Source organism: Phyllobacterium myrsinacearum (assembly GCF_002980555.1).
GTDB lineage: Bacteria > Pseudomonadota > Alphaproteobacteria > Rhizobiales > Rhizobiaceae > Phyllobacterium > Phyllobacterium myrsinacearum.
The window spans coordinates 968,924-1,080,941 of the sequence record NZ_PVBT01000001.1 but is presented as its reverse complement, the minus strand read 5'-3'; the positions used below and the strand labels follow the sequence as shown (position 1 = coordinate 1,080,941).

119 protein-coding genes and 5 tRNA genes (2 of these 124 cut by a window edge) are annotated in these 112,018 nt (G+C 58.2%); 38 read left to right on the top strand and 86 right to left on the bottom strand.

Going from position 1 to position 112,018, the window contains the following annotated elements; genetic code table 11:
• Positions 1-257, bottom strand: the beginning of a protein-coding gene (locus tag C5750_RS05225; protein WP_105732738.1) for a cytochrome c biogenesis CcdA family protein. It extends 490 nt beyond the left edge of the window; 257 of the gene's 747 nt are visible here — the first part of the coding sequence; its start codon is at positions 255-257; the stop codon falls past the left edge of the window.
• A 291-nt stretch (positions 258-548) separates the two neighbouring features.
• Between C5750_RS05225 and C5750_RS05220 the strand changes: the two genes are divergently transcribed.
• From C5750_RS05220 to C5750_RS05200, 5 genes are all read left to right on the top strand, one after another.
• Positions 549-624: transfer RNA gene (locus tag C5750_RS05220), tRNA-Lys, on the top strand.
• A gap of 146 nt (positions 625-770) precedes the next feature.
• Positions 771-1,241, top strand: a complete 471-nt coding sequence (locus C5750_RS05215) for a hypothetical protein (RefSeq protein WP_105732737.1) — start codon at positions 771-773, stop codon at positions 1,239-1,241.
• A gap of 120 nt (positions 1,242-1,361) precedes the next feature.
• A complete protein-coding gene (locus C5750_RS05210; protein WP_105732736.1) occupies positions 1,362-1,823 on the top strand; it encodes a GNAT family N-acetyltransferase in 462 nt (153 codons plus the stop codon).
• Between the two features lie 244 nt (positions 1,824-2,067).
• Positions 2,068-2,559 carry a histidine kinase gene (locus C5750_RS05205; RefSeq protein ID WP_105732735.1) on the top strand — a complete coding sequence of 164 codons (492 nt, stop codon included), beginning with the start codon at positions 2,068-2,070 and terminating at the stop codon, positions 2,557-2,559.
• A gap of 270 nt (positions 2,560-2,829) precedes the next feature.
• Positions 2,830-4,992, top strand: coding sequence for a right-handed parallel beta-helix repeat-containing protein (locus C5750_RS05200; protein ID WP_105732734.1), 2,163 nt, complete (start codon positions 2,830-2,832; stop codon positions 4,990-4,992).
• Positions 4,993-5,043: 51 nt separating this feature from the next.
• On the opposite strand, the gene C5750_RS05195 is transcribed toward C5750_RS05200, so the two are convergent.
• Entirely contained in the window at positions 5,044-5,895 is an 852-nt protein-coding gene (locus C5750_RS05195) for a LysR family transcriptional regulator (RefSeq protein WP_105732733.1), read from the bottom strand.
• A gap of 90 nt (positions 5,896-5,985) precedes the next feature.
• On the opposite strand from C5750_RS05195, the gene C5750_RS05190 reads away from it, so the two are divergent.
• Positions 5,986-6,450 carry a RidA family protein gene (locus C5750_RS05190; protein ID WP_199537962.1) on the top strand — a complete coding sequence of 155 codons (465 nt, stop codon included), beginning with the start codon at positions 5,986-5,988 and terminating at the stop codon, positions 6,448-6,450.
• Between the two features lie 26 nt (positions 6,451-6,476).
• Positions 6,477-7,265 (top strand): SDR family oxidoreductase, encoded by a 789-nt coding sequence (locus tag C5750_RS05185; protein WP_105732732.1) that lies wholly within the window; start codon positions 6,477-6,479, stop codon positions 7,263-7,265.
• Positions 7,266-7,341: 76 nt separating this feature from the next.
• Here C5750_RS05185 and C5750_RS05180 read toward each other — a convergent pair whose 3' ends face one another.
• Entirely contained in the window at positions 7,342-8,823 is a 1,482-nt protein-coding gene (locus tag C5750_RS05180) for an MFS transporter (protein ID WP_105732731.1), read from the bottom strand.
• A gap of 119 nt (positions 8,824-8,942) precedes the next feature.
• On the opposite strand from C5750_RS05180, the gene C5750_RS05175 reads away from it, so the two are divergent.
• Complete coding sequence (locus tag C5750_RS05175; protein ID WP_105732730.1) at positions 8,943-9,482, top strand: TetR/AcrR family transcriptional regulator; 540 nt, start codon at positions 8,943-8,945, stop codon at positions 9,480-9,482.
• Positions 9,483-9,485: 3 nt separating this feature from the next.
• Here the strand turns inward: C5750_RS05175 and C5750_RS05170 are convergent, their stop codons facing one another.
• Both C5750_RS05170 and C5750_RS05165 read right to left on the bottom strand, forming a co-directional pair.
• Positions 9,486-10,898, bottom strand: coding sequence for an ATP-binding protein (locus tag C5750_RS05170; protein ID WP_105732729.1), 1,413 nt, complete (start codon positions 10,896-10,898; stop codon positions 9,486-9,488).
• Complete coding sequence (locus tag C5750_RS05165) at positions 10,895-11,611, bottom strand: response regulator (protein ID WP_105732728.1); 717 nt, start codon at positions 11,609-11,611, stop codon at positions 10,895-10,897. The genes C5750_RS05170 and C5750_RS05165 overlap by 4 nt, the downstream gene beginning before the upstream one ends.
• 248 nt (positions 11,612-11,859) lie before the next feature.
• On the opposite strand from C5750_RS05165, the gene C5750_RS05160 reads away from it, so the two are divergent.
• From C5750_RS05160 to C5750_RS05150, 3 genes are all read left to right on the top strand, one after another.
• Positions 11,860-12,153, top strand: coding sequence for an FKBP-type peptidyl-prolyl cis-trans isomerase N-terminal domain-containing protein (locus tag C5750_RS05160; protein WP_110003303.1), 294 nt, complete (start codon positions 11,860-11,862; stop codon positions 12,151-12,153).
• 42 nt (positions 12,154-12,195) lie between these two features.
• Positions 12,196-12,417: a hypothetical protein gene (locus C5750_RS05155; protein ID WP_105732727.1), complete on the top strand. Its 222-nt coding sequence runs from the start codon at positions 12,196-12,198 to the stop codon at positions 12,415-12,417.
• A 347-nt stretch (positions 12,418-12,764) separates the two neighbouring features.
• Positions 12,765-13,019: a GlsB/YeaQ/YmgE family stress response membrane protein gene (locus tag C5750_RS05150; RefSeq protein ID WP_105732726.1), complete on the top strand. Its 255-nt coding sequence runs from the start codon at positions 12,765-12,767 to the stop codon at positions 13,017-13,019.
• A 77-nt stretch (positions 13,020-13,096) separates the two neighbouring features.
• On the opposite strand, the gene C5750_RS05145 is transcribed toward C5750_RS05150, so the two are convergent.
• Complete coding sequence (locus C5750_RS05145) at positions 13,097-16,180, bottom strand: efflux RND transporter permease subunit (protein ID WP_105732725.1); 3,084 nt, start codon at positions 16,178-16,180, stop codon at positions 13,097-13,099.
• Positions 16,177-17,409 carry an efflux RND transporter periplasmic adaptor subunit gene (locus C5750_RS05140; protein ID WP_105732724.1) on the bottom strand — a complete coding sequence of 411 codons (1,233 nt, stop codon included), beginning with the start codon at positions 17,407-17,409 and terminating at the stop codon, positions 16,177-16,179. Before C5750_RS05140 ends, C5750_RS05145 begins: the two co-directional genes overlap by 4 nt.
• Before the next feature lie 173 nt (positions 17,410-17,582).
• On the opposite strand from C5750_RS05140, the gene C5750_RS05135 reads away from it, so the two are divergent.
• A complete protein-coding gene (locus C5750_RS05135) occupies positions 17,583-18,161 on the top strand; it encodes a TetR/AcrR family transcriptional regulator (protein ID WP_105732723.1) in 579 nt (192 codons plus the stop codon).
• On the opposite strand, the gene tgt is transcribed toward C5750_RS05135, so the two are convergent.
• Genes tgt through coaD form a run of 5 tightly spaced genes read right to left on the bottom strand, consistent with a single transcriptional unit; the run spans position 18,162 to position 22,035 of the window.
• The gene (gene tgt / locus C5750_RS05130) at positions 18,162-19,295 is read right to left on the bottom strand and encodes a tRNA guanosine(34) transglycosylase Tgt (RefSeq protein WP_105733121.1); all 1,134 of its coding nucleotides are present in this window, start codon (positions 19,293-19,295) and stop codon (positions 18,162-18,164) included.
• Complete coding sequence (gene queA, locus C5750_RS05125; protein WP_105732722.1) at positions 19,292-20,371, bottom strand: tRNA preQ1(34) S-adenosylmethionine ribosyltransferase-isomerase QueA; 1,080 nt, start codon at positions 20,369-20,371, stop codon at positions 19,292-19,294. Before queA ends, tgt begins: the two co-directional genes overlap by 4 nt.
• A gap of 17 nt (positions 20,372-20,388) precedes the next feature.
• A complete protein-coding gene (locus tag C5750_RS05120) occupies positions 20,389-20,898 on the bottom strand; it encodes a peptidylprolyl isomerase (RefSeq protein WP_199537961.1) in 510 nt (169 codons plus the stop codon).
• 22 nt (positions 20,899-20,920) lie between these two features.
• Entirely contained in the window at positions 20,921-21,505 is a 585-nt protein-coding gene (locus tag C5750_RS05115; RefSeq protein WP_105732720.1) for a peptidylprolyl isomerase, read from the bottom strand.
• A 38-nt stretch (positions 21,506-21,543) separates the two neighbouring features.
• The gene (gene coaD / locus C5750_RS05110) at positions 21,544-22,035 is read right to left on the bottom strand and encodes a pantetheine-phosphate adenylyltransferase (RefSeq protein WP_105732719.1); all 492 of its coding nucleotides are present in this window, start codon (positions 22,033-22,035) and stop codon (positions 21,544-21,546) included.
• Between the two features lie 193 nt (positions 22,036-22,228).
• Between coaD and C5750_RS26500 the strand changes: the two genes are divergently transcribed.
• Entirely contained in the window at positions 22,229-22,387 is a 159-nt protein-coding gene (locus C5750_RS26500) for a hypothetical protein (protein WP_162800146.1), read from the top strand.
• Here C5750_RS26500 and gyrA read toward each other — a convergent pair.
• Complete coding sequence (gyrA, locus tag C5750_RS05105; protein WP_245421013.1) at positions 22,384-25,104, bottom strand: DNA gyrase subunit A; 2,721 nt, start codon at positions 25,102-25,104, stop codon at positions 22,384-22,386. The genes C5750_RS26500 and gyrA overlap by 4 nt on opposite strands.
• Before the next feature lie 316 nt (positions 25,105-25,420).
• On the opposite strand from gyrA, the gene C5750_RS05100 reads away from it, so the two are divergent.
• Complete coding sequence (locus C5750_RS05100) at positions 25,421-26,050, top strand: MarC family protein (protein ID WP_105732717.1); 630 nt, start codon at positions 25,421-25,423, stop codon at positions 26,048-26,050.
• 4 nt (positions 26,051-26,054) lie between these two features.
• Here C5750_RS05100 and C5750_RS05095 read toward each other — a convergent pair whose 3' ends face one another.
• Both C5750_RS05095 and C5750_RS05090 read right to left on the bottom strand, forming a co-directional pair.
• Entirely contained in the window at positions 26,055-27,350 is a 1,296-nt protein-coding gene (locus C5750_RS05095; RefSeq protein WP_105732716.1) for an NAD(P)/FAD-dependent oxidoreductase, read from the bottom strand.
• A gap of 51 nt (positions 27,351-27,401) precedes the next feature.
• Complete coding sequence (locus C5750_RS05090) at positions 27,402-28,295, bottom strand: AraC family transcriptional regulator (RefSeq protein WP_245420984.1); 894 nt, start codon at positions 28,293-28,295, stop codon at positions 27,402-27,404.
• 19 nt (positions 28,296-28,314) lie between these two features.
• Here C5750_RS05090 and C5750_RS05085 point away from each other — a divergent pair, with 19 nt between their 5' ends.
• Positions 28,315-28,722, top strand: coding sequence for a DUF2000 family protein (locus C5750_RS05085; RefSeq protein ID WP_105733120.1), 408 nt, complete (start codon positions 28,315-28,317; stop codon positions 28,720-28,722).
• 8 nt (positions 28,723-28,730) lie between these two features.
• On the opposite strand, the gene C5750_RS05080 is transcribed toward C5750_RS05085, so the two are convergent.
• The 3 genes from C5750_RS05080 to C5750_RS05070 form a co-directional block, all read right to left on the bottom strand.
• Positions 28,731-29,168, bottom strand: a complete 438-nt coding sequence (locus C5750_RS05080) for a YqaA family protein (protein WP_105732714.1) — start codon at positions 29,166-29,168, stop codon at positions 28,731-28,733.
• Between the two features lie 105 nt (positions 29,169-29,273).
• The gene (locus C5750_RS05075; protein ID WP_105732713.1) at positions 29,274-30,332 is read right to left on the bottom strand and encodes a LacI family DNA-binding transcriptional regulator; all 1,059 of its coding nucleotides are present in this window, start codon (positions 30,330-30,332) and stop codon (positions 29,274-29,276) included.
• 428 nt (positions 30,333-30,760) lie between these two features.
• Entirely contained in the window at positions 30,761-31,291 is a 531-nt protein-coding gene (locus C5750_RS05070) for a single-stranded DNA-binding protein (RefSeq protein ID WP_105732712.1), read from the bottom strand.
• Positions 31,292-31,726: 435 nt separating this feature from the next.
• Between C5750_RS05070 and uvrA the strand changes: the two genes are divergently transcribed.
• The 4 genes from uvrA (at position 31,727) to glnA (ending at position 37,585) form a co-directional block, all read left to right on the top strand.
• The gene (uvrA, locus tag C5750_RS05065) at positions 31,727-34,648 is read left to right on the top strand and encodes an excinuclease ABC subunit UvrA (protein ID WP_105732711.1); all 2,922 of its coding nucleotides are present in this window, start codon (positions 31,727-31,729) and stop codon (positions 34,646-34,648) included.
• Between the two features lie 77 nt (positions 34,649-34,725).
• Positions 34,726-35,526: a DUF72 domain-containing protein gene (locus tag C5750_RS05060; protein ID WP_105732710.1), complete on the top strand. Its 801-nt coding sequence runs from the start codon at positions 34,726-34,728 to the stop codon at positions 35,524-35,526.
• A gap of 237 nt (positions 35,527-35,763) precedes the next feature.
• Positions 35,764-36,102, top strand: coding sequence for a P-II family nitrogen regulator (locus tag C5750_RS05055; protein WP_008123000.1), 339 nt, complete (start codon positions 35,764-35,766; stop codon positions 36,100-36,102).
• 73 nt (positions 36,103-36,175) lie between these two features.
• Positions 36,176-37,585, top strand: a complete 1,410-nt coding sequence (gene glnA / locus C5750_RS05050) for a type I glutamate--ammonia ligase (protein WP_105732709.1) — start codon at positions 36,176-36,178, stop codon at positions 37,583-37,585.
• Positions 37,586-38,040: 455 nt separating this feature from the next.
• Here the strand turns inward: glnA and C5750_RS05045 are convergent, their stop codons facing one another.
• The 3 genes from C5750_RS05045 to crcB are packed head-to-tail and all read right to left on the bottom strand — an operon-like array spanning position 38,041 to position 40,274.
• Positions 38,041-38,835 carry an ATP12 family chaperone protein gene (locus tag C5750_RS05045; protein ID WP_105733119.1) on the bottom strand — a complete coding sequence of 265 codons (795 nt, stop codon included), beginning with the start codon at positions 38,833-38,835 and terminating at the stop codon, positions 38,041-38,043.
• 35 nt (positions 38,836-38,870) lie between these two features.
• Positions 38,871-39,860 (bottom strand): RluA family pseudouridine synthase, encoded by a 990-nt coding sequence (locus C5750_RS05040; protein WP_105732708.1) that lies wholly within the window; start codon positions 39,858-39,860, stop codon positions 38,871-38,873.
• Positions 39,861-39,896: 36 nt separating this feature from the next.
• Positions 39,897-40,274, bottom strand: a complete 378-nt coding sequence (gene crcB, locus C5750_RS05035) for a fluoride efflux transporter CrcB (RefSeq protein ID WP_105732707.1) — start codon at positions 40,272-40,274, stop codon at positions 39,897-39,899.
• Positions 40,275-40,479: 205 nt separating this feature from the next.
• Here crcB and C5750_RS05030 point away from each other — a divergent pair, with 205 nt between their 5' ends.
• Positions 40,480-42,258: a glucan ABC transporter ATP-binding protein/ permease gene (locus tag C5750_RS05030; RefSeq protein ID WP_105732706.1), complete on the top strand. Its 1,779-nt coding sequence runs from the start codon at positions 40,480-40,482 to the stop codon at positions 42,256-42,258.
• Positions 42,259-42,348: 90 nt separating this feature from the next.
• On the opposite strand, the gene C5750_RS05025 is transcribed toward C5750_RS05030, so the two are convergent.
• The 35 genes from C5750_RS05025 to rpsL all read right to left on the bottom strand — a co-directional run bounded on the left by C5750_RS05025 (position 42,349) and on the right by rpsL (position 64,850).
• Entirely contained in the window at positions 42,349-43,659 is a 1,311-nt protein-coding gene (locus C5750_RS05025) for a replication-associated recombination protein A (protein WP_105732705.1), read from the bottom strand.
• A 17-nt stretch (positions 43,660-43,676) separates the two neighbouring features.
• Positions 43,677-45,104, bottom strand: coding sequence for a DegQ family serine endoprotease (locus C5750_RS05020; RefSeq protein WP_105732704.1), 1,428 nt, complete (start codon positions 45,102-45,104; stop codon positions 43,677-43,679).
• Positions 45,105-45,202: 98 nt separating this feature from the next.
• Positions 45,203-45,625, bottom strand: coding sequence for a type II toxin-antitoxin system VapC family toxin (locus C5750_RS05015; RefSeq protein WP_105732703.1), 423 nt, complete (start codon positions 45,623-45,625; stop codon positions 45,203-45,205).
• Positions 45,625-45,867, bottom strand: a complete 243-nt coding sequence (locus C5750_RS05010; RefSeq protein WP_105732702.1) for a type II toxin-antitoxin system Phd/YefM family antitoxin — start codon at positions 45,865-45,867, stop codon at positions 45,625-45,627. The genes C5750_RS05015 and C5750_RS05010 overlap by 1 nt, the downstream gene beginning before the upstream one ends.
• Before the next feature lie 134 nt (positions 45,868-46,001).
• Complete coding sequence (rplQ, locus tag C5750_RS05005; protein WP_091876971.1) at positions 46,002-46,430, bottom strand: 50S ribosomal protein L17; 429 nt, start codon at positions 46,428-46,430, stop codon at positions 46,002-46,004.
• Positions 46,431-46,497: 67 nt separating this feature from the next.
• The gene (locus C5750_RS05000) at positions 46,498-47,511 is read right to left on the bottom strand and encodes a DNA-directed RNA polymerase subunit alpha (RefSeq protein ID WP_105732701.1); all 1,014 of its coding nucleotides are present in this window, start codon (positions 47,509-47,511) and stop codon (positions 46,498-46,500) included.
• A 109-nt stretch (positions 47,512-47,620) separates the two neighbouring features.
• Positions 47,621-48,010 (bottom strand): 30S ribosomal protein S11, encoded by a 390-nt coding sequence (gene rpsK / locus C5750_RS04995; protein ID WP_008124952.1) that lies wholly within the window; start codon positions 48,008-48,010, stop codon positions 47,621-47,623.
• Positions 48,011-48,146: 136 nt separating this feature from the next.
• The gene (gene rpsM, locus C5750_RS04990; RefSeq protein WP_008124949.1) at positions 48,147-48,515 is read right to left on the bottom strand and encodes a 30S ribosomal protein S13; all 369 of its coding nucleotides are present in this window, start codon (positions 48,513-48,515) and stop codon (positions 48,147-48,149) included.
• 211 nt (positions 48,516-48,726) lie between these two features.
• A complete protein-coding gene (locus C5750_RS04985; protein WP_105732700.1) occupies positions 48,727-49,377 on the bottom strand; it encodes an adenylate kinase in 651 nt (216 codons plus the stop codon).
• On the bottom strand, positions 49,374-50,714 hold the full coding sequence (secY, locus tag C5750_RS04980) for a preprotein translocase subunit SecY (RefSeq protein ID WP_105732699.1): 1,341 nt from the start codon (positions 50,712-50,714) through the stop codon (positions 49,374-49,376). Before secY ends, C5750_RS04985 begins: the two co-directional genes overlap by 4 nt.
• Positions 50,715-50,932: 218 nt before the next feature.
• Positions 50,933-51,409, bottom strand: a complete 477-nt coding sequence (gene rplO / locus C5750_RS04975) for a 50S ribosomal protein L15 (RefSeq protein WP_105732698.1) — start codon at positions 51,407-51,409, stop codon at positions 50,933-50,935.
• A gap of 20 nt (positions 51,410-51,429) precedes the next feature.
• Entirely contained in the window at positions 51,430-51,630 is a 201-nt protein-coding gene (rpmD, locus tag C5750_RS04970) for a 50S ribosomal protein L30 (RefSeq protein ID WP_105732697.1), read from the bottom strand.
• Between the two features lie 66 nt (positions 51,631-51,696).
• Positions 51,697-52,260: a 30S ribosomal protein S5 gene (gene rpsE / locus C5750_RS04965; protein WP_105732696.1), complete on the bottom strand. Its 564-nt coding sequence runs from the start codon at positions 52,258-52,260 to the stop codon at positions 51,697-51,699.
• Positions 52,261-52,361: 101 nt separating this feature from the next.
• Positions 52,362-52,724, bottom strand: coding sequence for a 50S ribosomal protein L18 (gene rplR / locus C5750_RS04960; protein ID WP_105732695.1), 363 nt, complete (start codon positions 52,722-52,724; stop codon positions 52,362-52,364).
• A gap of 12 nt (positions 52,725-52,736) precedes the next feature.
• A complete protein-coding gene (gene rplF / locus C5750_RS04955) occupies positions 52,737-53,270 on the bottom strand; it encodes a 50S ribosomal protein L6 (RefSeq protein ID WP_105732694.1) in 534 nt (177 codons plus the stop codon).
• Between the two features lie 25 nt (positions 53,271-53,295).
• Entirely contained in the window at positions 53,296-53,694 is a 399-nt protein-coding gene (gene rpsH, locus C5750_RS04950; RefSeq protein ID WP_091876988.1) for a 30S ribosomal protein S8, read from the bottom strand.
• A gap of 12 nt (positions 53,695-53,706) precedes the next feature.
• Complete coding sequence (gene rpsN, locus C5750_RS04945; protein WP_105732693.1) at positions 53,707-54,012, bottom strand: 30S ribosomal protein S14; 306 nt, start codon at positions 54,010-54,012, stop codon at positions 53,707-53,709.
• A gap of 25 nt (positions 54,013-54,037) precedes the next feature.
• Positions 54,038-54,601: a 50S ribosomal protein L5 gene (gene rplE, locus C5750_RS04940; RefSeq protein ID WP_105732692.1), complete on the bottom strand. Its 564-nt coding sequence runs from the start codon at positions 54,599-54,601 to the stop codon at positions 54,038-54,040.
• Positions 54,594-54,908, bottom strand: coding sequence for a 50S ribosomal protein L24 (gene rplX / locus C5750_RS04935; RefSeq protein ID WP_105732691.1), 315 nt, complete (start codon positions 54,906-54,908; stop codon positions 54,594-54,596). The genes rplE and rplX overlap by 8 nt, the downstream gene beginning before the upstream one ends.
• 11 nt (positions 54,909-54,919) lie before the next feature.
• Positions 54,920-55,288: a 50S ribosomal protein L14 gene (gene rplN / locus C5750_RS04930; protein WP_008124924.1), complete on the bottom strand. Its 369-nt coding sequence runs from the start codon at positions 55,286-55,288 to the stop codon at positions 54,920-54,922.
• A gap of 84 nt (positions 55,289-55,372) precedes the next feature.
• The gene (gene rpsQ / locus C5750_RS04925; protein ID WP_099999158.1) at positions 55,373-55,615 is read right to left on the bottom strand and encodes a 30S ribosomal protein S17; all 243 of its coding nucleotides are present in this window, start codon (positions 55,613-55,615) and stop codon (positions 55,373-55,375) included.
• Between the two features lie 11 nt (positions 55,616-55,626).
• Positions 55,627-55,827, bottom strand: a complete 201-nt coding sequence (gene rpmC, locus C5750_RS04920; RefSeq protein ID WP_105732690.1) for a 50S ribosomal protein L29 — start codon at positions 55,825-55,827, stop codon at positions 55,627-55,629.
• Positions 55,828-55,839: 12 nt separating this feature from the next.
• The gene (gene rplP, locus C5750_RS04915; RefSeq protein ID WP_091877000.1) at positions 55,840-56,253 is read right to left on the bottom strand and encodes a 50S ribosomal protein L16; all 414 of its coding nucleotides are present in this window, start codon (positions 56,251-56,253) and stop codon (positions 55,840-55,842) included.
• 41 nt (positions 56,254-56,294) lie between these two features.
• Positions 56,295-57,002, bottom strand: a complete 708-nt coding sequence (rpsC, locus tag C5750_RS04910; RefSeq protein ID WP_105732689.1) for a 30S ribosomal protein S3 — start codon at positions 57,000-57,002, stop codon at positions 56,295-56,297.
• Positions 57,002-57,391, bottom strand: coding sequence for a 50S ribosomal protein L22 (gene rplV / locus C5750_RS04905; RefSeq protein ID WP_008124914.1), 390 nt, complete (start codon positions 57,389-57,391; stop codon positions 57,002-57,004). Before rplV ends, rpsC begins: the two co-directional genes overlap by 1 nt.
• 2 nt (positions 57,392-57,393) lie before the next feature.
• On the bottom strand, positions 57,394-57,672 hold the full coding sequence (rpsS, locus tag C5750_RS04900) for a 30S ribosomal protein S19 (RefSeq protein ID WP_008124912.1): 279 nt from the start codon (positions 57,670-57,672) through the stop codon (positions 57,394-57,396).
• Between the two features lie 15 nt (positions 57,673-57,687).
• Complete coding sequence (rplB, locus tag C5750_RS04895; RefSeq protein ID WP_105732688.1) at positions 57,688-58,521, bottom strand: 50S ribosomal protein L2; 834 nt, start codon at positions 58,519-58,521, stop codon at positions 57,688-57,690.
• Between the two features lie 20 nt (positions 58,522-58,541).
• Positions 58,542-58,835, bottom strand: a complete 294-nt coding sequence (locus tag C5750_RS04890; RefSeq protein ID WP_105732687.1) for a 50S ribosomal protein L23 — start codon at positions 58,833-58,835, stop codon at positions 58,542-58,544.
• Positions 58,832-59,452 (bottom strand): 50S ribosomal protein L4, encoded by a 621-nt coding sequence (rplD, locus tag C5750_RS04885; protein ID WP_105732686.1) that lies wholly within the window; start codon positions 59,450-59,452, stop codon positions 58,832-58,834. The genes C5750_RS04890 and rplD overlap by 4 nt, the downstream gene beginning before the upstream one ends.
• Entirely contained in the window at positions 59,452-60,189 is a 738-nt protein-coding gene (rplC, locus tag C5750_RS04880; protein ID WP_105732685.1) for a 50S ribosomal protein L3, read from the bottom strand. The genes rplD and rplC overlap by 1 nt, the downstream gene beginning before the upstream one ends.
• 25 nt (positions 60,190-60,214) lie before the next feature.
• On the bottom strand, positions 60,215-60,523 hold the full coding sequence (gene rpsJ, locus C5750_RS04875; protein WP_008124902.1) for a 30S ribosomal protein S10: 309 nt from the start codon (positions 60,521-60,523) through the stop codon (positions 60,215-60,217).
• A gap of 62 nt (positions 60,524-60,585) precedes the next feature.
• Positions 60,586-61,761: an elongation factor Tu gene (gene tuf / locus C5750_RS04870; RefSeq protein WP_105732669.1), complete on the bottom strand. Its 1,176-nt coding sequence runs from the start codon at positions 61,759-61,761 to the stop codon at positions 60,586-60,588.
• Between the two features lie 65 nt (positions 61,762-61,826).
• On the bottom strand, positions 61,827-63,914 hold the full coding sequence (fusA, locus tag C5750_RS04865) for an elongation factor G (RefSeq protein WP_105732684.1): 2,088 nt from the start codon (positions 63,912-63,914) through the stop codon (positions 61,827-61,829).
• A 33-nt stretch (positions 63,915-63,947) separates the two neighbouring features.
• Positions 63,948-64,418: a 30S ribosomal protein S7 gene (rpsG, locus tag C5750_RS04860; RefSeq protein ID WP_105732683.1), complete on the bottom strand. Its 471-nt coding sequence runs from the start codon at positions 64,416-64,418 to the stop codon at positions 63,948-63,950.
• Between the two features lie 60 nt (positions 64,419-64,478).
• A complete protein-coding gene (gene rpsL / locus C5750_RS04855) occupies positions 64,479-64,850 on the bottom strand; it encodes a 30S ribosomal protein S12 (RefSeq protein WP_008121760.1) in 372 nt (123 codons plus the stop codon).
• Positions 64,851-65,540: 690 nt separating this feature from the next.
• On the opposite strand from rpsL, the gene C5750_RS04845 reads away from it, so the two are divergent.
• From C5750_RS04845 to C5750_RS04835, 3 genes are all read left to right on the top strand, one after another.
• Positions 65,541-67,283 (top strand): ATP-binding cassette domain-containing protein, encoded by a 1,743-nt coding sequence (locus tag C5750_RS04845; protein WP_130502059.1) that lies wholly within the window; start codon positions 65,541-65,543, stop codon positions 67,281-67,283.
• Positions 67,284-67,307: 24 nt separating this feature from the next.
• Positions 67,308-67,589, top strand: coding sequence for a hypothetical protein (locus C5750_RS04840; RefSeq protein ID WP_105732680.1), 282 nt, complete (start codon positions 67,308-67,310; stop codon positions 67,587-67,589).
• Positions 67,590-67,791: 202 nt separating this feature from the next.
• Positions 67,792-68,544 (top strand): CPBP family intramembrane glutamic endopeptidase, encoded by a 753-nt coding sequence (locus tag C5750_RS04835; protein ID WP_105732679.1) that lies wholly within the window; start codon positions 67,792-67,794, stop codon positions 68,542-68,544.
• Positions 68,545-68,601: 57 nt separating this feature from the next.
• On the opposite strand, the gene rpoC is transcribed toward C5750_RS04835, so the two are convergent.
• The 10 genes from rpoC to C5750_RS04785 all read right to left on the bottom strand — a co-directional run bounded on the left by rpoC (position 68,602) and on the right by C5750_RS04785 (position 82,100).
• Positions 68,602-72,810 (bottom strand): DNA-directed RNA polymerase subunit beta', encoded by a 4,209-nt coding sequence (rpoC, locus tag C5750_RS04830; protein WP_105732678.1) that lies wholly within the window; start codon positions 72,808-72,810, stop codon positions 68,602-68,604.
• Positions 72,811-72,953: 143 nt separating this feature from the next.
• Positions 72,954-77,108 carry a DNA-directed RNA polymerase subunit beta gene (gene rpoB / locus C5750_RS04825; RefSeq protein WP_105732677.1) on the bottom strand — a complete coding sequence of 1,385 codons (4,155 nt, stop codon included), beginning with the start codon at positions 77,106-77,108 and terminating at the stop codon, positions 72,954-72,956.
• Between the two features lie 194 nt (positions 77,109-77,302).
• Positions 77,303-77,680, bottom strand: coding sequence for a 50S ribosomal protein L7/L12 (rplL, locus tag C5750_RS04820; protein WP_105732676.1), 378 nt, complete (start codon positions 77,678-77,680; stop codon positions 77,303-77,305).
• 47 nt (positions 77,681-77,727) lie between these two features.
• Positions 77,728-78,246 (bottom strand): 50S ribosomal protein L10, encoded by a 519-nt coding sequence (gene rplJ, locus C5750_RS04815; RefSeq protein ID WP_105732675.1) that lies wholly within the window; start codon positions 78,244-78,246, stop codon positions 77,728-77,730.
• Positions 78,247-78,594: 348 nt separating this feature from the next.
• Positions 78,595-79,293 carry a 50S ribosomal protein L1 gene (gene rplA / locus C5750_RS04810; RefSeq protein WP_105732674.1) on the bottom strand — a complete coding sequence of 233 codons (699 nt, stop codon included), beginning with the start codon at positions 79,291-79,293 and terminating at the stop codon, positions 78,595-78,597.
• Positions 79,294-79,297: 4 nt separating this feature from the next.
• On the bottom strand, positions 79,298-79,726 hold the full coding sequence (gene rplK / locus C5750_RS04805) for a 50S ribosomal protein L11 (protein ID WP_105732673.1): 429 nt from the start codon (positions 79,724-79,726) through the stop codon (positions 79,298-79,300).
• 138 nt (positions 79,727-79,864) lie between these two features.
• Entirely contained in the window at positions 79,865-80,395 is a 531-nt protein-coding gene (gene nusG / locus C5750_RS04800; protein WP_105732672.1) for a transcription termination/antitermination protein NusG, read from the bottom strand.
• 23 nt (positions 80,396-80,418) lie between these two features.
• On the bottom strand, positions 80,419-80,619 hold the full coding sequence (gene secE / locus C5750_RS04795; RefSeq protein ID WP_091886799.1) for a preprotein translocase subunit SecE: 201 nt from the start codon (positions 80,617-80,619) through the stop codon (positions 80,419-80,421).
• A gap of 225 nt (positions 80,620-80,844) precedes the next feature.
• Positions 80,845-80,920, bottom strand: a tRNA-Trp gene (locus C5750_RS04790).
• 232 nt (positions 80,921-81,152) lie between these two features.
• Positions 81,153-82,100, bottom strand: coding sequence for a COG3904 family protein (locus C5750_RS04785; protein WP_130273173.1), 948 nt, complete (start codon positions 82,098-82,100; stop codon positions 81,153-81,155).
• A gap of 405 nt (positions 82,101-82,505) precedes the next feature.
• On the opposite strand from C5750_RS04785, the gene C5750_RS04780 reads away from it, so the two are divergent.
• On the top strand, positions 82,506-82,970 hold the full coding sequence (locus C5750_RS04780; protein WP_130502060.1) for an STM3941 family protein: 465 nt from the start codon (positions 82,506-82,508) through the stop codon (positions 82,968-82,970).
• 103 nt (positions 82,971-83,073) lie between these two features.
• On the opposite strand, the gene tuf (C5750_RS04775) is transcribed toward C5750_RS04780, so the two are convergent.
• From tuf (C5750_RS04775) to C5750_RS04765, 3 genes are all read right to left on the bottom strand, one after another.
• Positions 83,074-84,249: an elongation factor Tu gene (gene tuf / locus C5750_RS04775; RefSeq protein ID WP_105732669.1), complete on the bottom strand. Its 1,176-nt coding sequence runs from the start codon at positions 84,247-84,249 to the stop codon at positions 83,074-83,076.
• Positions 84,250-84,488: 239 nt separating this feature from the next.
• Positions 84,489-84,562: transfer RNA gene (locus tag C5750_RS04770), tRNA-Gly, on the bottom strand.
• 122 nt (positions 84,563-84,684) lie between these two features.
• Positions 84,685-84,769: transfer RNA gene (locus C5750_RS04765), tRNA-Tyr, on the bottom strand.
• 259 nt (positions 84,770-85,028) lie between these two features.
• Here C5750_RS04765 and rlmB point away from each other — a divergent pair.
• From rlmB to C5750_RS04750, 3 genes are all read left to right on the top strand, one after another.
• Positions 85,029-85,892 (top strand): 23S rRNA (guanosine(2251)-2'-O)-methyltransferase RlmB, encoded by an 864-nt coding sequence (rlmB, locus tag C5750_RS04760; protein ID WP_105732668.1) that lies wholly within the window; start codon positions 85,029-85,031, stop codon positions 85,890-85,892.
• 113 nt (positions 85,893-86,005) lie between these two features.
• Entirely contained in the window at positions 86,006-86,620 is a 615-nt protein-coding gene (locus C5750_RS04755) for a cytochrome b (protein WP_105732667.1), read from the top strand.
• A complete protein-coding gene (locus C5750_RS04750; RefSeq protein WP_105732666.1) occupies positions 86,617-87,210 on the top strand; it encodes a YceI family protein in 594 nt (197 codons plus the stop codon). Before C5750_RS04755 ends, C5750_RS04750 begins: the two co-directional genes overlap by 4 nt.
• 16 nt (positions 87,211-87,226) lie before the next feature.
• Here C5750_RS04750 and olsE read toward each other — a convergent pair whose 3' ends face one another.
• Positions 87,227-88,213 (bottom strand): ornithine lipid hydroxylase OlsE, encoded by a 987-nt coding sequence (gene olsE / locus C5750_RS04745; RefSeq protein WP_105732665.1) that lies wholly within the window; start codon positions 88,211-88,213, stop codon positions 87,227-87,229.
• A 374-nt stretch (positions 88,214-88,587) separates the two neighbouring features.
• The gene (locus C5750_RS04740) at positions 88,588-89,592 is read right to left on the bottom strand and encodes an alpha/beta hydrolase (RefSeq protein WP_105732664.1); all 1,005 of its coding nucleotides are present in this window, start codon (positions 89,590-89,592) and stop codon (positions 88,588-88,590) included.
• Positions 89,593-89,848: 256 nt separating this feature from the next.
• Between C5750_RS04740 and C5750_RS04735 the strand changes: the two genes are divergently transcribed.
• A complete protein-coding gene (locus tag C5750_RS04735; RefSeq protein WP_105733118.1) occupies positions 89,849-90,424 on the top strand; it encodes a transglycosylase SLT domain-containing protein in 576 nt (191 codons plus the stop codon).
• 97 nt (positions 90,425-90,521) lie between these two features.
• Here the strand turns inward: C5750_RS04735 and C5750_RS04730 are convergent, their stop codons facing one another.
• The 3 genes from C5750_RS04730 to C5750_RS04720 form a co-directional block, all read right to left on the bottom strand.
• Entirely contained in the window at positions 90,522-91,625 is a 1,104-nt protein-coding gene (locus C5750_RS04730; RefSeq protein ID WP_425350409.1) for an ABC transporter substrate-binding protein, read from the bottom strand.
• 193 nt (positions 91,626-91,818) lie between these two features.
• A complete protein-coding gene (locus tag C5750_RS04725) occupies positions 91,819-92,727 on the bottom strand; it encodes an aminoglycoside phosphotransferase family protein (RefSeq protein ID WP_105732662.1) in 909 nt (302 codons plus the stop codon).
• Positions 92,728-92,761: 34 nt separating this feature from the next.
• The gene (locus C5750_RS04720) at positions 92,762-93,295 is read right to left on the bottom strand and encodes a cupin domain-containing protein (RefSeq protein WP_105733117.1); all 534 of its coding nucleotides are present in this window, start codon (positions 93,293-93,295) and stop codon (positions 92,762-92,764) included.
• 237 nt (positions 93,296-93,532) lie between these two features.
• Here C5750_RS04720 and C5750_RS04715 point away from each other — a divergent pair, with 237 nt between their 5' ends.
• From C5750_RS04715 to C5750_RS04700, 4 genes are all read left to right on the top strand, one after another.
• Positions 93,533-94,063, top strand: coding sequence for a cytochrome b (locus tag C5750_RS04715; protein WP_105732661.1), 531 nt, complete (start codon positions 93,533-93,535; stop codon positions 94,061-94,063).
• Positions 94,060-94,797, top strand: coding sequence for a class I SAM-dependent methyltransferase (locus tag C5750_RS04710; protein WP_245420983.1), 738 nt, complete (start codon positions 94,060-94,062; stop codon positions 94,795-94,797). Before C5750_RS04715 ends, C5750_RS04710 begins: the two co-directional genes overlap by 4 nt.
• A gap of 108 nt (positions 94,798-94,905) precedes the next feature.
• Positions 94,906-95,175 (top strand): hypothetical protein, encoded by a 270-nt coding sequence (locus tag C5750_RS04705; protein WP_105732659.1) that lies wholly within the window; start codon positions 94,906-94,908, stop codon positions 95,173-95,175.
• An 85-nt stretch (positions 95,176-95,260) separates the two neighbouring features.
• A complete protein-coding gene (locus tag C5750_RS04700) occupies positions 95,261-95,641 on the top strand; it encodes a pyrimidine dimer DNA glycosylase/endonuclease V (RefSeq protein WP_105732658.1) in 381 nt (126 codons plus the stop codon).
• A 131-nt stretch (positions 95,642-95,772) separates the two neighbouring features.
• Here the strand turns inward: C5750_RS04700 and C5750_RS04695 are convergent.
• Positions 95,773-95,848: transfer RNA gene (locus C5750_RS04695), tRNA-Thr, on the bottom strand.
• Between the two features lie 155 nt (positions 95,849-96,003).
• Here C5750_RS04695 and C5750_RS04690 point away from each other — a divergent pair.
• The 3 genes from C5750_RS04690 to C5750_RS04680 all read left to right on the top strand — a co-directional run bounded on the left by C5750_RS04690 (position 96,004) and on the right by C5750_RS04680 (position 98,909).
• Positions 96,004-96,777 (top strand): NAD kinase, encoded by a 774-nt coding sequence (locus tag C5750_RS04690; RefSeq protein ID WP_105733116.1) that lies wholly within the window; start codon positions 96,004-96,006, stop codon positions 96,775-96,777.
• Positions 96,778-96,966: 189 nt separating this feature from the next.
• Positions 96,967-98,496 carry a DEAD/DEAH box helicase gene (locus C5750_RS04685; protein ID WP_105732657.1) on the top strand — a complete coding sequence of 510 codons (1,530 nt, stop codon included), beginning with the start codon at positions 96,967-96,969 and terminating at the stop codon, positions 98,494-98,496.
• Between the two features lie 11 nt (positions 98,497-98,507).
• Positions 98,508-98,909, top strand: coding sequence for an NUDIX domain-containing protein (locus C5750_RS04680; protein WP_105732656.1), 402 nt, complete (start codon positions 98,508-98,510; stop codon positions 98,907-98,909).
• Positions 98,910-98,947: 38 nt separating this feature from the next.
• Here the strand turns inward: C5750_RS04680 and C5750_RS04675 are convergent, their stop codons facing one another.
• The gene (locus C5750_RS04675) at positions 98,948-99,268 is read right to left on the bottom strand and encodes a TfoX/Sxy family protein (RefSeq protein WP_105732655.1); all 321 of its coding nucleotides are present in this window, start codon (positions 99,266-99,268) and stop codon (positions 98,948-98,950) included.
• A gap of 79 nt (positions 99,269-99,347) precedes the next feature.
• Positions 99,348-99,722, bottom strand: a complete 375-nt coding sequence (sufA, locus tag C5750_RS04670; protein ID WP_105732654.1) for a Fe-S cluster assembly scaffold SufA — start codon at positions 99,720-99,722, stop codon at positions 99,348-99,350.
• Positions 99,723-99,847: 125 nt separating this feature from the next.
• Between sufA and C5750_RS26740 the strand changes: the two genes are divergently transcribed.
• On the top strand, positions 99,848-100,468 hold the full coding sequence (locus tag C5750_RS26740; RefSeq protein ID WP_199537960.1) for a hypothetical protein: 621 nt from the start codon (positions 99,848-99,850) through the stop codon (positions 100,466-100,468).
• A gap of 53 nt (positions 100,469-100,521) precedes the next feature.
• Here the strand turns inward: C5750_RS26740 and C5750_RS04660 are convergent, their stop codons facing one another.
• The 7 genes from C5750_RS04660 to C5750_RS04630 form a co-directional block, all read right to left on the bottom strand.
• Entirely contained in the window at positions 100,522-101,061 is a 540-nt protein-coding gene (locus C5750_RS04660; RefSeq protein ID WP_245420981.1) for a DUF1236 domain-containing protein, read from the bottom strand.
• A gap of 143 nt (positions 101,062-101,204) precedes the next feature.
• Positions 101,205-101,624, bottom strand: coding sequence for an SUF system Fe-S cluster assembly protein (locus C5750_RS04655; RefSeq protein WP_105733114.1), 420 nt, complete (start codon positions 101,622-101,624; stop codon positions 101,205-101,207).
• A 5-nt stretch (positions 101,625-101,629) separates the two neighbouring features.
• On the bottom strand, positions 101,630-102,871 hold the full coding sequence (locus C5750_RS04650) for a cysteine desulfurase (protein WP_105732653.1): 1,242 nt from the start codon (positions 102,869-102,871) through the stop codon (positions 101,630-101,632).
• A gap of 77 nt (positions 102,872-102,948) precedes the next feature.
• Positions 102,949-104,220: a Fe-S cluster assembly protein SufD gene (gene sufD, locus C5750_RS04645; protein ID WP_105732652.1), complete on the bottom strand. Its 1,272-nt coding sequence runs from the start codon at positions 104,218-104,220 to the stop codon at positions 102,949-102,951.
• 11 nt (positions 104,221-104,231) lie between these two features.
• The gene (gene sufC, locus C5750_RS04640) at positions 104,232-104,987 is read right to left on the bottom strand and encodes a Fe-S cluster assembly ATPase SufC (RefSeq protein WP_105732651.1); all 756 of its coding nucleotides are present in this window, start codon (positions 104,985-104,987) and stop codon (positions 104,232-104,234) included.
• A gap of 90 nt (positions 104,988-105,077) precedes the next feature.
• Positions 105,078-106,607, bottom strand: coding sequence for a Fe-S cluster assembly protein SufB (gene sufB, locus C5750_RS04635; RefSeq protein WP_105732650.1), 1,530 nt, complete (start codon positions 106,605-106,607; stop codon positions 105,078-105,080).
• A gap of 168 nt (positions 106,608-106,775) precedes the next feature.
• On the bottom strand, positions 106,776-107,951 hold the full coding sequence (locus C5750_RS04630) for a cysteine desulfurase family protein (protein WP_105732649.1): 1,176 nt from the start codon (positions 107,949-107,951) through the stop codon (positions 106,776-106,778).
• 138 nt (positions 107,952-108,089) lie between these two features.
• Between C5750_RS04630 and C5750_RS04625 the strand changes: the two genes are divergently transcribed.
• Complete coding sequence (locus C5750_RS04625; protein ID WP_342588452.1) at positions 108,090-108,833, top strand: alpha/beta hydrolase; 744 nt, start codon at positions 108,090-108,092, stop codon at positions 108,831-108,833.
• Positions 108,834-108,880: 47 nt separating this feature from the next.
• Here the strand turns inward: C5750_RS04625 and C5750_RS04620 are convergent, their stop codons facing one another.
• Complete coding sequence (locus C5750_RS04620) at positions 108,881-110,014, bottom strand: anhydro-N-acetylmuramic acid kinase (protein WP_105732647.1); 1,134 nt, start codon at positions 110,012-110,014, stop codon at positions 108,881-108,883.
• 111 nt (positions 110,015-110,125) lie between these two features.
• Here C5750_RS04620 and tyrS point away from each other — a divergent pair, with 111 nt between their 5' ends.
• Positions 110,126-111,379 (top strand): tyrosine--tRNA ligase, encoded by a 1,254-nt coding sequence (tyrS, locus tag C5750_RS04615; RefSeq protein ID WP_105732646.1) that lies wholly within the window; start codon positions 110,126-110,128, stop codon positions 111,377-111,379.
• Positions 111,380-111,407: 28 nt separating this feature from the next.
• Here the strand turns inward: tyrS and C5750_RS04610 are convergent, their stop codons facing one another.
• Positions 111,408-112,018 carry the 3' portion of a YhdP family protein gene (locus tag C5750_RS04610; protein ID WP_245421012.1) on the bottom strand. Its footprint extends 2,728 nt past the window's final position, so 611 of the gene's 3,339 nt are visible here — the last part of the coding sequence; its start codon lies off the right edge, out of view — the gene reads right to left on this strand; it ends in the stop codon at positions 111,408-111,410.

The window sequence follows — 112,018 nt, the reverse complement described above, 5'->3', positions numbered from 1 at the left end:
AGTCCGCCGATCGTCGACGCGCCCGCCCCGAGAAGCACGAAAACAGTCGAAAAACCGAGAACGAAGCAAAATGACGACAGCAACAGCGCCTGCCGCACCGGCGACACACGGGCCGCGGGCTGATCGGAACGGAAATCCTCCACGGTCACGCCAGCCATGTAGCAGAGATAAGGCGGCACCAGCGGCAGCACACAGGGGGAGAGAAAGGACAGCGCACCGGCACCGGCAGCGGTCAGATAGGATACATCAAGCGCCATATGCGCTCCTTGTTTGGCATTTCAATTCGGATGGAAGGTGCCATAGGCCGAATCCCCGGCAAATTCCAATCACCTTTTCGACAGTTCGGCACACAGATGCGCCGCGATTGTTGCCAGCGGCAGCGCCAACCCCATGTAAAATGCCTCCAATGCCCGGAAAAACCGTGGACAGGGCAAAAACAGGGCTTAATCTTGCAAAAACAGTGCACAATAGCTGTTGACCAATGCCAATCCCATCCCTATGTTCCGCCGCAATTCCCCAGGGGCAGCGCAACCGCCTTCCCTGCCTGGGAGCGCGTAGCTCAGCCGGTAGAGCAACTGACTTTTAATCAGTAGGTCCGGGGTTCGAACCCCCGCGCGCTCACCATAAGCCCAAGTTTTTCAATTCCGTTGCAATCGCACACCTCCGCAGCGTCCGATAGGGACAGGCGTGGGCCTATACCCGCCAGCCAGACCGCAGTAGGATTGGCCCGGAACCGTCACTCAGCGGTGCCTCGGGGACCAGAACAGAGAATGAACGGCACTATCAAGGACAAGAACAGAGCCCTGATCAGGCTCGTCTATGAAAAAACGCGCAGCGACGGACCGCAATCAACCGCGCCGCTGCTCGACAATGATTTCGTGGCCCGTATCGGGGACAGCGTGCCGTGGGGTGGCATCTACCAGGGGCCGGATCATTATCTGGGCACCTGCGTGCGCCAGTATTCGCTTTATCTCGAACCGACATCCGTCATTTATGAAACCCTGAATTGCCAGGATGACGAAGTGCACGCACTCGTACAGTTCAAGATGCATGACGGCGATGCGACGGTGCCATTTCTCCACACCTGGACGATTCGGGGCGAAAAAGTCATACGCCTCAATTCGGTTTGCCTGCAGCCGGGCCTTCTGTCGGCCACGCCTCCCTCGATCCGCAAGAAGCGGCCAAAACGGCTCAAACTGTATGAGCGCCTGATGGGGATCAAGCGGCGGCAGAATGTATGAGAGCGACCGCTGGCCAGCGCAGCAAAAATATCTGAAATGGCCATTGTCGCCGGGGCATTTCGTGTTTTAGCCTCCTTCCGCCTGCCGTACCCGGATTTCCCGCAGATTACAGGATGAACCATGACCAACGACCTTCTCGTTCGCCCCGTCACCCGTCAGGATTATGACCAGTGGCTTCCGCTTTGGGATGGCTACAATGCGTTTTACGGACGGTCCGGTGCGACAGCGCTGCCGGCTGAAATAACCCGTACGACCTGGCAACGGTTTTTCGACGCCTACGAGCCGGTCAATGCCCTCGTTGCCGAGAGCGGCGGAAAACTCCTGGGGCTGACACACTACATCTTCCACCGCAGCACCATTTCGGTTGCACCAAACTGCTATCTGCAGGACCTGTTTACGAACGAGGCGGCCCGGGGAAAGGGTGTCGGCCGGGCCTTGATCAACGGCGTCTACGAACGGGCTCAGCATGCCGGATCTCCGCGTGTTTACTGGCTCACCCACGAGACCAATCACACCGCGATGGAACTCTATAACAAAGTGGCAGACCATTCCGGCTTTGTCGTTTATCGAAAGATGTTCTGAATACGCCCGTCCGCCGCAAGTCGATCGGGTGACATCGGCGCAGCGTTTACCACAAACATAAATAAAAACTTCAAGTCTTGGTCAAAATAGCCGGGAAATGTCATTGCCATTGCGCAAACAAAAGCAATAGATAGCAGATATACTTCTGATACATTCAGAATATACAAAAATGAAAAGAAACACATAGAATTGGGGATGATCCGCAATTCGTGATGCTCGGTGTTGTAATCCAAGGGGAAATCTTATGAAGAAAATTGTGCTGGCGACCATGATCGCACTGGCGCCCGCCGCGGCGCCGGCTGCGACCCTCACCTTTCCAAGCGAGGCTCCGGTTGCGGCGATCACCATTCCGGACAGCTGGGGACCCAAGGAAACCGACAGCGGCATCGACGCCACATCCGATGATTCGGCCATTTATCTCTCCGTCGATGTGGCCGATGCCAAAACATCCGACAAGGTGATCAGTGACGCCATCGATTTCCTGACGGAAAACGGTGTGAAGATCGATGATTCCACCAAGAAGGAATCAACCGACCACGTCAATGGAATGGACATGACCAATATGGACTGGACCGGTACGGACAAGGAAGGTGCCGTGAATATCGGACTGTCCTTTGCCGCTCCGACACCGGACAAGCTTCTTGTCATCACCTATTGGGGTTCCAACGGAACACAGGAAAAACACGGGCCTGAGCTGCTCGCAATCATCGGTTCGCTCAAGGCGGCCGCCAAATAACACTATTCGAAGATGGGCAGCGCCGGAGTGCTGCCCATCCCCGTCTCCGCCGGCCGCGCTGCAATGGAAGCCTGCCTGCCGATATGCGATCGCGGGATAAAGAATGAAATTTCGCATTTAATTCCAGATAGAAAAGCAATTATATTAATGCGCTTTCTTATGAGTTCCATTTCATACGGGATGAACTTTTGTTTCCCAAAATGATTACTTGACTCAAATACTCATGTATCATAGCACCAGTTCCGTCGAATAGAACTCCACGGGACGACCATGAAAATCATACAGAGTTTTGCGGCGGCGCTGCTTGTCAGTGCCGCGATGCCTTCCCTTGTCTTGGCACAGGGCGCCGGGCCGATCATCGAGCTGGGCGGCGATATCGCATCGGGCGAAGGTTCGGGCACTGCCGGACTGTTCCTGCCATTTCTGCTGCAGAACGGCGACGGCCTGTTTGTCGAAGGCCGGGGAACCTTTGCCAGCGGTTCGGTCCGTCAGGGATCACTCGGCGCCGGTTACCGCCACCGCAACAGTGACGGATCGATCATCGGCGCCTACGGCTATTTTGACAGGCTGCACAGCGACTACGGCAACAGCTTTGGCCAGGTCTCCTTCGGCACTGAATTCATTGGTTCGGTGTTTGAAGCCAGAAGCAATGTCTATCTGCCGGTCACCGGGTCCAAAACACTGAGTGAATTCAACCGGGCCTATCTGAGCGGCGATGCGCTGGTGTTTCAGGCGGGCAAGGAACGGGCGCGCAAGGGCGTGGATGCGGAAGCAGGCATTCGCCTTCCGGTGTTTCCGCAGGATGCAACCAGCCAGCTCAAACTTTTTGGCGGCGGCTACTGGTACGAAGGCACCGGCATGGCCGATACTTTCGGCGGCAAAGCCCGTGCCGAACTGACATTTGCCGGTTTGCCCGGCGTGGGTTCCGGCACCACCCTCGCCCTCGGCGCTTCGGCCTCCTACGACAATGAAGACAGGCTTGAATTCGGCGTCAGCGCCCGTCTGCGTGTCGCGCTGGGCGGTACATCGTCCGGCCAAAGCAGCGTCGACCCGATGTATCAGCGCGTCGAGCGGGCGGATTTCATTCGCACCCATGCTGGAACAACCGGTGATAGGGAGGCGGTTGAATTTGCCTCGTCCGGCGAGGCAATCGGCAAGGTCGTCGGCATTTCATCGGCCAGCGGCACGGCTGCGGCAATCAACAGCGCACTCGCGGCAGCAGGAAAACACGCCCTCGTCCTGGCCAGCGGCGATATCGCGCTGGACAACACGCTCACCCTCGGCAGCCAGCAGCATCTGTTTGGCGGCGGCAGTGTCATCGGCGTGCGCGGCGTCGACAGCGGCGGCACGGCATTGTTCCGCCACGATGGCGCTGCCGCGACTTTGACTGGCTCCAATCCCGGCCGGGATGTCATCACGATGGCTTCAGGCAGTGAAGTGGCCAACCTGTCGATCCGCGGCGGTTTCGCCGGTATTGCAAGCCATGGGGCGGCAGACCTATGGATTCACAATGTCGATATCGCCAAGGCGGCCAATGACGGCATCCGGCTGGAAGACGTTGCGGGCGCGACCGTCCAGAACGCCAGCATCCACGATCTTTTCATCTGCAACAACAACACGGATTGTGAGTTCTCGGTCTACAGTCCGAACCGCGCGCCTTATGCGGCGATCAGTGCGCTCGGAACCCGCAATCTGACGGTACGCGATACCACGATCAGCGATGTCACCTATGGCGTCTTTGCGGGCAGCCGCATCAACGACAAGACCTGGCCGGCAGAACTGGTGAGTCCGGCCACAAACATTGTCCTCGATAATGTCAGCATCAGCAATTCCCGGCGCGAAGGCGTTCTGCTCGTGGCGGCAAAAGACATTGGGATGAACAAGGTCACCGTCGACAATTCGAAACAAGGTCTGGATATGGATCTGGTGGTGCTGCAAGGCACATCGAACGTGTCCATTGCCGATATGACGCTCAAGGGCGGGGTCAATGGGCTCATGCTGGTTTCCGCAAGCACGCTGCCAACCAGAACCACCAATGTGAACGTTTCAGGCCTTGTGATCGATGCGCCGCGCAACGCCGGCATCTTCCTCAATCCGGTTGCGGATATTCACTTCAAGGATGTGACAATCAGCAATGCGGGAAGCTACGGCATTTTCAGCTATGGCAGTGATTTCGAGTTTCTCGGAGGACCGGTCAAGGATATCACGCTGAACAATGTGACAATCGACGGGGCGGCGAAAGCCGGTCTCCATTTCATGGGGCCATCGGTCAATCTCGACGGCAATGTCGGCGTCACCAACACACCGCGCAACTGTCTTGTGTCCAGTTTCGGCAGTTACATCAATGGCTCGCTGACCCAGGAAGGGAACTCCGTGCTCCGGTTGAACGGAACGGCTCTGAACGACGCGAACTTCGTTTCCACGTGCAAGTAGGCTGACAATGCCCTTCGCCAGTCCGGCGTCAGGATCGCCGGACAACGAACGTCAGGACACGAGTTTTTCGCGCAGGAACGTGCCAAGCTCCCGCACAATGTTGGAAGGGTCCCTGGCGACAAACAGACCGAAATCCGCGCTTGGCGCCTGCGGCAGGCTGCGGCCGCCCTCAATGGTTTCGCAGTCGGACGGCAGGCTTTCCGGCAGCATCAGGCTGTAGCCGAGCCCGGCACGCAAGGCGCCGATCAGGGCACCGTAGCTGGAGACCCGGCAAGCGACGCACCATGCGACCCCGGCGCTGGCAAACGCCAGGGTTGTCTTGTCCTGCCAGGTGCAGGAGCCTTCGAAGACGATGAGCGGGATCGGGTCACCCTCGCCCACATCGATCAAACGGCTGCCGCTCCAGACAAGTTGCCGTGACCAGTGAAAGAATGGCGCAAAGGTGAACCGCGATGGGTCGGCAATGACGATATCCAGCGTCCCGGCCTGGAGATCATGGCTGAGTTCGCCGCTGTGTGCCGTGACCAGATCAAGCTCCACCTGCGGAAATCGCTTGCGAAACTCAGCGAGTAGAATAGGCAGCCGCGTCACCACGAGGTCTTCAATCAGCCCGAGCCTCACCCGCCCGACCAGCTTGCGCCCCTCGATCTGCTGGCGCGCATCTTCGCCAAGCGCGATCAGCTTGCGGGCATAGGCCACGAGAATCTCGCCTGAATCGGTCAGCGAAACGCCGCGTGATGAACGCTTGAGAAGCTGCGTGCCAACATCCGCCTCCAGCCGCTTGAGCTGCATGCTGACCGCCGCCTGCGTGCGCGCCAGTTTCTCCGCCGCACCGCTGACGGTACCCGTTTCGGCAACCACGAGCAGCGCCCGCAACAGGTGCGGATCGAGAGTCATATCCATCAAGAATCCTTATATTGATATAAGCAATATCAAGATACATTATCACGAACTTTCGTGGCAAGGAATGCTCCCCAGCAAGAGGAGATTGCCTTGACGAGTTTCCGCGACCGTTTTGAACAGACCGGCCTGACCTGGCCGGATATCGCGCCAGCCAACTTTCCGTTCGCACCGGCCGTCCGCATCGGCAATATCGTCTATATCTCCGGTCAGATACCCGAGGCGGGAGATGACATTGCCTACGCGGGCAAAGTCGGCGAAACGATCAGTCTGGACGAGGCAAAGCAGGCGGCCGCCATCTGCGCTGCCAACATTCTGTTCTGGCTGAGCCGGGAATTGGATGGCGATTTGAGCCGGGTTGTCCAGGTGGCTAAGATCACGGTTTACGTGAATGCCGTCGCCGGCTTCAGTGACTATTCAACCGTCGGCAACGGCGCATCCGAACTTTTGCTCGAGATACTCGGAGACAAGGGCAGACATGCCCGCGCGGCGGTCGGCATGGCGGGCCTGCCCCTGAATGTACCCGTTGAAGTCGATGCCATCATTCATGTCCGCTAACCCATTGAAAAAGTGAGAACTCTACCATGAACCTTGGACTGGAAGGCAAACGGGCGCTTGTGCTCGGCGGCAATAAGGGGCTTGGCCGCGGCGTTGCCGGCGCGCTCGCTGAAAACGGCGTGGTTGTCGCCATCGCCGGACGGGACGATGCGGCGTTGAACGCCACGGCCAGTGCGCTGCGCGTGCATTCGCCCCGCTCCTTCGCCCTCAATGCCGATCTTGCCGATCCCGTGGCTTTGGCCGCCATGCTCGATCGCGTTGACGGGGCGATGGGCGGCATCGACATCCTGCTCTTGAACGGCGGCGGGCCGCCGCCATTTCCGGCGGCATCGCTGAACATCGTCCAATGGCGCACCCAGTTCGAGACCATGTTCCTGTCCGGCGTGCGCATCGCCGCGCATTTCCTGCCGGGCATGCGCGAACGGCATTGGGGCCGCATCCTCGTGGTATCGTCCACGAGTGTCCGGGAGCCGATTGCCGGCCTGACCGCATCCAATGCATTGCGCGCCGCCGTTGCGGGTTGGGCGAAGAGCCTTGCCGGCGAAGTGGCTGCCGATGGCGTGACGGTCAATCTGCTGCTCGCCGGACGCCTTGCCACGGCACGCACGGACGCATTGGATCGCATGGACGCCGAAGCACGGGGTGTTGACGTCGCCGTCATTGCCGCAGAGAGCCAGGCGGACGTGCCCGTCGGCCGCTATGGAACAGCGGATGAATTCGGCGCCGTGGCTGCGTTTCTCGCCAGTGAACGCGCCTCCTATGTCACCGGAGCAGCAATACCGGTGGACGGCGGCTTGTCGCACGCGATCATTTGAACAAGGCGTTCATGCGGCATGGAGGCAATCCGGCCGCGTTGGCCGGATTGCCTGTTTCTGGCGTCAGCGCGGCAGATCAGGCTTTGCCTGCCCGTGTCGCCAGCCTGATTGCCATTGCCGTGAGGATCAGCGTGGCGGAAGCCACAAGAATGACCGACGTGAACGCGCTTTCGAAAGCATCCCGGGCAAAGCCGGTCAAAGCCGATGCAGCATCCGGTGCCAGCCCCTTGGCATAGATCAACGCCTCATCGAGGCTGTCATAAACCATCACCGGGGCATTCATGCTGTCAGGCAGCGTCAGGCTGATGCTGTAGATCGTCGACATGAGACTGCCGAGCAAGGCGACACCCATGGCGCCGCCAAGTTCGTAGGACACCTCTTCAATCGACGCCACCGTACCGGCGCTTTCTTCCGGCGTGTTGAGCATGATGGCGCTCGATGCGGCTGTCATGGCCGCGCCAAAGCCAAAGCCGAGAACGGCAAGGCTTGCGATCTGCACAAGCGGCCTTGCTTCATGGACATAGAGCAGGCTGGCAACGCCAAGCCCCGCCGCCGTCAGACTGGCCCACATGATGGGTTCCGAGCCAAGACGCGGCAGCGCCAGTCCCGCCAGCGGACCCGCCGCAAAGGCAGCGAGCGGCACCGGCAGAATCAAAAGCCCCGCTTCCAGCGGCGACAGCCCCATGACCAGCTGAAAACGCTGGCTCAGCACCAGTTCCATGCCCACAAGCGTGAGAGAGGCGATGAAGGCGGTCGCGACACCCGACGAGAATCTCCGGTTTCTGAACAGCCTGAAATCGATCATCGGTTGCGCCGAGCGTCCCTGCCGCCGGACAAACAGCCACAGAAAGACGACGCCGATCATCGCGGTCGTGAGTGCCGCCGCATAGGCTGGCGTTTGCTTGCCGAATTCCTTGATCGCGTAGGTCACGCCGACGAGCCCGATCATGATCTGCACGGAGGCAACGAGATCCCAGGGACGCGTCGTATCACCCGCGCGGTTGGGAATGACCCACAGCGTGAACACCAGCGCCACGACGACGATGGGAACATTGATGAGGAACACCGAGCCCCACCAGAAATATTCGAGCAGAACGCCGCCCAGCACGGGTCCGACGGCTGCGCCGCCCGATGCAATCGCCGCCCAGATGCCAATGGCAAAGGCGCGCTCCCGCTCATCCGCAAAGGTTTGCCGGACGATGGAAAGCGTGGCCGGCATCATCATGGCCGCACCGACGGCCAGCAAGGCGCGCGAAGCGATGAGCACCCCGCTGGTCGGAGAGAAAGCGGCTGCCAGCGAGGCCAGGCCGAACACGAGGAGACCGCCGGCAAACAATTTCTTGTTTCCGATCCGGTCGCCAAGCGCGCCGGCACCGGGCAGAAGGCCGGCGACAACCAGGGGATAGGCGTTGACGATCCACAGCTTGGCCGATGCCGAAGCGTAGAGATCATGGGTCAGACGCGGCAAAGCCGTGTAGAGAACTGTCATGTCAATGACGACGAGGAACAGAGCGCTGGAGACGATCGCTAGGACCAGCCAGCGGTTTTGCGGTAGCATTTTTTCACCATTGGAGCATTCATCGCTCCCGTTATATGTGCGGTCATGCATTGATTGAGCATCGCTGCATCGCGCATTATATAAATACGTTCGTATTGAAATGGAAGAGGAAGACTGTTTTGGGCCGGAAACGCACGATTGATCGAGGCAAGGTTCTCGATGCGGCAGAAGCCGTGGTGAGCAAGGTGGGCGCTGCGGCGCTCACCATCGACGCGGTTGCGAAAGCGGCGGGCATCACCAAGGGCGGTGTGCAATATTGCTTCGGCACCAAGGGCGCCCTTATCGATGCGATGCTGGAACGCTGGGGTGAAGCCTATGATGCGGAAGTCGTGCAGTTGACCCAGGGAACCCCGGTTTCGCCGATCCGCGCCCATCTGGAGGCGACGCGCAAAGGCGACGAAAGCTCCAACGCCAAGGCGGCAAGCCTGATGTCGTCCCTGATCCAGACGCCGGAGCACCTTGCCAGCACCCGCGCCTGGTACAAGACTAGAATGGCGGATTTCGACCTGTCCACCGAAGCGGGCCGCCGCGCGCGCATCGCCTTCATTGCCACGGAAGGCGTTTTCATGCTGCGCTTCTTCGGCTTCATGGAGATCGGCGAACAGGACTGGAACGCTGTCTTTGACGATATCCAGTCCTTTGTACTGACCGAAGAATAGGCGTCAGGATGCCAGAGGGATTGTCAGCTCCGCCCGCAATCCGCCCTCCGGATCGTTTTCAAGCTTGATATCGCCGCCGCTGCGCCGGGCAATGTTGCGGGCAATGGTCAGGCCAAGACCAAACCCGCCTGTTTGCCGGTTGCGCGACCCCTCCACCCGCCGGAATGGCTGAAACACCTCGTCCAGCTTGGCCTGCGGGATGCCGGGGCCATGATCCTTGATGACAAGGACAATGTCGTTGCCAGCCAGATTCAGACTGACATCGGCGCGTTCGCCATAGGCCACCGCATTGTCGATCAGATTGGTGACACACCGGCGCAAGGCAATCGGCCGGCCGGTGCAGATCAGCTTGCGCGAGCCGATGCCCTTCTTCTCAAACGTCACCTGCGGATAATTATCGACGATCGAGTCGACCAGAGACCAGAAATCGATCTTCTCCTGCTCCTCATCGACCACCTCATAGGTGGCGAAATCAATGACCGAGCGGGAAATTGCTTCGATATCATTGAGATCCTGCATCAGCGACTGGCGCAATTGGGATTTTCGCAGCAATTCGAGACGCAGGCGGATGCGGGTCAATGGCGTGCGCAGGTCATGGGCGAGTGCCGCCGCCAACTGTTCACGGTCGGCCACATATTCACGCAGTTGCGCCTGCATGGCATTGACCGCCCGCGCCGCCGATCTGTACTCGGTGCTGCCGAATTCCGGCAGTGGCGGAATTTTGACATCCTCGCCGATGCGTTTGACCGCGTTTTCCAGCGCGCGGTACGGCGCAGTCAGGCGGCGCATGGCCCAGATCGACAGGATGATGACGATGGCCGCAACAGCGCCGAACAATGGCAGCGTCTGCACGGTGAGGATCGGATCGATGGGCGATACCGGCGTTACGAAATTCAGCCATTGGCCATCGCTGAATTCAATGGAGGCGACCAGGCCGCCGCTCTTGCTGAAATCCTGCGCAAGCGCCGACAGCTGCTTTTCGACAATGCCGACATCCGCACCGGGCGCGCTGGAATCCGTATCGGTTTCGCGGGTGACGTTGGGCGATTCGCGGCGCACCCGCGCATCCGTCACGCCGAAGGCCGAAAACCGTGCGACAAGAACGTCCTCGAGCTCTGCCAGGTTGTCATCGGATGCAATGGCCGATGTCACAGCCGGCTCATCGGCCATATAGAGCGGGCTGGATGCGTTCGTCATCGCACCGGCAAGCCGGGTGCGCTCCGGCGGCGGCGCGGCGTAGAGCAGCTTGACCAGCGTATAGGCACGCTCGCTCAGGCGAAACAGTTCAAGGATGTTGTTGCCTTCATTGCGGTCACGCGAAACGATGGACAGCGTCGCGATCTGCGTGGTGATCAGTCCCGCAATCAGGATCAGCAGGATCCAGCTTGGGAGGGACTGGGGCAAAAACCGCTTCATTCGGCCACAACTTCCGGCACAAACTGATAACCGCCGCCGCGAATGGTCAGGATCAGTTTCGGCGACCGCGGATCGTCTTCCATCTTGCGCCGCAGACGGCTGATCAGAATATCAATGCTGCGATCATATCCGTAAGCGACATTGCTTCCGGCAAGTTCCAGCAGTTGGTCGCGGCTGAGCATGCGCTGGGCGCTCTTGACCAGCGTTTCCAGCAGGTTGAACTCACCGCTGGTCAGTTCCACCCGCACATTGTCGGGCGACACCAGCCTGCGGCGCGAGCAATCCATCGTCCATCCGGCAAACTTGTAGACCTGCGGCTCGATCCGCCTGTCCGGACCCGGTCCATCCAGGCGGCGCAGAACCGCCCTCACCCGTGCCAGCAGTTCGCGCGGATCAAACGGCTTCGATACATAGTCGTCCGCGCCCATCTCAAGACCGACAACGCGGTCCGTGGTTTCCGTGATCGCCGTCAGCATGATGATCGGCACGCGCGAATGCATGCGGATATCCCTGCAGATCTCCATGCCGCTCTTGCCCGGCAGCATCACGTCGAGAATGAGCAGGTCGACGGGCGTGCGCGAAAAGATGGCCTGCATCTCTTCACTGTCCCTGGCGACGGAAACGCGCATGCCGCGCTTCTTCAGAAACTCATGCAGCAAATCGCGAATGGCATCGTCATCATCGACAATCAGGATATGCGGCTCAGATTTCATGCGACTCTTTCAACGTGACAGGCCCATCTTTGATTATCCGGCAACAAGATAAAGGCCGAAATCCGCATTGACCAGCCGCTCTCCATCACTTCCCGGCGATTTAACGCCGCTTCCCGTTTTCAGAAACAATCCAGAAACAAAACACTACAGAGCGGAAAAACCCGCGCAATAGTCATGCCCGATAACAGGCACACCGGACCTGTTCGCAATCACTGAACAGGACAACACTTCGAACGCCAAAGGGTTTTATGCGCAACGTCCTGACCATATCGACACTCGTTCTGACCGGCGCGCTCTATGCCGCTGCCCCGGTCGACCTGTCGATGGCTGACGAAACGCTGACCCGGTCCGAGCTTTGCAGCAAACTCCAGCAGCAAACTCAACAAGCCATCACCGAACACGCCGAGGCAAAACGGGCAGCCAAGGCGAGAGCACTTCAACGCAAGGCAACAAGGTTCTGTGCAAGCAACAAGCAGGCACAGGGCATCAGAACGTTCGCGCAAGCGTTGAAACTGCTCGGTGTGCAGCCGATTGATGACTGATCGGCTGTGTCCCATGAGCCCCTATCAAAAGGAAACTGACCTATGAAAAAGTCCCTCTACACAGCTCTCGGCCTTGCTATTGCTCTCGCTGTTTCGGCTCCGGTTCTGACAGCTTCCAGCGCCAACGCCGCTACTGCTGCTGCACCGGCAGCCGCAACGGCAACTGCTGCCAAGCACACTGCAAAGAAGCACGTTGTTAAGAAGACCCATAAGCACAAGGCACACAAGAAGGCCGTTGCCAAGAAAGCCGCTGCCAAGAAGTAATCTTCCTGTCGCGCAATTCTTCAATTGCCTGCAACTATGCCGGTCATGGGAAACCATAGCCGGCATAGCTTTTTGGTGCCTAGCCAGCTTTTTTCCTCCCATTTGGGCAGGCCCTGGAATATCCAATGATTTCCGCGTGATCGTGCGCCTTTTGCCGGTCAGATGGCACCTTTGCACCATATATTGCGGTATCAAGCCATCATCCCTACAAGTTTAATTATCCAAAACACATTTCCCATCGTAAAATCCTTGTGATGATTCTACGGCCGATCCCGGATCGCCCATGAAGAGCGGCATCCACGGTCTGCAGGACCATCGTAACGCAACCGGCATGTGGAGAGACGACTATGGGTGGAGAATCACTTCTTATTTTCCTGTTGGTGGGACTGATCGCCGGGTGGCTGGCGAGTCAGCTCGTCAGTGGCGGCGGCTTTGGTCTCATCGGCGATCTGATCATCGGCGTCATCGGCGCATTCATAGCGGGATATCTCCTGCCGCGTCTGGGCATATCGCTAGGTGCCGGAATTCTGGGCGCCGTCATTTCGGCGACAATCGGCGCCGTCATCCTCCTCATCATCCTTCGCGCCGTTAAGCGAGCCTGACGAACCAGGGTATTGAAACGGCAAAGCCTCCGAACCGGCAAGGTTCGGAGGCTTTTTGTTGTGCAGCGTTCAACCGGTCAGGTGCGGCCGAACTGGGCATCCCCGTTTGGCACAGGCGCCGCGGCTGGCTCAGCCTTATGATCCTTATGCGAAATGAAGGTGTAGAACATCGGCACGACGAAGAGCGTGAAGATCGTTCCAACCAGGATGCCGGAGAAAATCACCAGACCGATGGAGTAACGGGCCGCGGCACCCGCACCGGTCGCCGTGATCAGCGGGATAACGCCGAGCGCCATGGCGGCCGTCGTCATCAGGATCGGGCGAAGACGGGTCTTGGCGGCCAGAATGATCGCATCATGCCGCGATATCCCATGCAGTTCCCGCTGCTGGTTGGCAAATTCCACCATGAGAATACCGTGCTTGGTAATCAGCCCGACCAGCGTGATCAGCCCCACCTGCGTGTAGATGTTCAGCGTTCCCAGCCCCATGTTCAGCGGAACAATCGCACCGAAGATCGACAAGGGCACCGACATCATGATGATGAACGGATCGCGGAAGCTTTCGAACTGCGCCGCAAGCACCAGGTAAATCACGACAACAGCCAGAATGAAGGCAATGAGGATCGTGTTGCCCTGGGTGATTTCCAGGCGCGACTGGCCGATGTAATCCAGGAAGAACCCATCCGGCATCAACGGACGCGCCGTATTGATGACCGTCTGCAGGCCTTCACCGGTCGACACACCAGGCATCGGCAAAGCCGAGATCGTCGCCGAGTTCAGCTGGTTGAACTGCTCGATGGCTGCCGGAGCCGCGTTCTGCACGATTTTGACCACGGCCGACAACGGCACCATGTCACCCGAAGCGCTTTTGACAAAATACTGGCCGAGGCTTTCAGGATTCGATCTGAAATCCTGCGGAACCTGCGGAATGATGTCATAGCTGTTGGAATCGCGGTCGAACTTGGCAATCTTGCCGCCGCCGACAAGCAGACCAAGCGTCTGGCCGATGTCGCTCACCGGCACGCCCAGCGCTGCCGCGCGGTCGCGGTCAATCGTTACCGTCGTCTGTGGCGCATTGAAGGACAGGGAATTCTGCACGACAATGAACTTGCCGGACGCCTGAGCCTGGCGCTTCACCTCTTCGGAAATTTCAAACACCTTGTCCGCTGGACCGGTTGATTGAAGGACCACGGAGATCGGCAAGCCGCCGCCGCTGCCCGGAAGGGTCGGCAGGGCAAAGATGTAGGCCTGCGCACCCGCCACCGGCGCAATCCTCTTCTGCAGTTCCTGCTGAAGCTGCTTCTGCGACTTGGTGCGCTGTGACCAATCCTTGAACACCCAGATGGCAAAGGCGGAATTCGTCGTGCCAAGGCCGGCAATGTTGAAGCGGGCCTTAAGCTCCGGCAGATCCTTCGTCAGAGCGTCGATCTGGTTGGCATAGAGCAGCGTATAGTCGGTCGTTGCATATTGCGGCGCATTGACCAGCGATACCAGGAAGCCGCCATCTTCTTCCGGTGCCAGTTCGGATGCCGTTTTGGTAAACAGAAACCCTGTCAAAGCCACCAGAATGATAACGATGAGCAATGTCACCGGACGGAAGGCCAGCGACCCGGCAACGCGCCGTTCATAGGCACCTTCCAGCCAGCTGAAGCTTCTGTCCACGATGCGCTGGAAGCGGCTGTGATTGCCGGGTTTCAGCAACAGCGCGCACATCATCGGCGAAACCGTCAAAGCCGCGACACCGGAAATGATAACCGCACCGGCGAGCGTGAACGCGAATTCGCGGAACAGCGCACCGGTAAGACCGGCGGTAAAACCAAGCGGCGCGAAAACGGCAGCAAGCGTGATCGTCATCGCGATGATCGGTCCGGTGATTTCCCGCATGCCCTTGAGCGAGGCATCGAGCGGCTTCAGCCCCTCTTCAATGTGGCGGTGGATGTTTTCCAGAACAACGATCGCGTCGTCCACGACGAGACCGATGGCCAGAACCATCGCCAGCAGGGAGAGAAGGTTGATCGAATAGCCCAGCAGGAACAGGAAGAAGCACACGCCGACCAGCGAAATCGGAATCGTGACCACCGGAATGATGACGGAGCGGAACGATCCCAGGAACAGAAGGATCACCAGAACAACGATGAGCACGGCTTCACCGATGGTCTTGTACACTTCATCGACTGACGAACTGATCTGTTCGGTCGAATCGTAAAGCATGATCATGGTCATGCCGTCCGGCAGCGTTGCCTGAATCGACGGCAGTTCCTTGCGTACGGCGGCCGTCATATCCAGCGGGTTAGCCGACGGTGTCGGGAAAATACCGATAAACGTACCGCTCGAGCCGTTGAAGGTCACACGCGTATCCGTGCTCACCGCACCAAGCTCGATCCGGGCGATATCACGCAAGCGCACGATGCTCTTGGCGTCGGATTTGATGGGCAGGGCACCGAAGGCTTCCGGTGTCTGCAATGTGGTCTTCAACGTAATCGGCGACGCCGTGTAGAGGTTTTGCACCTTGCCCGGCGCCGACAGGAAGTTGGACTGATTGATGGCAGCCAGCACTTCGGACGCCGTCGTCGTATGCGCGGCCATCTTGACCGGATCGATCCAGACGCGCATCGAGAACACCTGACCGCCCAGAATCTGCGCGTTGGCAACGCCCTGAATGGTCGACATGCGTGGCTGGATGACGCGCTGCAGATATTCGGTGATCTGCTCGCTTGTCATGTTCGGGTTTTGCACGGCGAGGTACATCGTCGCGAAATTCTGGCCCGTACCCTTGGTGATGACGGGATCATCCGCCTCCTTGGGCAGATTGCCGCGCACCTGGTTGACCTTGGAAATGACCTCGGTCAACGCCGCATCAGGATTGGAGCCAAGCTTCATGTGAACGGTGACGGTGCTCGACGACGGTGACGAGGACGACGTCACATAGTCAATGTTTTCCGTCGTGGTCACCGCATTGGCGATGGGCGCAGAGATAAATCCCTGAATAAGATCGGCACTTGCCCCGGCATAGGCCGTCGTGACGGTGATGGCCGTTTCCTCGACCTTGGGGTACTGACGAATCGACAGATTCGTCAGACCCTGCGCGCCAAGCAGAATGATCATCAAAGCGACAACCGTCGATAGAACGGGACGGCGAATGAAAACTTCTGAAAAATTCATTTCTTGGGCAGTCCTGAATCGGTTGTGTTTGCTGGGTTCACGTCATTGACGATTGTGACCACCGAACCGGGATTGAGGCGGTTCTGACCGGCTGTCACAACGATGTCGCCTTTGTTCAGACCCTTGGTGATTTCAACCAGGAGGCCGGAACGGCGGCCGGGCTTGACGAAAACCTGTGCAACGACAAGCTTGGGCTCTTTTTTCTCGGCAGCTGCATCAGGCTTGGCGGCGTCTGCGGGCTTCGCTGCATCCGCTGCTGGCTTGGCCGCATCTGCCGGTTTGGCCGCATCGGCTGGCTTGGCTGCGTCGGGTGCCGGACGAACGACATAGATGTAGTCACCATAGAGGCTGGAGACGAGTGCCGTCTGCGGCAGGGTGAAGACGCCTTCTTCCTTGGGAAGTTCGACACGCACCTGAGCAAACTGGCCGGGCCGCAACTTGCCTTCCGGATTATCAACCTTCGCGCGCACCGAAACCAGACGGGTCGATGGATCGATACGCGGTTCGATCGCCGTAATCTGGCCTTCATATGGCTTGTCGGCGTCCGAAAGGCTGAGTTTGATCAGCTGCCCCATCTTGATCAGATTGAGGTTCTGTTCGTTGACGGTGAAATCCACGCGCATGGTGGACAGGTCCTGCAGCGACACCACCACCGTGCCCGGCGACAGATACTGGCCGAGTTCGATGCGCGGAATGCCGACCGTGCCCTTGAACGGCGCCTTGAGCAGCTTCTGCTCCATCACGGCTTCCAGCTTGGCAATCTCAGCTTTCTTGGCCAGCGATGCGGCCTGCGCCGTATCCACATTGGATTCCGCACCGACACCGCGTGTATTCAGGGTGCGGGCACGGGCCAGTGTCTGGTCGTTCAGCACGTCCTGCGCCTTGGCGGCGACGATATCGGCCTTTTCGATGGCGTCATCCAGTTGCAGCAGCGGCGCGCCCTTCTCCACGGTATCATTGGCCGTGAACGGGATGTCCTTGACGATACCGGCGACTTCCACGGCCAGCTCGACACCCTGAATGGCGCTGACGGTACCGATGGCTTCGATATTCGGCGTCCAGACAACGGGCTCAACCGTGTAGGTTGAGACGGATTGTGCCGGCTGCTGCATGGTTGCGAAGAACTGCTTGATCATTCCGTCGCGGAAATAGTTGAACCAGACCAGCCCTCCGGCAAGCACCACGACCAAAATGAGAATGATCACGGGTAGAATGTAGCGCTTAATCATCAGGAACCGCTCCGCAACAAAACAATGGCCAGCAAAGTATGTTGCTAGCCTGTCAAATGAGAATAACGTGATGTGGACTTGATTGCCACGCGCACTTTACTGTACCGTCCGGACGGTAAAGTCAATAGAAGCGGAATCCCTTATGGACGCAAAGTTGTAGAAAAAGGAACGGAATGCGGGCGGCCACTCTCACCACCAAAGATAAGATTCTGCAGGCTGCTGCGGAAATTGCCATGGAGGTTGGTCCGGTCCATCTCTCCCTTGATGCGGTCGCACGGCGCGCCGGGCTGTCGAAGGGCGGCCTGCTCTACACCTTCCCGACCAAGGCCAAGCTTCTGGAAGCACTGGTCGAACACCACGTCGCTGAATTTGACGAATCCCTGCGCATGCAGGAAGCACGGCGCAACCACAAGGTGAACAGTGTTGTTCAAGCCTGCATCGAGGTCTATCGCGCTGAATTTGTGCTCAATGAGCCGGAGCCGTCGGGCATTCTGGCAGCCATTGCCAATGATCCGAGCTTCATTGATCCGATCCGGCGCTACAACAAGCAATTGTTGGATCGCATGAAGGAGAACTCGGAGGACCCGACCATGGCTCTCATCGCTTTCCTGACCATCGAGGGTTTACGCAGTTTGAAGCTGCTGGATATGGACACTCTCACCCACGAAGACCAGATCGCCGCCATTGACGGCCTGCGTCAGCTCTTCGCGCCATGCGACCCCGACAAGCCGTCCCAGCCTGCTGGCGGCTGATCACGCATAGGGCTTGATGTCGCCCTCGGCCCACGCGGCCTGGGTTTCCGCGCTGAAAGCATCGAAACGTTTTGCTTCGATGGCATTGCGGATACCCTGCATGTGCTGCTGGTAATAGGCCAGATTGTTCCATGTCAGCAGCATGCCGCCCAGCGCTTCACCCGATTTGACCAGATGATGCAGATAGGCGCGGCTGTAATCGCGCGCGGCCGGGCATGAGGATTCCTCATCCAGCGGGCGCGGATCGTCCGCATGGCGCGCATTGCGCAGATTGACCTTGCCGCGGCGGGTAAAGGCGAGGCCATGCCGCCCTGCCCGTGTCGGCATGACGCAATCGAACATGTCGATGCCGCGCGCCACGGATTTCAGGATGTCGTCGGGCGTACCGACGCCCATGAGATAGCGCGGCTTTTCCTCGGGAAGCTCGGGACAGGTCACATCCAGCATGTCGAGCATGACCTCCTGCGGTTCGCCGACCGCAAGACCGCCGACGGCATATCCCTTCAGGTCCATTGCCTTCAGCGCCTGCGCCGAGCGGATGCGCAGATCCGGCACATCGCCACCCTGCACGATGCCGAACATGGCTTTGCCCGGCTGGGTGCCGAATGCCGTCTTGCAGCGCTCGGCCCAGCGCAGCGACAGTTCCATGGCGCGCTGGATATCCTTTGGCGTTGCCGGCAGGGCCACGCATTCATCGAGCTGCATCTGGATATCGGAGTCAAGCAGCCCCTGGATTTCGATCGAACGCTCCGGGCTCATCTCGTGGGCACGCCCATCGATATGCGAGCGGAAAGTCACGCCCTTTTCATCAAGCTTGCGCAGCTGCGCCAGCGACATGACCTGGAAACCGCCGGAATCCGTCAGGATCGGACCGGGCCAGCGGGCGAAATCATGCAGGCCACCCAGTTTTGCAATCCGTTCTGCGCTCGGGCGCAGCATCAGATGATAGGTATTGCCGAGAATGATATCGGCGCCAAGCTCGGCAACCTGGTCCATATACATGGCCTTGACCGTGCCGGCCGTGCCAACCGGCATGAAGGCAGGTGTGCGGACGGTGCCGCGCGGCATGGTGATTTCACCGCGCCGGGCCTTGCCATCGGTTGCAATCAGCTTGAATTCGAAATTTTCTGTCATGATGCGGATCGCCATAACAGGCTTGCATCGCCATAGGAATAGAAGCGGTAGTGATTTTTGATCGCATGGGCATAGGCTGCATGCATGCGCTCAAAGCCGCTGAAGGCCGAAACCAGCATGAACAGGGTGGATTTCGGCAGATGGAAATTGGTCATCAGCAGATCGACAGCCCGAAACTTGTAACCCGGCGTGATGAAAATATCCGTCGGGCCCGACCATGCCCGGATGATGCCGTCTTCACCCGTCGCGCTTTCGAGCAGACGCAGCGACGTCGTGCCGACGCTGACAATGCGCCCGCCCCGCGCCTTCACCGCATTGAGTGCATCCGCCGTCTTCTGGTCCACATGGCCGATTTCCGCGTGCATCTTGTGGTCTGCGGTATCGTCCGCTTTAACCGGCAGGAACGTGCCCGCGCCCACATGCAGCGTGACGAAATGCTCTTCGATGCCGCGCTTTTTCAGATCATCCAGCAAATCAGGGGTAAAATGCAGTCCCGCAGTCGGTGCGGCAACGGCACCTTCCTCACGGGCATAGACAGTCTGATAATCCTCCTTGTCGCGGCCATCTTCGGCCCGTTTGGAGGCGATATAGGGCGGCAATGGAATATGCCCCACCGCCGCGATGGCCTGATCGAGATCGGCGCCGCTGAAGTCAAACACCAGCAAGGCTTCACCCGCATCGCCCTTTTCGGCGACCGTCGCCTGCAACGACCCGAGCAGGCAGGCATTGTTGCCGTGGCCGAAATCGATCCGCTCGCCCTGCCTGATGCGTTTTGCCGGACGCAAAAAGGCTTTCCAGCGATCCGGTCCCGCCCGCATGTGCAGCGTCGCGCTGACCTGGGCTTTGACGCCTTCGCGCTCGCGAAACCCTTCAAGCTGTGCGGGTATCACCTTGGTATCATTGAAGACAAGAGCATCGCCGGGGCGCAGAAAATCGCCGAGATTGCGAACGCTGCTGTCGTCAAATCCGGAACTGTCCGCTTTCACAAGCAAAAGCCGCGCTGAATCGCGCGGCTCTGCAGGTCTCAATGCGATGTTTTCTTCCGGCAGATCAAAATCGAAAAGATCAACACGCATGGTCTGTCAATGCGATCTTATTCGGCGTCTGCGGCAACGCGCATGGAAACGATCGAATCCGGGTCCTGCACAGGCTCGCCGCGCTTGATCTTGTCGACATTGTCCATGCCTTCGATGACCTGGCCCCAAACCGTGTACTGGCGATTGAGGAAGCCCGCATCGTCAAAGCAGATGAAGAACTGGGAATTGGCGGAATTCGGGTTCTGCGAACGGGCCATCGAGCAAGCACCGCGGCCATGATTGGCATTGGAGAACTCTGCCTTCAGGTCGGGCTTTTCCGAACCGCCCATGCCGGCGCGCGATGGATTGAAGGACGAGCCGCCCTTCTTGCCGAACTTCACATCGCCGGTCTGGGCCATGAAACCGTCGATGACGCGGTGGAAGACGACGCCGTCATAGGCGCCTTCGCGTGCCAGTTCCTTGATGCGCTCGACATGGCCGGGTGCGAGATCGGGATAGAGTTCGATGACGACATTGCCCTTGGTGGTTTCGAGCAGGATCGTGTTTTCTGGATCTTTGTAAGCCATTTCCGGCATCTCCTTTGTTAGACTACTTTGCCGGACCGACAGTGACCTTGATCATCTTGTCCGGATTTTCAACGGCGCCATTCTGCGCTTCATTGCCTTTTTTGATCTTGTCGACGGCTTCCATACCGCTCGTCACCTTGCCGACGACCGTATACTGGCCATTCAGGAACGCGCCCTTGTCGAACATGATGAAGAACTGGGAATTGGCAGAATTCGGGTTGGAGGAGCGCGCCATGCCGACGGTGCCGCGCACGAATGGTTCCTTCGAGAATTCGGCCGGCAGGTCCGGGCGCTTCGAGCCGCCGGTTCCTGCGGCAGCCTGATTGTAGCCCTTTTCGGTGTTGCCATACTGCACGTCACCGGTCTGGGCCATGAAGCCGGGAATGACGCGGTGGAACACGACGCTATTGTAAGCGCCTTCCTTGGCCAGCGCCTTGATCTGCTCGACATGCTTGGGGGCAAGGTCAGGGCGCAGCTCGATCTTGACGTCGCCGTCCTTCAGCTTGATCGTCATGGTGTTCTGGTCATCGGCCCAGCTTGGGGTCAAAGCAGCAAAAGACAGGGAAGAAACGGCTGCCACAAGAAGCGCAGTGCGAAATACGGACATGAAGAAAGTCTCCAAAGGATGGGGATGAGAAGAAAGCCCTATTTGAATTTGGCCCTGAGCGCCTCGGCGACAAGAGCGGGAGCAAAATGCCGGACGTCGCCGCCCATGGCCGCAATCTGGCGAACCAATGTGGCAGTAATCGTGCGAACCGAAGGATCAGCCGGCAGGAACACGGTTTGCAGTTCCGGCGCCATCGTGCCGTTCATGCCGGCCATCTGCATTTCATAATCGAGATCCGTGCCGTCCCGCAGGCCGCGCACCATGAGCGAAGCCCCGTGTTTGCGGGCGGCATCGATCAGCAGGCCATCGAAGGAGATGACCTCGAGCCGCTGGCTGTCCTTGCCGAAAACGTCCGCAGCCACCCGTTTGATCAGGTCCACGCGCTCATCGAAGGAAAACAGCGGCGCCTTGCCCGGATGAATGCCAATGGCGACAAATACCTTGTCGGCAAGGCGTAGCGAGCCCTGCAGGACATCCATATGTCCATTGGTGATCGGGTCGAAGGATCCGGCATAAATCGCGATTGTCATACCGTCTCCTAACCGTTTTATCGGGCGCTTTCAATGGCCGGAAGCACTGCTCCCTCCATGATAAATGAACGGAAGATGAACGGGGTAATCAGCAAGCATTCAGTTCCCGCCAACTATAAAGAACACAGTAAATGAAACCTTTTGGCCCCTACTGCGTTGTTAACCATAGGAAAGCTGAAGATTGAAGGGATAAATGATGTTTGTACTTCTGAGTGTAGGCATGATGATCGCGATGATGGTTTCCGCCGTCGTCATGATGCTGGAAGAAAACAAAAAGCGGGAAGCCAAAGTCAAGACATCCCGCTTCGGTGTTTATCCCATGAACGGTCAGAACGACCATCCGCGGTTCTAACTTTCGTCAGAACCGCTTTCCCCTGCCGTCTCGGCTCCGCCTTCGGCAGGAATGACTGCCTCAAGCTCTTCGTCATCGCTGTCGGTTTCCGAAATCCGCTCGACCGAAACAACCTTCTCACCATCGGCCGTATTGAAGATCGTCACGCCCTTGGTGGAGCGTCCGGCGACGCGAATGCCGTTGACCGGCACGCGGATGAGCTGGCCGCCATCCGAAACCAGCAGGATCTGATCCGAAGCCTCGACCGGGAACAGCGACACAAGCTTGCCGATCTCGTCGGTCTTCGACGTATCGGTGGCGCGAATGCCTTTGCCGCCGCGTCCGGAAACACGGAATTCATACGATGACGAGCGCTTGCCGTAACCATATTCGCTGACGGTCAGGACTGTCTGCTCGCGGTCACGCAATTCGGCATAGCGCTCGGCATTGAGATCGGCCACATCGGTGGCTTCTTCGCCAACCAGCGCGATTTCCTCGACATCATCGGCTCCCTGGGCACGCCGGTCCGCTGCTGCCTGCTTCAGATAGGCAGAACGTTCGGCTGGTGTTGCATCCACGTGCCCCAGGATAGCCATTGAGATCAGCGTATCGCCCGGGGCCAGCGTAATGCCGCGCACACCGATGGAGTTACGGCCGGCAAACACACGCACATCGGTGACGGGGAAGCGGATGCACTGGCCGCCGGCAGCGGTCAAAAGCACATCGTCGAACTCATCACAGGTATCGACGCCGAGGATCTCATCGCCCTCTTCCTCCAGCTTCATCGCAATCTTGCCGTTGCGGTTGACCTGAACGAAGTCGGACAGCTTGTTGCGGCGCACGGTGCCGCGCGTCGTGGCAAACATGACGTCGAGATTGGTCCAGCTTGCCTCGTCTTCGGGCAGCGGCATGATTGTCGTGATACGTTCGCCCTGCTCCAGCGGCAGCATGTTGATCAATGCCTTGCCGCGTGACTGCGGCGTGCCGATCGGCAGGCGCCAGACCTTTTCCTTATAGACAATGCCGCGCGACGAGAAGAACAGCATGGGCGTGTGGGTGTTGGCCACGAACAGCCGCGTGACGAAATCCTCGTCCTTCATGGTCACGCCGGAGCGGCCCTTGCCGCCGCGGCGCTGTGCGCGATAGGTCGTCAATGGCACGCGCTTGATATAGCCGGCATGGCTGACGGTCACGACCATGTCTTCCCGGGCGATCAGGTCTTCATCATCCATGTCAGCGCCGCCATCGGTCAGTTCCGTGCGGCGGGGTGTGCCGAACTCGTCGCGGATGGCAGCAAGTTCGTCCTTGACAATGGTCATGATGCGCAGGCGCGAGGCAAGGATTTCGAGATAATCCTTGATTTCAACGCCGATCCTGTTGAGTTCATCGGCGATTTCATCGCGCCCGAGGGCGGTCAGGCGCTGCAGGCGCAGATCAAGAATGGCGCGTGCCTGCTCTTCCGACAGATTGTAGGTATTGTCGTCATTGAGCGTGTGGCGCGGATCGGCAATCAGCGTGATCAGCGGCGCCACGTCATTGGCAGGCCAGCGGCGCTCCATCAGCTGATCGCGCGCCGTTGCCGGATCGGGCGCCTGGCGGATCAGCGCAATGATCTCGTCGATATTGGCGACCGCAATGGCGAGACCGACCAACACATGCGCGCGGTCGCGCGCCTTGCGCAGCAGGAATTTCGTGCGGCGGCTGACCACTTCCTCGCGGAAAGCAACGAATGCACGCAGGATATCCATCAGGTTCAGCAGGCCCGGCTTGCCGCCATTGAGCGCCACCATATTGGCGCCGAACGAGGATTGCAGCGGGGTGAAACGATAGAGCTGGTTGACGATGACATCGGCGACGGCATCGCGCTTCAGTTCGACGACCACGCGGTAACCGTCACGATCGGACTCGTCGCGAATGTCCGAAATGCCCTCGATGCGCTTTTCGCGCACGAGATCGGCCATCTTTTCGATCATCGTCGCCTTGTTCACCTGATAAGGCACTTCGGTGATGATGATGGCTTCGCGATCGCCGCGCATGCTCTCGATGGCGACCTTGCCGCGCATCAGGATCGAGCCGCGGCCGGTGCTGTAGGCGGAATGGATGCCGGAACGGCCGAGAATAATGCCGCCTGTCGGGAAATCCGGACCGGGAATGATTTCCATCAGTTCCGGCAAATCGATGGCGGGATTGTCGATCAGGGCAATGCAGCCATTGATCACTTCAGCCAGATTGTGCGGCGGAACATTGGTGGCCATGCCCACGGCAATACCGCCGGAGCCATTGACCAGAAGGTTGGGGAAACGGGCGGGAAGAACCACCGGCTCCTGTTCGCGGCCGTCATAATTGTCCTGGAAATCGACCGTTTCCTTGTCGATATCCTCAAGCAGGGATTCCGTCACTTTTTCGAGACGGCACTCGGTGTAACGCATCGCCGCCGGGGAATCGCCGTCGATGGAGCCGAAATTGCCCTGCCCGTCGACCAGCGGATCGCGCAGCGACCAGTCCTGCGCCATGCGCACCAAGGCGTCATAGATCGAGGCGTCGCCATGGGGATGGTATTTACCCATGACTTCACCGACCACACCGGCAGATTTACGGTAGGACCTGTTCCAGGACAGGCCCATTTCGTTCATCGCATGCAGAATGCGCCGGTGCACTGGCTTCAGGCCGTCACGCACGTCGGGCAGTGCGCGGCTGACAATCACGCTCATGGCATAGGAGAGATAGGAGCTTTGCATCTCCTCGATAATGGAAATTGGCTCAATGCCGAAATTTCCGCCTGGTTTATCGTCTTCTGGGCCGGATGGTGGGGTTAGTTCAGACACGAGGCACTCATCTTTCGTATAGAATCAATCTTCATCTTATAGCGGCTTTTCAAGGCAAAAGCCAACCGGAGGCACCGCAATACACAGCTGAAAACCCTTTGTTTTCAATAGGATACAACAGTTCATTTCAATCAGTGAAAAACTTGGTTGCAAAATCCCAACTTTATCGACGTTTAACCGCGAATCCGCTACTCTGGCTCAGCTTCAATCAGAGAAGAAAAGCAAAATCGTGGCGCTTTATGACACCCTGCTCAATGCGCTCGTTACCCTCATGGTAACGATCGATCCACCGGGACTGGCGCCGCTGTTTCTGGCGCTGACCAGGGGCATGAATCGCAAGGAGCGCGGTCAGGTCGCCCTGCGTGCCAGCATCACCGCCTTTGTCGTGCTGACGATCTTCGCCATAGCGGGCGCGCAGATTCTGGCGCTGTTCGGCATTACCATCGGCGCCTTCCGTATCGCGGGCGGCCTGCTCCTGTTCTGGATCGCCTTCGAGATGATTTTCGAAAAGCGCCAGGAGCGCCACGAGAAGAGCGCCACGGTCGCCATCACCAAGGACCATATCCGCAATATCGCTGCCTTTCCGCTGGCCATTCCGCTGATTGCCGGGCCCGGCGCCATTTCGGCAACAATCCTGCTTGCCGGCACCTTGTCCGAGCCAACCTCGCGGCTGGCGCTGATCGGCATCATCCTGATCTGCATCGCCGCATCCTATGTCGTATTTTTCCTCGCTGAGCGCGTCGACCGCTTTCTGGGTGAAACAGGCCGTTCGATCCTCACACGCCTTCTGGGCGTCATCCTCGCGGCATTGGCGGTGCAGTTCGTGGCCGACGGCATCAAAACCTTCATCACCACATAGATGGCTATTTCAGGTGATCTTCGTCCGCCGCATCCTTCTGCGTGATCAGGCGGGCGCTGCGCGTGCCGCTCACCGAAATCCATAACCAGCTCATGGCCACGGCAAGACGGTTGCGCACGCCGATGAGAAAATAGATGTGCGCGAGGCCCCACAGCCACCAGGCCACATAGCCCTTGAACTTGATCCAGCCGAAATCCGTCACCGCCGCCCGCTTGCCGATCGTTGCAAGATCACCCGCATGGCGGTAGCGGAAGGGTTTTGGCGCGATATCCCCGGCCAATCGCGCCCTGATGGCTTTTGCCACATGGATTCCCTGCTGCTTGGCGGCGGGCGCAATGCCGGGAACCGTGCCCTTGTCCCCATTCTTGACCGTTGCCGTATCACCGATGACAAAGATATCCGGATGTCCCGGAGCAGTCAGATCGTCGTTGGCGACAACACGCCCTGCCCGGTCCGCCGGTACGTCAAGCCATTTCGCCGCCGGCGATGCCTGAACACCCGCAGCCCAGATGATCGTGGCCGCGCCGACGAATTTCCCGGCATATTCCACGCCGTCCGCCGTGCATTTCATCACGGGATTGCCCAGATGCACCTGCACGCCGAGCTTTTCGAGCGCACGCTGCGCATAGGCCGAGAGATCAGGCGCAAAGGCGCCAAGCACGCGCGCTCCGCCTTCGATCAGGATCACCTGCGCCGTGGCGGGATCAATGACGCGAAACTCGCCTTTCAGCGTATCACGGGCGAGATCGGCAATCGTTCCGGCGATTTCCACACCCGTCGGACCGGCGCCGATGATGACGAAGGTCAGCAATGCCGCCCGGCGCGCCGGATCCGGCTCGCGCTCGGCCTTTTCAAAGGCGGTCAGAATACGCCTGCGGATGGTCGTGGCATCTTCGAGTGTCTTCAGCCCCGGCGCAAAGGGTTCCCAGTCGTCATGGCCGAAATAGGCATGGCGCGCGCCCGTCGCCAGCACCAGCGTGTCATAGGCAATGACCTCGCCATCGGCGGTTGAAATGGTGCGCGCAGCCGTATCCACGCTTTCAACAGTTCCAAGCAATGTCTTGATATTTTTGTATTTACGCAGGAGATGCCGGATGGGCCAGGCAATTTCCGAAGTCGCCAGCGTCGATGTCGCGACCTGATAGAGCAGCGGCTGGAACAGATGGTGATTGCGCTGATCAACGACGGTGACGGCGACATCCGCATTGCGCAGCGAATTGGCGGCTTCCAGGCCGCCGAATCCGGCTCCGACGATGACCACCCGGTGCGGGGTGTTGGGGGGCGTTGCGGTGTCTGTCATGACAGGCTCCTTGTGCACTGCACAACACGTATCAGACCTCGGGTGGAAAGGTCAAACATCGCGGCTTGCGGTGGTCAACGTGGCCCACCGTCCCGGCGTCATGCCAAAGGCTTTCTTGAACTGCCGGTTGAGATGGCTCTGGTCGGTAAATCCGGTTTCCGCCGCGATTTCCGCCAGCGGCACGCCCCGTTTCATCAGCTCTTTGGCGTGCTGCAGGCGGCGCATCAGCAGGAAGCGATGCGGACTGGTGGCATAGAGGCTGCGAAAATGCCGCGACAGCGTGTAACGGTCGAGGCCGCTGACGGCCTCCAGCTCCCGCGAGCGCACCAGCCGCAGGGCATTGTCCGCAAGATAGTCGCGTGCCATTCCCGCCTGCCTCACCGCAGGCCTGCCCATCGGTTTCACCGGCTGCCTGGCATGGCGCGCCAATCCCAGCGTCAGCCGCGACACGATGTCATCGACCAGCAATTCATCCATTTGCGCATCGGGATTGCCGAACGCCGCCGATATGGCCGAGACAAGCGGCGCATCGGAAAAGACCGGCTCCCGCACGAAAGGCAGCATGGCACGATCGGCACCAAGGGCTTCGATAGCCAGTGCCGGTTCGAGATAAATCATCCGGTAGTGCAGGCCGTCATCGGTGCCTGCCCCGCCATCATGCACCTCGTCGGGATGCAGAACCATGATGTTGCCGGGAAGGCTTTGCCGCTTTTCCCCGCGATAGCGGAATGTCTGGATGCCGTGCAGTGTCACGCCGATGGCATAGGTATCGTGCCGGTGCGGTTCGAATGCGTCGCCGGTGAAGCGCGCTTCCATGCGCTCGACACCCGGATTGGACGGTGCCGACAGGATGGCATCGTGCGCCGGACGCTCGCACAAACGTCCAAGACCGCGCAGCACTTCCTCTTTTAGATTTTCACCCGGCATCCGGCAGACTCGATCCATGAATGGAGACCTAGATTTGGTGTTTGATACGAAAATTGCAATTGTCGTGCGTGATGATCTTGCGACCTGGCAGAAACTCAACGTTTCATCGTTCCTGACGAGCGGCCTTGTCGCCCAATTTCCCGGTTTGATCGGCGACCCCTATATCGACCGCGCAGGCTACCACTACCATCCCCTGCCCATCCAGCCGCTGATCGTGCTCACGGCGGATCAGGCAACCCTGTCAACCATCCACCGCCGCTCGCTTGAACGCGAGGTCAAATCCTGCCTGTACATCGAGGAGATGTTTTCAACCGGGTATGACCAGGCCAATCGTGCCATGTTTGCCCGGTTTGCGCCGGATGATGCGAGGGTTGTCGGCATTGCGTTGCGCGCGGAAAAGAAGATCATCGACAAGATCACCAAAGGCGCCAGAATGCACCCGTAGCACCGGCGCTACCAGCCGGATACGAGAGCAAATACCACAAGATACCGCGCCGTCTTGGCAATGGACACCAGCAGCACAAAGCGCCACAGCGGCTCACGCAGTACTCCGGCAATCACCGTCAGCGGATCGCCGATCACGGGTGCCCAGCTCAACAGCAGGGTCCACTTGCCATAGCGCTGGTACCAGCCCGTGGCACGGTCGAGCTGCGCTTCGCTCGCGGGAAACCATCGCCTGTGTCGGAACTGGTCGATCCCGCGCCCGAGCAGCCAATTGACCACCGATCCAAGGATATTGCCCACGCTGGCGACAGCGATCAAGGCGGCCGCCGGATAGGTATGGGTGAGCAGCAGTCCGCCAAGCAGCGCTTCGGATTGCATCGGCAAAATGGTTGCAGCGACAAACGCCGCCGCGAACAGGCCGGCATAGACGCCCAGATCAACGAGCATGATCTGGCGGCACCTGAAACTGCGGTTGAAAATCCATGGGACCGGGGAAAACAAAATGAGAGACAGGCATGACCGGCAGTCTGATGGTGCCCGCTGTGCTCTGTGTCAAGCTTTTGGCGCGGCGGTGCTGCCGCGCTCAATCAGTTTTACCGCGATGATCTCGCGTTCCTCTGGCATGGCATCATCGAGAATGGCGCGCACGGCGCGCAAAGCCAGCTCCTGGAAAGGCTGTGCCATGGTGGTGAGGCCCGGCTTGCAGATGCCGCCTTCCGGTACACCGTCAAAGCCGATGATGGAGATATCATCGGGAACAGTCAGCCCCCGATCGGCAAGCCACGCCATTGCCAGCATGGCGATGTTATCGGACATGGCAAGAATGGCCGTCGGATGCTCGGCAGCGGCGAAAACCTGCTCCAGACAGGCATGGACGCTTTGCCGGTCGTTCTGGGTTTCGAACACCGGAACCGTCTCCCGGGCGATACCGGCCTGCGCCAGGGCACGCCAATATCCGGCTGCCCGGTCGCGCGAGGTCGAATAAACGCCGCGCTCAATGTCGTGCACATCGATGCGCCCGACATGATCATCCGTGAATTCGGTGGAAAGGATGACAAAACGCCGGTGGCCCAGCGCCGTCAGATGATGCGCGGCCGCTGCCGCCCCGTCGACATTGTTCACACCGATTGCCGGGATGGACGGATCATCGACACCCAGCGCCAGGCTGACGAAAGGCAGCTGCCGCTCCCGCGTGAGTTCGACAAGCCGTTCCCCGCCCTCGACACAGAGCAGAACAAATCCGTCGACGAGCGCGCTCTTGATGTTCCAGCTCAGCCGCTGCTGGTTTCTGGCCGACACCAGGGTCAGACCTGTGCCCTTGGCATCGCACACCTCGGCAAGCGCCGCCAAAAACGCCCTTGCCCACGGATCGTCAAAAAAATACGCCAGTGGTTCGATGGCTGCCACGCCGATCGCATTGACCTTTCCGGCTCTCAGAAGCCGGCCTGTCACGCTTGGGCCGGCGTAACCGAGGTTCTTGGCCACCGCCAGGACATGCTCGCGCACTTCGTCCCGGACCACGTCCGGCCGGCTGAAGACATTCGATGCCGTTCCCTGTGATACGCCCGCTGCCTTGGCGATATCCGCCAGCCTGATCTTGCCCTTTACCAATCAAATCCCTCCCATCGACAGCAATCAGCTTAGCACAGGGTTGTATCGATTCAATCATGCTTGACATTCAAATGACAAGGCATAGTATTGAACCGATTCAATTCCCATATCCGATTTAAAATTGAACCGATTCAAAATGAGAGAGCAAATGATACCGGCAAGTTATCTCTTCAGGGAAATTTATGATCAGCGCTGGGGAAAACCATCCGGTTTGCGGCGGCCGGCGCCACCCTTTCCACGCCATGGGCACCGCAAGGGATATGCCACGCGGATTTACAGCTTTATCACTGCCCTATGCGCGCGCCGTCCATCTTCCCGGCAAACCGAATTTTCGAGAAGTGAAACCGGACGGCTTTCCAAAAAATGTCAACGCCCGCAGACATGCGGGCGCTGACACTGGTTCCTGGGGCTTGACCTAACGGCCTGGCTCAGAACGGAATTTCGTCGTCGAGATCGCGCGAGAAATTGCCGCCTGCATTGCCGCCGCCGCTGCTGGACGACGATGCGTTGGAACGGCCGAAGTCCGAACCATAATCGCCATTGTCGGAGACCTGGCCCCGGCTCGAATTGTCGAACGAGCGGCCGCCGCCAGAACCGGCACCCTCGCCGCGGGAATCGAGCATCTGCAATTCGCCGCGGAATTTCTGCAGGACGATTTCCGTCGAATAGCGGTCATTGCCGGTCTGATCCTGCCACTTGCGGGTCTGCAGCGCGCCTTCCAGATAAACCTTCATGCCCTTCTTCAAGTACTGTTCAGCCACCTTGGCCAGGTTGTCGTTGAAAATGACGACACTGTGCCATTCGGTCTTTTCCTTGCGCTCGCCACTGTTCTTGTCGCGCCAGCTTTCCGAGGTGGCAATGCGCAGATTGACGACGGGATCGCCGGAACCAAGACGCCGGACTTCCGGATCAGCGCCAAGATTGCCGACCAAAATTACTTTGTTGACACTGCCAGCCATAAAAATACTCCACAAAATTAGCTTTTCGATTTTGCGCCATCATACAGAAACCGCTCACCCCGCGGCCAACTGTCTGGCTCTATCCACAAAATACTGCTCGATCGCACCTTCGATGCCGCCAGCCTCCTGACAATTGAGTGGCAACTGACACTCTCCTGACAAATCTGTCAGTAGGCTTTGCGCAGGCACCATCCATTCAGTACCCTCATCCCGCACCTGTCTGGCGTGTCAGGCACGGAACCCAAGGATTTTACGCCGGTTTTACCCCGCGCGCAATATTTGTTCTTTTTTTGTTCTATCACTTGCTCTATGGATGTCAACATGGCTATGGTGATTCCAACCCAGGTACGGCCTCGCAATCTGCTGGAAACTTTCTAAATAAGGGAAAGACTCCGGCCAGCGAGCCAGTTCCTCCCCCATAACGGCGTGACAGTCATGAGCGATCAGAAATTTATATCCATTCGTGGTGCCCGCGAACACAATTTGAAGAACATTGATCTCGACCTGCCGCGCGACAAGCTGATTGTCATGACGGGCCTGTCGGGATCGGGCAAATCTTCGCTTGCCTTCGATACCATCTATGCGGAAGGTCAGCGGCGTTATGTCGAGAGCCTGTCGGCCTATGCCCGGCAGTTTCTGGAGATGATGCAGAAGCCCGATGTCGACCAGATCGACGGTCTGTCTCCGGCTATCTCCATCGAGCAGAAGACGACGAGCCGCAATCCGCGCTCCACCGTCGGCACCGTCACGGAAATCTACGACTATCTGCGCCTGCTCTATGCCCGCGTCGGCATTCCCTATTCGCCGGCGACCGGCCTGCCGATTGAAAGCCAGACCGTCAGCCAGATGGTGGACCGTGTTCTGGCGCAGGATGAAGGCACGCGCCTGTTCATTCTCGCACCCATCGTGCGCGGCCGCAAAGGCGAATACCGCAAGGAACTGGCCGATCTGCAGAAGCGCGGCTTCCAGCGCGTGAAGGTCGACGGGATATTCTATGAGATCGCCGACGTTCCCGCGCTCGACAAGAAATACAAGCACGACATTGACGTGGTCGTCGACCGCGTCGTCGTCCGCCCCGATATATCAGCGCGTCTGGCCGACAGCCTTGAAACCGCGCTCAAGCTTGCCGATGGCATTGCCCTGGCGGAGTTCGCCGACAAGCCGCTGCCCGCTGACGAGACATCCGGCGAATCGGCCAACAAATCCAAGAACGAGACGCATGAGCGTTTGATGTTCTCGGAAAAGTTCGCCTGCCCGGTCTCCGGTTTCACCATCGCCGAAATCGAACCGCGCCTGTTCTCGTTCAACAATCCGTTCGGTGCCTGCCCGACCTGCGATGGTCTGGGCACCCAGAAGGCCATCGACCCCAACCTGATCGTGCCCGATGAAAGCCTGACGCTGAAGAACGGCGCCATTGCTCCGTGGTCGAAGTCAAGTTCGCCCTATTACAACCAGACATTGGACGCTCTCGGCGGCAGCTACGGCTTCAAGCTGGGCGACCGCTGGCGCGACCTCAATGAGGAAGCGCAGAAGGCCATTCTCTACGGCACCGGCAGCCGCGAGGTGCATTTTTCCTATGATGATGGTCTGCGCTCCTACAAGACGACAAAACCCTTCGAAGGTGTCATTCCCAATCTGGAGCGCCGCTGGAAGGAAACGGATTCGGCCTGGTCGCGCGAGGAAATCGAGCGCTTCATGTCCGGCACGCCCTGCCCGGCCTGCGGCGGCTATCGCCTGAAGCCGGAAGCACTGGCCGTGAAGATTGGCGGCCTGCATATCGGCCAGATCACTGAAAAGTCGATCCGCCATGCGGATGCCTGGTTCAGCGATATCGACAAGAGCTTTAATGACAAGCAGACCGAAATCGCCGCACGCATCCTCAAGGAGATTCGCGAGCGCCTGCGCTTCCTCAATGATGTCGGGCTGGATTATCTCGCTCTGTCGCGCAATTCCGGCACGCTGTCGGGCGGTGAGAGCCAGCGTATCCGTCTGGCGTCGCAGATCGGCTCCGGCTTGACCGGCGTGCTCTATGTTCTGGATGAGCCGTCCATCGGCCTGCATCAGCGCGACAACGAGCAGCTTCTGAAGACGCTGCGGCACCTGCGCGACCTCGGCAACACCGTGATCGTCGTGGAGCATGACGAGGACGCGATCCTCACCGCCGACTATGTCGTCGATATCGGGCCGGCTGCCGGCATCCATGGCGGTGAAATCATCGCTTCCGGGACACCGGCCGATATCATGGCCAGCCCGAAATCGCTGACCGGCAAATATCTGTCCGGCGCCATCGAGGTGGCCGTGCCGTCCGAACGGCGCAAGCTGAACAAAAAGCGCATCAAGATTGTCGGCGCGCGCGGCAACAATCTTAAGAATGTATCGGCGGAAATTCCGCTTGGCACCTTTACGGCCGTGACCGGCGTGTCCGGCGGCGGCAAGTCCACCTTCCTCATCGAAACCCTGTTCAAATCGGCCTCGCGCCGCATCATGGGTTCGCGCGAGCAACCGGCGGACCATGACCGCATCGACGGTCTGGAATTCCTCGACAAGGTCATCGACATCGACCAGTCGCCGATCGGCCGCACGCCGCGCTCCAATCCCGCCACCTATACCGGTGCGTTCACCCCGATCCGCGACTGGTTCGCCGGTCTGCCGGAGGCCAAGGCGCGCGGCTACCAGCCGGGGCGGTTCTCGTTCAACGTCAAGGGCGGCCGCTGTGAGGCGTGCCAGGGCGATGGCGTGATCAAGATCGAGATGCACTTCCTGCCCGATGTCTATGTCACCTGTGACGTGTGCCACGGCAAGCGCTACAACCGCGAAACGCTGGAAGTGTTGTTCAAGGGCAAATCCATCGCCGATGTGCTCGACATGACGGTCGAGGAAGGCGCGGAGTTCTTCTCCGCCGTTCCCGCCGTGCGCGACAAGCTGCAGACGCTGGCAAAAGTCGGCCTTGGCTACATCCATGTCGGCCAGCAGGCCAATACGCTGTCCGGCGGCGAAGCCCAGCGCATCAAGCTCGCCAAGGAATTGTCACGCAAGGCAACCGGACGCACGCTCTATATCCTCGACGAACCGACAACAGGCTTGCATTTCCATGATGTGGCCAAGCTTCTTGAAGTTCTGCACGAGCTTGTTGACCAGGGCAATACGGTTGTTGTCATCGAGCACAATCTCGAAGTCATCAAGACGGCGGACTGGGTCATCGATCTTGGCCCCGAAGGCGGCGATGGCGGCGGCGAGATCGTTGCCGTCGGACGCCCCGAGGATATCGTGGCCGAACCACGCTCCTATACCGGCAGGTTCCTGAAGGAACTGCTGCAACGGCGGCCGGGCAATCGCGCCCAGGCGGCAGCGGAATAACAGACAAACCCGCCGGAAACGGCGGGTTTTGTTTATGGCCGGTTTGAATGAATACGGATTGACGGGAGGATACCATCATGACCGCAAGCGGAACGATCAGAACAGGCATTGGCGGCTGGATTTTCGAACCCTGGCGCGGCACTTTCTATCCCAAGGGCCTGTCGAAAGCCAAAGAGCTTGAATATGCCGGGCAGCATCTGAGCACCATCGAGATCAACAGCACCTATTACGGCACGCAGAAGCCGGAAACCTTCGCCAAATGGGCGAGTTCGGTGCCGAACGGTTTCATTTTTTCGGTCAAGGGCAACCGGTTCGTCACCAATCGCCGCGTTCTGGCGGAGGCTGGCGAGTCGATGGAACGTTTCATCAAGTCCGGCATCGCCGAACTTGCCGACCGGCTGGGGCCGCTGCTCTGGCAATTTGCCCCCACCAAGAAGTTCGACGCCGAAGATTTTGGCGCCTTCCTTGACCTGCTGCCCGGGAAGGAAGGCGGCATTGCCCTGCGTCACGCGGTCGAGGTGCGCCACCCCTCCTTCATCGATCCTGATTTCATCGCGCTCCTGCGCAAGAAGAACGTCGCTCTGGTCTATGCCCATCATTTCGACTATCCGGAGTTCGCCGACGTGACCGCCGATTTCGTCTATGCCCGCCTGCAGAAGGGTGATGACGCCATCGAGACTGCTTACCCGGCCAAAGAGCTCGACCAGTGGGCCGAGCGGGTCAAACTGTGGGCAAAGGGCGATGCGCCTGATGACCTGCCGCTGGCCGCTCCCCTGGCCAAACCGGACAAGCAGCCGCGCGATGTTTTTGCCTATTTCATCCATGAGGGCAAAGTGCGCGCGCCGCAGGCAGCCCAGGCGCTAAGAGACCGCCTCTGACGGCAAGAAGCCCAATTAACAAGCAGATTGCTTATATTTTAATCAGCGCTGCCTTTTTCCGGATGTTTGTTGTCTTGGCAAAATCGCAGGGAGTTCAGAAAACGCGCAGCCCTGTCATCGGTAAAATCCCATTCCTCGAATAAATTCGCTTTAGGGGTCGACTTGGCATGCTTCCTGCTTTTTGTTGTGCAAGCGGGCAAGAGGTCCGCTCGCCATACATAGGGAGTTTATTCTCTGATGAAGAAAATTGAAGCCATCATCAAACCATTCAAGCTGGATGAGGTGAAAGAGGCACTGCAGGAAGTGGGGCTTCAGGGCATTACCGTGACGGAGGCCAAGGGTTTTGGCCGCCAGAAAGGCCATACGGAACTGTATCGCGGCGCTGAATATGTCGTCGACTTCCTGCCAAAGGTGAAAGTCGAGATCGTTCTGGGCGACGAGTCCGTCGAGGCAGCCATTGAAGCGATCCGCAAGGCCGCACAGACCGGCCGTATCGGCGATGGAAAGATATTTGTTTCCAACATCGAGGAAGTCGTGCGTATCCGTACCGGCGAATCCGGTATCGACGCCATCTGACCCTGCTATCCCATTGCTGGTGCCCGCGCACCGGCCCATCCGCTATCATCGTCGCTGAACAAGGAAAATTGACATGACGACCGCAAAAGACATTCTCAAACAGATCAAGGACAATGATGTAAAATTCCTTGACCTTCGCTTCACCGACCCGAAGGGCAAGCTGCAGCATGTGACGATGGACGTTGCCGAAGTGGACGAAGACATGTTTGCCGACGGCGTCATGTTCGACGGTTCCTCCATTGCCGGCTGGAAGGCCATCAATGAATCCGACATGGTTCTCATGCCTGACACCGACACGGTGCACATGGACCCGTTCTTTGCGCAGTCGACCATGGTTATCCTCTGCGACATTCTCGACCCGGTCTCCGGCGAAGCCTACAACCGCGATCCGCGCGGCACCGCCAAGAAAGCCGAAGCCTACATGAAGGCGGAAGGCGTCGGCGACACCATCTTCGTCGGCCCGGAAGCTGAATTCTTCGTCTTCGACGACGTGAAGTACAAGGCCGATCCGTACAATACAGGCTTCAAGCTCGACTCCACCGAACTGCCATCCAACGACGACACCGACTATGAAACCGGCAACCTTGGCCACCGCCCGCGCGTCAAGGGCGGTTATTTCCCGGTTCCTCCGATCGATTCCTGCCAGGACATGCGTTCGGAAATGCTCACGGTTCTCACCGAAATGGGCGTTCGCGTTGAAAAGCACCACCACGAAGTGGCCGCAGCACAGCACGAGCTGGGCATCAAGTTCGACGCCCTCACCCGTAACGCCGACAAGATGCTGATCTACAAGTACGTCGTGCATCAGGTTGCCAATGCCTATGGCAAGACCGCCACTTTCATGCCGAAGCCGATTTTCGGCGACAATGGTTCGGGCATGCACGTGCACATGTCGATCTGGAAAGATGGCAAGCCGACCTTCGCTGGCAATGAATATGCCGGCCTGTCGGAAAACTGCCTGTTCTTCATCGGCGGCATCATCAAGCATGCCAAGGCCATCAACGCCTTCACAAACCCGTCGACCAACTCCTACAAGCGTCTGGTCCCGGGCTACGAAGCACCGGTTCTGCTGGCTTACTCCGCCCGCAACCGTTCGGCTTCCTGCCGTATTCCGTTCGGCTCCTCGCCGAAGTCGAAGCGCGTTGAAATCCGCTTCCCGGATCCGACAGCCAACCCCTATCTCGGCTTTGCTGCGATGCTGATGGCCGGTCTCGACGGTATCAAGAACAAGATCCATCCCGGCCAGCCCATGGACAAGGATCTCTATGATCTTCCGGCCAAGGAACTCAAGAAGATCCCGACCGTCTGCGGTTCGCTGCGTGAAGCGCTCCAGAGCCTCGACAAGGATCGCGGCTTCCTTAAGGCCGGCGGCGTGTTCGACGATGACCAGATCGACAGCTTCATCGAACTGAAGATGGCCGAAGTGATGCGCTATGAAATGACCCCGCATCCCGTTGAATACGACATGTACTACTCGGTCTGACCGGACCGGTCTGTCGACAAGGAAAACCCCGGGCATGTCCCGGGGTTTTTCGTTAGACCAAGGTATGGTCTTTAAAAATCGCGGAAGAATGATATATTTGCCTTGGAGTGAGAGGCGAGCTTTCGCCCGCCTCCCTCTTCCTAGATGATGAATCGAACCCGGAGCAAGACTTGCCAGCCTGTCCGGGTTCTTTTCATTTCCAGGGTGATGACAAGCGGTTTAAACCGCATCGCTTCACCTCCAAGTTCAAAGGCAAGGCCATTGCCATGGTCGGAAGGCCCATCTTTCCGATGCGCTGCTGGCACAGCGCATGCTGCTTCACCCTTGAAACCCTGTATTGAAATTATTGCGCCCAGTTTTGGTGAAGGCAATAAACGTACAGTTGAATCAATGCGATACAGCTCTATACCGACTAGATATATTGTTGCAGAGACGTGCTTCAGACCCCGTCCGCGCTATGACGTTGCGATCGTCTGAAGCACCTTCACCGCAGCGATCATTTCACGCTCACGCAAAGCCCGCCGGGCGGATGCTTCCGCATCCTCGCCCCACTGCTCGATGGTCCAGTCTTCATCGACATGCGCCAATGTCCAGGCTTCATCGCCGGTAATACGGCCCTTTGCCACGGCAAGCGCCAGGATGGCCGATCCCGTCAGTGTCGTGATCGTGTGCAGGGCGGCAACTGTAAAGGCATCCCTGAATTGCCCGAGATGCACGCCGAGCACGGCAAGCGTCTCGCGCGGCTGTTCCACATGCATGACGCCCTCGGCAAGGACGAAACGTGCGCCAAGATCCGAGGCAGCCCAATCGATAATGGGGTCCCAGAGTTCCGTCTGGCGATTGACCAGCCGTTCGGGCGAACCAGCGCGGTAGCACAGCATGTCCGAGGAGGCGAAACGCAGCACGTCCTCGAGCACAACCTGGGGGTCGCTGACGATCCCATCGATCGCCGTATTGGCGAGACGGGTGACAGGCATGCGTGCCGGGACGATATCCTTGTCCTGCGCGGAAAATTCATCGGCAACCATCTGCGCCAGGGCGCGGCTTGGCAGCAAAAGGTCCTGCCGTGCCGGTGTCTTGACACGCTTGCCGTCGAGTTCAACGGCAAACTGACCATCCCGCTCAACAACCGCTACAGCCTTGTAGAACCGCTTGGGAAACGGCAGCTTCGACTGGATCTGCGCCCGGCGCACCGGATCCGTATCCGACGGACCTTGCGGCATGTCCATATTGAAAAGGTCATTGTTCATCGTCATCGTCCGTATGCCTTGCCGGTCAGCCTGTTCTAATTCTCTTCGTCGCCATCACTTTCATCGAGGCCCAGAAGGTTCCACGTCTGCACCATATGCGGCGGCAGCGGTGCCGTGACATCGATGATCCCGCCCGACGGATTGGGAACGCGGATGCGGCGCGCGTGCAGGTGCAGGCGGTTCTGGATGCCGCCGGGGAACGACCAGTTGGTGTCCGCCTCGAAATATTTGGGATCGCCGATGATCGGGCAGCCGATATGGGCGGCATGGACGCGCAACTGATGCGTACGGCCCGTATAGGGCTCCATTTCCAGCCACGTCAGCACCTGCCCGGCGGATTCGATCACCCGGTAGTAGGAAACCGCATGATCGGAATCCGGCTCGCCGTGCTGCGCAACGCGCATCCGGTCGCCATCGGGCGTTGTTTCCTTGACCAGCCAGGTGGTGATCTTGTCCTCGCGCTTGCGCGGAATGCCCTTGACCAGTGCCCAATAGGTTTTCTTGGTCTCGCGTTCGCGGAACGCCGCGGTCAGGGCCTGCGCTGCACCGCGCGTGCGGGCCACCACGAGAACGCCCGACGTATCGCGGTCGAGCCGGTGCACAAGCCGGGGTTTTTCACCCTTCTTGTTGCGCCAGGCTTCCAGCATGTCATCCACATGGCGATTGACGCCGGAACCGCCCTGCACTGCCAGGCCAGCCGGCTTGTTGAACACGAAAACCTTGGGGTCTTCATACAGCAGCATCTGGGAGAGGACGTCGCCATCTTCCCGTCCGCGAATGCTCTTGCCGGTCAGGTGCTGGCCTTCGGCCTTGGCGTCCACCTGCAAGGGCGGAATACGCACGGTCTGGCCGGCCTGCAGCCGCGTATCGGATTTGGCGCGCGAGCCATCCACCCGGATCTGCCCGGACCGCAGCAATTTCTGCAGGTGCCCGAAACCCAATCCCGGATAATGTACCTTGAACCATCGGTCGAGGCGCATTTCCGCTTCGCCGGTGTCAACTGTCTTCTGCTCTACCACTGCCATAAGTCATACCTTGTCTAATCAGGCATGCGCTTAGCACTAAGCGACCGCTCTTGCGAGCCATAATCCGAAAAACAACGCCCCAATGCTCAAGATGACGCTCGCAAGCACATAAATGAGCGTGAAAAAGGCCTCGCCGCGGTTCCATAGCAGCGCAACATCGAGCGAGAACGAGGAAAAGGTGGTGAAGCCTCCCATAATGCCCACCGCAACAAACAGGCGCAGCTCCGTGGAACCATTGAAACGCCGGGCCAAAAGCTCAATGAACAGCCCCATCAGCAGGCCGCCAGCCACGTTCACGGTCAGCGTTCCCCAGGGAAAAGCCACGCCAAAAATCCGGGTCATCAGCACGCCCACGAGATAACGGGCAACCGAACCGATAGCGCCGCCTGATGCAACCAGTAATATTGAGTTCACTTTGCCTTGCCTCCGGCGGTTTATTCTATGAAGTCAAATATTTGACTCATCACGGGACGTTAACAAACGTAGAAAAATGTTCCTTGAACAGACGCGGAACTGACACAACTTTAGAGCATTGAATATTGCAGCGCACAAGCACCTCATGCAGAGTCAAAAATTGAGGAATGTGCGCAGAAGCGGGCATAACGAGCGGAGTGGCAAAGTGTCATTGATACAGATCTATTGGAAATCTCTCCAATATCTCGGGGCGGAAAAGCGTGCGACCACGTTTATCTGCCTGGTCAACATTGCCTTGGCCCTGACAATGCTGTTCGAGCCCGTGCTTGTGGGCCGCGTCATTCAGGCTATTTCAACCAAGACGGCCATCTGGCCTCCCCTGAGCCAGCTGGCCGGTGTTGGTTTGTTCCATATCGTCGCCAACGTTCTGGTTTCGCGCGAAGCGGACCGGCTTGCGCATCGCCGCAAGCTGTCGGTGCTGACGGAATCCTATAACCGCGTGATCAGCATGCCGCTGGCATGGCATCATCAGCGCGGCACATCCAACGCCATGCACACGCTTCTGCGCGCGATTGAAACCCTGTTCAGCCTCTGGCTTGAATTCATGCGCACGCACCTTGCCACGACCGTTGCTCTGCTCGGGCTTGTTCCGCTGGCTTTGGCCCAGGATTGGCGCCTGGCATCGGTTCTGGCCGTCCTTGGCGTCATCTACGTGATCGTCAGCCGCGTTGTCACAGCCAAGACCAAGGATGGTCAGGCGCAGGTTGAACGTCACCACATCAAGGCATTCAGCCACGTCACCGACTCCATGGGCAACATCTCCGTCCTGCAGAGCTACAACCGCATCGACGAAGAAACCCGTGCCTTGCAGTCCTACACCAAGCAGTTGCTGGACTCGCAGTATCCGGTCCTGAACTGGTGGGCGCTTGCAGCCGGTATCAACCGCATGGCCTCCATCATTTCGATGGTTGTCATCCTGTTCCTCGGTTCGTATTTCGTCGTGCACAACGAGATGAATGTCGGCCAGGTTGTTGCCTTCACCGGCTTTGCCGCCCTGCTCATCGGCCGTCTTGATCAGCTCAGCGCCTTTGTGAACCAGATCTTTGCCGCCCGTGCCAAGCTGGAAGACTTCTATGAAATGGAAGATTCCGCTGCCTATCAGGCCGAGCCGAAGGCCGTGCATGACCTCGACAACATCAGCGGTGAAGTCGAGTTCCAGAACGTCTCGTTCGAATTTGCCAAGTCCACCCAGGGCCTGAAGAACGTGTCGTTCAAGGCGAAGGCCGGTCAGACCGTTGCCATTGTCGGCCCGACAGGTGCGGGCAAGACGACGCTGATCAACGTGCTGCAGCGCGTTTACGACCCCAAGGAAGGCCGTGTGCTCGTCGATGGCATCGATACCCGCACGATCAGCCGCCGCTCGCTGCGCAACGCAATCGCCACGGTGTTCCAGGATGCCGGCATGTTCAACCGCAGCATCGAGGAGAACATCCGCGTCGGCCGTCCGAAGGCAACAGACGAGGACGTTGCCGCAGCGGCAGCCGCCGCCGATGCCAGCGACTTCATCCTGTCGAAATCAGCCGGTTTTGACACCATTGTCGGTGAGCGCGGCTCGCAGCTTTCCGGCGGCGAACGCCAGCGCGTTGCCATTGCCCGCGCCATCCTGAAGGATGCGCCGATCCTCGTCCTCGACGAAGCGACCAGTGCGCTCGACGTCGAAACCGAGGCACGCGTCAAGGCCGCGGTCGACAAGCTGTGCCAGAACCGCACGACCTTCATCATCGCCCACCGCCTGTCGACGGTTCGCGACGCTGACATCGTTCTCTTCATGGATCATGGCGAGATCGTCGAGTCCGGCAGCTTCGATGAGCTGGCACACCAGAACGGGCGCTTCACCGCGCTGCTCAAGGCTGGCGGCCTGAAGCTGGATGATGACACTGCAAACGTCACGCCCTTCCCGCGCAAGCCGCCGGAAGCCGCGTAAGCCAGGCATATTCAACCTGATAAAAAGGCCGCTTCGAAAGAGGCGGCCTTTTTCTTGATCCCAATTGGAAGTGAAAGCGCTTGGCGCACCCTACTCGCCGCGTTCGACCCGCAACCGGTTCCAGTATTCGATGCGCTTGCGGATTTCGCGTTCGAAGCCGCGCTCAGGCGGATTGTAAAAGGTCTGGCGGCCGAGCGCGTCGGGAAAATAGTTCTGCCCGGAAAATGCGTCCGGCTGATCATGATCGTAGGCATAGCCCTTGCCATAGCCTTCGCCCTTCATCAGCTTGGTCGGTGCATTCAGGATATGTTTGGGCGGCACGAGCGAGCCGTGCTCCTTGGCCGTGCGCATTGCCGCGGCAAAAGCCGTATAGACCGCGTTCGATTTGGGCGCCGTCGCCAGATAGACGCAGGCCTGCGCCAGGGCCAGTTCACCCTCCGGCGAGCCGAGATAATCATAGGCATCCTTGGCGGCATTGCAGATGACCAGAGCCTGCGGATCGGCAAGCCCGATATCCTCGCTTGCCATACGCACCAGACGCCTGCCGATAAACAGCGGGTCTTCCCCCGCATCGAACATGCGGCAGAGATAGTACAGCGCCGCGTCGGGATCGGATCCGCGCACGGATTTGTGCAGGGCCGAGATCAGGTTGTAGTGCCCGTCCTGCCCCTTGTCGTAGACAGGGGCACGCCGTTGTACGATCTGCTGAACCCGCTCGACATTAAAAACTTCGCCTTCACGCGCCGCGCGCCAGACTTCCTCGGCCAGCGTCAGGATTGCCCGGCCATCGCCGTCTGCCATGCGCACCAGGCTCGCCCGCGCCTCCTCGTCGAGCGGCAGGGGCTTGCCTTCATGGTCCTCGGCGCGCTGCATCAGGGCCATCAGGCTGGCTTCATCGTGCGGATGGAACACAAGAACACGCGCACGGGACAAGAGAGCGGCATTGAGTTCAAAGGACGGGTTTTCCGTGGTCGCACCCACGAGCACAATCGTCCCGTCTTCCATGACAGGCAGAAACGAATCCTGCTGGGCACGGTTGAACCGATGAATCTCGTCAACGAACAACAGGGTCTGGCGGCCTGACATTTTGCGGGCACGCGCCATGTCAAAAACCTTCTTCAGGTCGGCAACGCCGGAAAAAATGGCCGATATCTGTTCGAAGGCAAGATTGGTCTCGCCTGCGAGCAGACGTGCCACGGTGGTTTTACCCGTTCCGGGCGGTCCCCAGAAAATCATCGAACCGAGCGAACCGGATTCGATCATGCGCGTCAGCGCGCCTTCCGGTCCGGTCAGGTGCTCCTGGCCGGTGACTTCGCCCAGAGAACGCGGACGCAAACGGTCAGCAAGCGGCCTGCTCCGGTCCGAAGCCGGATCCTCCTTTGCTGCAAACAGGTCCGTCATTGTCCTATGCGCCTCATCTATCGAATGATCTGCCGGATGATTGCACCATCCCGTTCGAATTCAAAACGCCACAGGACCGGCTTGGTGGCCATCACAGCAGCCAGATCGGCCGCGGTTGCAATATCACGCCCATTGACCCTGCGCACGATGTCGCCGGGCTGCAGGCCGATGCGCGCGGCCGGTGTATTGGCGAAAATCTTGTCCACTGCGACGCCGGCCGTTTGCGGCGGCAGATGCAATCGTTCTGCGCTGCTCGGCGTGAGCGTGATCACCTGCGCGCCGGAAAGCGGATTGTTGCCCTGGATCACCGACTTGTTGGCGGGATCATCCGGCCTCGGCTTTTCCAGAACGAGGGAAATCACCTTCTCCTGCGACCGGCTCAAAACATTGAGCTTGACGGTTTTGCCGATCCCGGCTGTCGACAGGCGGTAGCCAAGGCCATCGAAATTCTCGATGCGGAAATCATCCACCGCCAGAATGACGTCGCCAACCTGCAGCCCGCCTTTCTCCGCCGGTCCGTCCTTGGCAATATTGGTGACAAGCGCACCATAGGGCTGTTTCATCCCCAGCCCTTCCGCCACATCGGATGTCACGTTCTGGAAGGTTGCGCCGATATAGGGGCGCTCGAACTTGTCGCTGCCCTGCTTTGCGGCTTCAACCACGGCCCGCACCATGTTCGAGGGGATGGCAAAACCGATGCCCACCGAACCGCCGGACTTGGAAAAGATTGCCGTGTTGATGCCGACGAGCTTGCCGTCCATGCCGATCAGCGCGCCGCCGGAATTGCCGGGATTGATCGCCGCATCGGTCTGGATGAAGAAATCGAAATCGGAAATCCCCACCCGGGTACGCGCCTGCGCCGAGACGATGCCGCTGGTGACGGTCTGGCCCACGCCGAAGGGATTGCCGATGGCCAGCACCAGATCCCCCACTTCGACCTTATCGGAATCCGCCAGCGGCAGGATCGGCAACTTTTCTCCAGCTTCGATCTTGAGGATGGCAAGATCCGTCGATTCATCCTTCAGGAGAATGCGCGATTCAAACTCGCGGCCATCCGAGAGGGCAATCTTGACCGTTTCCGCATCGCGGATAACGTGGTTGTTGGTGACCACGATGCCCGAAGCATCGACAATAACGCCGGAACCGAGCGACGACTGGATGCGCGGCGGGCCATTGAACTGGCCGCCAAAGAACTGCTCGAAAAACGGGTCACCGGCAAAGGGCGAACGCTGCTGCACTTCCCGCGCCGCATAGACGTTCACAACTGCTCCAGCCGTCTGTTTGACGAGCGGTGCAAACGACAATTGCGCCTCCACCCGCGATGCCGGAGCCTGCTTTGCCGTATCGGCGGCCGTTTGCGCATGGACCGGTACGATCATCGCGGAAACGAGGGCCGAGGTGACGAGCAGCGCCCGGGCCGATTGCGCGATTTTGGAACAACTCATGTCGATCTCCCGAACTGATGAATCAGTAAAACCTGTTAACCCAATGTGCTGAATTTCAAAGCGGATACCAGCCACGAAACAAAGCAAATTTGAGACATTCAAAGCAGCCTTGTCATTGCACCCATAGTCTCGCCCGCTTCGGCAAATTTGCGGTCCAGAGTATAGATGGTGGCGCCGTGATGAATAGCAACCGCCAGATGGAGTGCATCGCCTGCTCTGATCCCCGACACATGCCGATCTGCCATCTGCGCGGCGGATCGAAACATCAATCCGGTGACCGGCAGCGTTTCAAGGGATTCGCTGACAAGGCGATGAAAGGCAGCAAGGGACCTGTTGCGCTGCGGCGCCTGCAGTTGCCCGGTGCGCACCTTGAGCGATAAGGCTGATGAGAACTCGGTAATGGTCCAATCACTGACAGCCAGTTTCTCCGCTTGCTGACTTGCAAGCCAGTCGAGCACGCGCGCCGTCTGGCTTTCCAGCGTCAGCGCGGCGACGAGAACGGATGTGTCGAGATAAAGCATCAATAGCGGTCTTGATCACGCATCTCACGGACAAAGTCGCCGCCTGAGACCGGCTGTTCCGGCATATCTTCCGTGAGCAGCCGCAATGCCGCCATATCGATCGGCTTGCGCGGCACGCCAGCTGGCATCAGTTGGGCCACCAGTTTACCCCGGCGCAAAATCTGCACCGTCTCTCCCGCTTCGACCTGATCAATCAATTCGCTCAGATGCGCCTTTGCTTCAACAAGGTTGACTGTGCTCATTTGACTCTCCTGACCATTTAACTAGTCATATATAGTCAATACAGCGCAATTTCAACGATACGAAAGTCTGGTAAAAACAGAAAAGGGGCCCGCAAAGGCCCCTGTCCCAAAATCATCGATGCAAAAGCGCTGGATTATGCGGCTTCGGCTTCGCTTGCCTGTTCGGCAGCAACGCGGGCCAGATCCTTGGAACCCTTTGCGCTGACATCACGATCAACGAATTCGACAACGGCCAGCGGTGCATTGTCACCGGTGCGGAAGCCTGCCTTCATGATGCGGATGTAACCGCCATTGCGCTGACCATAGCGCGGAGCAAGCGTGTCAAACAGCTTTGCTACGAGCTTGGCATCGCGGATCGCCGAAATGGCCTGACGACGGGCGTGCAGGTCACCGCGCTTGCCAAGTGTGACAAGCTTTTCAACGATGGGACGAATTTCCTTGGCCTTGGGCAGCGTTGTAACGATCTGCTCATGCTCAATCAATGATGCAGCCATATTGGCAAACATCGCCTTACGATGGCTGGCAGTCCGGTTAAGCTTGCGGCCTGAATTACCGTGGCGCATGAGCCTTCTCCTTCAATTTCTCAGTTCGGGCTCATTGCCCGGGCTTGGTTGTCGGGCAAAGCCCGGATTAATATTGATCTTCGTAACGCTTCGCGAGATCTTCAATGTTTTCTGGCGGCCAGGACGGGACTTCCATACCGAGATGGAGACCCATGGAAGCCAGAACTTCCTTGATTTCGTTCAGCGACTTGCGACCAAAGTTCGGTGTGCGCAGCATTTCTGCTTCTGTCTTCTGAATAAGATCGCCGATATAGACGATGTTATCATTCTTCAGGCAGTTTGCCGAGCGTACGGAAAGTTCGAGTTCGTCGACCTTCTTGAGCAGAGCCGGATTGAACGCAAGTTCAGTGACCTGTTCCTGCTGTACTTCCTTCTGCGGCTCGTCAAAGTTGACGAAAATCGCCAGCTGGTCCTGCAGGATGCGTGCTGCATAGGCAACGGCATCTTCACCGGAGATCGAACCGTCGGTCTCGATCTGCAAAATCAGCTTATCATAATCGAGAACCTGTCCCTCACGGGTGTTTTCGATCTTGTAGGAAACCTTGCGAACCGGTGAGTAGAGGCTGTCAACCGGGATCAAGCCGATTGGCGCATCTTCTGCACGGTTGCGGTCAGCCGGTACGTAGCCCTTGCCGGTGTTGACGGTGAATTCCATGCGGATTTCAGCGCCTTCATCCAGCGTGCAGATAACGTGATCCGGATTGAGGATTTCGATATCGCCAACCGTCTGAATGTCGCCAGCCGTTACAACGCCTGGGCCTTCCTTGCGCACGACCATGCGCTTGGGACCGTCGCTTTCCATGTGGATCGCGATTTCCTTGATGTTCAGGACGATATCCGTCACATCTTCGCGAACGCCGGGGATCGACGAGAATTCATGCAGAACGCCATCGATCTGTACGGCAGTCACGGCAGCGCCGCGCAGCGAAGACAGGAGCACACGGCGCAGAGCATTGCCGAGCGTCAAGCCGAAGCCGCGTTCAAGCGGCTCGGCGACGACCGTTGCCTTTGTCTTCGAGCCGGAGGTCTGAAACTCGACCTTGTTCGGCTTGATCAGTTCTTGCCAGTTTTTCTGGATCATCTAGTTTTTCCCTATCCTTGCCTTGCCACCATCCAATCGTGGCAATGAAGCGTGGAAACCGCAGAGGAGCTGAAAATCAGCTCATGCGGCCAAATCTTGTCGAAACAGATTAGACGCGGCGACGCTTGCGCGGGCGGCAGCCATTGTGCGGGATCGGGGTCACATCGCGGATCGACGTGATCGTGAAACCAGCAGCCTGGAGCGCGCGCAGAGCCGATTCACGGCCGGAGCCCGGTCCGCAAACTTCAACTTCGAGCGAACGCATGCCATGTTCCTGTGCCTTCTTGGCACAATCTTCAGCAGCCATCTGCGCAGCGAAAGGCGTGGATTTACGCGAACCCTTGAAGCCCTGCGCACCGGCGGAGGACCAGGCAATCGCATTGCCCTGCGCATCCGTGATGGTGATCATCGTGTTGTTGAATGTCGAATTAACGTGGGCAACGCCCGACGAAATATTTTTACGCTCGCGACGGCGAACGCGTGTGGCTTCCTTGGCCATAGTAGTCCTTTCAGTTGATCTCGACGCCTCCGTATTTCCAGAGGCTCCACCAGTAGCGAGTGGTGAGTAGTAAGCAGTGAATGATTAACTGGCTGCTGCCATCACTCACTGCTTACTACTCACCACCCACCAATTCTTACTTCTTCTTGCCGGCGATTGCCTTGGCAGGACCCTTGCGGGTACGCGCATTGGTATGCGTACGCTGGCCGCGAACCGGCAGGGAGCGGCGATGACGCAGACCGCGGTAGCAGCCCAGATCCATCAGACGCTTGATGTTCATCGAAACTTCACGACGCAGATCACCCTCAACGTGGTAATCGCGGTCGATCGTTTCACGAATCTGCAAGACTTCGGCATCGGTCAACTGATTGACACGACGCTCCGCAGGAATGCCGACTTTCTCGACGATTTCCTGTGCAAACTTTTGACCAATCCCGTGAATGTACTGAAGCGCGATAACAACGCGCTTGTTCGTCGGGATGTTGACGCCAGCAATACGAGCCACGTCTGTTCTCCTTGTTAACCGGCAGAGCTGGGCAGTCAACGCGACCGGCCAGATGACGGGATGAAAATGATATCCGGGACAAACACAAACGATCAGCCCCGAACCTGCTTTACCGGATCGGCGCCGATCGCTTCATATCCAAGCGAATTTCCGCCGTCTTTGAAGGAATCGCTCCGAAAAGTCAACTCCTCCCGTACATTTTTGTCGGAAACTAAAGTTCCGCCAAAATCTTTTCGATCGATTTGGTGACTTCTTCGAAGTCTGCCATGCCATCGACCTTCTTCAGCTTGCCCTTGGCGTAGTAATAGCCGATCAGGGGCGATGTCTGCTTGTAGTAGGCCTCAAGCCGCGTGCGGACCGTTTCGGCATTGTCATCAGGACGCCGCTTGAATTCCGTCGATCCGCATTTGTCGCACACACCCGGTACTTTGGGCTGCTTGTTGGTGTCATGATAACCCGTGCCGCATTTGGCGCAGGTATACCGTCCGGAGATCCGCTCGACGAGCACATTGTCGTCGACCTCAAGCTCAATGACACAATCCAGCTCAAAGCCCTTGTCCGACAGCATCTGTTCAACGGCATCCGCCTGGACAAGCGTCCGCGGGTAACCGTCGAGAATGAAGCCATTGGCCGCATCGGGCTGGTCAATGCGCTCGGAAACGATCGCATTGACAATTTCATCGGATACCAGCTTGCCGGCATCCATCACAGCCTTGGCACGCAAACCGACATCGGTTCCGGCTTTGACTGCGTCCCGCAACATGTCCCCGGTGGAGAGCTGCGGTATCCCTAGTTTTTCTACCAAGCGCTGAGACTGAGTTCCCTTACCTGCCCCCGGTGGTCCGAGAAGTATTAATCTCATCTGTTCCGCTTCCCTCCACGGAGCTTAGACTTCTTGATAAGCCCCTCATATTGATGCGCGATCAGGTGACCCTGGATCTGTGCAACCGTATCGAGCGTGACGCTCACGACAATCAGCAGCGACGTACCGCCGAGATAGAAAGGAACGCCAGCCCAGGAAATCAGGAACTCCGGCAGCATGCAGATCAACACGAGATAGGCTGCGCCAAGAACCGTAATGCGGGTCAGAACGTAGTCGATATATTCCGCCGTGCGCTCGCCGGGGCGAATGCCGGGAATAAAGCCGGAATGCTTCTTCAACTGATCGGCCGTGTCCTTCGGATTGAAGACGAGTGCCGTATAGAAGAAGGCAAAGAACACGATCATCGCTGCGTAGGATGCCATGTACAGTGGCTGGCCGTGACCAAGCGAGGACAGGATCGTCGTTGCCCAGCCCGGAAGGTTCTCGTTCCGTGCAAAGCCGGCAATAGTTGCAGGCAGCAGCAGCAGCGAGGATGCGAAGATCGGCGGAATAACGCCTGCGGTGTTGAGCTTCAGCGGCAGGTGCGATGTATCGCCCTGGAACATGCGGTTGCCGACCTGGCGCTTCGGATACTGGATCAGAAGGCGGCGCTGCGCGCGTTCCACAAAGACGATGATACCGATGACGGCGATGGTCAGGATGATGATCGCCAGAATAACGGGCGTCGACAGAGCGCCGGTACGGCCGAGTTCCAGCGTGCCGGAAATCGCCTGTGGCAGGTTGGCGACAATGCCGGAGAAGATGATCAGCGAAATACCGTTGCCGATACCGCGTGCCGTAATCTGCTCGCCCAGCCACATCAGGAACATGGTTCCGCCGACAAGCGTGATGACGGTGGAAAACAGGAAGAATGGTCCGGGATTTGTTACGATACCCTGGCTTCCCTGCAGGCCGACGGCAATCGCATAGGCCTGCACCGTTGCCAGAAGCACCGTGCCGTAGCGCGTATACTGATTGATGACCTTGCGGCCCTGCTCTCCGTCCTTCTTCAGCTGCTCCAGAGCCGGGATGACCGACGTCATCAGCTGAACAATGATCGATGCGGAGATGTAGGGCATGATGCCGAGGGCGAAAATCGCCATACGGGCCACGGCGCCGCCGGCAAACATGTTGAACATGCCGAGAATGCCCTGCGCCTGATGGTTGAAGGCCTGGGCATAGGCACCGAGATTGATACCCGGAAGCGGGATATAGGTGCCGAGCCGGTAAACCAGCAATGCGCCAAGTGTAAACCAGATGCGCTTTTTAAGCTCTTCGGCTTTGGAAAAAGCAGAGAAATTAAGATTGGAGGCGAGCTGTTCAGCGGCTGATGCCATAAGTAGTCTCCGGTCTGCGCCCGTCAGGCACTGACGGTCCTACCCAGATATGTGCCGTTACTGCGCCGTGCTTTCCCAAAACGTGCAAGGAATGCATCAACACTAAGATTTACCCATCATATTTACCAAAAGAATGATGCGGGATTGTTTTGGTAAATATGATCGGGGAAGACAAGATACAAGCGGCGACCCGGAGGGCCGCCGCTCATTCAATAGAATTATTCTGCAGCCGCTGCAACAGCAGGAAGCTTGACCGAACCGCCAGCCTTTTCGATCTTTTCGATCGCGGCCTTGGACGCACCGGCAACTTCAATCGTTACCGCTGTTGTGATATCACCGCCGGACAGCAGACGAACGCCGTCCTTGGCGCGGCGGATAACACCGGCAGCCTTCAGGGTTTCAATCGTAATCGCAACCTTGGCATCGAGCTTCTTGGCATCGATGGCAGTCTGAATACGGCCAACCGATACTTCATTGAAGTTCTTCATGAAGATGTTGGTAAAGCCGCGCTTTGGCAAGCGGCGGTAAACCGGCATCTGTCCGCCTTCGAAGCCGTTGATGGCAACGCCGGAACGCGACTTCTGGCCCTTTACACCGCGGCCAGCGGTCTTGCCGGAGCCGGAGCCGATACCGCGGCCAACGCGCTTGCGGGCTTTGGTGGCGCCTGGGTTTTCACTCAGATCATTGAGTTTCATTTGATCAATCTCCGGAGTTCTTAAGCCTCGTCCACAACGCGGACGAGATGCTGAACCTTTGCAATCATGCCACGGACGGAAGGTGTATCTTCCAGAACCCGGCGACGATGCATCTTATTGAGGCCCAGGCCGATCAGCGTAGCGCGCTGTTCTGCCGGACGGCGGATAGGGCTGCCGATCTGTTCGACCGTAACCGTCTTACCCTTCTTCTTCTCAACCATGACTTATATCCTTTAGTCTACAGCTAGCGGGACCGAGATCCCTGCCCTGCTGCGCCAGCTTCTGGCCTATTCTTCCGAACCGACCACGTCGCGGCGACGAGCCTGCAGTGTGGAGTACTTGATACCGCGCTGGGCAGCGATGTCCTTGGGGTGCATCTGGTGCTTCAAGGCATCGAATGTCGCACGAACCATGTTGTACGGGTTCGACGAGCCAAGCGACTTGGCAACAACGTCCTGTACGCCCAGTGTCTCGAAGACAGCGCGCATTGGACCGCCGGCGATGATACCTGTACCAGCTGTGGCTGCACGAAGCAGAACCTTGCCGGCGCCATGACGGCCTTCAACATCGTGATGAAGGGTACGGCCCGAACGCAGCGGTACGAAAATCATTTCGCGCTTGGCGGATTCGGTTGCCTTGCGGATGGCTTCCGGCACTTCGCGCGCCTTGCCATGACCGAAGCCAACGCGGCCCTTCTGGTCGCCAACGACGACGAGAGCTGCGAAACCAAAACGCCGGCCGCCCTTGACGACCTTGGCGACGCGGTTGATGTGAACAAGCTTGTCAACGAATTCGCTATCGCGCTCTTCGTTGCGGCCGCGATCCTCGCGGTTCCGTTTTTCCTGTGCCATGCTCCTAATTCCTTTTTCTTTTCCGGTAGCACGAATGATAGTGACGAAATCCGGCTTGCAGGAGACAAGCTCCTGCAGTTCCGGATTTCGGATGTCTTGCCTTAGAAGCTGAGACCAGCTTCGCGAGCAGCTTCAGCAAGTGCCTTTACACGGCCGTGGTAAATATAGGCGCCACGATCGAAGACAACTTCCTTGATGCCAGCCTTGACAGCGCGCTCTGCAACGAGCTTGCCGACGAGTGCTGCTGCACCCTGGTCTGCACCGGTCTTGAGCTGACCCTTCAGGTCAAGGTCAAGTGTCGATGCGGATGCAATTGTATGTCCACGCGCATCGTCGATGATCTGCGCATAGATATTCTTTGAAGAACGGTGGACGCTGAGCCGCGGACGGTCACCGGCAACCGCCTTGAGCTGGCGGCGAACACGCGCAGCGCGACGCTGAATAATTTCTTTCGGCGATGCCATGACACGAATTCCTTACTTCTTCTTACCTTCTTTGCGAACGATCTTCTCGCCCGCATATTTAACGCCCTTGCCCTTGTAGGGTTCTGGACCACGATATTCGCGGATCTCAGCGGCGACCTGGCCGACCTGCTGCTTGTCGATGCCCGTGACGACGATTTCCGTCGGCTTCGGTACAGCAACTGTGATGCCAGCTGGTACGTCATAGATCACTTCGTGGCTGAAACCGAGCGACAGCTGCAGGTTCTTGCCCTGCATGGCCGCACGATAACCAACGCCGTTGATCTCAAGGCGCTTTTCAAAACCGTCCTTAACACCCGTGAAGATGTTGACGATCATCGTGCGGCTCATGCCCCACTTCGACCGGGCGGTCTTGCTGCTGTCACGCGGATCAACGCGAACGGCATTATCTTCGAACTTGACCAGAACTTCGTCGTTGGCGACAAAGCTCAGTTCACCCTTGGGGCCCTTGGCCTTGATGGTCTGGCCGTCAACGCTGGCTGTTACGCCTGGCGGGACTGCCACTGGTTTTTTACCGATACGAGACATTTTTCAAACCTTTTCCAGCCAGCGATTAGAATATACGGCAGAGCAATTCGCCGCCGACATTCTGTTCACGTGCCTCGTGGTCTGCCATCACGCCCTTCGGCGTCGACAGGATTGAAATACCAAGACCGTTAGCAACCTGCGGGATCGACTTGACCGAAACGTAAACGCGGCGGCCTGGCTTCGAAATACGGGTGATCTCACGGATCACCGGTACGTTTTCAAAGTACTTCAGCTCGATTTCGATCTCGGACTTGCCGTTCTCAAAATCAACCTGGCTGTACCCGCGGATATAACCTTCAGACTGCAGAACATCCAGAACGCGGGCGCGCAGCTTGGAAGCAGGTGTAGAAACCTTGCCCTTCTTGCGCATGATGGCGTTGCGGATACGTGTCAGCATATCGCCGAGAGGATCTGTCATAGACATCCGTCTTCTCCCTTACCAGCTCGACTTCACGACGCCGGGCACCTGGCCGAGCGAACCCAGCTGGCGCAATGCGATACGCGACATTTTCAGTTTGCGGTAATAACCGCGTGGACGACCGGATACTTCGCAACGATTGCGAATGCGAACCTTGGTCGAATTCCGTGGCAGTTCTGCCAGCTGGATCGTCGCGCGGAAGCGCTCGTCCAGCGGAAGCGACTGGTCCATCACGATTGCCTTCAAACGCGCACGCTTTGCAGCATACTGCTTGACGAGCAAACCACGGCGCTTGTTCTTTTCGACTGCGCTAGTCTTTGCCATTTCAAATACCTCGCTACGCTTGCCGTTACTGGCGGAAGGGGAAGTTGAAGGCGCGCAGGAGAGCGCGGGCTTCATCATCCGTCTTTGCAGTCGTGCAAACGATGATGTCCATGCCCCAGATCTGATCAACCTTATCGTAGTTGATCTCCGGGAACACGATGTGTTCCTTGATGCCCATGGCGAAATTGCCACGACCGTCAAAGCTCTTCGGGTTCAGACCACGGAAATCTCGAACGCGCGGCAGCGCGATCGTGATCAGGCGATCCAGGAATTCATACATGCGCTCTTTACGAAGGGTGACCTTCGTGCCGATCGGCATATTCTCACGCACCTTGAAGGTAGCGATCGAATTACGCGCCCGGGTAATAACCGGCTTCTGACCAGCAATCAATGCCAGATCTTCAGCTGCGACACTCGGCTTCTTGGAATCAGCTGTCGCTTCACCAACGCCCATGTTGATGACAATCTTGGTGATGCGCGGAATCTGCATCTCATTGTCATATTTGAACTGCTCGAGAAGGTCCTTGCGTACCACTTCCAGGTACTGCTTCTTCAAGCGTGGTTCGATCTTTGCACTGGTATTAGCCATCGATCAGGTCTCCTGAGCGCTTTGCTACACGTACCTTCTTGCCGTCTTCAAGAACCTTGAAGCCAACGCGGGTCGGCTTGCCATCCTTGGGGTCGGCGATCGCGAGGTTCGACAGATGGAGCGGCGCTTCTTTCGAAATGATGCCGGCTTCCTGGGTCTGTGTCTGCTTCTGGTGACGCTTGACAACATTAACGCCGCGAACGAGCGCCTGCTCGTCCTTCGGCAAAACTTTGATTACTTCGCCGGTACGGCCCTTGTCCTTACCAGCAAGAACGACAACGCGGTCGCCTTTACGGATCTTCTGCATCGTCTGCTCCTTTAGAGTACTTCTGGAGCCAGCGAGATGATCTTCATGTGGCTCTTTGCGCGGAGTTCGCGCGGAACCGGTCCGAAGATACGCGTGCCGATAGGCTCTTTCTTGTTGTCGATCAGGACGGCGGCGTTCTTGTCGAAACGAATCACGCTCCCATCCGCGCGACGGATATCCTTGGCGGTACGAACAACCACCGCCTTCATCACGTCACCTTTTTTAACACGGCCGCGCGGAATTGCTTCCTTGATCGAAACGACAATAATGTCGCCGACCGAAGCATATTTCCGCTTCGAGCCGCCCAGCACCTTGATGCACATGACACGACGTGCGCCGGAATTATCCGCGACGTCGAGGTTTGTTTGCATCTGAATCATGACTAGCCGCCTTCTTCTTGTTCAACCGGACTGGGCTTTCCTTGCCCCTCGCGATTGTTGCGTACTTACATACAGATATTAATATTAACTTGCTGGGGCGTCTGTAACGACAACCCAACGCTTGTCTTTCGAAATCGGCTTCGATTCCTGGATGGAAACGGCATCGCCGACCTTGAACTGGTTATTCTCGTCGTGCGCCTTGTACTTCTTGGACTGGCGCACAGTCTTCTGGAGGAGCGGGTGCGAATAGCGCCGCTCGACCTTGACCACGACGGTCTTGTCGTTTTTGTCGCTGACGACAACGCCCTGCAGAATGCGTTTAGGCATGGTTTTCTTCCTTAAGCCTTGCTCTCGACCGCTTTCTGGCGGGCGACTGTCTTGATGCGCGCGATATCACGGCGGATCTGCCGGACACGTGCGGTTTTTTCCAACTGGCCAGTCGCCTTCTGGAAGCGCAGGTTGAACTGCTCTTTCTTCAGCGTAGCCAACTCTTCATTCAACTGATCGAGGCTCAAGGCCCGGACTTCTGCGGATTTCATAGCATCCACCCCTTATTCTGCGATGCGCTGAATAAAGCGCGTCTTGACCGAAAGCTTGGCAGCACCAAGGCGAAGAGCCTCACGAGCCACGTCTTCCGGAACGCCGTCGAGTTCAAACATGACGCGGCCTGGTGCTACACGAGATGCCCAGTAGTCCACCGAACCCTTACCTTTACCCATGCGGACTTCGGTAGGCTTCGATGTTACGGGCACATCCGGGAAAATCCGGATCCACACACGGCCGGCACGTTTCATGTGACGGGTAATTGCACGGCGAGCGGCTTCGATCTCACGCGCGGTAACGCGGTTCGGCTCGAGGGCCTTCAGGCCGAAAGCACCAAAATTAAGATCCGTGCCGCCTTTCGACGCGCCGTGGATACGGCCCTTGAACTGCTTGCGGAACTTTGTGCGCTTAGGCTGCAGCATTGTTCTCTACTCCAAAATTCTCTTTCCGGAAAGACGCTATTTTAAGCGTTTTCGCGGCGACGGTTCTGACCCTGATGACCATCACCTTCAACAGCGCGGCGTTCGGAGGCCATTGGGTCATGCTCAAGGATCTCGCCCTTGAATACCCAGACCTTGACGCCGCAGATGCCGTAGGCGGTGTGTGCTTCAGCAGTTCCGTAGTCGATGTCGGCACGAAGTGTATGCAAAGGCACGCGACCTTCACGGTACCATTCCATACGCGCAATTTCCGCGCCGCCGAGACGACCCGAGCAATTGATACGAATGCCTTCTGCACCAAGACGCATGGCCGACTGAACGGCACGCTTCATGGCACGGCGGAATGCAACGCGGCGTTCCAGCTGCTGAGCGATGGACTGCGCAACCAGGACTGCGTCTGTTTCCGGCTTGCGGACTTCAACGATATTGAGCGCTGTTTCCGCATTTGTCATTTCTGACAGCTTGCGGCGCAGCTTCTCGATATCGGCGCCCTTCTTGCCGATGATCAGACCTGGACGTGCAGCATGGATCGTCACCCGGCACTTCTTGTGCGGACGCTCGATCACCACCTTGGAAATGGCAGCCTGCTTCAGCTCGTCCATCAGATACTTGCGGATCTTCAGGTCTTCATGCAGCAGCTTGCCGTATTCACCTGTGTTCGCGTACCAACGCGAGTCCCAGGTCCGGTTGATGCCAAGGCGGAAGCCAACCGGATTAATCTTCTGGCCCATTATGCGGCCTCCCCTTTTTCCTCAGCTTCGCGGACAACGATCGTCAGATGCGAGAATGGCTTCTCGATCCGGCTTGCACGACCGCGGCCACGAACATGGAAACGCTTCATCACGATTGACTTGCCAACGTAGGCTTCAGCAACAACCAGAGCATCAACATCCAGGTCATGGTTGTTCTCTGCGTTGGCGATAGCTGATTCGAGAGTCTTTTTCACCGTCCCTGCAATCCGCTTGCGCGAAAATTCCAGATCGGCAAGAGCGGCGTTAACCTTCTTGCCACGGATCAGAGCAGCCACCAGATTTAGCTTCTGAGGGCTGATACGGAGCGTACGGGCAACGGCTTTCGCCTCGTTGTCCTTAAGCTGGCGCGGAGCCTTAGCCTTGCCCATCTTTATTTCCTCTTCGCTTTCTTGTCCGCGCCGTGACCGTAATAGGTACGCGTCGGAGCGAATTCACCAAACTTGTGTCCGATCATCTCTTCGTTGACCGAAACCGGCACATGCTTGTTACCATTGTACACGCCGAAGGTCAGACCGACGAACTGTGGCAGGATCGTGGAGCGACGGCTCCAGATCTTGATAACTTCACTGCGACCGCCCTCACGTACCTTCTCAGCCTTCTTGAGAAGATAGCCATCGATGAACGGGCCTTTCCAAACTGAACGAGCCATTTCAGACTACCTCTCTTACTTCTTGCGCTGATGACGCGAACGAGCGATGAACTTGTCCGTCGACTTGTTGGAGCGCGTCTTCTTGCCCTTCGTGGGCTTGCCCCACGGAGAAACAGGATGACGACCACCTGACGTACGACCTTCACCACCACCGTGCGGGTGATCAACCGGGTTCATGGCAACACCGCGAACGTGCGGACGCTTGCCAAGCCAACGACTGCGGCCTGCCTTACCAAGGCTGATATTGCCATGGTCGGGATTGGATACTGCACCGACCGTGGCGAAGCACGAACCGTGGACGAGGCGCTGTTCACCTGAATTCAGGCGAAGGATGGCCATGCCCTGGTCGCGGCCGACGAGCTGCGCATAGGTACCGGCGGAACGGGCGATCTGACCGCCCTTGCCTGGCTTCATCTCCACATTGTGGATGATGGTGCCGACCGGGATCGACGACAATGGCATCGCATTGCCTGGCTTCACGTCGGTCTGTGCGCCAGCGATAACGCTGTCGCCAACAGCCAGACGCTGCGGAGCCAGGATGTAGCTCAGCTCGCCGTCTTCGTAGCGGATGAGAGCAATGAATGCGGTCCGGTTCGGATCGTATTCAAGGCGTTCAACCTTGGCAGCCACGTCATGCTTGCGGCGCTTGAAATCAACGAAGCGGTATGTGCGCTTGTGACCACCACCCTGGTAGCGTGCAGTGACGCGACCGGAGTTGTTACGACCACCCTTTGACGACAGACCCTCGGTCAGAGCCTTCACAGGCTTGCCCTTGTAGAGCTCCGAACGGTCCACGATGACCAGCTGACGCTGGCTTGGTGTGGTTGGATTATAATGTTTGAGTGCCATTGTCTTTACTCCACGGCCCCTCAGAGACCAGTCGAAACATCGATCGACTGCCCTTCGGCAAGCGTCACGATTGCTTTCTTGACATCACTCTGGCGCCCGACGATGCCGCGGAACCGCTTCACCTTGCCCTTGCGCACAGTTGTGTTGACTGCAGTTACCTTCACGCGAAACAGCGCTTCGACTGCAGCCTTGATTTCCGGCTTCGTTGCCTTGCGGGCCACGTTGAAGACGACCTGGTTATGTTCGGAAACCAGGGTCGACTTTTCGGTGATGACCGGGCTGACGATCACGTCGTAATGGCGAAGATCGGTCATTTGAAACGCTCCTCGAGAGCTTCAACTGCAGCCTTGGAAAGCACGAGCTTGCCGCGACGCAGAATGTCATAAACATTGATGCCCTGGATCGGCAGAACATCGATGTTCGGGATGTTCGAAGCAGCGCGGCGGAAATTCGCATCAATCTCGGCACCGCCGATGAGAAGCGCATTTTCGAAGCCCAGCTTGGCGAACTGCGAAACAAGTACCTTTGTCTTGGCTTCGGTAGCGGCCAGCTCATCGATGATGATGAGTTCGGAAGCCTTTACCTTGGCCGACAGGGCGTGACGGAGCGCAAGAGCGCGAACCTTCTTCGGCAGGTCGTGATCGTGGCTGTGAACAACCGGACCATGAGCCTTACCACCGCCGCGGAACTGCGGAGCACGTGCCGAATGGTGACGGGCGCGGCCCGTACCCTTCTGCTTGTACATCTTGGCGCCGGTGCGTGCGATTTCCGAACGACCCTTGGCCTTGTGTGTTCCCTGCTGCTTGCGGGCGAGCTGGTAACGGACCATGCGCTGAAGGATATCGTCGCGTGGCTCAAGACCGAAGATCTCTTCCGAGAGCTTCACCTTGCCGGCGTCCTTGCCTTCAAGTGTTGTAATCGTGAGATCCATTATACGGCTCCCTCAGTCGTCTGAGCTACTTCTGCATCAGACACAGCTGCTGCGGCGTTTGCGGCCTGGCGAACACCAGCTGGCTTGGGGGCAGTTGCCGGCAGCGCTACCTTGACGGCATCGCGTACCAGGATCCATGCACCCTTGGAGCCAGGAACAGCACCACGAACGAGAATGAGACCACGATCCAGATCCGTCGAAACAACTTCGATGTTCTGGGTCGTCACGCGGGTCTGACCCATGTGACCGGCCATCTTCTTGCCCTTGAACACTTTACCCGGATCCTGGCGCTGACCGGTCGAACCGTGAGCGCGGTGTGTTACCGAGTTACCGTGTGTGGCGCGGTGACCACCGAAGTTGTGGCGCTTCATCGAACCGGCAAAACCTTTACCGATCGACGTACCCGTCACATCAACCTTCTGACCAGCAACGAAATGCTCGGCCGTGATCTCAACACCGACATCCAGAAGGTTGTCGGCAGAAACGCGGAACTCAGCCACTTTCGCCTTTGGCTCAACGGAGGCCTTCGCGAAATGACCGCGCAATGCCTGCGTTGTATTCTTTACTTTGGCCAGTCCAACACCGAGCTGAACAGCTGTGTAGCCATTCTTCTCGACTGTACGCTGAGCCACGACATGGCAATTCTCCATACGAAGAACTGTCACAGGTACATGCTCGCCTGCGTCATTGTAGACGCGAGTCATGCCCAGCTTCTGTGCAATTACACCTGAACGCATCGGTTCGTCCTTCCGTCCTCAAGCCTTACAGCTTGATCTCGACATCAACACCAGCGGAAAGATCGAGCTTCATCAGCGCGTCTACTGTCTGCGGGGTTGGGTCTACGATATCGAGAAGACGCTTATGAGTGCGCATCTCGAACTGTTCGCGGCTCTTCTTGTCGATGTGCGGCGAGCGGTTTACTGTGAACTTCTCGATCCGCGTAGGAAGCGGGATCGGTCCGCGCACATTGGCACCGGTACGCTTGGCAGTCGACACGATTTCCCGCGTCGAATCGTCAAGGATCCGATGATCAAACGCCTTGAGGCGAATGCGGATGTTTTGACCGTTCATTTCATCTTTTCCTTGTTTAGCGGAGACGCCTATAGCAGGCGCCTCTGCATAAAACCTTAATATTATTCAATGATCGAAGCGACGATGCCTGCACCGACGGTGCGGCCACCTTCACGGATAGCGAAGCGCAGCTTCTCTTCCATTGCGATCGGCACGATCAGCGTCACATCAACCGAGATGTTGTCGCCGGGCATGACCATTTCCGTGCCTTCCGGCAGCGTCACCACGCCCGTCACGTCGGTCGTGCGGAAGTAGAACTGCGGACGGTAGTTGGAGAAGAATGGCGTATGACGGCCACCTTCGTCCTTCGTCAGGATATAGGCTTCTGCCTTGAACTTCGTGTGCGGCTTGACCGAACCCGGCTTGGCCAGGATCTGGCCGCGCTCGACGTCTTCACGGCCAACGCCGCGGATCAGCGCGCCGATGTTGTCGCCTGCCTGGCCCTGGTCGAGCAGCTTGCGGAACATTTCAACGCCGGTCACCGTCGTCTTCGTCGTCGGCTTGATGCCGATGATTTCAACTTCTTCGCCGACCTTGACGATCCCGCGTTCAACGCGGCCCGTCACAACCGTACCACGGCCCGAGATCGAGAACACGTCTTCGATCGGCATCAGGAACGGCTGGTCAACCGGACGTTCCGGCGTCGGAATGTACTTGTCGACTTCCGCCATCAGCGCGCGCACCGCGTCTTCGCCGATTTCCTTGTTGCTGTCTTCAAGCGCAGCCAGAGCCGAACCCTTGACGATCGGCACATCGTCGCCCGGGAAGTCGTACTTCGACAGAAGTTCGCGCACTTCCAGTTCAACCAGTTCCAGAAGCTCGGCATCGTCAACCTGGTCGACCTTGTTCAGGAAAACCACGATCGCCGGAACGCCAACCTGGCGGGCAAGCAGGATGTGCTCGCGCGTCTGCGGCATCGGGCCGTCGGCGGCCGATACAACCAGGATCGCGCCGTCCATCTGCGCCGCACCGGTGATCATGTTCTTCACATAGTCGGCGTGGCCGGGGCAATCGACGTGCGCGTAGTGGCGCGCTGCCGTCTCATACTCAACGTGCGCCGTCGAAATGGTGATGCCGCGCGCCTTTTCTTCCGGCGCAGCGTCGATCTGGTCGTACGCCTTGAACTCACCAAAATACTTCGTAATCGCTGCCGTCAACGACGTCTTGCCATGGTCAACGTGACCAATCGTGCCGATGTTGACGTGTGGCTTGTTACGTTCAAACTTGCTCTTAGCCATCTGAGCTCTCCGTTATATGTTCGCCTGCTCAGGCTTAACTCAACTGTCACGCGCAACCGTCAGGGTTACGCAAACTTCTTCTGAATTTCCTGCGCGACTGCTGTCGGAACAGGTTCGTAGTGATCAAACTGCATCGTGTACTGTGCACGACCCTGGCTCATCGAACGCAGCGTGTTCACATAACCAAACATGTTGGCCAGCGGCACGTTTGCATTGACGACCGTAGCAATGCCACGGGCTTCAGTGCCCGAAATCTGACCACGACGTGAATTCAGATCGCCGATTACGTCACCGACATAATCTTCAGGCGTTACAACTTCGACCTTCATGATCGGCTCGAGCAGCTGGGCACCGGCTTCGCGGGCAGCTTCGCGGAATGCCGCACGGCCTGCGATTTCGAATGCCAGAACCGACGAGTCGACATCATGGTAGGCACCGTCGATCAGCGTGGCTTTCACGCCGAGCATCGGGAAGCCTGCGAGCGGACCCGCACCCATGACGCTTTCAATACCCTTCTGAACGCCCGGAATGTATTCCTTCGGTACAGAGCCGCCGACGATCTTCGATTCGAAGATGAAATCGTCGCCATCGTGGGGTTCGAAGATGATCTTGACACGAGCGAACTGACCCGAACCACCCGACTGCTTCTTGTGGGTGTAGTCCTGTTCCTTCTTGCGTGTGATCGATTCACGGTAGGCAACCTGCGGCTGACCGACATTCGCCTCGACCTTGAACTCGCGACGCATACGGTCAACGAGAATGTCGAGATGAAGTTCGCCCATGCCGGCGATGATTGTCTGACCCGACTCTTCATCCGACTTGACGCGGAATGAAGGATCTTCAGCAGCAAGACGGTTCAGCGCAATGCCCATCTTTTCCTGGTCGGCCTTGGTCTTCGGCTCGATCGCGATTTCGATAACCGGATCTGGGAATTCCATGCGTTCCAGGATAACCGGCTTCAGCGGATCGCAGAGCGTGTCACCTGTCGTTGTTTCTTTCAGGCCTGCCAGAGCAACGATGTCGCCGGCAAACGCTTCTTCAATGTCTTCACGCGAGTTGGAATGCATCTGCAGCATACGGCCGATACGTTCGCGCTTGTTCTTGACTGTGTTGTCGAGCGAAACGCCCTTGGTCAGCTTGCCGGAATAGATGCGGCAGAAAGTCAGCGAACCAACGAACGGATCGTTCATGATCTTGAATGCGAGCATCGACAGAGGCTCTTCATCCGAGGACTTGCGGGTTGTCTCGCCATCGGTCTTCGGGTCGATACCCTTGATCGCGGGAACATCAACCGGCGAAGGCAGGAATTCGACAACACCGTCGAGCAGAGGCTGTACGCCCTTGTTCTTGAACGCCGAACCGCAGAATACCGGGTGGAATTCAACGCGGCAGGTGCCGGTGCGGATCAAAGCGCGCAGAGCGTCATTGTCAGGCATGTTGCCTTCCAGATACGCTTCCATCGCAGCTTCATCGACTTCAACGGCAGCTTCGATCAGCTTTTCGCGGTATTCTTCAGCCTTGGCTTGCAGATCAGCAGGGATCTCAACGACATCCCACTGCGCACCCAGCTGCTCATCGCGCCAGACCAGAGCCTTCATTTCGATCAGATCGACGACGCCCTTGAATTCTGTCTCTGCACCGATCGGCAGCTGCATGACAACAGCCTTGGCACCAAGACGGGTCTTGACCATTTCAACGCAGCGATCGAAATCGGCGCCGGTCTTGTCCATCTTGTTGACGAAGATCATGCGCGGGACATGATACTTCTCGGCCTGGCGCCAAACGGTTTCCGTCTGCGGCTCTACGCCGGCATTGGCATCGAGCAGTGCAATCGCACCGTCGAGAACGCGCAGCGAGCGCTCGACTTCAATCGTGAAGTCGACGTGACCTGGTGTGTCGATGATGTTGAAGCGACGCTTCTTGCCATCGCGGCCGGTCCAATAGGTGGTGGTTGCAGCGGACGTGATCGTGATGCCACGTTCCTGTTCCTGCTCCATCCAATCCATGGTTGCAGCGCCATCATGGACTTCACCGATTTTGTGCGACTTGCCGGTGTAATAGAGAATACGCTCGGTCGTCGTCGTCTTGCCGGCGTCGATGTGCGCCATAATACCGAAATTACGGTAGTCTTCGATTTTATATTCGCGGGCCATGATATGGTGCCTTCAAGAATAGGGTTTCGACGATTACCAGCGGTAATGCGAGAATGCGCGGTTGGCTTCTGCCATGCGATGCGTGTCTTCACGCTTCTTCACAGCCGAGCCACGGTTGTTTGCCGCATCCAGGAGTTCGCCGGACAGGCGATCAATCATCGTGGTCTCGTTGCGGCCACGGGCAGCATTGATCAGCCAACGGATGGCAAGAGCCTGGCGACGCTCTGGACGAACATCGACCGGAACCTGGTATGTTGCACCACCAACACGGCGCGAACGCACTTCGACGTGCGGCGCAACATTGTCGAGGGCCTGATGGAACAGGGCAACCGGCTCCTGCTTGCTCTTGGCTTCAACCGACTCAAGCGCACCGTAAACGATACGCTCAGCGATCGACTTCTTGCCATGATGCATGACTGCATTCATGAACTTGGTCAGAACGAGATCGCCGAACTTAGGATCGGGATTGATCTCACGCTTTTCTGCACTATGGCGTCTGGACATACTTTTTGTCTCTTATCTGCATCGGGTTGACCTACCTGGTGGCCAAAGTCCCGGAAAATCTTACTTCGGACGCTTTGCACCGTACTTGGAACGGCGCTGCTTACGGTTCTTGACGCCCTGCGTATCGAGAACACCACGGATGATGTGATAACGAACGCCCGGCAAATCCTTGACACGGCCGCCGCGGATCATCACGACAGAGTGTTCCTGAAGGTTGTGGCCCTCACCTGGAATGTATCCGATCACTTCGAAGCCATTCGTCAGACGCACCTTGGCAACCTTACGCAGAGCCGAGTTCGGCTTCTTCGGGGTCGTCGTATAGACGCGGGTGCAAACGCCGCGCTTCTGCGGGTTTTCCTGCAGGGCAGGAACTTTATTGCGCTTTACCGGCGCAGTGCGCGGCTTGCGGATCAACTGGTTTACGGTAGGCATTCAACCTTCCCTCTTTGGTAATGCGTATCAAAGCGCACGCGCTTCGGCACAAATCTCGTATCTTCGCCCGTCAGGGCCGTTTCAGCGCCATGCTCATGCACGAATTCGGGCAACTAAACCACCGCGAGGGTGGTTGCCCGAATAAAAGCAGAGGAAGCCTTATAAGCTTCATGCGAGCGGCAAATTGCATTTCGATCGTAAAACGAACCCTGTTTGAGATGAACTCCAGAGCGTGTCGCTCCGAAACAGCCAATCTCACATCGGCTCAGATGTGCTGCTGATACTTTGTCCCCTGCTCCACGTCAAGCCTGAACTCCAAATTTTATTAAGGATTGGAGCGTTTCGGGGCACTTTGCGGCCTGATGGTAAGATTGTTTCGCCGGACTGCAGTTAATTCAAGTTAAATTTCTCTTTCTGCACAGCGATTTTGACCATCGCGGCAACAGGCAGCGCCGGCGAGTCGCAGGACAGCCAGAATCATGACCTTCCACGCATTCTTGCACTAGCTAAACGGCATAGACGTCAGCCGCAGGGGCCGATCCTTGGCAATCGTCTGAAGCCAAGGGTTATTAAACAACGCTACGATGTATACTATACGTTAGTCTCATAGAGAAATGACTTAAAATGAGGCAATGTGGCTTAATTAAATTTGATTGTAACAATATACTACATACATAACGGGAAAATTCCGTGAATGAATCCACCGTATTCAAGTATGCATTTTTACTAGTATTTAAAAATGAGAGGCAGTTTGTACTATTACCTGTTTTGATCGGCACAATTACCATAGTCAGCGCGGCAATGTCTGCCATTCCGATACTGTTCGCCAAGGGCATTGATCGCCTATCGGAGGGAAGTGACATAGAATCGGGCATATCTCTCATTCTTGCATTTTCCGTCAGCCTGCTGATCGCCTCCATCATTTCTCAATTCGAATGGCTGACATTCGGACCATTCAATCTCCGTTTGCAGCGGCACCTCACATTGCACGTCTTCAGCCATGCACTGTCTCTCCCCTATCAAGTCATGCGGCAGCATAGTTCGCACGAGATTGGCCGGATCGTTGAGAAAGGTCTCGACGCTGTACGGGATATTACATCCAGCCTTGCCTTTTCCGTTGCACCGACGATCGTTGAGCTCATCATCGCAGCCTTCGTGATTGCGTTCATGGTGGATCCATGGATTGCAGCGGTGCTGATCGCCGCTCTTTGCCTGTATGGCTACTTGGCGAATCTGTCGGCGGAACGCATTCGGGTGGCAACGGAAAACGCCATGGAAAGCGGCACCGAGGCATGGACCTATGGCCTCGATGCCATTGTCAATGTTGATCAGGTCCAGCAAGCAAATTTGCGTTCGGTAATCATGGAACAGCTCAACAAGCGGCTGAAGCTGAACGACGCGCACTGGAAAGTGACGTTCACCCAGCGGGTCTATTATGGCGTGCTGCAAACGATCATATTCGGCGGCGTCGTGATCTGGGTTCTATGGCGCGGCGCATTAGATGTTTCGACGGGCTCGCTCACGGTTGGCGAACTTGTGTTGATCAACACATATATTATCCGCCTGCTGCAACCAGTGGAAACCTTGGCTCGCGTCTATCGCGAAATGCATGCGGCAGCCGGAGAAGCCACTCTCCTGATGCGGCTTCTAGCCGAAAACCCTGTTCCGGCTTCTCAGTGTGTCGACCTGCCGGTCTCGAGCGGTCCCTGGTCGCTGGATTTACGCGATCTGGGCGTTACAATCAATGCGACACCCGTCATTTCGGGGTTGAACCTCTCCGTTCCTGCGGCCAGCCGTCTGTATATCGTCGGCCCATCGGGAGCTGGCAAGAGCAGCCTTTTGCGTGTTCTTGCATGCCTGGTCCCAGCGTCGAGCGGGCATTTCAATATAGAAAACGTCGAGGTGACCGAAACCAACGCAGAAGCATTCAGAAATGGTATCGCCGTGGCGTATCAGGATTGTCTGCTGTTCGATCTGACCATCACAGAAAATATTGCACTCGGCTCAGACGCCCCTCATGCCGCTATTGAAGCCGTGATGGCCGAACTGGGATTGAGTGAGGTTGTAAAGCGGCACCGGAATGAAAACGAGCCGACCGTGGGGGAGCGCGGCAGCAGATTGTCCGGTGGCGAGAAGCAACGCATCTCCCTTGCTCGCGCGCTCCTGAAGCCGTCCCATCTCTTGCTGTTGGATGAGCCGACAGCCGCACTTGATGAAGTAAACAGATCACGCGTGATCAAGGCATTAAGCAATCGGAAAAACAAACAGACCGCAATCATCGTCACCCACGATATGGAGCTTATCGCGCCGAATGATGCTGTTCTCTATATGATTGGCCCGGGCAAAATACGTTGCGGAACACATGGCGACCTGCTCAACTCGAAAGAATATTCTGATTTCATAAATGGTACGATTTCATTACAGACAGAATGACGATCAAACTCTGGAATCAATTCTATGCCAACAGATAATCCCGAACCGAAAACAGTCCACCTCATCGTTGCCGACGTCTGGAAGAAGGGCGAGGAAGAGCCGCTGCAGGTGCATGTTCTGCTGATGAATGACGATGCCGACGGGCTGGTTGAAACGGCCCTGCAGATTCTGGCCAATGAAGGCTATGAAGAGGCAGAACTCCTGGAGATCGGCACGCTGACAAGCGAGCCGGAGGAAGAACCCCACCTGTCCGCCTGGAAGACCGCCCTCACCGGCCAGGCCGCGCTGATCGAGTTTGATCAATAGCGCCTTGCACGGTCTGTTCCCGTATATTGCTGGCGAGCTATAGGAATAAAGGAGTATAGCCCCGGGCGTGCCGTTGGCGTAATTGTGCACCTGTTTAAGGGGCCCGGCGTATCGGATCGATAAGTCCCCGGATCACGAGGTCGTGCGGGGCATCAAGGTGGAACAATCCGGTTCAGGCAATACATCCCGCAGAACCGCATGGATGCTCACGCTCTTCATGATCGTCGGCATCGTTCCCCTGGCAAAGTCGGTTGCCTATGTGACTGCGGATCTGTTCCTCATCATGATCAGGCTCATCGATTATGACGCCTGGATTTACGCGCTTCATGGGGAAAGCCCGCAATATATAACGCTGTTCGCCTTTCTCAACGCGGTGCTGGAAGCGGTGATGACGGCAGGTGTTTTATCGCACCTGTTTCCCGTTTTCGGCTTGCGCGTGCGGAGCCTTCTCAGGTTCGGACAGTTTCACTGGTCGTTTCTGCCCATCATCCTGATCGTCCCCTTGATGCCATGCGCGATCTACGTTGCGCTCGACGCTGTGTTTCATCTCGGTTTCCATATGGGATCCGTTCCGCCGTGGAATGCCCTGTGGATGCTGCTGATTGTCAAAAGTCTCGCCGTACCCCTAACCGAAGAACTCGGCTTTCGCGGGCTGCTCTTCTCACGCGGCCAGGCATTGGGGTTTTCCAATACCGCCGTCGTGATCGCGACGGGTCTGGCCTTTTCATTCATGCACATATCAGCCGAGACGGGTGTTTTCAGCTTCATTGTCACCCTTCCCGCTGCCTTTTGCACGGGATGGCTGAGATTGAAAAGCGGGGCGATTTTCTGGCCCATTCTGCTGCACGCCATCATCAATTGCATTCCGCTGCAGACGCTGCTGTTTCTCTGGTATGCGGGCAATCAAAGAGGCATCGAGCTCAGCCTGCAGGCTCTCGGTTTCAGCCTGCCCTGATAGACAAAAAGGCCGCCCCGAAAGGCGGCCTTTTCAATGTCGTCATGGGCACCCGGCTTATTCGGCCGGGGTGCCTGTCATGTCGGTCAGCATGGCGTCGGCCTTGGCAGCACCGGCACCGCTTTCCTTGCGGCGTTCGTCGATGATCAGTTCGTCGCGGGCACCGGCAATGCGGCGGATCTGCTTGACCGTGCCGCCCGTACCGGCCGGGATCAGACGGCCAACGATGACGTTTTCCTTCAGGCCCTGCAGCGCATCCATCTTGCCGGCAACAGCCGCTTCCGTGAGGACGCGTGTCGTTTCCTGGAAGGAGGCAGCCGAGATGAAGGACGGCGTCTGCAGCGAAGCCTTGGTGATACCCAGGAGAACCGGCGTACCATAGCCCGGCTTCTTGCCATCTTCCTCGAGACGTTCGTTGATCTCGTCCAGCTCGATCCGGTCGACATGGTCACCGGCGATGAAGCCCGTGTCACCGGATTCGGTGATTTCGACCTTCTGCAGCATCTGGCGGACAATCACTTCAATGTGCTTGTCGTTGATCAGAACGCCCTGCAGACGATAGACTTCCTGGATTTCATTGACGAGATACGAAGCGAGTGCTTCCACGCCCTTGATGGCCAGAATGTCATGCGGCGCCGGGTTGCCGTCGAGGATGTAATCGCCCTTTTCGATCGCATCGCCATCCTGAAGATGGAAAGGCTTGCCCTTGGGGATCAGATATTCGACAGGCTCGAGCGTCTCGTCGTTCGGTTCGATGACGATGCGGCGCTTGTTCTTGTAGTCGCGGCCGAAGCGAACCGTACCATCGATTTCGGCGATGATCGCATGGTCCTTCGGACGGCGGGCTTCGAACAGTTCCGCAACGCGCGGCAGACCACCGGTGATGTCCTTGGTCTTGGCGCTTTCCATCGGAATACGGGCAAGAACGTCACCCGCCTTCACGTGCGAACCGGGTTCAACCGACAGGATCGATTCAACCGACAGCTGGAAGCGTGCATCGCCGCCCTTTGCCAGTTTGAGAACCTTGCCGGCCTTGTCCTTGACGACGATGGCAGGCTTGAGATCCGAACCGCGCGGGGTCGAACGCCAGTCGATGACCACGCGCTTGGTGATGCCGGTGGATTCGTCCGTCGTTTCCGAAACGGAAAGACCGTCGACCATGTCTTCGAATTCGACATGACCTTCGACTTCCGTCATGACCGGACGGGTGTACGGATCCCACTCGGCCACACGCTGGCCGCGCTTTACCGTATCGCCATCATCGACATAGATGCGCGAACCGTAGGTGACGCGGTGTGTCGCCCGTTCCTTGCCTGTCGCATCGAGGATGATAACAGCCATGTTGCGGCCCATGACGACCAGATGGCCGTCGGAGTTGCGCACCACGTTGCGGTTACGGATCTGCACCGTGCCTTCATAGCTGGCTTCGAGGAACGACTGATCCACAACCTGCGCCGTACCACCAAGGTGGAACGTACGCATCGTCAGCTGCGTGCCCGGCTCACCGATCGACTGCGCGGCGATAACGCCGACAGCTTCACCCTGGTTGACCGGCGTACCACGGGCCAGATCGCGGCCGTAGCACTTGGCGCAGATGCCGCCGCGGGTCTCACAGGTGAGAGCCGAACGGATGCGGATGGACTGGACGCCGGCCTTCTCGATGGCATCCACATCGAACTCGTCGATGATGTTGCCGCCGGTGACCAGAACGTCGCCGGAAACCGGATGCAGGATGTCTTCGAGTGCCGTGCGGCCGAGGACGCGCTGACCGAGGGTCGCAACGACCTGGCCGGCATCGACGATCGGCTGCATGGTGAGGCCCGTTGTCGTGCCGCAATCCACCGAGATGACAATGCAATCCTGCGCGACGTCAACCAGACGGCGTGTCAGGTAACCGGAGTTGGCCGTCTTCAAGGCGGTATCGGCAAGACCCTTACGGGCACCGTGGGTCGAGTTGAAGTACTCGTTCACGGTCAGGCCTTCCTTGAAGTTCGAAATGATCGGCGTTTCGATGATTTCGCCCGAAGGCTTGGCCATCAGTCCGCGCATACCGCCCAGCTGGCGCATCTGGTTCGGCGAACCGCGGGCACCCGAGTGCGACATCATGTAGATCGAGTTCATCTGCTTCTGGCGGCCAGTGACAGGATCGAACTCGACAGCCTTAATGCGGGCCATCATTTCGTCGGCGACCTTCTCGGTGCACTTGCCCCAGGCGTCAACGACCTTGTTGTACTTCTCGCCCTGGGTGATCAGGCCGTCATTGTACTGCTGCTCATATTCGGTCGCCAAAGCTTCGGTCTCGGCAACGAGCTTCGCCTTGGTTTCCGGAATGACCATGTCGTCCTTGCCGAAGGAAATACCGGCGCGGCAGGCATGGGAGAAACCGAGCTGCATGATGCGGTCGCAGAAAATGACCGTCTCTTTCTGTCCGCAGTGGCGATAGACCGTGTCGATCATCTTGGAGATGTTCTTCTTGGTCATTTCCTGGTTGCAGATGTCGAAAGGCACGTTGTGGTGCTTCGGCAGCAGTTCGCCGATGATCATACGGCCAGGCGTGGTCTCGTAGATCTTCGATGTCGGCTTGCCGTCCGCATCAATGCTCTTGAAGCGGCCCTTGATCTTGGTGTGCAGGGTCACAGCACCGCTGCCAATGGCATGGTGAAGCTCGCCCATATCGGCAAAGGCCATGCCTTCGCCCGGCTCTTTGGCCGCAACGATCGACAGATAATACAGGCCCAGAACCATGTCCTGCGACGGAACGATAACCGGCAGACCGTTGGCGGGGTGCAAGATGTTGTTCGTCGACATCATCAGAACGCGGGCTTCAAGCTGCGCTTCCAGAGAAAGCGGAACGTGAACAGCCATCTGGTCGCCGTCGAAGTCCGCGTTGAAAGCGGTACAGACGAGCGGATGCAACTGGATTGCCTTGCCTTCGATCAGGGTGGGTTCGAATGCCTGGATGCCAAGACGGTGCAGCGTCGGCGCACGGTTCAAAAGAACCGGATGCTCGCGGATGACCTCGTCGAGAATATCCCAGACTTCTGGCTTTTCCTTTTCAACCAGCTTCTTCGCCTGCTTGACGGTCGAGGAGTAACCCTTGGCGTCGAGACGGGCGTAGATGAACGGCTTGAACAGTTCGAGCGCCATCTTCTTCGGCAGACCGCACTGGTGCAGCTTCAGCTCCGGACCGGTCACGATGACCGAACGGCCGGAATAGTCGACGCGCTTGCCGAGCAGGTTCTGGCGGAAGCGGCCCTGCTTGCCCTTGAGCATGTCGGACAGCGACTTCAGCGGACGCTTGTTGGCGCCGGTGATGACGCGGCCGCGGCGGCCGTTGTCGAACAGCGCATCAACCGATTCCTGAAGCATGCGCTTCTCGTTGCGGATGATGATGCCGGGCGCGCGCAGTTCGATCAGGCGCTTCAGACGGTTGTTGCGGTTGATCACGCGACGATAGAGGTCGTTGAGATCGGATGTCGCAAAGCGGCCGCCATCCAGCGGAACGAGCGGGCGCAGGTCCGGCGGAATGACCGGAACGATCTTCATGATCATCCATTCCGGACGGTTACCCGATTCCAGGAAGTTTTCGACGATCTTCAGACGCTTCATCAGCTTCTTCTGCTTCAGGTCCGACGTTGTCGTTGCCAGCTCTTCCCGCAGGTCGCCGGCAATCTTCTCCAGATCCATGGAAGCCAGAAGCTCATGAATAGCTTCCGCGCCGATCAGTGCCGTGAAGGAATCTTCACCGAACTCATCGACAGCGATCATGTATTCTTCTTCTGAAAGCAGCTGATGCTCTTTCAGGGATGTCAGGCCGGGTTCGGTCACGATGTAGTTCTCGAAATAGAGAACGCGCTCGATACCCTTGAGGGTCATGTCGAGCAATGTGCCGATACGGCTTGGCAGAGACTTCAGGAACCAGATATGCGCAACCGGAGCTGCGAGTTCGATATGGCCCATGCGCTCACGGCGAACGCGCGACAGCGTTACTTCCACGCCGCACTTTTCGCAGATGATGCCCTTGTATTTCATGCGCTTGTACTTACCGCACAAGCATTCATAGTCCTTGATCGGCCCGAAGATCCGAGCGCAGAAGAGACCATCCCGCTCCGGCTTAAACGTGCGGTAGTTGATCGTCTCCGGCTTCTTGATCTCACCGTATGACCAGGACAGAATCTTCTCAGGGCTGGCGATCGAAATCCGGATGGAATCGAATGCCTGTACAGGCACCTGAGGATTGAAAAGATTCATGACCTCTTGGTTCATGCCGTTTCTCCATGGGGCAAAAATTGCCCTCTGCTTGCGATGGAATGATCCGCCGTCGCGGGTCCATCTAGATCAAATGCCGCTTCTGCAGCGGCTCGAAACAAAATGGTCGGGTGCGCGGCAAGCCGCGCACCCCAACTTTTCTACTCTGCCGCGTCAGGCAAGGCCTGCTGCTGGTCCTGCTGGCGTGTATCGTCCAGCTCGACATTGAGACCGAGCGAACGCATTTCCTTGACGAGAACGTTGAAGCTCTCGGGAATACCGGCCTCGAACGTATCGTCACCGCGGACGATCGCTTCATAGACCTTGGTACGGCCGGCGACGTCATCGGACTTGACCGTGAGCATTTCCTGCAGCGTGTATGCCGCACCGTATGCTTCCAGGGCCCAGACCTCCATTTCACCGAAGCGCTGGCCGCCGAACTGGGCTTTACCACCCAGAGGCTGCTGCGTGACGAGCGAGTAAGGTCCGATCGAACGGGCGTGGATCTTGTCGTCGACCAGGTGGTGCAGCTTCAGCATATAGATGTAGCCGACAGTCACCTGACGATCGAAAGTTTCACCCGTACGTCCGTCATACAGCGTCGACTGACCGGAAGCCTTCAGACCCGCCTGTTCCAGCATCACATTGATGTCCGGCTCATGCGCACCGTCAAACACCGGCGTTGCAATCGACACGCCGCGCTTCATCTGCTCACCAAGACGCACGATGCTCTCGTCGTCATAGTTGCGCACTGGCTCGTTGCGGTCGTTGTCGGGGATGATCGACTCGATCGTCGCCCGCAGCGGCTGGATGTCGCCCTGCCCGCTTGCAGCATGCTGCGCCTTGTAGGCTTCGATCAGATCGCCGATCTTCTTGCCCATTCCGGCACAGGCCCAGCCCAGATGCGTTTCCAGAATCTGGCCAACGTTCATGCGGCTTGGCACGCCAAGCGGATTGAGCACGATGTCCACATGCGTTCCGTCTTCGAGGAACGGCATGTCTTCAACGGCGGCAATACGCGAGACAACACCCTTGTTGCCGTGACGGCCGGCCATCTTGTCGCCTGGCTGGATCTTGCGCTTCACAGCAACGAAGACCTTGACCATCTTCATGACGCCCGGAGGCATCTCGTCGCCGCGCTGTACCTTTTCGACCTTGTCCATGAAACGCTGTTCGAGCAGCTTCTTGGAGTCGTCGTACTGGTTGCGCAGAGCTTCGATCTCGCCCTGAAGCTTCTCGTCCTCGACGGCAAACTGCCACCACTGGGAGCGCGGGTGTTCACCCATGACTTCCGTCGTGACAACGGTGCCCTTCTTGAACGACTTCGGTCCGGCAACGGCAGGCTTGCCATTGAGAACGTCAGCCAGACGGCCATAGACGTTGCGGTCAAGAATAGCCTGTTCGTCGTCGCGGTCCTTGGCCAGACGCTCGATTTCCTCGCGCTCGATCGCCATGGCGCGTTCGTCCTTTTCAACGCCGTGGCGGTTGAAAACGCGAACTTCCACAACTGTACCGTAAGTCCCGGGCGGCATGCGCATCGAGGTGTCACGGACATCGGAAGCCTTTTCACCGAAGATGGCACGCAGAAGCTTCTCTTCCGGCGTCATCGGGCTTTCGCCCTTCGGCGTGATCTTGCCGACGAGAATATCGCCCGGCTGAACTTCCGCACCGATGTAGACAATACCGGCTTCGTCCAGGTTCTTCAGGGCTTCTTCCGAAACGTTCGGAATGTCGCGCGTGATTTCTTCCGGTCCAAGCTTCGTATCGCGGGCCATGACTTCGAACTCCTCGATGTGGATCGAGGTGAAGACGTCATCCGAAACGATCTTTTCAGACAGAAGGATGGAGTCTTCGTAGTTGTAGCCATTCCACGGCATGAACGCGACGAGCACGTTGCGGCCAAGCGCCAGATCGCCCAGATCCGTCGAAGGACCGTCGGCAATGATGTCGCCCTTTTCGATCCGGTCGCCAACACGCACCAGCGGACGCTGGTTGATGCAGGTGTTCTGGTTCGAACGCTGGAACTTCATCAGGCGGTAGATATCGACGCCTGATTTGCCCGGTACGAGATCTTCCGTCGCACGGATAACGATACGCGTTGCATCGACCTGATCGACGATACCTGTGCGGCGTGCGCCGATGGCGGCGCCGGAGTCACGGGCAACGATCGGCTCCATGCCGGTACCGACGAACGGCGCTTCCGCACGAACCAGAGGAACGGCCTGACGCTGCATGTTCGAGCCCATCAGAGCGCGGTTGGCGTCGTCGTTTTCCAGGAACGGAATGAGCGCTGCGGCAACCGATACGAGCTGCTTCGGCGACACGTCCATCAGATCCACGTTTTCACGCGGAGCCATCAGAACTTCACCCGCATGGCGGCAGACAACGAATTCGTCCGTGAAGGCGCCGGAAGCGTCGAGTTCCACATTGGCCTGCGCCACGTGATACTTGGCTTCTTCCATGGCCGAGAGATAGACGACATCGTCCGTGACCTTGCCGTCAACGATCCGGCGGTACGGGCTTTCGATGAAGCCGTACTTGTTGACCCGGGCAAAGGTTGCGAGCGAGTTGATCAGACCGATGTTCGGGCCTTCAGGCGTTTCAATCGGGCAGATACGGCCGTAATGCGTCGGATGCACGTCGCGGACTTCGAAGCCGGCACGCTCACGGGTCAGACCACCAGGTCCAAGTGCCGAAAGACGGCGCTTGTGGGTGATTTCCGAAAGCGGGTTGGTCTGATCCATGAACTGCGACAGCTGCGAGGAGCCGAAGAATTCGCGAACGGCAGCAGCTGCCGGCTTCGCATTGATCAGGTCCTGCGGCATCACGGTGTCGATTTCGATGGACGACATGCGTTCCTTGATGGCGCGCTCCATGCGGAGCAGGCCAACGCGGTACTGGTTTTCCATCAATTCGCCGACCGAGCGTACACGGCGGTTGCCGAGATTGTCGATGTCGTCGATTTCACCGCGGCCATCGCGCAGATCGACCAGCATCTTGACCACGGCAAGGATGTCTTCCTTGCGCAGGATGCGGACGGTGTCTTCCGCGTTCAGGTCGAGACGCATGTTCATCTTCACGCGGCCAACAGCCGAGAGATCATAGCGCTCGCTGTCGAAGAACAGCGACTTGAACATGGCTTCGGCCGAGTCGATTGTCGGCGGCTCACCTGGACGCATGACGCGGTAGATGTCGAACAGCGCGTCCTGACGGCTCTCGTTCTTGTCGACGGCCAGCGTGTTGCGGATATACGGTCCGATATTGACATGGTCGATATCGAGAACGTTGATCTCGGCTACACCGGTATCGAGCAGAACCTTGAGGGTCTTCTCGTCCAGCTCGTCACCGGCTTCGAGATAGACTTCACCGGTTTCCATGTTGACGATGTCTTCGGCCAGATACATGCCGAACAGGTCGTCTTCCGTTGCCTTGATGAACTTCAGGCCCTTTTCAGCAAGCTGCTTGGCCGCACGGGCGGTCAGCTTCTTGCCGGACTCGAGAATGACTTCACCGGTATCGGCATCGATAACGTCTGTTGTCGCCTTGAACCCGCGGAAACGGTCGACGGAGAACGGAATGCGCCAGGTGTCGCCGTCACGGCTGAACATCAGCGAATTGTAGAACGTCGACAGGATTTCTTCGCTGTCCATGCCCAGCGCCATCAAAAGCGATGTCGCAGGAATCTTGCGGCGGCGGTCGATACGCGCATAGACCACGTCCTTGGCATCGAACTCGATGTCAAGCCAGGAACCGCGGTAAGGAATGACGCGCGCGGCAAACAGCAGCTTGCCCGACGAATGGGTCTTGCCCTTGTCGTGATCGAAGAAAACGCCCGGCGACCGGTGCATCTGCGAAACGATGACGCGCTCGGTACCGTTGACGATGAACGTGCCGTTATCGGTCATGAGCGGCATGTCGCCCATGTAAACGTCCTGTTCCTTGATGTCCTTGATCGACTTGGCGCCCGTATCCTCGTCAATATCGAACACGATCAGACGCAGCGTGACTTTCAGCGGTGCAGCATAGGTCAGATCGCGCTGACGGCATTCGTCAACGTCGAATTTTGGAGCTTCAAATTCATACTTGACGAATTCAAGCATGGAAGCGCCGGAGAAATCCTGGATCGGGAACACAGACTTGAACACAGCCTGCAGACCTTCATCAAGACGCCCGCCTTTCGGTTCCTCAACCATGAGGAACTGATCGTAGGAAGCCTTCTGAACCTCGATGAGGTTCGGCATCTCTGCGACTTCAGGGATCTTACCGAAAAACTTGCGTACGCGCCTACGACCGTTAAAAGTATGGGTCTGAGCCATCGTCGCTCCTCGTCTTTGCGCCAGCGGAAACTGGCATGTTTCTTAAAACCGCTTTTGCGGCCCCGTGAACGGGACAAAACCCGTTTCCTGAAAGCATCGGAATTGCCGTCAGGAAAAGGGTTCGGTACCGGGTTGCCCAAAAAGGGCAGATCAGCGGACAGGGCTTGTCGCCCTGCCCGCCAAAAATGCTAGACTTACTTCAGTTCAACCTTGGCGCCAGCTGCTTCGAGCTGTGCCTTGATCTTGTCAGCTTCGTCCTTCGTAGCAGCTTCCTTGACTGGCTTGGGAGCAGCTTCAACGAGGTCCTTGGCTTCCTTGAGGCCGAGACCGGTGATTGCGCGGACTTCCTTGATCACGTTGATCTTGTTAGCGCCGGCATCGGTCAGAACGACGTCGAATTCAGTCTTTTCTTCAACGGCTGCAGCAGCTGCACCGCCGCCAGCGGCAGCAGCAACAGCAACAGGAGCAGCAGCAGAAACGCCCCACTTCTCTTCCAGAAGCTTCGAAAGTTCAGCAGCTTCCAGAACGGTCAGGTTGGACAGGTCGTCTACGATCTTTGCGAGATCAGTCATTTTGGTTTTCCTTTACAAGGTTCGATATATTGACAGCGAGAACGGCCTTATGCCGCTTCGTCCTTCCGGGCATAGGCGCCGAAAACGCGGGCAAGCTGGCCTGCCGGTGCGTTGACGATCTGAGCGATGCGCGTTGCTGGTGTCTGGATCATACCAACCAGCTTTGCACGCAACTCGTCGAGTGACGGCAGTGCGGCAAGAGCCTTCACGCCATCAGCGTCGAGAGTTGTTGCTCCCATCGAGCCACCGAGGATGACGAGCTTTTCGTTACCCTTGGCAAATTCGATGGCGATCTTTGGTGCCGTAATCGGATCATTCGAATAGGCAACAAGTGTCTGGCCTGTGAACAGGTCAGAGATGCCTTCCGATTCCGTGCCCTGAAGAGCGATCTTGGCAAGGCGGTTCTTCGCGACTTTAACGGTGCCACCAGCATCACGCATCTTGGAGCGAAGATCGCTCAGCTGCGCAACGGTGAGACCGGTATAGTGGGCCACGACAACTGAACCGGAGTCCTTGAAGACGCCGTTCAGCCACGTGACAAATTCGCGCTTTTCCGCTTTTTCCACTGTCTCTCTCCATTTGGCAGAAACGCACGGTGCGTCCCTGCCGGGTTGCCTTTTGTTGCAAGGCTTCAATCCGGAAACGGAAGCCAAACAACACTTGAGGATCCTGTCCCCCCTGCTTCGCCGGAAACCCGGCTGCAAGCGAAAGGCAACTACGGTTCGAACCTTGTCTCGGTGGATTTTTCCACCCTAACAAAGCTGTTCCACGTCTCATGCAGGCTCATGACAATTAAGGCGAGCCACCTGCAATCTCGGACAGGATAACCGGACTTTCATCCGGTTATCCAGGCCCCGAAAGGCCTGGAATTCTTTAAAACTCAGACCGTTAGGTCCAAGACTTCACATCGATTGTTACGCAGGGCGCACAGTCGACGGATCAACCTTGACGCCAACGCCCATCGTCGACGAAATCGCGACGCGCTTGACATATTCACCCTTGGCGCCTGCTGGCTTTGCCTTGGTGACGGCATCGGTGAATGCCTTGATGTTTTCTTCCAGCGCCTTGACATCGAACGATGCCTTGCCGACGCCTGCGTGAACGATACCGGCCTTCTCGACGCGGAACTCGACAGCACCGCCCTTGGAAGCCTTGACCGCTGCCGCAACATCCGTCGTTACGGTGCCGACCTTCGGGTTCGGCATCATGCCGCGCGGTCCGAGAACCTTGCCGAGACGGCCGACGAGCGGCATCATGTCCGGCGTGGCGATGCAGCGATCGAAATCGATCTTGCCGCCATTGACGATCTCGAACAGGTCTTCCGCGCCAACGATGTCAGCACCGGCCTTCTTGGCTTCTTCAGCCTTGTCGCCGCGAGCGAAAACAGCAACGCGAACCGTACGGCCCGTGCCGTTTGGCAGGTTGACAACACCGCGAACCATCTGGTCCGCATGGCGGGGATCAACGCCGAGGTTCATCGATACTTCGATCGTCTCGTCGAACTTGGCAACGGCACGTTCCTTGACCATGGCAACAGCCGCAGTCAGATCATAGAGCTTGTTGCGGTCAACGCCTTCACGAACCTTGGCTACACGCTTTGATACTTTTGCCATCGTCTCAGCCCACCACTTCCAGGCCCATCGAACGGGCAGAACCTTCGACCATGCGCATGGCGGATTCAACATCCGCTGCGTTCAGGTCCTTCATCTTCGCCTGCGCGATTTCACGGACCTTGTCGCGCGAGATCTTGCCAGCAACCACCTTGCCTGGCTCTTTCGAACCGGACTTCAGGTTTGCGGCCTTCTTGAGGAAGTAAGACACCGGCGGCGTCTTCATCACAAAAGTGAAGGACTTGTCCTGATAGTATGTGATCACGACCGGAATGGGCGAACCCTTTTCCAATTCCTGCGTGGCCGCATTGAAGGCCTTGCAGAATTCCATGATGTTGATGCCGCGCTGACCAAGTGCCGGTCCGATCGGCGGGGACGGCGTTGCCGATCCTGCCGAGACCTGCAGCTTGAGCTGGCCTGCAATTTTCTTAGCCATAACTTCTCTGCCTTATCATTATGCCGGAAAACCGGCGGTTGCAGTTTGGTGGTGCGGATTGAAGACCCGGCTAAAGGCCGCCTCACCTCCCACCATTCGCCACTGACGTGGCTGGCCGCCCGTCAGGCGGCCGGTCGATCAGATCTTTTCGACCTGACCAAATTCCAGATCGACCGGCGTAGCGCGGCCGAAAATCGAAACTTCCACCTTGAGGCGCGAACGCTCTTCGTCGACTTCCTGAACGATGCCGTTGAACGAGGCGAACGGACCATCGGCAACGCGAACGCTTTCGCCGATCTCGAACGAGATCGAAGCCTTCGGACGCTCGACACCTTCCTGAACCTGCGTCAGGATCCGCTCGGCTTCCTTGTCGGAAATCGCGACCGGCTTGTTGTCGGAACCGAGGAAACCCGTCACCTTCGGCGTATTCTTGATCAGATGATAGGCATCATCCGTCAGGTCGGCGCGAACAAGGACATAACCCGGGAAGAACTTGCGCTCAGCATCAACCTTGCGGCCGCGGCGCACTTCAACCACCTTTTCGGTTGGCACGAGGATCCGCTCGAAAAGATGCGACAGACCCTTCTGCCTCGCCTTTTCTTCGATCGACTCGGCGACCTTCTTTTCAAAGTTCGAATAGGCGTGAACGATATACCAGCGCGCGGTCATTCAAATTTCCTTGTCAGCCTGCGTTAACGACCAAGACCGAGAACGAGATCAATCCCGAAGGCCATCAACTGATCAGCTGCGAAGAAGAAAATCGCAGCAAAAAACGCCATCACCATCACCATAGCGGTGGAAATGAGCGTCTCACGGCGTGAAGGCCAGGTGACCTTTGCCGTTTCCGCGCGCACTTGCTGAAAAAAACTTATCGGGTTCGTCTTGGATGCCATTTACCGCTCGTGCGTGTCATGTTGTTGTAAACTCAATATGTTGTCATGGTAACAACACGCTTTGTTCACACCATTACGGCCCGTAAAGCTGATCGTTCAGCTCCACGCACCGCGTGTCTGTTGATGTTACATAGAACCGATTCCGGTAAAACACAAGTCCCCGGTTTCGTTTCTTTCCAAACATCTGTCAGCACACCATCCAATCGTGTGCGGGCAGACTATGAGTGGCAGGGGAGACAGGATTCGAACCTGCGACCTACGGTTTTGGAGACCGCCGCTCTACCAACTGAGCTACTCCCCTACAGTCCGGGGCGTACATTCCATAAAGCGCTGCGCTTTTCAAGCCCCTATTCCGGCTGCACGGTACTTTATGAGAAATTCAACCGGCAGCAATGGCATTTGGCAGAGCCCTGTCGCTCCCTGGCAATGAAATGGTGATTGTTCACCGGGATTTAAACCGGACCGGAGCACGAAATCCCGCTTTCCGGCCGCGCTGATCGCAGAATTGCGAGAATCAGCCCGGCCGCAACCCGTCAATTCATCCTCGAAACTACCTTGGAACCGGCAGATTTGATTCCGACGCAGTTGACGGCCTTCGGCTCCTGCTCGCAGATGCGCGTCGCCGCGAGGTCGCTGACATCCCCCGCCCCGGTCACGAGCTTGTACTGAACCAGTTCGTCCTGGGTCAGAACCGAGATATCCTTGGCCGGAATCGACAGCATCCGGTCGACAATGGCCGGATCGATGCCCATGCCGGTGAAATAGACGAGCAGTTTCTTGCGGTAGCCCTTGCTCAGATCGGTACGCTCGTAGGAACCGGCGGGTTTGCGCCCGATGATCTTGGTATCCAGTATCTTCTTCTTGCCGTTCACCATGCGGTAGCGCGTCTCGTAGGTGATGCGCGTCTGGGTGTAGACCTGCGTGATCTGATGCACGCCCATCAGCGCCCAGGGACCGACAAGACGCCTTTCGCCCGCGGCAAAGATATAGGGACAGGCGGAGAGGCAGTAGGCACCCGCCGGATAGGGATATCCCGCATAGGCCCCATCGGCATAACGGCCGGGCTTGCATTTCTGATCGGGACTGCATCCCTCAAAGCGGGTTCTGCCAATGGCGATGTCCAGACCGCGCTTGCGGATCATGCGGCCGACCTGCATGGCCGCATCCACATTGCCGCCATTGGATTCCATGATGATCGGCAGGCGCCTGTTGCCCATGGCCTTCAGAATTTTCCGCAGCTTGGCCGGCGTGTCGTCCAATATGGTGCCGGAAGCCCATATCCATTCCGGACAGGCGGGCTCACAACTCGACACCGCGCTGCGGACAATGGCAAAGCGCATGGATTGCAGCGCAGGCTCCCTCGCCTGTTTCTTGCCCGCCAGAACAGGCGCGACAAGCACCAGCTGCACCAGCAATGCCAGGAGAACACCGGCAACCATACCTGAGAGAACGCTGCATCCGGCCAAACGAAAACCAAACATGTCAATCCCGATAACTACCAATTGCCCGCTGCCGGATCGCGGCGGTATCCTTGAAGCCGAATATGCTCTACTGCCGCAAGGATAAACCAAGGGTCCGGAAGGGTAAACAGAAAGCAGTTGCCCTTTCGCCGCAGGGGCGCGTTGCCTGTTAGGGCAGTGTGTGAAAACGCCGCGCTCTCGATAAGTGTACAATTGAAACAAAGTATGAATTGACGCGTCATAGGAATGTCATGCTCACGTCATCGATTTAAGCCATCACATTTTCGTGAATTCAACCTGCCCCTTCCCTCGACCTGTCCCGGCCTCGACCGGCGGTCGCGGCGAATGGTGAAAGAGATCAAAATGGACGCGCGCCAAACGATCAAAATCAAATCCTCGTTTTCGAGGCCATTGCAGCATATTGCCATGACAAGCATGCTGTCCTTCTATTCAATCGGGGTCGTCATCTACGAATTGCTCGGCAGTGAACCCGAAAACCTGATCGAGTACATCGCCTGTGCCGGTTCCGTGGTCTTCCCGCTTCTCACGGCCCGCCTGGTCTGGCGGCTGCTGAAGACCCGCGATGCCATCACCATCTCGCCGGAAGGCCTGTGTGACAGGCGCCTGGCCGACGAGACCATTCCCTGGAAGAACATCAACGAAGTGGCGTCGTGGAATGACAACCGCGAACAGACAATCGTGCTGGGTATCGATCCCCATCAGGTGGATCAGCTCGGCCGGGGCATCAAGTCGAGGATCGTCCGGGCATCGCTGTTCCGGATGCCGAAGGGCATCTACATCGACGGCCGGGTCCTGTCGATCGACTTCGAACGCCTGTTCGAACTCGTTGCCGCCTACCATCGCACCTACGGCAAACCGAAATCCGTCTGAGTCAATCGGATAGACAACAAGCGGGCAGCCAGACAACAGCAGCATGCAAATAAAAAAGGCGGCCACTGGCCGCCTTTTCCGTATTCACATTGTCTTGCGACAATTACTCGATGATCGAAGCAACAATCCCGGCGCCAACCGTGCGGCCACCTTCACGGATAGCGAAGCGCAGCTTCTCTTCCATTGCGATCGGCACGATCAGCGTCACATCAACCGAGATGTTGTCGCCGGGCATGACCATTTCCGTGCCTTCCGGCAGCGTCACCACGCCCGTCACGTCGGTCGTGCGGAAGTAGAACTGCGGACGGTAGTTGGAGAAGAATGGCGTATGACGGCCACCTTCGTCCTTCGTCAGGATATAGGCTTCTGCCTTGAACTTCGTGTGCGGCTTGACCGAACCCGGCTTGGCCAGGATCTGGCCGCGCTCGACGTCTTCACGGCCAACGCCGCGGATCAGCGCGCCGATGTTGTCGCCTGCCTGGCCCTGGTCGAGCAGCTTGCGGAACATTTCAACGCCGGTCACCGTCGTCTTCGTCGTCGGCTTGATGCCGATGATTTCAACTTCTTCGCCGACCTTGACGATCCCGCGTTCAACGCGGCCCGTCACAACCGTACCACGGCCCGAGATCGAGAACACGTCTTCGATCGGCATCAGGAACGGCTGGTCAACCGGACGTTCCGGCGTCGGAATGTACTTGTCGACTTCCGCCATCAGCGCGCGCACCGCGTCTTCGCCGATTTCCTTGTTGCTGTCTTCAAGCGCAGCCAGAGCCGAACCCTTGACGATCGGCACATCGTCGCCCGGGAAGTCGTACTTCGACAGAAGTTCGCGCACTTCCAGTTCAACCAGTTCCAGAAGCTCGGCATCGTCAACCTGGTCGACCTTGTTCAGGAAAACCACGATCGCCGGAACGCCAACCTGGCGGGCAAGCAGGATGTGCTCGCGCGTCTGCGGCATCGGGCCGTCGGCGGCCGATACAACCAGGATCGCGCCGTCCATCTGCGCCGCACCGGTGATCATGTTCTTCACATAGTCGGCGTGGCCGGGGCAATCGACGTGCGCGTAGTGGCGCGCTGCCGTCTCGTACTCGACGTGTGCCGTCGAAATGGTGATGCCGCGCGCCTTTTCTTCCGGTGCAGCGTCGATCTGGTCATACGCCTTGAACTCACCAAAATACTTCGTAATCGCTGCCGTCAACGACGTCTTGCCATGGTCAACGTGACCAATCGTGCCGATGTTGACGTGCGGCTTGTTACGTTCAAACTTGCTCTTAGCCATAGCTGTCGTTCTCTCGTCATCACAACCGGTCTAGGGCCGGTACCATGTTTGTAGCTCAGACGAGACAGCAAGCCGTCCGTCAGCTCAGTCTCCCGCCCGGCCAAATCAACCGGATCAGGTTGGTTTCGTCTTGTTCATGCTCGTTCATATGGGGACACATGAGCGGCGTGCAATGCTCAAGACAAAAATCGAAGAGCACCTCTGCGCGCTCACGCGTGCACGCGGTGCTCTTGCAAATCTGGAGCGGGTAGCGGGAATCGAACCCGCATATTCAGCTTGGAAGGCTGCTGCTCTACCACTGAGCTATACCCGCACATATTACAGTGCCGTGCATGCGAAACGCACTGGAACCACCGTAACATTTTAAACGGTGCACAAGCCATACCAAAACCAGTTCCGGTTTTGGCTTGTGCATCAGGCGCTCGGTTCCGGCAGTGGTGGAGGAGGTTGGATTCGAACCAACGTAAGCCAAGCTAACGGATTTACAGTCCGTCCCCTTTAACCACTCGGGCACTCCTCCGGTCACTACCGATAGAACCGCGCCATCAGGCACTCTGCAAAACCAGCTGCCGGATTTGTTTTCCAGCGGCGGCTTGCGGGTGGCCTTATGCCGACTAGCTTTCGTGGTGTCAACAGTCTGCGGAAGAAAATGACGGGTCCTGTGAAAATCATTGTCCCGGGCCACTCCCCGGCGCGGCCGCGGCAGGAAAGCGGGAGCATCTGCATTTTCGCCAAGAAGCATATATCGCCGGGCGGCATGAAGGGTTATAGGTTGCGGCATGAGCGAAGAAAAACCATCCCGTACACCCAAAGATTCCCACTATGCCACGCTGCGCCGCCAGTTCCGCGACAAGAAGGCCGGAGGGCCGCCGCAGGCCCAGCGCGCGACTCGGCCCGCTGTCGAAGGCACGCAGGCGCCCGATGGGCTGGTGCGCCTCTATGGCCTGCACACCGTGCGCGCGGCCCTGGACAACCCCCAGCGCCAGATCAAACGCATGCTGGTGACCAAGAATGCCCTCGACCGGCTGGAGATCGCTGATTCGTCCGCCCTGCCCTTCGATGTCGATATTGTCGATCCCCGCGCCATTGATCGCGAAACCGGCTCCGAAGCCGTGCATCAGGGCGTCATGATCGAAGTCAGGCCGCTGAAAACCCAGTCGCTGAAGGCTTTGAAAGACAGCCAGCTCCTGCTGATTCTCGACCAGGTCACCGATCCGCACAATGTCGGCGCGATCATGCGGTCCGCCGTTGCCTTCGGTGCCGGGGCGATCGTTACCACCGCCCGCCACAGCCCGCAGGAATCGGGTGTGCTGGCCAAGGCTGCTTCGGGTGCGCTCGAACTCATTGCGCATATCGAGGTGCGCAACCTCGCCGATGCCATCAACGAGCTGCACGAACTTGGCTTCGCCACCATCGGCCTTGATTCGGAAGGCCCGCTGGAGCTTGAAAAAACCATGGCGCATGACCGCATCGCGCTTGTTCTCGGGGCTGAAGGCAAGGGCTTGCGGCAAAAAACCCGCGAAACGGTGACCCATCTCGCCCGTCTCGACATGCCCGGCGCAATCAAATCGCTCAATGTCTCGAATGCCGCAGCCATCTCGCTCTATGCGGCGCAGCGCTTTCTGAGCACAAAAGCCGGATAATCCGCGCGGCCGGACAAAAGAACCGGCGCACCGAATAATTATCGCGGCTGCGGTGTTCATTCCACATCAGGGTTGTCCCTCCCCAGGGGCGGCCCGTGCGATGGAGTGCACCGATGCTGCGAAATGATGCCGAATCCTATGGCGTGGTGACGATCCTCTTCCATTGGATCATTGCCGTCATTTTCCTTGGACAGATTCTGCTGGGCTATCTGATGGTCCGCACCGGCAATTACGCCCTGCAGTTCAGCCTCTTCCAGTGGCACAAATCCCTGGGCTTTCTCATTCTGCTGCTCTCGGGCCTGCGGCTTTTATGGCGGATGGTAAACCCGCGCCCGCGCATGCCGGATGGCATCAGCCGGATCGAGCGCGCCGCGGCGCATGCCGCGCACGGATTTCTCTATCTTGCCCTCTTTGTCATTCCATTGACCGGATGGGCGGTTGCCTCAAGCTCACCGTTGCAGATACCGACCTATGCCTTCAATCTGGTCGTGATACCGCCATTGCCTCTGGCCATCTCGGATCAGGCCGAAGCATTCTGGACAATGAGCCACGCCTGGCTTGCCTATCTCTCCGCCATTGTTGCCACCGCACACATACTGGCGGCCCTGCACCATCATTTCTGGAAAAGGGACGCTGTCCTCCTGCGCATGCTCGGCGCGCGCCGCCCGGCCCCGGTTCGGCCGCATGCCGATCCCCTGCGCATTGCGAACAAGGATACCCGATCATGACCATCGCCCGAACCTGCGTCAGCGCCATTCTCAAGGCCGCCATACCACTCCTGTTCGCCATAGCGCCGGCACTGGCAAACGCCGATACGCTGGCCGATGTGGCAGGCCGTTACAGGATCGATGCATCGTCCCGCATCGGCTTTGTCGTCGAGCAAATCGGCGGCGGCGGCATATCCGGCGATTTCAAGAAGTTTTCCGGCGTCTTTGCCCTGAACAATGGCGATATCAGCCGGTCCAGCATTGAATTCACGCTGTTTCCCGAAAGCGTCAACACCGGCCAGTCGCGGATCGAAAACTTCCTGCGGTCCGACGCCGTGTTCGATGCGCAGAACTTTCCAACCGTCACATTCAAATCAACGCACATCACCCAGACCAGCGCGAACACCGCCACCATCGACGGAATATTGACGGCCCGCGGCAAGAGCAGCCCGGCTAGCTTCCAGGCCAGCCTTGCCACCCACGACCGCAACGCCATCGTTTTTCACGTCGAAGGCAAGGTCATGCGTTCCCGATACGGCATGGATGTCGGCACGCCGATCTATTCGAACGTCGTGCAGTTCAACATGACCATCCACGGCCAGCGCGGTTGAACCGGCGATCGCCGCCTCAATCCTTGTCGCCAACCTTGTCGCCGGCGAGTGCTTTCGCCGCAACCGATGAAGCGCCAGCCTCATCGCTCTTCTTCGGGGCATAACCGAGAATCTGCCTGACCCCCTTGGCCGAAAAGGGCTGCGCCAGCTGGCCGAGAAAGCTCTTGGCCACCTTGCCGCTGATACCGATATCGACAGGCGATGGACGCGGCGGATTGAAATAGGTCCCCAGAATCTGGTCCCACAGCACCAGATTCTCGCCGTAGTTGGTATTGCCTTCCGACAATTCCTTGGAGTGGTGCCAGCGGTGCAACCGCGGCGTGCTGAGAACCCAGTCGAGCGGCCCGGTGCGCACATCGACATTGCAATGGGTCAAAAGCCCGGTAAACGCCGTCACGGCGCTGATCCACAGGAATACTGGCAGCGGGGCACCGAGCAGGTAGAGCGGGATCTGGCTGAGCGCAATCTTGAACAGCGAATCGATCACATGGAAGCGCCCCGTATTGACCACCCACAAACGCTCGACACTGTGGTGCAAGGCGTGAAAGCGCCAGAGCGCCAGTTTTTCATGGGCCAGCCGGTGGGCGATATAGAGCCCGAATTCGGCGATGATCAGTCCAAGGACGACCTGGATCGCCAATGGCCACGCACTCGGCCAGATATGCGCCGAGGTGCTGAGCACAGGCTGGGCGACGATGGCCACCAGCATGGGGAACGACGCGCCAATGGCCGCGGCGATCTGCACGGCACCCTTGGTCAGCAATGTATGGGCGATGTCATTGAAGGTTTCGCCATCGCGTTTCAGCCAGGTTTGCTCGTACGGCATGATGCGCTCGAAGATGGCAATCAGCGCCACCACGGAGAAATACACCACGTTGAACCAGAGAAGCGGTGACTGTGTCTGAAACGCCGCATAGGTTCCGATGAGACCGACGCAATAGAACAAGGGCCACAGTGAATAGGAGAGTGCTGCGTAGAGCCACGAATTCTTGGGGATCAGCATTGGATTCTCCCCCTGGCAGGAATCATGGCTCTCAAGCTGTATTCGTTGTTTGTCGCAGTCATATTGGGTTCACGTCGTTTTTCATCGGCTAAATTTCAGGCACAGCAAGGTGCTTCTTCATCTGAAGAGCAGGTTGCGAGGCATCGGTCAATTCTGATCAGCAGATCAAACCGGGTTGTTACCACACTTGGGTTGTCACCACATTAGATTGCAAGAACATTGCATAAAACCCCGTTTGTCAGGTTGCCAACCGGAACTTTCGCTCCGTGGCGGCGTTCCCTTGTCGCTGGTCCTCCAGCAAGGGCCTGACCGGGATACCTGCTCTCCATGTTGGTCGCCCGGTCGGGCCTACCCTATCTGGGGCGCCCGATGCCTCAGCTCAAGGCCTGGGCGAGAAACGGCAGGCTCACATCCATGCGGTAGTCGACAGCCGAATGATTATCGTCGAATTCTTCGTAGCGGTGCGCAATGCCAAGCCGGTCAAGCGTCCGGTGCACCCGGCGCGAGCCATAGAGAATGTTGTACTGGTCCTTGGTGCCGCAATCGAAATAGACAGCCTTCAGCTTGGCCAGATTGTGCCCATGGGTTTGCGCGAGCTGCGCCGGGTCCCAGGCAAGCCAGTTCGCCCACCGCTCCTCGATCAGTTCGCAGGTTTCCAGATCGACGGGCAGCCGCAGACCCAGAAACGCCTGCGGATCGGGATCGAATGTTGCCGCCTGGGCCAAAATCATGATGACCAGCGTGTCGCTGTCGCTCTTTTTCGGTTTCGCCTCGAAAGCCTTCATCCAAACTTCGATAGACAGGTCATGTTCGGCGAGCGCCCGCAGGACGCCGGGAAATTCCGGCAGATAAAGCTGTTCAAAGCCCGCATCGCCGGAGTGGCTGGCGGCCGCGGACCAGATATCGGACCGGCGCATGGCGTGGACATGCGTGCCGTAGCCGCCGGAGCTTTTGCCGAAAACCCCGCGCTTGCCCTGACCGCCGCAGCCGAACCGGCCTTCGACGGCCGGCAGCATTTCATCGATGAGGAAATCTTCCCAATTGCCCATCGCCGCGCTGTTGATGTACTGGTTGCCGCCGAGCCGCGTAAAGCAATCCGGGAAGGCAACCACGACCGGCGGCATGGCGCCCGAACCGATCAGCCGGTCCAGCCGTTCCGGAACGTTTTCGCCAAACCCCTTCCAGTTGGTGTGCGCGGGACCGCCGGCGGTGAACCCCACGAGATCGACAAGCAGCGGCAGACCGGTGCCATCATGCCCGGCGGGCACGTAGACATCCACCACGCGGGCGGTCGGATCGCCCAGCAGGTTGTTGCGAAGGGAAACACCGTCGATGATCAGCCGATGCACGGTTCCGGCGGGATGAAGGGTGGCACGCATGGGGAAACCTCTGGATAAATGACCGGCGACCTCCATTGCACGAAACGGATTCGCCGGAGCAAGCCTGATCCCGCTCCGGCACGAAGGCAAGTCTCTTTATCGCCTGGGACACATCCGGGGATCACTGCGGCAGCGTTTAAGAAACAATAAATTGTCACATCAAATTTGATCGAATGTGATCGGCTTCTACGGCCGTTTGGTAAGATTCCATTAGGAATTGAGGACTAGTTGGTTGGGCAAGACAAAGGACTTGCCCATGCGCCGCATCATGATGATACCCTTGTTGTTGCTGGCAGGCTGCGCCTCGGCGCCCACCCAGACCAACAATGTTTGCGCCGTATTCGATCAAAAGGACGGCTTTTTCAACAATTGGTATTCCTACGCCAAGGGCGCGGAAGCGCAATATGGCGTGCCGGTTCCCATTCTCATGGCCACGATCAATACCGAATCCGGCTTTCAGGCCCGGGCAAGACCGCCGCGCACCAAATTGCTCGGCTTCATTCCCTGGACGCGTCCCTCCAGCGCCTATGGCTATTCGCAGGCGCTCGACGGCACCTGGGCGGAATTCCAGCGCAGCACCGGACGCTATGGCAGCGGCCGCACCAGTTTTGCCGATGCGGTGTATTTCGTCGGCTGGTATCACGCGCAAAGCAACAAGAAGAACGGCATCCCGCTCAACGACGCCTATAATCTCTACGCCGCCTATTATGCCGGTCCCAAGGAATACGCGCGCGGAACCTGGCGAAACCGGCCGGGTGTCGACCGGGCAGCGCGGCGCACCGCCGCCATGGCAAGCCGCTACGCCGCGCAGATGCAGAGCTGCGGACTGTAGAACAGGTCTTGTTTGCCAATGAAAACGGGCGCCCGAGGCGCCCGTTTTCATGGTGACCCGAACAGGTGGAGGAAATGACCGCCTGCCGTCCGCTGTCTTACGGCTTCATCGCCGCATAGGCGCCGTCGTGCCAGATATTGATGTCATATTTGGCGTCCTTGATATCGCCCTTCGCATCGAAAACCACCGGGCCAATGACCGTATTGACCGGCTTTCCATCCTTGAGCGCCGCCGCAACCTTGACCGGATCATCGCTGCCCGCCCGTTCAATGCCCTGAGCGAAAGCTTCGACGACCGCATAGGAGAACAGCGTGAATCCATCCGGCGTGAAGCCGCTGGCCTTGATCTTCTCCACGGCCGCCTTCGCCTCGGGCCGGGCCTGCGGATTGGCCGGGAATGTGAACATCACGCCCTCGCCTGCCGGTCCTGCCACCGCCCAGAATTCCGGCGAGGCAATCGCATCGCCCATCATCAGCTGGAACTTGAAGTTCTGGTCGGCCGCCTGGCGCAGAATGAGGCCTGCTTCGGGATGATAGCCGCCGAAATAGACGAAGTCGGCCTTTGCTTCCTTCAGCTTGGTGATGAGAGCCGAATAGTCCTTGTCGCCGGCATTGATGCCGTCATACAGCACTTCCTTCAGCCCGCTCTCGTTCATCTTGGCCTTCACCGCGTCGGCAAGGCCCTTACCATAGGCGCCCTTGTCATGCAGGATGACAACGCGCTTGCCCTTGTAGGTCTTGGCGATCCACGGACCGACGAACTCACCCTGGCCGTCATCGCGCGTGTAAAGGCGCATGATCGTCGGCCAGCCCTTTTTCGCAGCCGCATCGGTCAGGTCGGGATTGGATGAAGCCGGCGTCATCATCAGCACGCCAGCCTCGGCATAAACCGCCGACGCTGGAATGCTGGCCCCGGAACAGGCATGGCCATCGACGAACTTGATCCCTTCCGCAACGATGCGGTTGGCAATGGAAACAGCCTGTTTGGGATCGCAGACGTCATCTTCGATCACCAGCTTGATCTGCCGTCCCTTGATGCCGCCCTTTTCGTTGATCGCCGCGGCTGCGGCCTGTGCACCCTGCTTGAACTGGTCACCGATATTGGCAAGCTGGCCCGTCATCGGACCTGCGACCGCGATCTTCAGATCATCGGCCAGCGCAACTGGAGCGCCCAAAGCAACACTCAGTAATGCAGCTTGCATTATTCTCTTCAAAGACATGGTTTTTCCCCTCATTTTTCTTCGATGGTCCGCAAGGACGAGCGAACCGTACTATAAGTAAAAATGAAATACCACGCCCCGCAGGTACGCATTCAGTAGGAAAAAACCGGCATGGTTTATCGCGGGAAAACAGCCGTTCTCAACATGCAAATCCGCTGTAAATCTCAAACGCTTTTCAAGGATCCCTGTCATCCGCAAGCACCTCTCCAAGGATGTGCTTTGCGTTTTCTTTTTCCAGGGGATTGGTGCCGGGAAGTCCGGCATAGACGATCAGCGCCTTCCACACTGTCCAGCCGCGCCCCCGCGCCCAGGTTGCGGGATCAAGCGGCAGCGCAGCCTTGAAGCTTTGCCGGCTTTCCCCTTCGAAAAGGGTCCAGGCAATGGCAAGGTCGCAGGCGGGATCGCCCACACCGCACGTGCCAAAATCAATCACGGCGCTCAACCTGTGGTCTCTGACCAGAAGATTGCCGGAGGCGACATCGCCATGAAGCCAGACTGGCGGTCCGGACCATGCCGCTGCAAGGGCTGCATCCCAGACGGCCGTCGCCAGGCCGGTATCGATCGCACCGCCAAGCACCGCAATGGCTTGCCGGGTTTGCGCGTCATAGACCGACAGCGATCCGCCGCGATGAAAATTATGTGCGCCTGGCACCGGGCCGCCTGTTGCATCGGCGCCCTGCAGCGCCGTGAGGAACGCCGCCAGATCATTGGCAAACTGCGGCAGGTCAGCGATCCGCTCCCGCTTGGCGGTTTCTCCGGCAAGCCATCGGTAAACCGACCAGTGCCAGGGATAATGTTCGTCCGGCTCTCCCAGGGCTACCGGCTCGGGAATGGGCAAAGGCAGTTGCGGCGCAAGCCGCGGCAGCCAATATTGCTCTTTCTGCACCTGCGCGGCATAGGAAGCGCCGCTCGGCAACCGCACCGTCATGTGATCGCCGAGATGAAAGGTCCTGTTGTCCCATCCGCCGTGCCGGACCGGCTTTATCGCCAGATCCGACCATTGCGGGAATTGCGCCGCAATCAGCGTTCTGACCAGCGCCGCATCGATCACGATGGGTGCTTCACGCGAAGTATCATTCGGCATTGCGCAATATCTCCATGCAACAGGATGACGGCCCCTATTCCGCTTTGGTGGCTTTGGCCGCTTTCCAGAGCCGGACTTTGTCCGGCATGCCGTCATGACCGCCCAATGGGCGTTCGGGAGGATTGTCCCACCAGTCGGAACGCAGTGCCTTGCGCTCGGGATGGCGTGGATAATAGATCAGATTCTCCGGTTTCGGCGTTTCGCCCACCACGAGAAGACGGACCTCCTCCGCGGTATTGTTGAGAAAACTATGGGCAATGCCGGTGCCCGCCGGAAAACCAACCGCATCGCCCGCCTTCAACCGGTGCAGTTCACCATCCAGCCAGACATCGGGCGTGCCTTCGATAACATAGACGAACTCCTCTTCCGCGCTCTCGGCGTGCGGAAACGATGTCCGCCGTCCGGGCAGCAGACGCTGATGGTGTATGCCGATCCTGCCAAGCCCGAAATGCCGGCCGAAGGCTGCATTGATGGCGAGCAGTTCGTCGTCGCCCTTGTAGTGGTTGTCATCCGCCCCTTCGATCTGCGACCAATGGGCAATGGAGGACGGCCGGTCTTTCCCTGTCATATCAAGCTCCCGATGAAATGAACGGCGCGCACCGGGCCGTGTGATCATGAATCCGGGCGAATGGTATGGGAGCGGTGATCCACTTTCAAGCCGTCCGGCGATGGAAGGATGCGCATGCACCTCGCCGGGAAACCACAGCCCGGAACCTTACGAATCGTTAAGAAAAAAACCGTTGCCGAAGCACCGCGTTTCACATCAATCTGGAAACATTAGAATGATTATAAATTGGAGTGCACGATGGCGGTCAATGGATATTCACCGGTGCAGAAGGCGCTGCACTGGTCGCTGTTCGTCCTGGTCCTGCTGATCTATGCGCTGACCTATGGCAATGATATTTTTGCGCGCGGCGACCCCAGCAGGGCTCTGGCATGGCGGCTGCACATTTCGTTCGGCTTGCTTTTGGCCGCACTCGTGTTCTGGCGGGTGGCTTTGCGCATGGCGCGCGGCGCCCCGGAGCTTCCGTCTTCAATGACTGGTCTGGAGCGTCCGCTGGCAAAGATCGGGCATCTTTTGCTCTATGCCCTGCTGATTGCCATTCCTGTCCTTGGCATACTGCTGACCTGGTTCAGGGGTGATGCCTTGAGCTTTTTCGGCCTCTTCACCATTCCCGCGCCATTTGTTCCCAACAGGGAAACCGCGCGCTCGATCAGGGAACTGCACGGCCTTTGCGCCAATGGAATACTGATTCTGGCCGGCATTCATGCCCTGGCCGCACTTTGGCACCGCTTCATCCGCAGGGATGAGGTGATACAGCGAATGCTGCCGTGATCTGCCAACCAAGCCAGGCTTGCACAAACCTTGCTATTTCAAGGATCATCACATACCTGTTCCACATCAAAACCACGGGGTTGGACATGTCACTTTGGCCATTGTTCCTGAATAATCAGGGCCGCATCATTCATAAATGGAAACACTACTTCCCCAGTTATGAACGGCACTTTTCCAGATACGTCAATCGGCCGGTAGTATTCCTCGAAATCGGTTGCGGCGAAGGCGGATCGCTGCAAATGTGGAAGCAGTATCTGGGTCCTCTTGCAACAATTATCGGCATTGATGTCAGGGCCGAATGTGCAAATTTTGAAGAAGATCAGATCCATATCCGGATCGGAGATCAGTCCGACACCGGTTTCCTGGCGTCCGTTCTGGCAGAGTTTGGAGCCCCCGATATTGTTCTTGACGACGGGAGCCATGTCATGGAGCACGTGTCGGCAACATTTCAGTTCCTTTATCCGCGCATGGTCAGGGACGGCGTCTATTTTGTCGAGGATCTGCACACCGCCTATTGGGAAGAATACTCCGGCGGATACAAGCGGCCGGGATCGTTCATTGAACACTGCAAGGACATGATCGACGAACTGAACGCCGAACACACACGCGGAGCGGTTCCGGAAAGCGACTTTTCGAGAGGAACGCTTTCCATGCATTTTTACGACAGTTGCGCTGTCTTTGAGAAGGGCCGTACCGGAGAAAAATTCGCTCCACAGATTGGCACGCCTGTCTAATTCAGCCGAAATCAATCCCCGGCGGGCTAGTCGAGCAGGCCTTTGCCTTGGTATCGAACCTGCGATAGCGTCCTGCCAGGCAAAGAGCAGCAGCGTAGGGACAACCGGATGAAACACCTGATTGCGGCAGTCTGTATCGCGCTTATCGCGGGTGGCGCCTATTACGGAGCAACGCGAAACGCGGCTGACACGGAACAGAAGGAGCAGACCCGGCCGATGCGGGATGCCGAGAACGCATTTTATGACGCCGCCGGAGCAAAGGCGGGAGAAACCGAGAAGGTTCGCACCGTCTGCGCGAATTTTGCGCGCGATCCGGCAAAAGACGCCGAGCCGGTGAAAAGTTTTCTCAGCAAGTGCCGGCAGTTTGGGTTTCTGTAGAACCGGCGTGAAGCCTCGGCTGAAAAACGCTTGAGCATTGTGCCTTAAAACACGAACAGGATTGAACAATGAGGAAGTCAGACGATTGACGCGGATCAACTGCATTCCGTCATCTGAGCTTACAGGCCCGCATCTGGTTGCGGAGTACCGGGAGCTTCCCCGTGTCTTCGCACTCGTCAGGGCCGCGATAGCCAGGGGAGAAACGCCGGACGATCGGCGCAATCCATCGAGCTACACCCTTGGTACAGGTCATGTCCGGTTCTTCTATCCGCGCTTGGGTTACCTTGCCAAACGGCAAGCGCAACTCGTCGCTGAAATGCGTGCACGCGGATACGCGCCACAATTTGCAGATACCGATCAGCTGCTCGCCGGTTTTCCCGTGGAATGGTGTGCTGATTGGCAACCGACCGGGGAAGCCATGCGCATCAACCGGGCGCGAATTGCCGAGCGGCTCGCAGCGCGTTGACGCCTGCCGGCTGGACGACGCGTGGAATCATCCCATTCAGGCGGATTGCTGCCACAGCGGAAACGCAACTCCTCGCCCGAAACCCGGTGCGGGATCATCGAAAAAGCAAACGAACAACATCAAAGGAAAGGTGGTGCCCCCAGAGAGACTCGAACTCCCGACCCTCTGATTACAAATCAGATGCTCTACCAACTGAGCTATAAGGGCAGCGGCGTCCGATTAGCATAAACGCCCCCATTGTAAAATGAAAAAACAACGGTTTGCGCTTTTTTTCCGGTTTTTTTGGCCGGGCCGCATTTTGCCAGATCAAGCGCGCCGTGCTAGGCGATACATCCTCGACATGCTCGGACACGCAGGCAGCCATGACCCGGAATATTGAAACCTTTGCTTTTCTCTCCTCCGGAACGCCGGAATCCGATGAGGCCATGGCCTCGCTGGTCAAGCTGTATGGACAGACAGCGCCCAAGGATGCCGATGTCATCATCGCGCTCGGCGGCGACGGCTTCATGCTCCAGACGCTGCAGAACCACATGAACCAGGGCAAGATGACCTATGGCATGAATCGCGGCTCCGTCGGCTTTCTCATGAATGAGTACAGCGAGACCGGCCTGAAGGAACGCGTGGAAGCCGCCCAGGCGGAAACCATCCGCCCGCTCAAGATGGTGGCGGAATCGGCCGAAGAAGGCACCGTCACCTCATTTGCGCTCAACGATGTCTATCTGCTGCGCCAGTCCTACCAGGCTGCGAAAATCAGGATCACCGTTGACGATCAGGTGCGGCTCGAAGAGCTGATCTGCGATGGTGTGATGGTGGCAACACCGGCCGGATCGACGGCCTACAACCTGTCGGCACAGGGGCCGATCCTGCCGCTCGATGCGCGCCTGCTCGCCCTCACCCCGGTTTCACCCTTCCGCCCGCGGCGCTGGCGCGGGGCGCTCCTGTCCAACAAGGTCACCGTGCGGTTCGATATCCTCGAGCCGGAGAAGCGCCCGGTCAACGCCGTCGCCGATCACACGGAAGTGAAGTCGGTTCTTTCGGTTACGATCGAAGAAGCCTCGCAACTGCGCGCAACCATCCTGTTCGACAAGAACCATTCGTGGAATGAGCGAATTCTCAAAGAACAGTTCCTTTATTGACAACATTAGATTAAAGTGATGCACAATTGTAACAGACTCTTAAATCTCGAGGGATGCGAGAGTTGACTTTTGCGGGCATGGGCCCTAACGCCATTCCTGCAAGACAATGTGCAATACAAAGCACCCATTCCATTGGCAAAAATGACGGACATGTGCGGCATCGACTGCAGATAGAAAGTTAAACCTCCATTGACCACGTTCGCTGATCTGGGCCTTTCGCCGAAAGTGCTCGACGCTGTCGAAGCAGCAGGATACACCATCCCCACTCCGATCCAGGCAGGCGCCATCCCGCATGCGCTGCAGCGCAAGGACGTGCTCGGCATTGCCCAGACGGGGACCGGCAAGACCGCCTCCTTCGTGCTGCCGATGCTGACGCTGCTGGAACAGGGCCGTGCCCGTGCCCGCATGCCGCGCACGCTCATTCTGGAGCCGACACGCGAGCTTGCAGCGCAGGTCGAGGAAAACTTCGTCAAATACGGCAAGAACCATCGCCTCAACGTCGCACTGCTGATCGGCGGCGTCTCTTTTGACGACCAGCTGCGCAAGCTCGAGCGCGGCGCCGACGTTCTGATTGCCACGCCCGGCCGCCTGCTCGATCATTTCGAGCGCGGCAAACTGCTTCTGACCGGCGTCGACATCCTCGTCATCGACGAAGCCGACCGCATGCTCGACATGGGCTTCATTCCCGATATCGAGCGCATCTGCAAACTGATCCCGTTCACCCGCCAGACGCTGTTCTTCTCGGCCACCATGCCGCCGGAGATCACCAAGCTGACCGAACAGTTCCTGCACGCTCCTGTCCGGGTTGAAGTCGCCAAGGCGGCGACGACGGCCAAGACCGTCGAGCAGCAGCTGGTCAAATCCGGCAAGAAGGATTGGGAAAAGCGCGCCAAGCTGCGCGATCTGATCCGCGCCGAAGAGGATGGCCTGAAGAACGCAATCATCTTCTGCAACCGCAAGAAGGATGTTTCGGAGCTGTTCCGCTCGCTCGTCAAGCATGAATTCGATGCCGGTGCCCTGCACGGTGATATGGATCAGCGCGCCCGCACGACGATGCTGGCCAATTTCAAGGACGGCAAGCTGAAGATCCTTGTCGCCTCCGATGTGGCGGCGCGCGGCCTCGACATTCCCGATGTCAGCCATGTCTTCAATTTCGACGTGCCGATCCATTCGGAAGATTACGTTCACCGCATCGGCCGCACGGGCCGCGCCGGCCGTTCCGGCAAGGCGTTCACACTGGTCACGCCATCGGATGTCAAACATCTCGCCTCCATCGAAAAACTGATCGGCGAAGACATCAACTGGTATGACGGCGATCTTACCACCCTGCCCGTTTCGGAAGAAACCGACGAAGCGCCGCGCCGCGGCCGCAACGCCCGCGGCAAGAGCGAGAGCAAGCGCAAGCCGCGCAATGAAGGCCGCGAGCGCGAGCGCCCGCAATCGGAAATCGACATCATTGCCGCCGCCGAGCGCGCCAAGGAAACCGGTGAACAGCCGGTTATCGAGGAAAAGCCGGCCAGGAAGACCGCTGAAAAACCACAGAAGGCCGCCATCAAGGCCGAGAATGAACAGCGCCGCGCCCGTCCTGCTGCACCGCAGGAACAACCACGCCGTGAGCGTGATCGCGACCACCGCCGCGACCGGGGCGACAATGAACCATCGCCGGTCGGCTTTGGCGATGAAATCCCCGCCTTCATGCTGATCGACACGAAAATCTGAAGGTTGCAACCGTGAATGCACCGGGCGTTGGATGCGGAATCGTCTTCTTGAAGGACGGCCATATCCTGTTGTTGCAGCGCAGGAAAAGCCCGGAGATCGGCGCCTGGGGCATACCGGGCGGCAAGATCGACTTTCTGGAAACCGCCGAACAGGCGATCCGGCGCGAAGCGCTTGAAGAAACCGGGCTGGAAGCCGGTGATATCAAACTGCTGGGCCTTAGCGAACAGCTTTTCCACGATGAAAAGCAGCATTGGTTCGGTGTTCTGTTTCAGGCGGAAAGCTTTTCCGGCGAGATGCAATTGCTTGAACCGGACAAACATGGCGGTATCGACTGGTTTGCCCTCGATAACTTGCCGGACAGGCTGACACTTCCCACCATTCATGCCCTGGACCTGATCCGCCGGACGGCCTGACAGCCCCAGGCAAGCCCGCCAGCGCGTTTCCCGGCGCCCTATGCCTGCCGTGCGCGCAATGACGCCTCATAGGCCTTGCGCGCCCATTCGGTCATAATGTCGGGATCATCGAACGCATCGGCGGGAATGGACCAGTACGGCATATCGACGGGCTTTGACTTCCCCTCGTAGCTCCAGCGCCGGCAGCCCGCCGCTTCGAAGTCGGGGGCAGAAATCGCATCGGCCTTGAGCAGGATTTCGTCGGCCACCTCAAGCGCGACGATCAGGCCATTGTGATAGATGCCCTTGCCGCCAAACATGCGCTTGATGGTAACTGGCCCAAGGCCCGAAAACAGATCGTGAATCGCATCATTGTCCATGCCCGATTATTGCAGGCAGCAACAGGGAGGTCACGCGCAAAATGCGCCGCCGTCGTCTTGGCGGGTCAATTGTGAAAAATCAGGATGCGGCTGGTGCCAGGGCTTCCGGCTTGGCCGGCGTCAATTCGACCGACTCGCCGCAGCCGCAGGCCGATGTCTGGTTGGGATTGTTGAACACAAAGCCCGTGCGCAGGGTCGTGACCTCGAAGTCCATCTGCGTTCCCAGAAGATAAAGCACGGCCTCCGGTGCAACGAAGACCTTGGAGCCGTCCTTTTCAACGACATCGTCGCCGGGCTTGGCTTCGGTGACGAGGTCGATGGTATATTCCATCCCGGCGCAGCCGCCCTTCTTGATGCCAACGCGAATGCCGAGCGCATTCTCGCGCGCCGCTACGATCTCGCTTACGCGGGCAGCGGCAGCCTCAGTCAGCGTCATGACAGAAAAACGACCCATTTCTCATCTCTCTTGGTTCAGATCGTGTAACGATCCGTCTGTACCATAGTTAGTGTTACACAACCGTCACCGCAAGTGTTCAAACTCGTCCCGTCCCAAAAACCCGCACGCAGAAGGCAGAAATCATGAATTACCGCCATCTCATTTTCACCAGCATCGCCGGTATGGCGCTGAGCCTGACGCCTGCCCTTGCACAGGAGGCCAAGAAGCCCGAGCCGAAGCAGGAAACCGGCGCCAAGCCCGCAGCGCCCGCCGGGGCCGCCCCGGAAGCACCTGCCCTCAAGGAAGCACCTGCAGCCAAGGAAGCGGCCGAAGCGCCCAATCAGTCGGTGCCGGACTATCTCGACGACCGCAGCACGCCGGAGCAACTGGTCAAATCCTATTACAATGCCATCAACCGGCAGGAATATGCGCGCGCCTACAGCTATTACGCTGAAGAAGGCCATACCCAGCCGTTTCCGCAGTTCCAGGCCGGGTACGAGAACACCGTCTCGGTCGAATTGCGCCTCGGCAAGGCCGAAAGCGAAGGTGCTGCCGGTTCCACCTATTGGAGCCTGCCGCTCGCCATCGAATCGAAGCAGAAGGACGGCAAGCTCACCGTCTATAATGGCTGTTACCGGCTCCGGCTGGCGAATGCCGCCATCCAGGGTGTTCCCTTCGTTCCCCTGTCCATCCTCGACGGCACATTGCAGAAATTCGACAAGCCGCTCGACCAGAGCGTTCCCGAAGGCTGCGAGGCGCCATAACCGTCTGACAGCCGCATGATGCGCCTGGTGCCCCATTGGCCTGCCGGTTGCCGTCAGGGTATCCAGGCGACCCGGCGCGTTCGCACATCGATCAACACCGGGGCACCGTCAACATAGATATAGGCATAACCTGGCTCGGACGGCACCGGGGTCACACCAATATCTTCAGGAATCAAGGCGCCGACCGCCATATCGCCGATAGGCGCGGGTTTAACGGGGTTGTGTTCGATATAGCTGATGACGTCATCGGACACAGGATTATCGCCGGTGACAACCCGATGAAATGGACTTGCAGCCGCATAGTCGCCCGCGGAGCGCGACATCTCCACGATGATCCTGTCCTGCGCCAATACGAAAGCGATGGCGGCGGCCAGCACCCCGGCCAGAGCAGCTGACCGGGAGCCCCGCGCATTCTGCCGTGCCTGTTCCAGCGCGGATTCGGCGACAACCCCCATGGCGGACCGGGCGTCCAGCACTCCTGCAATATCCGCGCGTGTCAGAATGAGGGCTGACGCCTGCCAATGCCAGGCGGCCTTGAGCGCGAAGAAGATCAGGCCCGCACTGCCAAGGCGCACGATCCAGAAAGCACTCATCGCAGACCTCCTGAGGGGCTGTTCCGTTAATCGGCTGCCCACAGGCTGCAGCGCGGGACACCCTACAGTGACGAACTGCGATGTATCTGACAATTAGACATTGGACGAAGATGTCTGCAGGAATTCAACGGATCGCGAAGCGGTCAGTACCAGCCGACGGCAACCTGCGCTTCTTCCGACATGCGGTCGGGTGTCCAGGGCGGATCGAAGGTCATCGTCACATCGACAAAGCTGACCCCTTCGACGGCACCGACCGCATCCTGCACCCAGCCCGGCATTTCACCGGCAACCGGGCAGCCGGGTGCCGTCAGCGTCATTTCGATCTTCACGGAACGGTCGTCTTCGATATCGATCTTGTAGACGAGGCCAAGCTCATAGATATCGGCCGGAATTTCCGGGTCATAGACCGTCTTCAGCGCGCCGATGATGTCATCGGTCATGCGGGCCAGCTCATCGGCTGGAATGGCGGAAGCGGAAACCGCACCGCTCACCGCGGAAACCTCCGCGGATGCATCCGGCTTCAGCGCCTCGTCTTTTTCCAGCGTTTCGACTTTATCGGTCATGGCCTTCACCCAAAGAATTTCCGCGCCTTTTCCAGCGCATCGGCGAGAACATCGATCTCGTCTCTCGTATTGTACATCGCAAACGATGCACGGCATGTGGACGTTACGCCGAACCGTTTCAAGAGCGGCTGGGCACAATGTGTACCCGCGCGCACGGCGACACCGGCCCGGTCAATCACCATGGAGACATCGTGGGCATGGATGCCTTCAAGCTCGAAGGAGATGATGGCGCCCTTGCCCTTGGCATCGCCAAAAATGCGCAGCGAATTGATCTCACGCAGCCGTTCAAGCGCGTAATCGCGCAAATCTTCCTCATGGGCGAGAATGGCGGCGCGGCCGATCTTTTCGACATATTCGATGGCGGCACCAAGACCGATCGCCTGGGCGATCGGCGGCGTACCCGCCTCGAAGCGGTGCGGCGGGTGATTGTAGGTAACGATATCCTCCGTCACCTCTTCGATCATCTCGCCGCCACCCTGGAACGGACGCATGGCCTCCAGCTTTTCCTTGCGGCCATAGAGAACACCGATACCGGACGGGCCATAAATCTTGTGCCCGGTGAAAATGTACCAGTCACAGCCGAGATCCTGCACGTCAACCGGCAGATGCACCGCGCCCTGGCTGCCATCCACAAGCACAGGGATGCCGCGCGCATGGGCGATGCGCACGATGTCCTTGATCGGGGTCACGGTGCCGAGCACGTTCGACATATGGGTGATGGCGACCAGCTTGGTGTGCTCCGTCAGCCGTGCTTCGAATTCCTCGATATGGAAGGCGCCCTGCTCGTCGACGGGAACCCAGACCAGCTTTGCACCCTGCCTTTCGCGGATGAAATGCCAGGGAACGATATTGGAATGGTGCTCCATGATCGACAGGACGATCTCGTCGCCCTCGCCGATATGCGGCATGCCATAGCCATAGGCAACCGTGTTGATCGCCTCGGTTGCCGATTTGGTGAAGACGATCTCGTCGACCGATGACGCATTGAGAAAGCGGCGGACGTTTTCGCGGGCCTTTTCATAGGCATCGGTGGCCGCATTCGACAGAAAATGCAGACCGCGATGCACATTGGCATATTCGTTCGAATAGGTATGGGTGATCGCGTCGATGACCGCCTGCGGTTTTTGCGCGGAGGCACCGTTGTCGAGATAAACCAGCGGTTTGCCGTAGACCTCGCGCGACAGGATGGGGAAGTCGCGGCGGATCGCCTCGACATCATAACCGGCTCGAATGATCTTCGTATCCATAGTGCCCGCGCTTTCCTGCGTTTCGGTCGGATGTTTATGCATAGGGGTGCCCGCCGGACCAGCCGGCAGGCAATCCATCAGACATGCGCCGCCAGCCACTTGTCGAGAATGGCTTCAAGAGCCTCGACCAGCGGTTCGCTTTCCAGTTCTTCAATGACTTCCGCCACGAATGCCTTGATCAGCAGGCCGCGTGCCTCGCTTTCCGGGATGCCGCGCGCCTGCAGATAGAACAGGTGGTTGCCGTCGATCTCGGTCACCGTCGCCCCATGGCCGCAGGCCACGTCGTCGGCAAAGATTTCCAGCTCCGGCTTGGCGTCGAATTCCCCGTCATCCGACAGGAGCAGCGTGTTGCAAGCCATGCGTGCATCGGTCTTCTGGGCGATCCTGTTGACCTTGATCTGTCCCTGGAAAACGCCGCGCGCGCGGTCCGTCACCACATTGCGGACGATCTGCACCGACGTGGTGTTCTCGACGAGATGGCCGAGCGTCATCGTGATATCCGTATGGCTGTCGCCGCCGAGCAGATTGACGCCGCGCAGCTGGAAGTCGGAGCCTTCGCCCTTCGACAGCACATGCACTTCCTGACGCACCAGCTTGCCGCCGGCATTGACGATGTAGAGCGTCAGCCTGGCATTGGTGCCGATGGTCGCGGTAAACTGGGCAAGCTGCGTTGCCTCAACGCCGTGCTCGCGCAGGATGATCCAGACAATCTCGGCATCGTCGGCAACGGTGACATTGCTGACGCTGGTGGAAAAGCCCTCGCCCGCGCCGCCGGTCTGGCGTTCGATGACGGTTGCCTTGCTGCCCTTGCCGAACGTGACGGGAAAGCGCACGTGGCCCTGTCCGCGCACCTGCGCATTCTGCAGTTCCAGCGGCGCTTCCAGTTCGAGGCCATCGGCAATGGAAACAGACCAGCCATCGGTTACATAGGCGGCGTTGATCTGGCCGATCGCATCGTCGCCGCCACGGATGGCGAGATCGCGGATCACCGATCCGTCGGCCAGCCTGTCGCTGTACTTGACGAACTCAACGCCCTCGACCCGCGGCGATGTCAGTGCCACGCCGTTGGAAACGGTGGCAACCGCCGATCCTGGAATGACCGCCGGCAGGGCATTGGTGCCCGCCGAGCCGTCATAGGCGGCCACACTGCGCAGAAGCGTGCGCAGATCGGTATAGTGCCACGCCTCGATACGGCGCGACGGCAAGCCCTGCGTCTTCAATGCCTCGATGGCATTGTCACGCGCGCTGACGATTTCCGCATCGCCGGGCAGTTCGCCCATCCGGTCGACAAAGGAGTCGACCAGCGCCGCTTCTGCGGTTGTCGGCTGGCGTCCTGTATGAACATTCATGACGTCGCTCCTCAGGCTGCCTCGCCGATGATATCGGCATAGCCGTTCTCTTCGAGATGGAGGGCAAGATTCTTGTCGCCTGACTTGATGACCTGTCCCTTGTAGAGAACATGCACGCTGTCCGGAACGATGTAGTCGAGCAGACGCTGATAGTGGGTGATGACGATCACCGCACGGTCAGGCGAGCGCAGTGCATTCACACCGTCGGAAACGATCTTCAGCGCATCGATGTCGAGGCCGGAGTCGGTTTCATCCAGCACGCAGAGCTTTGGCTCCAGCAGCTTCATCTGCAGGATTTCGGCACGCTTCTTCTCGCCGCCGGAGAAACCGACATTGAGCGGACGCTTCAGCATGGCGATATCCATGTCGAGCGAGGCGGCAGCCGTCTTCACCCGGGCGATGAATTCCGGAATCTTCAGCGGCTCTTCACCGCGCGCCTTGCGCTGCGAATTCATCGCCACTTTCAAAAATTCCATCGTGGCAACGCCGGGTATTTCCATCGGATACTGGAATGCCAGGAAAATGCCCTTGGCGGCGCGTTCCGACGGGTCGAGTTCCAGAATGGATTCGCCATTGTAAAGAATGTCACCCGACGTGACTTCGTAGTCTTCGCGGCCCGCAAGAATATAGGACAGCGTCGACTTGCCCGAACCGTTCGGTCCCATGATAGCAGCCACTTCGCCCGCCTTGACCGTGAGGTTCAGGCCGCGAATGATTTCGGTGTCCGTATCTGCGATCTTCGCATGAAGGTTTCTGATTTCCAGCATTGTATTACCCTTTGAATTCCTCAGGATCAGCCTCGGCGATCCCAACAATAATCTTGTTTGGCGAGTGGCAGGCCGATGGCCGCCCCATGGCTATCCGACTGAGCCCTCAAGGCTGATGCCGATCAGTTTCTGCGCTTCCACGGCAAATTCCATCGGCAGTTCCTGAATGACTTCCTTGACGAAGCCATTGACGATCAGCGCAATCGCCTCCTCTTCCGGAATGCCGCGCTGCATCACATAGAACAGCGCATCTTCGGAAATCTTGGAGGTGGTGGCTTCATGCTCGAACTGCGCCGTGGCGTTCTTCGCCTCGATGTAGGGCACCGTATGCGCACCGCAATCATTGCCGATCAGCAGCGAGTCGCACTGGGTGAAGTTGCGCGCATTCTCCGCCTTGCGGTGGGCCGAAACCTGTCCGCGATAGGTGTTGTTCGACTTGCCGGCCGAAATACCCTTGGAGATGATGCGGCTCGAGGTGTTCTTGCCGAGGTGCAGCATCTTGGTGCCGCTGTCGATCTGCTGATGACCGTTCGACACGGCGATGGAATAGAATTCACCGCGTGAATTGTCGCCGCGCAGGATCACCGACGGATATTTCCAGGTGATCGCCGAACCGGTTTCGACCTGCGTCCAGGAGATCTTGGAATTGACGCCGCGACAATCGCCACGCTTGGTGACGAAATTGTAGATGCCGCCCTTGCCTTCCGCATCGCCGGGGAACCAGTTCTGCACGGTCGAGTACTTGATCTCGGCATCGTCGAGGGCAATCAGTTCCACGACAGCCGCATGCAGCTGGTTTTCATCGCGCTGCGGCGCGGTGCAGCCTTCGAGATAGGACACATAGGCGCCCTCTTCGGCAATGATCAGCGTGCGTTCGAACTGGCCGGTATCCCGCTCGTTGATGCGGAAATAGGTCGACAGTTCCATCGGGCAGCGGACGCCCTTCGGCACATAGACGAAGGAGCCGTCCGTGAAGACAGCTGAATTGAGCGTTGCATAGAAGTTGTCGGAAACCGGCACCACGGATGCAAGGTACTTCTTGACCAGCTCCGGATGCTCGCGGATCGCCTCGGAGATCGAGCAGAAAATGACGCCGGCCTTGGCCAGTTCCGCCTTGAAGGTCGTCACCACAGACACGCTGTCGAACACCGCATCCACGGCGACGCGGCCGGATTTATAGACATTGTCGCTGGCTTCTTCGCCTTCGTCCGAAGGGCTCGGTTCGCCCATCTTGCGCACGCCCGCAAGGATTTCCTGCTCTTTCAGCGGAATTCCCAGCTTCTCATAGGTGCGCAGCAGCTCGGGATCGACCTCGGCAAGCGATGTCGGCCCGGTCTGATTCTTCGGCCCGGCATAATAGACCATGTCCTGAAAATCGATTTTCGGGTAATTCACCCGCGCCCATGTGGGCTCTTCCATCGTCAGCCAGCGTTCATAGGCTTTCAGACGCCATTCCAGCATCCACTCCGGCTCGTTCTTCTTGGCCGAAATAAAGCGGATAATGTCTTCGCTGAGGCCCTTTGGCGCCTTATCCATTTCGATAAGGGTCTCAAAGCCATACTTATACTGGTCCACGTCCAGGGTGCGGACCTGATCAATAGTTTCCTGCACGGCAGGCATTGGCGTTCTCCATCCTCGCGGGATTCAAGGTCCCGCAGTTGCAAACGTCAAGGCGTGTGTCGTCTTGAATATTTGCCTCAATGTAGTGTGCAATCGCACGATTTAACACCGGTATTCACCGGATTCTTTTGCATTTATCGACTATTTATTGTCGATATCTGCGATAATTCATGCCGCATCGGCAGAAACCGGCTTCGTCCGGTCCCGCCGCGCGACAATTTTCGTCAGCGCATCAAGAAACAGCGCAATCTCCTCCTGCGTGGTATCCGGCGTTGTGGAGACCCGCAGCCCCCCGGTTCCATCGCCAAACCCCATGGCCGCAAGCACATGGCTTGGCCCGACTTTTCCCGACGAACAGGCAGAGCCTGCCGATAGCGCAATTCCCGCCAGATCGAAAGCGATTTGCACGGTTTCCGCCTTCATATCCGCCAGGCTGAAGAAGGTTGTATTGGCGAGCCGCTCGACAGCGTCGCCATAAATCACCGCATCGGCTGCAATCGCCCGGATGCCGTCTTCAATCCGCTGCCGGTTGGCAAGCCCCCAGCCGCCAGCCAGCAGCTGTTCGCGGGCAACCCGCGCCGCCGCGCCGAAACCCGCAATGACCGGCAAGGCTTCCGTTCCGGCGCGATGGCCCTTTTCCTGTCCGCCGCCGCGCACCAGCGCCCTCGGCATGACCAGATCGGACACCGCAACGATGGCGCCGACGCCCTTCGGACCGCCGATCTTGTGCGACGAGAGAATGAGGTAATCGGCGCAAGCCGTTGCAATATCAAGAGGAATGCGCCCGGCCGCCTGTACCGCATCGACGACAAAAAAACCGCCGAACGCTTTGACAAGCCTGCCGATTTCATCGATCGGCTGCAAGACGCCGGTCTCGTTGTTGGCGGCCTGCACGGCAACCAGCGGCAGGCCTTCGCCCTTGTCATGGGCGGCCAGCAGGACACGCAACCGCTCAAGGTCGAGCAGGCCGTTGCGATCCACCGGAACCGTTTCGATCTGACCGGCGGCAAACTGCCCGCCCGCCAGAACGCACGGATGCTCGCTGGCACTGACATAAAGCCGCGACAGCCGCACAGACGCCCGTCCCATCACGTAATGCGGCGTCAAAAGGGTTGACGCAGCCTCGGTGGCACCCGATGTAAAGAACACATGATCAGGCTTGGCATTCACAAGAGCAGCCACGTCGCGGCGGGCGCGTTCGAGAATGGCTTTTGCAGCCCGGCCTTCCCAATGAACAGACGATGGATTGCCCGTCTGCGCCAAAGCATCGACAACAGCATCGCGCGCCACCGCAAGCAGTGGCGCACTGGCATTGTAGTCGAGATAGGCGCGTTTTTGGGCCATATCTGTCGCGATTCCTGTTCTTTTAAACTCTGCGCGGGCAAAAAGCGCAATTTTCTTGAAATTCAACCTCAGACCGGCCTATGAAGCCGCTTCGAGACAAAATCCTACACCAGTTTTGAACGGTTCTAAACTGGTTTTATGGGTGCTGTTGATCGCCGTCAAGTCCGGCTGATCGACAGACGCCCTGTGGCGAAGAGTGGAGTACACATGCCTGAAGTAATTTTCAATGGACCTGCAGGGCGTCTTGAGGGCCGTTATCAGCCTTCGATGGAAAAAAATGCACCAATCGCGATTGTGCTGCACCCGCATCCGCAGTTTGGCGGCACCATGAACAACAAGATCGTCTACGATCTGTTCTACATGTTCCAGCAGCGCGGCTTCACGACATTGCGGTTCAACTTCCGCGGCATTGGCCGCAGCCAGGGCGAATTCGACCATGGCTCGGGGGAATTGTCCGACGCGGCTGGCGCGCTTGACTGGGTGCAGTCGCTGCATCCGGACTCCAAGACCTGCTGGGTCGCCGGTTATTCCTTCGGCGCCTGGATCGGCATGCAGCTCCTGATGCGCCGCCCGGAAATCGAAGGCTTCATCTCGGTCGCGCCACAGCCGAACACCTATGATTTCTCGTTCCTCGCTCCCTGCCCCTCATCCGGCCTGATCATTCACGGCGATCAGGACAAGGTTGCTCCCGCCAAGGATGTGCAGGGCCTCGTCGACAAGCTGAAGACCCAGAAGGGCATCACCATCACGCAGAAGACGATGGTCGGCGCCAATCACTTCTTCACCGGCATGACCGATGAAGTCATCGGCGAATGCTCCGAATATCTCGACCGCCGCCTGAACGGCGAACTGGTCGAAGCCAAGCCGAAGCGCTTGCGCTAAAAAAACCGCTGCACGGCGTTGTTGCAGCGATAGATTACGGTGAGCCCCTATTTGTTGGGGCTCACCACCACGCCGCCCGACACGGCCACCTGACATCCCGTCGTGGTTGGAAAAGTCAGCGGCAGGCCATCGAGGGCCCGCACGGCGAGATAGGCCCAGGCTTCGGCTTCCATCGAATCGCCGTTCAGGCCCAATTCCTCCGCTGCAATGACCGCTGCGCCCGATTTGGCCGCGCCCTCGACGAGATCAACCATGACAGTCGCATTCTTGCGCCCGCCGCCGCAGATCACCCAGAGCGCCGGTTGTTCCGGTGCATAGATACTGGCCTGGAGAATGGCATCGGCGGTTACCCTGGCCAGCGTGCGGGCGCCATCGGCCAGTTCCGGGTTGCCAAGATCGTCCAGCGTGAAATCATTGCGGTCGAGCGATTTCGGCGGTTTCAGCGCGAAAAACGGCTTTGCCATATAACGCGCCACGGCGCCGCCCAGCACCTGACCCTCGCTGGCAATCATGCCGCCCGCATCATAGGCAATGCCCGCTTTGTCGGCGACCCATTGATCGATCAGCGTGTTGCCGGGGCCCGTATCGAAGGCAATCGGATCAGCCGTGCCCGACACAATCGTCACATTGGAAATACCGCCAATATTGACGAAGACGACCGGCTTGCCCCTGCCGGGCCCGACCGGAACCCTTGCCGCGAGTGCCTCATGATAGACCGGCACCAGCGGCGCACCCTGCCCGCCATGTACTATGTCATTGGCGCGCATGTCGTAAACGACGGGAATGCCTGTCATATCAGCCAGCAACCGCCCATCACCCAGCTGCACGGTCAGCTGCTCCTGCGGGCGGTGCAGAACGGTCTGGCCATGAAAACCAATGATATCAATGGTATCGGCGCTGAACTTATAATCCGAGAGGAAGCCGAGCACCGCCTCGCCATGGCGCCTGGACAGTTCCTGCTCGATGGCCGCGAGACCGCCGGGCCGCTCATCGCGCCTGCGGATGGATTTGGCATCCTCAAGTCCCGCTTCGATGCGGCGGCGAAAGGCCGACTCATAGGGTACAAACCCCGAAGGCCCGCGCTGCACCGCGTTTCTGCCGTCGGTTTCGATGAGCGCGATGTCGATTCCATCCATGGATGTCCCGCTCATCAGGCCAATTGCCCGCCTTATCGCTGTCACGTCACACCCTTTCTTGTGATTCGGCCCCGAATGATGTTAAACGGCCACGTCTTGTTCGGCACGTTTCTTCAAGCCGGACGCTTCCCTACGTAAAAGTTTCAGGAAAAACTCATGTCTGCCTTCAAATCCGACTTTCTGCACACGCTTTCCACGCGCGGCTTCATCCACCAGGTCTCCGACGAGGCCGGTCTGGATGCGCTTTTCGCCAAGGAGACAGTGACAGCCTATGTCGGTTATGATGCGACGGCGACGAGCCTGCACATCGGCAACCTCATATCAGCGACCATGCTGTACTGGCTGCAGGAAACCGGCCACCGGCCGATTGCCCTGATGGGCGGCGGCACCTCGATGGTGGGCGACCCCTCTTTCCGCGACGAACAGCGCAAGCTGCTGACACCCGAAGCCATCAACACCAACATCGAAGGCATCAAGCGGATTTTTGCCCGCATCCTGCGCTTCGGCGATGGCCCGACGGATGCATTCCTCGTCAACAATGCCGATTGGCTGATGGGCCTCGGCTATGTCGAATTCCTGCGCGAGGTCGGCCGCCACTTCTCCGTCAACCGCATGCTGTCCTTCGACAGCGTCAAATTGCGGCTGGACAGGGAGCAGTCGCTCTCCTTCCTCGAATTCAACTACATGATCATGCAGGGCTATGATTTCGTTGAACTCAACCGCCGCCATGGCTGCGTATTGCAGATGGGCGGTTCGGACCAGTGGGGCAACATCATCAACGGCGTTGACCTTGGCCACCGCATGGGAACGCCGCAGCTCTACGCACTGACGACGCCGCTCTTGACCACCAGTTCCGGCGCCAAGATGGGCAAATCGGCCACCGGCGCGGTCTGGCTCAACGAAGATGTCTTCAGCCCCTATGATTTCTGGCAGTACTGGCGCAACACGGAAGATGCCGATGTCGGCCGCTTCCTGAAAATCTTCACGCGCCTGCCGCTCGATGAAATTGCCCGGCTGGAAGCGCTTGGCGGTTCGGAAATCAACGAGGCGAAGAAAATCCTCGCGACCGAAGCCACCGCCATCGTTCATGGCCGCGACGCCGCGACCATGGCCGCAGAAACCGCGCGCACGACCTTCGAGGAAGGCGCGCTGGCGGCCAACCTGCCATCCATCGACATCGCGACGAGCGAGCTCGAGGGCGGCATCGGCATCCTGACGCTGCTGGTCAAGGCCGGTCTCGCCGGTTCGAATGGCGAGGCCCGCCGCCATATTCAGGGCGGTGCGGTCCGGGTGAACGACGCCGGTGTTTCCGACGAAAAGGCGCAGGTTTCGACCGCTGACGTGACAGGCGACGGCATCGTCAAGCTGTCGCTGGGCAAGAAGAAGCACATTCTCGTTCGTCCGGTCTAAGACCGGACGGGAAGTGCGATTGTGCTTCTCACTGAAACTCGAAGATCGAGCGGAAAATACCCGGCGCGATCACTGAAATCGGATTGACGATGATCTGCGGTTGCTTGATCGGCCCCTGCAACTTGTAGGTGATGCCGATCAGGCCGCGGTCGCGTCCATTGCCAAGCAGAAGGCCAAGGACGGGCAATTCGCCAAAAATGCGGTTGATGCCATAGGCGGGCATGAAGGTGCCCGTCAGCGCCATGTTGCCCTGGGGATCGCTGAGCACGCCCTGGAAGGTGGTGCCGATGGTCGAACCGCGAACCACGCCATTGGCGAGGTTGATATAGTTCTTGCCTTTCTCGATTTGCGAAAAGCCGCGCTCGAAGGTGACAACCGACACGTCGATGTTCTTTTTCACCGCATCGTTGAGGCTTGTGCCATTGGGCGAGGACGACACGAGGCTTGCCAGTCTCGGCTCGTTGACGAGGGTGAAGTCGCGCGCATCGATCTGCCCGCGCAGGGGGCCATCGCCCTTTGAATCCAGTGCGACAACAATGCTGCCGCCCTGCATCTTGTCATAGAAGCCGGTGAAGCGCAGGACCGCGCCCGCATCTTTCGACTGCAGGCTGACGGAACGGGCGCCGCTTTCCGAACTGT

What these genes read in the sequence shown, in the direction of transcription:
- C5750_RS05215 (WP_105732737.1), top strand. Translation starts at nt 771, where the DNA reads ATGAACGGCACTATCAAGGACAAGAACAGAGCCCTGATCAGGCTCGTC.
- C5750_RS05210 (WP_105732736.1), top strand. Translation starts at nt 1,362, where the DNA reads ATGACCAACGACCTTCTCGTTCGCCCCGTCACCCGTCAGGATTATGAC.
- C5750_RS05205 (WP_105732735.1), top strand. Translation starts at nt 2,068, where the DNA reads ATGAAGAAAATTGTGCTGGCGACCATGATCGCACTGGCGCCCGCCGCG.
- C5750_RS05200 (WP_105732734.1), top strand. Translation starts at nt 2,830, where the DNA reads ATGAAAATCATACAGAGTTTTGCGGCGGCGCTGCTTGTCAGTGCCGCG.
- C5750_RS05195 (WP_105732733.1), bottom strand. Translation starts at nt 5,895, where the DNA reads ATGGATATGACTCTCGATCCGCACCTGTTGCGGGCGCTGCTCGTGGTT.
- C5750_RS05185 (WP_105732732.1), top strand. Translation starts at nt 6,477, where the DNA reads ATGAACCTTGGACTGGAAGGCAAACGGGCGCTTGTGCTCGGCGGCAAT.
- C5750_RS05180 (WP_105732731.1), bottom strand. Translation starts at nt 8,823, where the DNA reads ATGCTACCGCAAAACCGCTGGCTGGTCCTAGCGATCGTCTCCAGCGCT.
- C5750_RS05170 (WP_105732729.1), bottom strand. Translation starts at nt 10,898, where the DNA reads ATGAAGCGGTTTTTGCCCCAGTCCCTCCCAAGCTGGATCCTGCTGATC.
- C5750_RS05165 (WP_105732728.1), bottom strand. Translation starts at nt 11,611, where the DNA reads ATGAAATCTGAGCCGCATATCCTGATTGTCGATGATGACGATGCCATT.
- C5750_RS05160 (WP_110003303.1), top strand. Translation starts at nt 11,860, where the DNA reads ATGCGCAACGTCCTGACCATATCGACACTCGTTCTGACCGGCGCGCTC.
- C5750_RS05155 (WP_105732727.1), top strand. Translation starts at nt 12,196, where the DNA reads ATGAAAAAGTCCCTCTACACAGCTCTCGGCCTTGCTATTGCTCTCGCT.
- C5750_RS05150 (WP_105732726.1), top strand. Translation starts at nt 12,765, where the DNA reads ATGGGTGGAGAATCACTTCTTATTTTCCTGTTGGTGGGACTGATCGCC.
- C5750_RS05145 (WP_105732725.1), bottom strand. Translation starts at nt 16,180, where the DNA reads ATGAATTTTTCAGAAGTTTTCATTCGCCGTCCCGTTCTATCGACGGTT.
- C5750_RS05140 (WP_105732724.1), bottom strand. Translation starts at nt 17,409, where the DNA reads ATGATTAAGCGCTACATTCTACCCGTGATCATTCTCATTTTGGTCGTG.
- C5750_RS05135 (WP_105732723.1), top strand. Translation starts at nt 17,583, where the DNA reads ATGCGGGCGGCCACTCTCACCACCAAAGATAAGATTCTGCAGGCTGCT.
- tgt (WP_105733121.1), bottom strand. Translation starts at nt 19,295, where the DNA reads ATGACAGAAAATTTCGAATTCAAGCTGATTGCAACCGATGGCAAGGCC.
- queA (WP_105732722.1), bottom strand. Translation starts at nt 20,371, where the DNA reads ATGCGTGTTGATCTTTTCGATTTTGATCTGCCGGAAGAAAACATCGCA.
- C5750_RS05120 (WP_199537961.1), bottom strand. Translation starts at nt 20,898, where the DNA reads ATGGCTTACAAAGATCCAGAAAACACGATCCTGCTCGAAACCACCAAG.
- C5750_RS05115 (WP_105732720.1), bottom strand. Translation starts at nt 21,505, where the DNA reads ATGTCCGTATTTCGCACTGCGCTTCTTGTGGCAGCCGTTTCTTCCCTG.
- coaD (WP_105732719.1), bottom strand. Translation starts at nt 22,035, where the DNA reads ATGACAATCGCGATTTATGCCGGATCCTTCGACCCGATCACCAATGGA.
- C5750_RS26500 (WP_162800146.1), top strand. Translation starts at nt 22,229, where the DNA reads ATGATGTTTGTACTTCTGAGTGTAGGCATGATGATCGCGATGATGGTT.
- gyrA (WP_245421013.1), bottom strand. Translation starts at nt 25,104, where the DNA reads ATGCAAAGCTCCTATCTCTCCTATGCCATGAGCGTGATTGTCAGCCGC.
- C5750_RS05095 (WP_105732716.1), bottom strand. Translation starts at nt 27,350, where the DNA reads ATGACAGACACCGCAACGCCCCCCAACACCCCGCACCGGGTGGTCATC.
- C5750_RS05090 (WP_245420984.1), bottom strand. Translation starts at nt 28,295, where the DNA reads ATGGATCGAGTCTGCCGGATGCCGGGTGAAAATCTAAAAGAGGAAGTG.
- C5750_RS05080 (WP_105732714.1), bottom strand. Translation starts at nt 29,168, where the DNA reads ATGCTCGTTGATCTGGGCGTCTATGCCGGCCTGTTCGCGGCGGCGTTT.
- C5750_RS05070 (WP_105732712.1), bottom strand. Translation starts at nt 31,291, where the DNA reads ATGGCTGGCAGTGTCAACAAAGTAATTTTGGTCGGCAATCTTGGCGCT.
- uvrA (WP_105732711.1), top strand. Translation starts at nt 31,727, where the DNA reads ATGAGCGATCAGAAATTTATATCCATTCGTGGTGCCCGCGAACACAAT.
- C5750_RS05060 (WP_105732710.1), top strand. Translation starts at nt 34,726, where the DNA reads ATGACCGCAAGCGGAACGATCAGAACAGGCATTGGCGGCTGGATTTTC.
- C5750_RS05055 (WP_008123000.1), top strand. Translation starts at nt 35,764, where the DNA reads ATGAAGAAAATTGAAGCCATCATCAAACCATTCAAGCTGGATGAGGTG.
- glnA (WP_105732709.1), top strand. Translation starts at nt 36,176, where the DNA reads ATGACGACCGCAAAAGACATTCTCAAACAGATCAAGGACAATGATGTA.
- C5750_RS05045 (WP_105733119.1), bottom strand. Translation starts at nt 38,835, where the DNA reads ATGAACAATGACCTTTTCAATATGGACATGCCGCAAGGTCCGTCGGAT.
- C5750_RS05040 (WP_105732708.1), bottom strand. Translation starts at nt 39,860, where the DNA reads ATGGCAGTGGTAGAGCAGAAGACAGTTGACACCGGCGAAGCGGAAATG.
- C5750_RS05025 (WP_105732705.1), bottom strand. Translation starts at nt 43,659, where the DNA reads ATGACGGACCTGTTTGCAGCAAAGGAGGATCCGGCTTCGGACCGGAGC.
- C5750_RS05020 (WP_105732704.1), bottom strand. Translation starts at nt 45,104, where the DNA reads ATGAGTTGTTCCAAAATCGCGCAATCGGCCCGGGCGCTGCTCGTCACC.
- C5750_RS05015 (WP_105732703.1), bottom strand. Translation starts at nt 45,625, where the DNA reads ATGCTTTATCTCGACACATCCGTTCTCGTCGCCGCGCTGACGCTGGAA.
- C5750_RS05010 (WP_105732702.1), bottom strand. Translation starts at nt 45,867, where the DNA reads ATGAGCACAGTCAACCTTGTTGAAGCAAAGGCGCATCTGAGCGAATTG.
- rplQ (WP_091876971.1), bottom strand. Translation starts at nt 46,430, where the DNA reads ATGCGCCACGGTAATTCAGGCCGCAAGCTTAACCGGACTGCCAGCCAT.
- C5750_RS05000 (WP_105732701.1), bottom strand. Translation starts at nt 47,511, where the DNA reads ATGATCCAGAAAAACTGGCAAGAACTGATCAAGCCGAACAAGGTCGAG.
- rpsK (WP_008124952.1), bottom strand. Translation starts at nt 48,010, where the DNA reads ATGGCCAAGGAAGCCACACGCGTTCGCCGTCGCGAGCGTAAAAATATT.
- C5750_RS04985 (WP_105732700.1), bottom strand. Translation starts at nt 49,377, where the DNA reads ATGAGATTAATACTTCTCGGACCACCGGGGGCAGGTAAGGGAACTCAG.
- secY (WP_105732699.1), bottom strand. Translation starts at nt 50,714, where the DNA reads ATGGCATCAGCCGCTGAACAGCTCGCCTCCAATCTTAATTTCTCTGCT.
- rplO (WP_105732698.1), bottom strand. Translation starts at nt 51,409, where the DNA reads ATGAAACTCAATGATCTGAGTGAAAACCCAGGCGCCACCAAAGCCCGC.
- rpmD (WP_105732697.1), bottom strand. Translation starts at nt 51,630, where the DNA reads ATGGTTGAGAAGAAGAAGGGTAAGACGGTTACGGTCGAACAGATCGGC.
- rpsE (WP_105732696.1), bottom strand. Translation starts at nt 52,260, where the DNA reads ATGGCACAGGAAAAACGGAACCGCGAGGATCGCGGCCGCAACGAAGAG.
- rplR (WP_105732695.1), bottom strand. Translation starts at nt 52,724, where the DNA reads ATGGCATCGCCGAAAGAAATTATTCAGCGTCGCGCTGCGCGTGTTCGC.
- rplF (WP_105732694.1), bottom strand. Translation starts at nt 53,270, where the DNA reads ATGTCTCGTATCGGTAAAAAACCAGTGGCAGTCCCGCCAGGCGTAACA.
- rpsH (WP_091876988.1), bottom strand. Translation starts at nt 53,694, where the DNA reads ATGTCTATGACAGATCCTCTCGGCGATATGCTGACACGTATCCGCAAC.
- rpsN (WP_105732693.1), bottom strand. Translation starts at nt 54,012, where the DNA reads ATGGCAAAGACTAGCGCAGTCGAAAAGAACAAGCGCCGTGGTTTGCTC.
- rplE (WP_105732692.1), bottom strand. Translation starts at nt 54,601, where the DNA reads ATGGCTAATACCAGTGCAAAGATCGAACCACGCTTGAAGAAGCAGTAC.
- rplX (WP_105732691.1), bottom strand. Translation starts at nt 54,908, where the DNA reads ATGCAGAAGATCCGTAAAGGCGACCGCGTTGTCGTTCTTGCTGGTAAG.
- rplN (WP_008124924.1), bottom strand. Translation starts at nt 55,288, where the DNA reads ATGATTCAGATGCAAACAAACCTCGACGTCGCGGATAATTCCGGCGCA.
- rpsQ (WP_099999158.1), bottom strand. Translation starts at nt 55,615, where the DNA reads ATGCCTAAACGCATTCTGCAGGGCGTTGTCGTCAGCGACAAAAACGAC.
- rpmC (WP_105732690.1), bottom strand. Translation starts at nt 55,827, where the DNA reads ATGAAATCCGCAGAAGTCCGGGCCTTGAGCCTCGATCAGTTGAATGAA.
- rplP (WP_091877000.1), bottom strand. Translation starts at nt 56,253, where the DNA reads ATGCTGCAGCCTAAGCGCACAAAGTTCCGCAAGCAGTTCAAGGGCCGT.
- rpsC (WP_105732689.1), bottom strand. Translation starts at nt 57,002, where the DNA reads ATGGGCCAGAAGATTAATCCGGTTGGCTTCCGCCTTGGCATCAACCGG.
- rplV (WP_008124914.1), bottom strand. Translation starts at nt 57,391, where the DNA reads ATGGGCAAGGCTAAGGCTCCGCGCCAGCTTAAGGACAACGAGGCGAAA.
- rpsS (WP_008124912.1), bottom strand. Translation starts at nt 57,672, where the DNA reads ATGGCTCGTTCAGTTTGGAAAGGCCCGTTCATCGATGGCTATCTTCTC.
- rplB (WP_105732688.1), bottom strand. Translation starts at nt 58,521, where the DNA reads ATGGCACTCAAACATTATAATCCAACCACACCAAGCCAGCGTCAGCTG.
- C5750_RS04890 (WP_105732687.1), bottom strand. Translation starts at nt 58,835, where the DNA reads ATGACCGATCTTCGCCATTACGACGTGATCGTCAGCCCGGTCATCACC.
- rplD (WP_105732686.1), bottom strand. Translation starts at nt 59,452, where the DNA reads ATGGATCTCACGATTACAACACTTGAAGGCAAGGACGCCGGCAAGGTG.
- rplC (WP_105732685.1), bottom strand. Translation starts at nt 60,189, where the DNA reads ATGCGTTCAGGTGTAATTGCACAGAAGCTGGGCATGACTCGCGTCTAC.
- rpsJ (WP_008124902.1), bottom strand. Translation starts at nt 60,523, where the DNA reads ATGAACGGTCAAAACATCCGCATTCGCCTCAAGGCGTTTGATCATCGG.
- tuf (WP_105732669.1), bottom strand. Translation starts at nt 61,761, where the DNA reads ATGGCTAAGAGCAAGTTTGAACGTAACAAGCCACACGTCAACATCGGC.
- fusA (WP_105732684.1), bottom strand. Translation starts at nt 63,914, where the DNA reads ATGGCCCGCGAATATAAAATCGAAGACTACCGTAATTTCGGTATTATG.
- rpsG (WP_105732683.1), bottom strand. Translation starts at nt 64,418, where the DNA reads ATGTCCAGACGCCATAGTGCAGAAAAGCGTGAGATCAATCCCGATCCT.
- rpsL (WP_008121760.1), bottom strand. Translation starts at nt 64,850, where the DNA reads ATGCCTACCGTAAACCAGTTGATCCGCAAGCCGCGCACTGCGCCGGTA.
- C5750_RS04840 (WP_105732680.1), top strand. Translation starts at nt 67,308, where the DNA reads ATGCCAACAGATAATCCCGAACCGAAAACAGTCCACCTCATCGTTGCC.
- C5750_RS04835 (WP_105732679.1), top strand. Translation starts at nt 67,792, where the DNA reads ATGCTCACGCTCTTCATGATCGTCGGCATCGTTCCCCTGGCAAAGTCG.
- rpoC (WP_105732678.1), bottom strand. Translation starts at nt 72,810, where the DNA reads ATGAACCAAGAGGTCATGAATCTTTTCAATCCTCAGGTGCCTGTACAG.
- rpoB (WP_105732677.1), bottom strand. Translation starts at nt 77,108, where the DNA reads ATGGCTCAGACCCATACTTTTAACGGTCGTAGGCGCGTACGCAAGTTT.
- rplL (WP_105732676.1), bottom strand. Translation starts at nt 77,680, where the DNA reads ATGACTGATCTCGCAAAGATCGTAGACGACCTGTCCAACCTGACCGTT.
- rplA (WP_105732674.1), bottom strand. Translation starts at nt 79,293, where the DNA reads ATGGCAAAAGTATCAAAGCGTGTAGCCAAGGTTCGTGAAGGCGTTGAC.
- rplK (WP_105732673.1), bottom strand. Translation starts at nt 79,726, where the DNA reads ATGGCTAAGAAAATTGCAGGCCAGCTCAAGCTGCAGGTCTCGGCAGGA.
- nusG (WP_105732672.1), bottom strand. Translation starts at nt 80,395, where the DNA reads ATGACCGCGCGCTGGTATATCGTTCACGCCTATTCGAACTTTGAAAAG.
- secE (WP_091886799.1), bottom strand. Translation starts at nt 80,619, where the DNA reads ATGGCATCCAAGACGAACCCGATAAGTTTTTTTCAGCAAGTGCGCGCG.
- C5750_RS04785 (WP_130273173.1), bottom strand. Translation starts at nt 82,100, where the DNA reads ATGTTTGGTTTTCGTTTGGCCGGATGCAGCGTTCTCTCAGGTATGGTT.
- C5750_RS04780 (WP_130502060.1), top strand. Translation starts at nt 82,506, where the DNA reads ATGACAAGCATGCTGTCCTTCTATTCAATCGGGGTCGTCATCTACGAA.
- tuf (WP_105732669.1), bottom strand. Translation starts at nt 84,249, where the DNA reads ATGGCTAAGAGCAAGTTTGAACGTAACAAGCCGCACGTCAACATCGGC.
- rlmB (WP_105732668.1), top strand. Translation starts at nt 85,029, where the DNA reads ATGAGCGAAGAAAAACCATCCCGTACACCCAAAGATTCCCACTATGCC.
- C5750_RS04755 (WP_105732667.1), top strand. Translation starts at nt 86,006, where the DNA reads ATGCTGCGAAATGATGCCGAATCCTATGGCGTGGTGACGATCCTCTTC.
- C5750_RS04750 (WP_105732666.1), top strand. Translation starts at nt 86,617, where the DNA reads ATGACCATCGCCCGAACCTGCGTCAGCGCCATTCTCAAGGCCGCCATA.
- olsE (WP_105732665.1), bottom strand. Translation starts at nt 88,213, where the DNA reads ATGCTGATCCCCAAGAATTCGTGGCTCTACGCAGCACTCTCCTATTCA.
- C5750_RS04740 (WP_105732664.1), bottom strand. Translation starts at nt 89,592, where the DNA reads ATGCGTGCCACCCTTCATCCCGCCGGAACCGTGCATCGGCTGATCATC.
- C5750_RS04735 (WP_105733118.1), top strand. Translation starts at nt 89,849, where the DNA reads ATGCGCCGCATCATGATGATACCCTTGTTGTTGCTGGCAGGCTGCGCC.
- C5750_RS04730 (WP_425350409.1), bottom strand. Translation starts at nt 91,625, where the DNA reads ATGCAAGCTGCATTACTGAGTGTTGCTTTGGGCGCTCCAGTTGCGCTG.
- C5750_RS04725 (WP_105732662.1), bottom strand. Translation starts at nt 92,727, where the DNA reads ATGCCGAATGATACTTCGCGTGAAGCACCCATCGTGATCGATGCGGCG.
- C5750_RS04720 (WP_105733117.1), bottom strand. Translation starts at nt 93,295, where the DNA reads ATGACAGGGAAAGACCGGCCGTCCTCCATTGCCCATTGGTCGCAGATC.
- C5750_RS04715 (WP_105732661.1), top strand. Translation starts at nt 93,533, where the DNA reads ATGGCGGTCAATGGATATTCACCGGTGCAGAAGGCGCTGCACTGGTCG.
- C5750_RS04705 (WP_105732659.1), top strand. Translation starts at nt 94,906, where the DNA reads ATGAAACACCTGATTGCGGCAGTCTGTATCGCGCTTATCGCGGGTGGC.
- C5750_RS04690 (WP_105733116.1), top strand. Translation starts at nt 96,004, where the DNA reads ATGACCCGGAATATTGAAACCTTTGCTTTTCTCTCCTCCGGAACGCCG.
- C5750_RS04675 (WP_105732655.1), bottom strand. Translation starts at nt 99,268, where the DNA reads ATGGACAATGATGCGATTCACGATCTGTTTTCGGGCCTTGGGCCAGTT.
- sufA (WP_105732654.1), bottom strand. Translation starts at nt 99,722, where the DNA reads ATGGGTCGTTTTTCTGTCATGACGCTGACTGAGGCTGCCGCTGCCCGC.
- C5750_RS26740 (WP_199537960.1), top strand. Translation starts at nt 99,848, where the DNA reads ATGAATTACCGCCATCTCATTTTCACCAGCATCGCCGGTATGGCGCTG.
- C5750_RS04660 (WP_245420981.1), bottom strand. Translation starts at nt 101,061, where the DNA reads ATGAGTGCTTTCTGGATCGTGCGCCTTGGCAGTGCGGGCCTGATCTTC.
- C5750_RS04655 (WP_105733114.1), bottom strand. Translation starts at nt 101,624, where the DNA reads ATGACCGATAAAGTCGAAACGCTGGAAAAAGACGAGGCGCTGAAGCCG.
- C5750_RS04650 (WP_105732653.1), bottom strand. Translation starts at nt 102,871, where the DNA reads ATGGATACGAAGATCATTCGAGCCGGTTATGATGTCGAGGCGATCCGC.
- sufD (WP_105732652.1), bottom strand. Translation starts at nt 104,220, where the DNA reads ATGAATGTTCATACAGGACGCCAGCCGACAACCGCAGAAGCGGCGCTG.
- sufC (WP_105732651.1), bottom strand. Translation starts at nt 104,987, where the DNA reads ATGCTGGAAATCAGAAACCTTCATGCGAAGATCGCAGATACGGACACC.
- sufB (WP_105732650.1), bottom strand. Translation starts at nt 106,607, where the DNA reads ATGCCTGCCGTGCAGGAAACTATTGATCAGGTCCGCACCCTGGACGTG.
- C5750_RS04630 (WP_105732649.1), bottom strand. Translation starts at nt 107,951, where the DNA reads ATGGCCCAAAAACGCGCCTATCTCGACTACAATGCCAGTGCGCCACTG.
- C5750_RS04625 (WP_342588452.1), top strand. Translation starts at nt 108,090, where the DNA reads ATGGGTGCTGTTGATCGCCGTCAAGTCCGGCTGATCGACAGACGCCCT.
- tyrS (WP_105732646.1), top strand. Translation starts at nt 110,126, where the DNA reads ATGTCTGCCTTCAAATCCGACTTTCTGCACACGCTTTCCACGCGCGGC.